Here is a 92,659-nt window from a genome sequence, read left to right on the forward strand (position 1 = left end):
TCGACCCGGTGATCGAGATCGCGATTACGCCTAACCGCCCCGATGCGCTCGGCGTGCGCGGCATTGCGCGCGACCTCGCGGCGCGGGGTCTGGGCAAGCTGAAGCCGCGCGATTGCGACGCGGTGGCGGGTAGCTTTGCCTCGCCGATCAGCGTCAGCATTGATGACGACACGCTGGACGGCTGCCCGGTGTTCTATGGCCGCTTGATTAAAGGCGTGAAGAACGGCCACAGCCCGCAGTGGCTGCAGGACCGGCTCCGCGCCATCGGGCTGCGGCCGATCTCGTTCCTCGTGGACGTGACCAACTTCTTCACCTTCGACCGCAACCGCCCGCTGCATGTCTTCGACGCCGACAAGGTCGCGGGCAATCTCCGCGTGCACCGCGCCAAGGGCGGCGAGGAGATCGCGGCGCTCGATGAGAAGAGCTACACCCTGCAAGAGGGCCAGATGGCTATCTCCGACGATAGCGGCGTGGAAAGCATCGCGGGCATCATGGGCGGCGAGGCGACCGGTGTGACCGAGGAGACGGTGAACGTCTTTGTCGAGAGCGCCTATTGGGACCCGGTCCAGATCGCCTATGCGGGCCGCGCGTTGAAGATCAACTCGGACGCGCGCTACCGGTTCGAGCGCGGCGTCGACCCGGCCTTCACGCCCGAGGGGCTTGAGCATGCCACGCGGATGATCCTCGATCACGCGGGCGGTGAGGCCTCCGAGGTTGTGGTCGCGGGGCAGGTGCCCGACACCTCGCGCGCCTACAAGCTTGATACCGCGCGGGTGCAGTCGCTCGTGGGCATGACGATCCCTGAGAGTGACCAGCGTGAGACGCTGAACGCGCTCGGCTTCCATCTCGACGGCGACATGGCGCAGGTGCCAAGCTGGCGGCCTGATGTGCAGGGCGAGGCCGATCTGGTCGAGGAAGTCGCGCGCATCGCCTCGCTGACGCAGCTCGAAGGCAAGCCCCTACCGCGCCTGACCACGGGCGTGCCGCGCCCGGTGCTCTCTCCCATGCAGCGCCGCGTGGTGACGGCACGGCGCACGGCGGCGGCGCTCGGCTACAACGAATGCGTGAGCTACAGCTTCATCGACCAAGCCTCGGCGGCGCTCTTCGGGGGCGGCACCGATGTGACGCGGCTGGAGAACCCGATTTCGTCGGACATGAGCCACATGCGGCCCGACCTGCTGCCCGGCCTGCTGCAAGCTGCCGCCCGCAATCAGGCCCGCGGCTTTGCCGACATGGCGTTGTTCGAGGTCGGCCCCGCCTTCTCCGGCGGGGAGCCGGGCGAGGAGCAGGTCATGGTCTCCGGTCTTCTGGTGGGTCGCACCGGCCCGCGGGATGTGCATGGCGCGGCGCGCGCGGTGGATGTCTATGACGTGAAAGCCGATGCCGAAGCAGTGCTGGCCGCCATCGGCGCGCCCGCCAAGGTGCAGATCCTGCGCGGGGCTGATGAATGGTGGCACCCGGGCCGTCACGGCAAGATCTGCCTCGGCCCCAAGAAGGTGCTCGGCGTCTTCGGCGAGGTGCATCCGCGCGTTCTGGCGGCGATGGACGTGAAGGGCCCGGCGATGGCCTTCACCCTCTACCCCGCTGAAGTCCCGCTGCCGCGCAAATCCGGCGCCACGCGCCCAGCATTGCAGATCAGCGACCTGCAGGCGGTCGAGCGTGACTTCGCCTTTGTCGTCGATGCCGATGTCGAGGCGCTGGCGCTGGTCAATGCCGCCAAGGGTGCCGACAAGAATCTGATCGAAGACGTGCGCGTTTTCGACGAGTTCATCGGCGGCAGCCTCGGCGAAGGTAAGAAATCCCTCGCCATCACCGTGCGCCTGCAGCCCAGCGACAAGACGCTGAAGGATGCAGACATCGAAGCCGTGGGTGCTAAGGTGGTCGAAAAGGTGACCAAGGCCACCGGCGGCGTGCTGCGCGGCTGAACCAAGGAAGGACGGAAACGATGAAAGTCTACCTCTCCGGTGAAATCCACACCGATTGGCGCGAACAGATCACCGAAGGGGCGCGCAGCCTCGACGTGACCTTCACGGCGCCCGTCACCGACCACGCCGCCTCTGATGACTGCGGCGTGGCGATCCTCGGCGCGGAGGACGACAAGTTCTGGCATGACCGTAAGGGCGCACAGATCAACGCGATCCGCACCCGCAAGGCGATTGCCGAGGCGGATGTCGTCGTGGTGCGTTTCGGTGACCAGTACAAGCAGTGGAACGCGGCCTTCGATGCGGGCTATGCCGCAGCACTTGGCAAATCGCTGATCATCCTGCACGGCCCCGACCACGCCCATGCGCTGAAAGAGGTCGACGCGGCGGCGCTCGCCGTGGCCTCCGAGCCTGCGCAGGTGGTGGAGATTCTGCGCTATGTCCTGACCGGTACGCTGCCGGGGTGACGCGGCAGCGGGGCTAGCCGCGTTAAAATTGAACATCTATCAAGGGTTTAAGCGCGAATCGATTCGGCAGCGTGCTGGACGCCGCTGCTTTGCGGACTAAACCTTCACTAGCTGGAGGTTCATCAGCCGTGATCTGCCCCCCGAAAGGCAGGCCATATCCGACCCCCGCTGTCGTGCCATAATCGCGCGGCGGGTTAACTTTGGAAGGAGAAGGTCCATTTTAGCCGACACGCCCGCAGAGCAGGACGAGCGTCTAGAGACGCTCTATTCCTATGATATTCTTGATACCGAAGCCGAAGCGGATTTCGACGATATCGTCGAGCTTTCGTCCAATATCTGCGAAACGCCCGTCTCTCTGATCAGTCTGGTTGATGAAAAGCGCCAATGGTTCAAGGCGCGCGTCGGGTTCGAGCCGCATGAGACGGCCCTTGATCAATCGGTCTGCTCTCATGCTATTCTCGATGAGGGCTATACCGAGATTGCGGATATGGGGGCGGATCCGCGCACCTCCGACAATCCGCTTTATGTTGGCGACCCTCGGGTGAAATTCTATGCCGGTGCCAATCTTGTCGCGCCGAACGGCCAGCCGATTGGCACGCTTTGCGTGCTGGATACCAAGCCGCGGACCCTGAATGATTTTCAACGCCAAGCGCTGCAAACCCTGTCGCGCCATGTGATGATGCAGTTGGAACTGCGCAAGAAAATCCGCATCGAAGCGGCGCTGCGCGCCGAGATGGACCACCGGGTGAAGAACTCGTTCCAGACCATCGCCTCATTGCTGCGCATGGCGACGCGCAAGGTGCAAGACCCCGACGCCAAGGACGTGCTTGCCCTTGTCGAGCGCCGTTTCGGCGCGGTGGCATCGCTGCACAGCGAGTTGATGGGGCAGGGTGGCCGAAGCAAGGTGCAAACCACCTCCTATCTCGAACAACTGAACAAGCTTCTCGCCGCCAGCGCGCCGGACCACGTTACCATCTTTTGCGCGGCTGAGCCGGGCGAGTTGCAGGCCGTGCAGGCCTCAGCCCTCGGCATGATCGTGAGCGAATTCGTGGCCAATTCGATCAAACACGCCTTCGCCGGGGACCGGGCAGGGGAAATCAAAATCTCCCTACGGCGGCAGAAGGGGGCCGAGGGCTGGCTTTTGGAATGCCGTGACAATGGCTGCGGCCATGCCGGTGCCGTCTCGGGGGCCGATAGCACGGGGCTGGGGCGGATGTTAATGGCCACGGCAGCCGAGCAGTTGAACGGGCGTCTGACGACCGATTTCAGCCCCGAGGGCGCGCTTTTGCGGGTCTGTTTTCGGGATTGAACAGGCGCGGGCCGTAAAACGCGCGATTTACCGTAAAACTTTATTGACCGTTCTATATGCTAGTCCGCACTATCGACCGTGATGGCGGGGTTATCGGCGCGCCTTAGAATAGGGACAGAACTGTGATTCAAGAATTCAAGGATTTCATCGCCAAGGGCAATGTCATGGACATGGCCGTTGGTATCATCATCGGCGCGGCCTTCACGGCGATCGTGTCGTCACTGGTGGCGGACCTGATCAACCCGATCATCGGGCTTTTCACCGGCGGGGTGGATTTCACCAATAACTATGCCGTGCTGTCGGGCGATGTGCCCGCGACGGCTTCGCTAGAGCAGGCGCGGGAGGCGGGGGCTTCGGTCTTCGCCTATGGCTCGTTCCTGATGGCCGTGATCAACTTTTTCATCATCGCCTTCGTGGTCTTCATCCTGGTGAAGATGGTGAACCGGGTGAAGGCGGCTGCGGAAAAGCCGGATGAGGTGGCACCAGAGGTCAAGACCGGCCCATCGCAGCTCGATGTATTGTTGGAAATTCGAGACGCTTTGAAGACGCGCTGAGCGCTGCTTTCGAAATGGAAAGGCCCGCCAATCTGGCGGGCCTTTTGTTTGGCCGCTGACGTTCAGCCCGCGATGGCCTGATCCGCGGTGATGCTGTCGAGCCCAAGCGCTTCGCCCACGGCGGCATAGGTCAGCTTGCCCGCGTGGACGTTCAGCCCGGCCTTGAGGTGCGGGTCATCCGCGCAGGCCTGTTTCCAGCCCTTGTCGGCCAGTGCCAGCATGAAGGGCATGGTGGCGTTGCCAAGCGCGATGGTCGAGGTGCGCGCCACCGCGCCGGGCATATTGGCCACACAGTAATGCATGATGCCGTCGACCTCATAAACCGGGTCTTGGTGCGTCGTCGCCTTGGAAGTCTCGAAGCAGCCGCCTTGGTCGATGGCCACGTCGACCAGCGCCGCTCCGGGTTTGAGTTCCGACAGTTGCGCGCGGCTGATCAGCTTGGGGGCCGCGGCCCCGGGGATCAGCACCGCGCCGATGATCATATCGGCCTCACGCGCCAGTTCGATGGTGTTGCCCGCGCTGGCATAGGCGGTCTTGAAGGTGCCGCCATAGATGTCATCGAGATAGCGCATCCGGGGCAGGGAGCGGTCGAGCACGGTCACATCCGCGCCCATGCCCGCGGCGATGCGGGCCGCATGGGTGCCGACGACGCCGCCGCCGATGACCATAACCTTAGCCGGGCCGACACCGGGCACGCCGCCCATCAGCACGCCGCGCCCGCCATTGGCCTTTTGCAGCGTCCATGCGCCGACCTGCGGTGCCAAACGGCCCGCGACCTCGGACATTGGGGCCAGAAGGGGCAGGCCGCCATTGCGGTCGGTCACGGTTTCATAGGCAATCGCCGTGCAGCCCGAGGCTAGCAGATCGTGGGTTTGATCCGGGTCGGGCGCGAGGTGCAGATAGGTGAAGAGCAGCTGGCCTTCGCGCAGCATCTTGCGTTCGCCCGCCTGCGGCTCCTTGACCTTGACGATCATGTCGGCTGTGGCAAAGATCTCCTCGGCCGTGTCGATGATGGTGGCGCCTGCGGCGGTGTAGTCAGCGTCTTCGAAACCCGCGCCGACCCCGGCCCCCGCCTGCACGATAACCTCATGCCCATGGGCGATGGCTTCTTGTGCGGCATTGGGCGTCAGGCCGACGCGGAATTCCTGCGGTTTGATTTCTGTCGGGCATCCGATTTTCATGGGGGGTCCTCCTCCTCCGTAGTGGGACAGGATTATCATATCCGCCGTGCATATCGCTGCGAAATTGGGGTCGCCAAGGGGCGCATCCTTCGAATATAATCGCGCTGGGTTGCTTCCTCACGCGAAAGTATTGCGCATATGGCCTTGGATGAGATTGATCGGCGTGTTCTGCGGGCTTTGCAGCGCAATGGGCGGATGTCCAATGCTGAACTGTCGGAGGTGGTGCATCTGTCGCCTTCGGCCTGTCATCGCCGTGTACAGCGGTTGGAGAAGGAAGGGTATATCCGCGACTATGTGGCCCTCTTGGACCCGCGCAAGCTGGATATGCCGACGACGGTCTTTGTGGAGATCACTCTACAGGCGCAGGCCGAAGAGGTGTTGGAGGCCTTCGAGAAGTCGGTCTCGCGCATTCCCGACGTGTTGGAGTGTCACCTGATGGCCGGGACGGCGGATTACCTGTTGAAGATCGTGGCCGAGAATACCGAAGATTTCGCTCGTATTCACCGCCAGCATTTGGCGCGGCTGCCGGGGGTGGCGCAGATGCAGTCGAGTTTTGCGCTCAGGACGGTGTGCAAGACCACGGCGCTGCCGGTGTAGTTGGAAAGCCCGGAATCAAGGCCGTAAGGCCGCCGGGCAGCGCCAGACCGCCCGGACGGGCTGGCGCTTTTGCAATCGGAGTGCTGGCCCGGAGCCTTGCACATGGGTTGCCGCCATAAACTGCCCAATCGAAGGGATTTCGAGCGCCATTCCGCGGTCTGGCGCTGCCCGGCTCCGCTGCGCTCCCCCACAAAACAAAACCCCCGCTGCCATGGGCACCGGGGGTTCTATATCTGTCGCGTGTCGCGGGGATGATTTACATCATACCTTCGCGTTGCGCTTTTTTGCGTGCCAGCTTACGGGCACGGCGGATCGCTTCAGCTTTCTCGCGCGCTTTTTTCTCGGACGGTTTCTCGAAATGTTGCTTGAGCTTCATTTCACGGAAAACGCCTTCGCGCTGGAGCTTTTTCTTCAGAGCCCGGAGGGCCTGATCGACGTTGTTGTCGCGAACACTAACCTGCATGTGGTTGTCACCACCTTTCTAGGATAAAGTTGCAAGGAATTGCAGGAAATGGGCCTATAACAGCCTATATCACGTTTGTCCACCCCATCACGCCCCGATAGGAGCCCGCCATGACACCGCCCAAGGCCGACCCAAAGGACCAATTGCTGGATGCCGCATTGATGCATGTGCCGTTTGACGGCTGGTCGCCCGCGACCTTCAACGCCGCGATCAAGGACAGCGGTCTGGACCCGGCGCTGGCCCGTGCGGTCTGCCCGCGCGGTGCGGTCGATCTCGCGGTGGCCTATCACCGGCGCGGCGATGCCAAGATGGTCGAAGGCTTGGCGCAGGCCGATCTGTCAGCGCTGCGCTTCAGGGACCGTATCGCCAAGGCCGTGCGCCTGCGGCTCGAAGCCGGGGATCGTGAGGCGATCCGCCGGGGCAGCACGCTTTTCGCCCTGCCGCATCACGCCCCCGAAGGGGCCGGGCTGATCTGGGAGACCAGCGATAAGATTTGGACCGCGCTTGGCGATACCTCGGAGGATGTGAATTGGTACAGCAAGCGGGCCACGCTGTCGGGGGTCTATTCGGCCACGCTGCTCTATTGGCTGGGGGATGCCAGTGAGGGGCATCAGGCGACATGGTCGTTCCTCGACCGGCGCATCGACGATGTGATGCAGATCGAAAAGCTCAAATCCCATGTGCGCGAAAGCCCGACGCTGAGCCGTCTGATGGCCGGGCCGAACTGGCTGTTGAGCCATGTCAAGGCCCCGCGCGGGCAACGTGACCCCGATCTGCCGGGCCGTTGGACGCCGCCAAGCTGAGGCGCGCTGCGGGCTTCCCCGCCCGCGCGGCAGGTGGTAGGGCGGGGCACCCGGTTTTACCACAGGCACCCGATGACCAACGCGACCCTTCCGCTCATCGATATCGACAGCATCAGCTACACCCCCGGCGGCACGCCGGTGCTGCAGGGCGTGAGCCTGAGCTCCGATGCCGCGCGGATCGGCATCGTGGGCCGCAACGGCTCGGGCAAGACCTCTTTCGCGCGGGTTCTGTCGGGGCTGGTGGCCGCTGATGAGGGGCAGGTGCGGATTGCCGGGGTCGATGTGGCCCGCGATCGCCGCCGCGCGATTGGCGCGGTCGGTATCCTGTTTCAGAACCCCGACCACCAGATCATCTTCCCCACGGTAGAAGAGGAAATCGCCTTTGGCCTACGGCAAATGGGCCAATCCAAAGCGGAGGCCGCGCGGGGCGTGGCGGCGATCCTCGGGCAATTTGACAAGCGCCATTGGGCGCAGGCGTCGATTCACCAACTCTCCCAAGGGCAGCGGCAGTTGGTTTGCCTGATGGCGGTCTTGGCGATGCAGCCACGGGTGGTGGTGTTGGACGAACCCTTTGCCGGGCTCGACATCCCCACGCGGTTGCACCTCGAACGGGTTTTGGCGGGGCTGGACCTGACGCTGGTCCATATCACCCACGATCCGGCGGCGGTGGCGGCATACGATCACGTTCTCTGGCTGGAGCGCGGCGAGGTCGTCCAGCAAGGCAGCGCCCGCCCGGTGCTGCGCGCCTTTGAGACGCGGATGAAGGAATTGGGGGCGAGTGATGATCTCTCTGACCTCGCCGGTTGAGACCCGCGCCCATGGCTGGCCTGCCGGGGCCAAGCTGGGGGCGCTCTGCCTGGCCACGCTTCTGCTCTTCGGGGTGGAGGAGCCGGTTTGGCAAATTCTCTTCTGTGCCGGGATGCTGCTGCTCTATGCCCTGCCGGGGCGGCCCTTTCTGCGCGCCGGGTTGGGGCGTCTGTGGATGCTTTGGCCTTTCGTCGGGCTGATCCTGCTGTGGCATGTCTTGACCGACGATGCGGAGGCGGGCCTCGTGATCGCGCTGCGGATGATCACTGCCGTGGGGCTTGCAAACCTCGTCACCATGACCACGAAACTTACCGATATGATGGGGGTGGTGCACTGGCTCGCCGCTCCGCTGCGCCGTTTCGGGCTGCGCACGCGGAGCCTTGAGTTGGCCGTGGCGCTGGTGGTGCGTTTCACCCCCGTACTGGCGGCCAAGGGGCAGATGCTGTCGCTGGCGTGGCGCGCACGGTCGCGCAGGCGGGCGGGCTGGCGCGTGGTGATGCCCTTCACGGTTCTGGCCATCGACGATGCCGAACATGTGGCCGAGGCGCTGCGCGCGCGGGGCGGTCTGTAATGCTTGACCGGGGCAGGGGGGTGGCCTAGGCAATGGAAAATTCAACCCAAGGATCCTTCCAATGGAACGCAATCTGACCATGATCGCCCTCTTTGCCGCGTTGATCGCGGCACTGGGCCTGATTCCGAAATTCACGCTTGGCTTCGGCGTGCCGATCACGGCGCAGTCGCTGGGGGTCATGCTCTGTGGCACGGTGCTGGGCGCTTGGCGCGGTGGCCTTGCGGCGCTTTTGTTCGTGGCGCTTGTGGCCCTTGGTCTGCCGCTTCTGGCCGGGGGCCGTGGCGGTCTGGGCGTCTTTGCCTCGCCGACCGTGGGTTTCCTTGTCGGCTTCCCGATCGGGGCTTTCGTGACCGGCTTTATCATGGACCAGTGGCGCAGCGCGCCGGTGGGTCTCGCGGCTGGGGTTTCGGCGGTCTTGGGCGGCATCCTCGTGGTCTATGCCTTCGGCATCTTCGGCATGATGATGACGCTGAACAAAACGCTGGTCGAGGCGACCCTGCTGGTCCAAGCCTTCATCCCCGGTGACCTGATCAAAGCCGTGCTGGCGGGGTTCATCACCTCCGGTCTGGCCAAGGCGCGCCCGGCAAGCCTGCTGTCGCGCAGCTAAACGATTGGCCCGCTCCCCGAGGGGGCGGGCCGCTACAGCCGCATCAGCGCGGCAGAGCCGATCCCCCCGGCGGCGGCAATCGCCGCCAAGCCGATGCCCGATCCCCGCGCCACCAACTCATGCCACAGCCGCACCGCATTGATCGCGCCTGATGCGCCAATCGGATGCCCGCGCGCCAAAGCGCCGCCACCCCTGTTGACGATCCGCGGCGCGATCCCCGCACCGGTGACGCAGGCGATGGCCTGCACGGCATAGGCCTCCATGATCTCGGCGCGGTGCAGGTGGTTGGCTTCCAATCCGCTTTGACGAAAGACTTCTCCGATGGCCACCAATGGGGCCAGTCCCGGCTCTTCGGGGCGGCTGCCCTTCGTCCCCGCTGCGATGAGTTCGACTTTCGGCAGGGTGAGGTCCGCTGCCACCCGCTCTGACACGACGACGCAAAAGGCCGCGGCATCGGCGGCGACGGCGGCATTGGCAGCGGTGATGTCGCCGGAAAGCACCTTGGCCCGGCTGCATAGCGCGGGGGTGAGGCGGCGGGTGAAGGCATCGGTTGAGACGCCTGCGAGCGGCACCAGTTCCGCTTCGGTTGGGGGCTGTGCGCGGGCCTTCGCATGGCTTTCCACGGCCCAGTCATCCTGTTCTGCGCGGGAAATGCCTTGGGACCGGCCAAGCGCCGCGGCGGCCTCCGCCATGTCCGGGTCGCGTTCGGGCCATGGGGTAAAGGGCGCTTGGGTATAGGCCTCTGCCGGGCGGCCATCGGCGAAGGTGCGGTAGCGCAGCGGCTGGCGAGAGTAGCTCTCGGCCCCGCCCGCCACGACGATATCGGCGGCACCGGAAAGGACCATCTGCCGCGCCAGTGCCAGCGCGTCCAATCCCCCTGCGCATTGCCGGTCGATGCTCAAGCCCGCCACCTGTTCGGGCAGCCCCGCGGCCAAAGCGATGCTGCGCGCGGGGTTGCCGCCGGGGCCGAGGGCGGTGCTGCAAATCACCTCGTCGACCTGCGCAGGGTCCAGCCCCGCGCGGCTAAGGGCAGCAGAAAGGACCGGCGCGGCAAGGTCGGGCAGGGAAAGATGCGCCAGCGCACCGCCGCGCGGGGCGACCGGGCTGCGGCAGGCCGAGACGATATAGGCGCGGGTCACCTTTGGCCCTCCACCCAATCCGAGAGGGCGCGCAGGTCGGGCTTGCCCGAGGGCAGCAGGGGCAGGTCGGGGCGGAAATAGATGCGCCGCGGGGACGTCAGGGGCCCGAGCGTCGCGCGGCAATGGGCAATGATCTCTTCGGCGGGCGGCTCTCCTGCCGGGGCTTCGACTACCGCGACCAGATGCTGCCCTCGCAGCGCATCGTCTCGGGGCAGAACCGCGCAGGGCAGGCCAGTTTGGGCGCTGATCACGGCCTCTACCGTTTCGGGGAAAACCATCTGGTCGGCGATCTGCACCATGCGCTGCCGCCGCCCCTTGATCCAGAGGTTGCCCTTGGCATCCAGCGCGCCCATCTCACCCACGGTCACGAAGCCCTCCCGCCAGCGGGTCTCATCGCTGTGGCCCAGTGCGTAGCCATCGAAGAGGTAGGGGCTGCGCACCCAGATCTCGCCCACGCCAGTTGCGGGCTGGCCTTCCTCATTCATCAGACGCAGCTCGACACCGGGGTAGGGGCGGCCCACCGAGCCTTCGGGCGTGTCAGCATCGGCCAGCGTGATAAAACTCGTCTCCGCCGCGCCGTAGAAAACGTGCACCGCCGCTTGGGGGCAGAGCCGCCCCACCGCCGCCCGGGTCGCCGGATCGAGCGCGCCACCGCCGCAAAGGACCAAGCGCAGCGATGGCAGCGGGGCTACGGCAGCGCGGGCAAGCAGGCGCAGCTGGGTCGGCGTGGCGTAGAGGATCGCCGCTTCAGCCTCAGCGATCCGCTCTGCCTGTCGCCGGGGAGCGTGATCCGCCAGCACATGCGCGTCGAGGCCAAGATGCAGCGCTTCCAGCACCGCATAGAGCGATAGGGAATGGCTGAGCTGCCCCAACACGGCGACGCTGTCGCGGAGGGTAAGGGCGAAACGGTCAGCATTGACCTCAAAACTGGCGATCCAAGAGGCTTGGCTGCGTCGGACCGCCTTGGGCCGCCCCGACGCGCCGCCGGTCAGGGTGAGAAAGGCCGCGGGCGAGCAGGAGATGTCATCGGGCAGGGGCCAGTCGCTGAGGCAAAAGGGGGCCGGCTGGGTGATCGCTGTGGTTAGGGCCGCCAGTGCGTCGAAGGCCGGAGTGGCGGGCAGGGCGCGGTAGCTGTCGTGCTGGCCTTCGGGCGCGCGGGGCAATTCCCGCTCCCCTGCATAAAGCCGCGCGGCCTCATGCCATTTGAACCTGTCTTGCCCGCGCATCCGCCTCTCCCTCTTCCGTGGGGTCTCAAATTCCGGGTGCACGCCCCGGGGCCGCCCGTTAGGCTGCGGCGAAACCAGACCCGAGGATACTTCAGACATGACAGAGACCATGCGTGCAATCGAAATCACCGAACCCGGCGGTCCGGACGTTCTGCAAGGCACCACCCGCCCGCGGCCCCAGCCGAAACACGGTCAGGTCATCATCAAGGTCGCCTATGCCGGGGTGAACCGCCCCGATGCGCTGCAACGCGCGGGCCGCTACGCGCCGCCCGCCACCGCCAGCGATCTGCCGGGGTTGGAGGCCTCGGGCGAGGTGGTCGAAGTCGGGCCGGGGGTAACGACACTGGCCCCGGGCGATCTGGTCTGCGCCCTGCTGCCCGGCGGCGGCTATGCCGAATATGTCGCCACCCCCGCGGCACATTGCCTGCCGATTCCTGAGGGCATGGGGCTGAAAGAAGCGGCCTGTCTGCCCGAGACATTCTTTACCGTCTGGTCCAACCTTTTCATGCGAGGCGGGCTTAAGGCCGGGGAGAAAGTGCTGATCCACGGCGGCTCTTCCGGGATCGGCACCACGGCGATCCAACTGGCCCGCGTCTTGGGCGCGCGGGTCTTCGTGACCGCCGGCACCGACAGCAAATGCGCGGCCTGTATGAAGCTGGGGGCCGAGGTGGCGATCAACTATCGCGACACGGATTTCGTCGACGTGATGCAGGCCGAGGGCGGTGCGGATGTGATCCTCGACATGGTGGGCGGCAGCTATATCAACCGCAACCTCAAGGCCTTGGCCGAGGACGGCAGGCTGGTGCAAATCGCGTTTCTGCAAGGGGCCAAGCAAGAGGTGAACTTCGTCACGCTGATGACCCGCCGCCTGACTATGACCGGATCGACCCTGCGGCCGCAGAGCGATCTGGCCAAGGCGCGGATTGCGGAGGAGCTTTTGCAGAACGTCTGGCCCCTGTTGGAGCAGGGCCGCGTCGCCCCGGTGATGGACAGCACCTATGACCTGTCCGAGGCGAATGATGCCCACCGCCGGATGGAAGCCAGCGGCCATATCGGCAAGATCGTCCTGAAGGTGGGCGGTGAACTGCAGGGTGAAGAAGATCAGTAAAACTTGAGACAGTAACGAATTGTTAACCAGTAATTCGTTTACTGAAGGCACGGGTGGCCGGGACGCTGACCACCCGTGTTGGAGAGAGAGCCGAAAGGCATTGAATGCGGGGGAGGAAATTACGCCTCTCCCGCTTTCGGCAGACTATAGGCCCGGATGGGTCTAGCGCAGAGGGGTGAACAGCGCGTTATCAAGCGTGCAGTCCCGCCGAACGTCCGGCCCGCAGGGGATGAACTCAAGCTCGCGGGACAGGCAGATACGCGCCTCTTGGATGTGCCCTTGCTTGCAGGTGATGGTGATCCCCCGCGCGGTCAGGTCCGGGTTCGCTTTGAGGAAGGCCTCTTCCACCACCGCTGCGGGGAGGGACACGGTACGGTCGAGCTTGCGAAAGACCTCGGGGCGCTTGATGCGGGCATAGGCCTCCCGCGAGAGGGCGAAGTAATCCGCTGGGTCCAACCCGCTGCAAGAACCGTGTTTCTTCCACTGGTGCCATGCTAAGCCACCGGTGCCCATGATATCGGCCATCGCCCCGGTCTGGGCGCGGCTGGGCGGGCGGCGGCCACTTTGGCAATAGGACGGGTATCCCCGAGTGAACTGAGGCCAGAGGCCATGTAGGGTCCAACCGTGGTCTTTCGCGGCGTCGCATTGCGGAGATTGCCGCGCGTCGCCGGTCAATTCGCACCAATTGGGCGACCATGACAGGGACATGACGTAGTAGTCGAACTCGCCCGAACGCTCCCCTTCGGCCAGCGTGGCGGTGGGGGCGATCAGCCCGAGGATCAGCAGACAGGCGCGCAGTGGCCGCATTGGGTCTTCCCTTATGACGTTTGAGCCAGTATACAGCCGCCAACTTCCCCGACAATGGAGACCGTTCTGCCAAGCAGGACAGCCTTTCAGGCGACGGGAAAATTGCGTTTTTAGGAGAGTGAAATGGCAAAACCGATTATGGCCAAAGCCACCGCCGTCTGGCTCGTGGACAACACCACCATCAGCTTCAAGCAGATCGCCGATTTCGTCGGCATGCACGAACTCGAAGTGCAGGGCATCGCCGATGGCGACGTGGCGCAGGGGGTGAAGGGGTTTGATCCGGTTGCCAACAACCAGCTGACGCAGGAAGAGATCGACGCGGCGCAGGACAATCCGCTGCACAAGCTGAAGCTCAAGTTCAACGCCGCCGCCGAGGGCGAAGAGAAACGCCGCGGCCCGCGCTACACCCCGCTCAGCAAACGTCAGGACCGTCCGGCGTCGATCCTGTGGCTGGTCAAATTCCACCCCGAACTGTCCGACGGTCAGGTCAGCAAACTGGTGGGCACCACCAAGCCGACGATCCAAGCGATTCGCGAGCGCACGCATTGGAACATCGCCAACATCCAACCGATCGACCCGGTCGCGCTGGGCCTGTGCAAACAGTCCGAGCTTGACGCCGCCGTGCAAAAGGCTGCCGCGAAAAAGGCCGCCGCGGGCGAGGTGATGAACGACGACGAGCGCCGCAAACTCGTCTCGACCGAGCAGAGCCTCGGCATGGAGAGCGAGCCGAAAATCCCCACGGCCATCGAAGGGCTGGAAACCTTCACCCTCTCCGGCAACAGCACGGATGACGAGGAAGAAGAGAGCCACACCAAGGGCGATTACTCTGACGCCGACAGCTTCTTCTCGCTGCCCGACAGCACCGATGAAGACGATGAGGACGAAGACAAAGCCAAGGGCTAAGCACCTTCAAGGCGGTGTGGCGAAAGGAACTTTCGCCGTAAAGATGTGTTAGAATGACAGGGCGTCGGGTATTCCGGCGCCCTGTTTTGCTTTGTACAAAAGGCGCGGCGCGCCGGGGGATGGATTTGGAAACGGCATTGGACTGGGTGATCTGGGGACTGGCGGGGGTGCTAATACTGGGCAGCCTGCTGCCGCTGAGCAAATTGCCCTTCGGGGCGATCCGCGGGCTGGCCTTTCCTCGGGAACAATTCCTCGGCTTGGCACTGTTGCTGGCAATCGGGTTCGCCCTGTCGCAGGGGGTGACGACACCCTCGGGCATGGCCGGGATCGCGTTGATGCTGGGGGTCGCCGCGCTTCACGCACTTTACATCACCAAGTTCACCCCGCTGTGGCGCAAGCAATCTTTGGCGGCCTCGCCCGAGTTGCGCCGCGCGACGGACCGGCATTTCAGCCTGCTGGCCGCCAATGTCAAAATGTCCAACCGCGACTATGGCAAGCTGATCGCATTGGCCGAGGCGCGGGTGCCAGATATCTTCATGGCGATCGAGGTGGATCAGGCCTGGATCGACGCGCTGGATGACGGTCTGGGCAAGAACTACGAGCATCGCGTCGACGTGCCGCTCGACAATGGCTATGGGCTTTGCCTCATGTCGAAACTGCCGCTGTCGGAGGTCGAGGTGCGCGAGTTGGTCACCGAAGAGGTGCCCTCCATCCGCGCTCGGGTGCACCTGCCGGTGGGGGAGGATTTCCGCCTATACGTCGTCCACCCCGAACCGCCCGTGATCGAACATGACACCAAAGGGCGCGACAGCGAGATCGCCTTGGTCGGTATCGAGGCTGAGAAGGACCCGCTGCCCGCCGTGGTCTCGGGGGATCTGAACGATGTGGCTTGGTCGACCACGACCCGGCGCTTTCAGCGGCTTTCTGGTCTTTTGGACCCGCGGGTGGGGCGCGGCATGTACAACACATTCAGCGCGACGATGCCTTGGATGCGCTGGCCTTTGGATCACCTCTTCCACGATCCGCAGTTTCGTCTGCTAGAGATGGACCGCTTGGACAAGATCGGGTCGGACCACTTCCCGATGTGGTTCGTCCTCGCCATGGCCGAGACCGAAGCCGCCGAGAGCGACCCCGAAGAAACCGACCCCGAAGAAGAGCGGGAAGCCAAGAATATGATCAAAGAAGAACGGAAAAGAGACCGCGACCCCATCGGCAGCGATTGGGAAGACGAGGAAAACTAACAATTTGCCGTAGGGGCAATTTTACCCCTTGTACGAATCCAAAAACGGCGTATGTGGCGCGTTACAGACGCCAACGCACGCGCCTCTGGCCGGTCAGTTCCCACTCTGACTGACCCGCGTTTATGTAGCGACGGTAACGTCTCTTGAAACGACACGCGGGGAACCAGCCCCACCTGCTCTTTGGAGATGACCATGAATGCTACAGTCCCCGGCGCCCTGCGCGCCGCACCGTCCTTTCACGCCGACCCGGCTGCGGCCTATATCGCCGCCAACAGCTTTGACAAGCCGACGCTTGTGATCAGCCGTGACCGCGTGGCCGCGCAATATGACGCGCTGCACAAAGGTCTGGGCGAGGCGCATATCCATTACGCGGTGAAGGCGAACCCGGCGCCGGAAATCATTCGTCTGCTGGTCAACAAAGGCTCTGGCTTTGATGCGGCCTCGCGGGCCGAGATCGAACTGTGCCTGAGCCAAGGGGCCAAGCCCGAGAATATCTCTTTCGGTAACACCATCAAACGTGCCTCGGACATCGCTTTTGCCCATTCGGCGGGGGTGACGCTGTTTGCGGCGGATAGCGAAGCCGAATTGGACAAGATCGCCGCCCATGCGCCGGGCGCGCGGGTCTACCTGCGCTTGATCGTCGAAAACTCCATGGCCGACTGGCCGCTCAGCCGGAAATTCGGCTGTGCCGGTTCGGCGCTGCCCGCGTTGCTGAACCACGCGGTTGCCGTGGGCCTCGTGCCCTTCGGCCTGTCGTTCCACGTCGGCTCGCAGACCCGCAAGGCGGAGTTCTGGAACCCGGTGTTGGATCAAGTCGCGCCGCTGTGGCACGCCGCGCGTGCCGATGGCCATGACCTGCAACTGCTGAACCTCGGCGGCGGTTTCCCGGCCTTCTATGGTGAGGATATCGAGGGCCCCCGCGCCTATGCCGCCGCTGTGATGCGCGCCGTCAAAGCCCGCTTTGGCGATGTGCCGCATGTGATGGCAGAGCCGGGGCGGGGGCTGGTGGCCGAGGCGGGTCACATCGCTGCCGAAGTCATGCTGGTCAGCCGCAAGTCTGCGGATGATCTGCACCGCTGGGTCTATCTGGATATCGGTCGCTTCTCGGGACTGGCCGAGACCGAGGGCGAAGCGATTCGCTATCAAATCGTCACGCCACATGACGGCGAAGAGACCGGACCCTGCGTTTTGGCCGGCCCGTCCTGCGATTCGGCGGATATTCTTTACGAAAAGCGCCCCATTCACCTGCCTTTGGCCCTGCGCGATGGCGATAAAGTGATGATTCGTGCTTGCGGAGCCTACACAAGCTCGTACAGTTCGGTTGGGTTCAATGGATTTCCGCCGCTTGATGTGATCGTGCTCTGACAGCACGATCTGCGTCGCCCCGGAAAAGGGCCGTCTGCTTTGGGAGGAGCGGGCGGCCCGCTTTGATTCTGGGGGTTAAAGCGACTTGCGCGCCTGCATCGCAGCGGTGATCGTCCCGTCGTCGAGGTAATCCAACTCCCCGCCGATCGGCACACCTTGGGCGAGCGACGTCAGCCGCACGCGGTCTTCCAATTGATCCGCGATGTAATGCGCCGTGGTCTGCCCGTCGATCGTGGCGTTGAGCGCGAGGATCACCTCTGTCACCCCTTCGGTATCGATCCGGTCCACGAGGCGCGGGATGCGCAATTCCTGCGGGCCAATGGCGTCGAGCGCCGAGAGCGTGCCGCCCAGCACATGATAGCGCCCTTTGAACACGCCAGAGCGTTCCATCGCCCAGAGGTCGGCCACGTCTTCGACCACGCAAAGCTCTCCGTTCGCGCGTTTTTCGGAGGTGCAGATATCGCAGATGTCGGCGGTGCCGACGTTGCCGCAGTTCAGACATTCGCGTGCCGTGGCGGCGACGGTCTGCATCAGGTCGGACAGGGGCGTCAGCAAAAGCGCGCGTTTGCGGATCAGGTGCAGCACTGCCCGCCGGGCCGAGCGGGGGCCAAGGCCGGGCAGTTTCGCCATCAGCTCGATCAGGGCGTCAATATCGCGGGTAGAGCTCAAGAATGGCACCTATGGGCGTTGAAAGAGGGGCGGGACCGGCCCGCCCCGCCGGTATCAGAAGGGCAGTTTCATGCCCGCGGGAAGGCCCATGCCTTCGGTCAGCTTGCTCATCTCGGCCTGTGCACGTTCCGAGGCTTTGCTCTGCGCATCTTTGATGGCGGCGAGGATCAGGTCTTCGACCACTTCCTTTTCGTCCTTGTTGAAGATCGACGGGTCGATATCGAGGCCCTTCAACTCACCCTTGGCGCTACAGGTCGCTTTGACGAGGCCCGCACCGGATTCACCTTCGACGGTGATGTTGTGCATCTCCTCTTGCAGTTCGGCCATCTTGCCCTGCATTTCCTGCGCTTTTTTCATCATCCCGGCCATATCGCCGAGGCCGCCTAATCCCTTGAGCATCTGGGTCTCCTTGTTGCGTTGTCGTTTATATGTGGCGCGGGGGCCGGGGGATCAACCGTCCTCGAACGGATCCCATTCGTCTTCGACCTCGGGCAGCGCCTCTGCCGTCGCGGCGGCGGCGATGTCTTCGGGCGTGCGGATGGCGGTGATGCGGGCCTTGGGGAACTGTGCCAGTACCGCCTGCATCATCGGGTGGTCCTCGGCCTGTTTCTTCAGCGCCAGTTCATGCGCATCGCGGACCTGCGCGATGGTCTCGGCCCCGCCCTCGTTCACCAGCGACACCGCCCAGCGGTTACCGGTCCAGAGTTGCAATTTCTGCCCCAGCCGCTGCGCGAGATCGCGCGGCGCGTCGTCGGTGGGGACAAACTCGATGCGGCCGGGCTGGTAGGCGGCAAGTTGCACGCAGGTTTCCACTTCGACCAGCAGTTTCACGTCGCGGTTCACGCGGATCAACTCGACGACATGTTCGAATGTCGGGAAACGGGCCAGCGCAGCGTTGAGGTCTTGCGCCAGTGCGGTGGTCTGCCCCTGCGGGCCGGGGTTGGAGGCCATCCGCTGCTGCGCCTGTTGTACGGCCTGCGCGCCGGTGCTGCCCTGCGTCGCGCCATTGCCACCGCCCCCGCCGCCCACGGGGCCGGGGGCCGGGGGCGGGCTGCTGTTTTGCAGCTTGCGCACCAGTTCCTCGGGCGAGGGCAGGTCGGCCACATGGGTCAGACGGATCACGGCCATTTCGGCGGCCATCATGGCGTTGGGCGCGGCTGCGACCTCGTCCAGCGCCTTCAGCAGCATCTGCCAGAGCCGCGTCAGCACCCGCATCGGCAGGGTCTCGGCCATCTGCTGGCCGCGGGCACGTTCCTCAGGCGCGATGGTGGGATCTTCGGCGGCATCGGGCGTGATCTTCACGACCGAGACCCAATGGGTGATCTCGGCCAGATCGCGCAGCACCGCCATCGGGTCGGCCCCATCGGCATATTGCGCCGAAAGCTCGGTCAGCGCGGCACCTGCATCGCCGCGCAGCACCATGTCAAAGAGGTCCAGCACCCGGCCACGGTCGGCCAGCCCCAGCATGGCGCGCACCTGTTCGGCCCCGGTTTCGCCCGCGCCGTGGCTGATCGCTTGGTCCAGCAGCGAGGTGGCGTCGCGGGCCGAGCCTTCGGCGGCGCGGGTGATCAGCGCCAGCGCGTCGTCGGTGATCTCGGCACTCTCGGCGGTGGCGATCTTGCGCAGGAGCGCGATCATCACCTCGGGCTCGATCCGGCGCAGGTCGAACCGCTGACAGCGCGACAGCACCGTCACCGGCACCTTGCGGATCTCGGTGGTCGCGAAGATGAATTTGACGTGTTCCGGCGGCTCTTCCAGCGTCTTGAGAAGCGCGTTGAACGCCCCGGTCGAGAGCATGTGTACTTCGTCGATGATATAGACTTTGTACCGGGCCGAGGCGGCGCGATAATGCACCGAATCGATGATTTCGCGGATGTTGGCGACGCCGGTGTTCGATGCCGCGTCCATCTCCATCACGTCGACGTGGCGGCCTTCCATGATGGCGGTGCAATGTTCGCAAACGCCGCAGGGGTCAGTCGTCGGCCCGCCGTTGCCGTCCGGCCCGATGCAGTTCATCCCCTTGGCGATGATCCGCGCCGTCGTCGTCTTGCCGGTGCCGCGAATGCCGGTCATCACAAAGGCCTGCGCGATCCGGTCGGCGGCGAAGGCGTTTTTCAGCGTGCGCACCATGGCGTCTTGGCCAACGAGATCGGCAAAGGTTTCGGGCCGGTATTTGCGGGCCAGAACGCGGTAGGCGGATGTATCTGTCATGGTGCCCCAGATCGGATTCGGTCAAGGCCGTAAACTATGCGCTCCGCGCCGTGGCGTCTACCGTGCTTGCGGAAAGCTCAGAGCATCCAGAGGATCGCGCCGACCCCGGCTGAGGCAAAGGCGAGGATCGCCGCCAGAACCTTCATGCGGCTGTTGGGCTGGGCATTGGCGTGATGGTCGCTCAGCCGCCTTTGGGTTTTCGCCGCCGACGCCTGCGCGGCCCAATAGACGTAGAGCGCGGCTAAGATGAAGACCGAGGCCACGGCTTTCGCCACCCAAGTCGGCTCGAACTCACCGAAAACGGCGCGCAGACCGATGGCCACGGCGACGGCGGCCATGCCGGTGCGCATCCAGCCCGCAAAGGTGCGTTCATTGGCGAGAATCGTGCGATCCTCGGCCCAGTCGGTGCGGTCTTCGGCTAGGTCATTCTTATCACTCATTGAACCAAACTGCGCCTTGCGCGTTCATGTGGCAATAGGCTTTGACAAAACGAGGGACGGTTCATGCGGTTGGGTGGAATTGGGCGGAGCAAGAATGTCATCCGACGCAGTGGAAAGGCCGGCAAGGCGGGGGGGCTTGGATTGGTCGGCGTCTTGGCAGTAATGGCCATCGGCTATTTCACCGGCATCGACGTGACGCCGCTGTTGACCGGCCAAGGCGGCGGTCAGGTCCAACAGTCCCGCCCGTTGAGCGACAGCGAAGACCCGCAGGTCGATTTCGCCGCCCGTGTGCTCACCACGACCGAGCAGGTCTGGAGCCGGATTTTCCAAGAGCAATTGGGTGAAACCTATACACCGCCCAAGCTTGTGGTCTTTGAGAATGTGACCCAAAGCGCCTGCGGCGGGGCCTCTGGCGCAACGGGGCCGTTTTACTGCCCGGCGGACAATATGGCCTATCTCGACACCGCGTTTTTCCGCACGTTGGACCAGCGTCTTGGTGCCGGGGGCGATTTCGCGGCGGCCTATGTGATTGCCCATGAGGTCGCGCACCATGTCCAGAACGAAATCGGCGTTCTGCCGCAGGTCGCCCGGATGCGGCAGCAGGCTTCCGAGGTTGAGGCGAATGCCCTGACCGTGCGGCTTGAACTGATGGCCGATTGTTTTTCTGGCATCTGGGCCTCGAACGTCGAAGGCTTGATGGAGAAGGGCGACCTCGAAGAGGCGCTGAATGCTGCGCGGATGATCGGGGACGATCATTTGCAGCGACAGGCTGGTCAGGTGCCGCAGCCGCATACTTTCACCCATGGTACGTCCGAGCAGCGCGCGCGTTGGTTCGAACGCGGGTTTGAGAGTGGCCAGATTGCGGCCTGCGATACGTTTGAGGCGGATCGGTTGTGAGGCGGTGCCCGTGGTCCCCACGGGCGGGGCGTCTCGCCTCTCGAATGCATCATTTATTAAGAGAAGCTACCCCTCTCATCGCTTCTGCAAAGCGACTGCCGGGGCGTTGCATTGCTGCGCAATGCAACGGTGGTGAGAGGCTGATAACGACCCAAGCGGGGCTCGTTACGGCTGCTTCCTTCCGGATCTGACCGGGTTGGCGAGGCGCTTGCCCGCACCAACCTCTCAAGGCCCATATAGGAGGGCATGGAGCGAAGTGCAAGCCTCACAAGCGGATCGCGATTTGGGCGAAGCCCGAGGCGGTCCTGCCCCGCGGGGTGGGCGACAGATGGGCGATGTCTTGTAAGAAGGGCAGGGCCTCGGGCGAGGTATAGAGAACCGCCTGCGCCCCCGCCGCATCGAAGCGCCATGGCGGCGCGTCGGACCATGGGCACTCCTGCGGCGTAGCGAGCGCGGCAATTAGCGCGTCGGTCAGCGGAAGCGGGCTGCGCAGGGCGACGTCATCCCCCGCCGCGCGGTCAAACCCGCCCCCGCCCGCCGCGCGGAACTGATTGGTCGCGAGTAGAAAATTCTGGTCCGGCCTCACCGGTGCCCCTTGCCATGACAGCGCAGTGATCCGTCTGCCGCGGGGGCGGCAGGGGTCAATGGTATAGGTAACGCCAAAAATCGTGTCGCAGTGAAATGGCGGGCGGCAGGGGTCGAGTAGCGGACCCGGGGTGCTGCCGAGCGGGGCAAACACCTCTGCCGCTTTTTCCAAACGCCGGCGCAGGTCGGCACCGGTGAGGCGCAGCGCCCAGACCGCGTTTTGATAGGGAAGCAGCCCGGCGATATGGCGGCGTTGCACCGCGCCGGGCGGGATATGCAGGAAATGCCCCGGCCCGCCGCGCCCGCCTGCCGTATGCGCCGCCGTGGCGGCGAGGATCGGGAGTGCGCTATCCGCCGTGCCCGTGACCCCTTGGCGGATCACCTCGGCCTGCGCGCGGGCGCTCAGCGCGTCGATGGGGGTGGGCATGGCGAGGGCAAAGTAGTTGTGCAGCGCGGTGTCGGTATGGCCGACCACCTCCTCCAGATGCCTGCGCACGCCGATGTGGCTGACCCGTGCCGCGCTCAGCACCGTGGGATCGGCCAGCGTTTTTGTGCTGTTGTCGCGCAGGTGGCTTTGATGGCCCGACACCGTCCAGCGCCCCTGCGCATCCCGATCAAGCGCCAGATCCAGCACCGCCAAATCGGACCCCCCAAAGCCCGGCATCGCCGCCGGACGGTCGGACAGCGTGCCGGCCTGCGTATCAACCCCCTCGCGCGGGCCGTGGTCCTCTCCGGGAAAACGAAGATGGGTGTGGCCGGTGATCACCGCGTCGATCCCATCGATCTTGGCCAAAGTGCAGATGTCCTCTTCGGTGGTGGTTTCACCTTCATGGGCGATACCCATATGGGCCAGCAGCACGGTCAGATCGGCCCCCTCTGCCCGCAGCGTTAGTGCGGCGCTGCGCAGGCTTTCGAGGGGGCAGATGATCTCGGCCTCATTCTCCAAAACCTCGCGGTTCCAGATCGCGGTTCGGCCCGGCAGGACCGAAAGCAGGCCCACCCGCAGCCGAGAAGAGGGATGCCCCGCAACGGCAGGCAGCAGACACGAGACGACGGCCCAACGGCGCAGCGGGCCGGGGTCGGTCAGATGCAGATTGGTCGAGATCAACGGCATGTCCAGCGCCCCGGCCACAGCGCGCAGATAGGGCAGCCCATGGTCAAGGTCGTGATTGCCCAAGCCCAGACCGTCATAATGCAGATGGTTCACACAGGCGACGAGCGGATGCGTTTGGGTGACCGGCATCTGCGCCAGTTGATCGCCCAAGGCATTGCCCTGCAACAGATCGCCATTGTCGAGCAAGATACAGGCGGCCCCCTGTTCCGCCGCCTCCGCCCGGGCGGTGCGGATCAAGGTGGCGATCCCGGCCAGCCCGTGATGGCCCACCGAACGGTCGCCCACATAGTCATGCCCCACGATCTGCATATGCAGGTCCGTCGTGGCCAGTATGCGCAGACGTGCCTCGGCCGGGATGCCACCCTCAGGGGGAACGACACCGGTCGAGGCATATGTGCTGCGCCTGTTCACCGAAAAGGTAAGTACTCGTTAAATTTTACAACTTAAAGGTGTTTTGATATGACTAGATTTCAACCGATCTGGCAAGGGGGCTTGGGATTGCCAATCTCTCATGTGCCGTGGCATGGCTGGGCAAAACGCCAAAAGCCTGTATCGGGCCTGTATCGGGAGAGCGCCATGCGTCACGCGGAGACGGTAACCTTTGGAGGCTCGGCCCTTGATCGGGCGGGGGAGATACGTGGCAATCCGGAAGCCTTGGCGCAGTTGCGTGCCGACCCGGCGGCGCGGGCGGTGGTCTTTTGGCGCGGCAAGCCGCTGATCGCGCCCGAACGCCCCGCCGCTTTGGCGCGATTGGCGATGGATCACCCCGTCTTGCAAGAGGCCGAAGGCACGGCGATCTTGCTGGGGCGCGAGGACGGGGCGCCGCGCTTTGCGGTGGATATCTCGGGCTGGGAACCCGCCGATCTGGATCAATCGCAACTGGGCGCGTTCCTTGACCCCAGCGAACAGCGCCATCCGCTTTTGGGCGATGACATGGCCTTTGCCGAATTGCGTCGGGTGATGACATGGCTTGATCCGCGCGATGCCGAACTGGCGGCTAGCGGCAAGGCGATCCTTGGCTGGCACGACACCCACCGCCATTGCGCGCGCTGCGGCAGCGCCACCGATCTGGCGCAGGGCGGCTGGCAACGGGTCTGCCCCGACTGTGGCGGCGCCCATTTCCCGCGCACCGATCCGGTGGTCATCATGCTGATTACACACGGAAACTCGGTCCTCATGGGCCGCTCCCCCGGTTGGCCCGAGGGGATGTATTCCCTGCTGGCGGGCTTTGTCGAGCCGGGAGAGACGGTAGAGGCCGCCGTGCGGCGCGAGGTTTTTGAGGAGGCGGGCGTGCAGGTCGGCGCGGTGCGCTACCTCTCCAGCCAGCCATGGCCCTTTCCGGCGTCCCTCATGCTGGGCTGTGCGGGGCAGGCGCTGAGCCGGGAGTTGACCATCGACCCGGTTGAGATCGAAGACGCGCTTTGGGTCACCCGCGAAGAGATGATGGAGGCCTTTGCCGGAAGCCATCCGCGGCTTCTGCCTGCTCGCCGCGGGGCCATCGCGCATTTCTTGCTGGAAAACTGGCTTGCGGATAGACTGACCTGAGACACCGCGCTGACGGGCCCGGACAAAGCGGCGCGGATGGCAAATGCGAGCAGAAGAATTGGAACGGACTGAATGAAATTCTCCACCAAAGAAGACGTCGAAGCGCCGATTGAGGCGGTCTTTGACATGTTGTGCGATTTTGAAAGCTTTGAGCGGGCGGCGATGCGGCGCGGGGCCGAGGTGCAGCGCGCCGATGCCCTGCATCAGCCCGGCGTCGGGATGACATGGAAGGCGGTCTTCCCCCTGCGCGGCAAGCGGCGCGAGTTGACGCTTGAGATGGTGACCTTTGACCGGCCCAACGAGATGGTGATCGACAGCATGTCGCAGGGGTTGGCGGGGCAGATGTCCTTTGAATTGATGCCCCTGTCGCGCAACAGCACGCGTGTCTTGGTGGCGCTCGAGGTCAAACCGCTGACCCTGTCGGCGCGGCTTTGGGTGCAATCGCTCAAACTGGCCAAGACCACCCTGACCCAGAAATACAAGGACCGCGTGGCGGAATATGCCCGCGGGATGGAAGAACGCTACGCCAGCGGCGTCAAGGTCTGAGCCTGCGCGCCCCGCCTCACATCCCGGTCGGCGCGCCCCGGCCGGGATGGGCGGGGTAGGCGCCGAGAATTTCCAGCTTGTTGGTGAAATACCCCAGTTCATCCAGCGCGCGTTTCACCGCCGGGTCTTCGGGATGGCCTTCGATATCGGCGTAGAACTGCGTCGCGGTGAAGGAGCCGCCGACCATATAGCTTTCCAGCTTGGTCATGTTGACGCCATTGGTCGCAAAGCCCCCCATCGCTTTGTAAAGCGCGGCGGGAATGTTGCGCACCTCAAAGACGAAGGTGGTCAGCATCCGCTCTGCCCGGCGCGAAAGGTCGATCTTGGGCGCCATCAGCAGAAAGCGGGTGGTGTTATGGTCCATATCCTCAATATCGCGGGCCAGCACGGTGAGGCCGTTGATCTCTGCCGCGACCTCGCCTGCCAGCACGCCATCGGTGCTGCCCTCGGTCGCGGCCAGTTCGGCGGCGGCCCCGGCGGAATCGGCGGCGGGTTCAGAGGTGATGCCATGTTGTTGCAAAAAGCTGCGTGCCTGCGGCAAAAGCACCAGATGCGCGCGGACATGTTTGATGTCTTCCAATGCCACGCCGGGGCGGGCCATCAGGGCGATGCGCACCCGCACGAAGGCTTCGCCGATGATATGCAGCCCGCTTTCCGGCAGCAGGCGGTGAATGTCGGCCACCCGGCCATAGGTCGTATTCTCGACCGGCAGCATGGCCAGTTCGGCGCGGCCCTCGTTTACGGCCCGGATCACGCCTTCGAACGATTGGCAGGGCACCGGTTCCATGTCGGGGCAGGCCTGAAGGCAGGCCTCGTGACTATAGGCGCCAAGGGCCCCTTGGAAGGCGATGCGCGGCGTGGTCTGGGCGGTCATGGATCGTATCCTGCTGCAAAAGGCGCGGAGAAGGGCAATTGGTCGCGGTAACTACACCTTGCCTGCGCCAAGGGAAAGCAATAGATACGCGGGCAACGATGCCAAGAACCATGGCCCGCCCATGGTGCCAATACCAAGTGATGGACCCTGACGCATGTTCGATACAATGACCCTGACCAAAATCGCAGCCGGCGTATTCGGCGCCTGGTTGGTACTTCTGCTGGGCAAATGGGCGGGTGAAGAGATTTACCACGCCGACGCACATGGGGAAGCGTCCTATGTCATCGAAGTGGCCGACGCCGGTGGTGACGAAGGCGGCGAAGAGATCGATTTTGCTGCCATGATGGCCGAAGCCGATGCCGACAGCGGGTCGAAAGTGTTCCGCAAATGCGCCGCCTGCCACAAGGTCGACGGGTCCAACGCTGTTGGTCCGCACCTCGACGGTGTCGTCGGTCGCGATATCGCCTCGGTTGGCGATTTCGGCTATTCCGGCGCTCTGACCTCACTCGAAGGCGATTGGACCCCGGAAGAGCTGAGCGCCTTCCTGCAAAGCCCCAAAGGCTACGCGCCCGGCACCACCATGGGCTTCGCCGGTCTGCGTAAGGTCGAAGACCGCGCTGACGTGATCGCTTACCTGCAAAGCGTCTCCAACTAATTCCACGCTGCATTGCGCGCGTGAAAGCCGCCCCTAGGGGCGGTTTTTGCGTTTGGGTGGGGTGGAACGTCTTCCTTGAGGATGTGTTGGGCCATGAAACGTCCACACCGAAAGGAGACGCGTCATGCAAAGTCATACAGCTACGGTCAACGGCATCGAAATGCGTTGGGAAGAGACGGGGGCGGGTGATCCTGTCATCCTGCTTCACGGTATTCCCACATGCCCCGCGCTTTGGCGGGATGTCGCGCCCAAGCTCACGGGCCGTCGGGTGCTCGCTTGGGAGATGCCGGGCTATGGGGCCTCGATCCCGCAGGGCGAGGGGCGCGATATCTCGGTCGCCAAACAGGCGGACTATCTGGTCGCTTGGATGCGCGATCAGGGCATCACGCGCGCGATCCTCGCGGCGCATGACCTCGGTGGCGGGGTCGCGCAGATCGCGGCGGTGCGTCACCCTGAGATGGTCAGCGGGCTGCTTTTGACCAATGCGATCAGCTATGATTCGTGGCCCGTTCCGCTGGTCAGCGCGGTGGCCGAGACCGGCGGCGTGGCGAAACATGCGCCCGATGGCTCATTCCACCAGTTGCTGAAGATGATGTTCTCGAAAGGGCATGAGACCGACGCCGCCGCCGAAGCGGCCTTTGACGCCCACGCCCCGCATTACGCGCAGCACGGAGAGGCCGAAGCCTTTGTCCGGCAGGCGCAGTCGCTGGACGTGGAAGACACGAAAGCCATCGCGGACAAGCTGCCCACCCTCAATATCCCCGCGCGGATCGTCTGGGGTGCTGCGGATGACTTCCAAAAGATCGAATATGGCGAGCGGTTGGCGAAAGACCTGAATGCACCCCTGCGTCGGATCGAAGGGGGCAAACACTTTACGCCGGAGGATCACCCCGGCGTGCTGGCGGATGAGATCAACGCGCTGATCCGCACGGTCGACGGGCAGTGATTGGACGCGGGGCGCGACATCGGGCGCGCCCCGTTTCGACTTTACTGAGCGGCGATCACCGGGGCGGTGGCATTCGCGGCGGCAATCCCGCCGATGTCGCAGCGCCAAGCGGGCAGGCGGATCACGGCGCGGCTTTGGCCCGCTTCCACATGCACCTCGAAATCCCCACCGTGCATTTCGATTAGTTTGCGGGTCAGCGGCAGGCCAAGGCCGAGCCCGCCCTTCGTGCTGCGGTGCTCCATCATGCCGCCGACGACGAAGGGTTTGTAAAGCTCGGCCAGATCGACGTGCTCATCGAATGAGCCGTTGTCGATGATCGAAATCTCGATATTGCCCTCGGCGTCTTTGAACGTCTCCAAGGCGATCTCACTGCCGCCATGCAGGACGGAGTTCAACACAAGTGCCGTCACCGCCAATTCGATCTGGTCGCCGTCGATATGCATCTCCTCAAGCGGGAGACTGTCGCGCAGCGTGATGGTCTTGGCCGTCGCATCCGTGGTGGCGAAATGCAAGGCAGAAACCGATTGCAGAAGGTCGCTCAGGTTGCATTTCCGCTCGTTCAGGCGCAGCTCGCCGGTGCTGACATTACTGTAGGAAATGATCGTCTCGATCAGGGCGCTCAGATGGTCGACAGACCGGCGGGCCGAGCGGATCAGCAGCGGATTGCCCCCCTGTTCGGCCTTGGCCTCCAACATGCGCAGACTGCCGAAAAGAACCGTCAGCGGGGTGCGGAGTTCGTGGCCCACCAGCGTCAGGAAAGTGGCTTCTGCGCTGTTGTCGGCCTCTTTCTCGGCCGCGTCCGGCTGGGAGCGTTCAAGGGCCGCGACCACCATGCGGCCCATATCTTCCAACAGGGCAATCTGCTTCTCAGAAGGAGCCTCATGCGGTTGCAGGTCCAGCGCGCACAGGCTGCCGAAGCGGTGGCCCGACGACAGGATCAGCGGCACACCGCAGTAATAGCGTGCCTCGGGGCCGCCCTCGGCGACCATGGGGTGACGCGCGAACCGGGGGTCTTTGCGGAGGTCGGGCACCACCAGCGGCGCGTCCGACATGATTGTATGGCTGCAAAACCCGGTATCTTTCGGCATCGGCCCCAACGGGTAGCCGACCACGGATTTGTACCACTGGGTATCTGCCTCCACGACGCTGATATGTGCGATCGGACAGTCAAGCAGGCGGCGCGTAGCCTCGCAAATGGTGTCGAACAGTGCTTCGTTCTCGGCAGTGAGGCCGGGCACATTGAAAACGGCGCGCAGACGGGCTTCTTCGTTAAAGGGAATCGGGTAGGTTCTCATGCTCAGCTCCAGTTTACGCATCGTTAACCTGAGTGAAGAATCTGTTAACTTTAGGGCGAGAAACGGGCTGGGCCGCGAAGATACAGGGGCAGCGGGCTACACTTTGTCGCGAGTGGGGGCGGGGGAAACCGCCAATCCACGGGGCATGCTTTGCGGTGGACTGCCCGTGCGGGGCAACCTTACATATTCGCAACTTGTATCTTGGCGTCGCACAGCGTTAGCCTAGATGACGCCTATCCGGACTACGCCACGCTAAGGAGTGACCTATGCCCCGTGCCCAGACCCGCGCCGCGACCCGTCCTTCGGTCATTGATGACCTGCCGCTCTGGCTCGCGACGCTGACGCTGATGGTGGCGGCCCTGCTGGCCGGTGCCGCCGCGGCGCAGGAGCAGAAGATCATCAAAAGCCACGGCTATTCCTTTTACGGCGATCTGACCTATCCGGCGGATTTCGAGCATTTCGCCTATGTGAACCCGGATGCCCCCAAGGGCGGGGAAATCTCGATCCCCTTCGTCGGCACGCTGGATTCGATGAACCCCTATTCCGGCAAGGGCCGTGCGCATCTGTTCTCGATCTTCGGCTTTGAGAGCCTGTTGGGGGAGGCGCCCTCGGGCGAGCCGCTGCCGGCGGATGTCTACGGCGAGAGCTACTGCCTGCTCTGCGAGAGCCTCGAATACCCCGAGGATAAATCCTGGGTCACCTTCCACATGCGCCCCGAGGCGCGTTTCTCGGACGGCACGCCGGTGACGGCGCATGACATCGTATTTTCGCACAACCTGCTGCTGGACGAGGGGTTGAAATCTTACGCCGATGCGGTGCGCAAGCGCATTCCCAAGGTCGAGGCGTTGGATGACTACACGGTGAAGTTCTACTTCGCCGACGGCATCTCGCGCCGCAGCCTGATCGAGACGGTGGGCGGCGTGCCCGCATGGCCGAAACATTGGTTCGAGGAGACCGGTAATACCCTCAAGGACAGCTGGATGGACCCGCCCCCCGGATCGGGCGCCTATATGGTCGAAAGCGTCGATCTGACCAAGCGTATCGTGCTGAAACGCAACCCGGACTACTGGGGGAAGGACTTGCCGATCAACCGCGGCCGCATGAACTTCGACCGCATCCGGTTGGAAATCTTCAGCGACGACACCTCGGCTTTCGAGGCCTTCAAGGCTGGCGAATACACCTTCCGCGCCGAGGGGGATTCCAAGAAATGGGCCACGGGCTATGACTTCTCCAAGGTGAGCGACGGTGCCATCGTCAAAGCCGAACTGCCCGACGGCTCGCCGCCCACGCCCTCGGGCATCATCTTCAACTTGGGCCGCGAGACGCTGCAGGACCGCCGCGTGCGAGAGGCCGTGGCGCTGATGTTTAATTTCGAGTGGACTAACGAGTCGCTGCAATACGGGCTGTTTAGTCACCGCGCTTCCTTCACGCAGGACACGCCGCTGATGGCGCAGGGCGCGCCCGAGGGGGCTGAACGGGCGCTTCTGGAAAGCCTCGGCGATCTGGTGCCGGACGCGTTGCTGACCCAGCCTGCCGTGGTGCCGCATAGCTCCGATCCCTCGCGCCTGCTGGACCGCCGTAACGCGCGGCAGGCCTCGCGACTGCTGGAAGAGGCCGGCTGGACCGTGCAGAACGGCATGCGCGTGAACGAGGCTGGCGAGCCCCTGCGGCTGAATTTCCTGATGAACTCCGCCGGCTCGCCAACGATCTCGGCGGTCATCGAGAACTTCGTCGGCAACCTCACCTCCATCGGCATCGACGCCCGGCTCGAGAAGGTGGACAGTTCGCAATACACCGCCCGCGAGCGCGACCGCGACTACGACATGATCTATGACGCCTATGCCGCCTTCCTCGGCACCGGCACAGGTCTGGCACAGCGCTATGGCTCGGAGGCGGCGGAGTTCTCGCTCTTCAACCCGGCTGGCCTCGCCAGCCCCTTGGTGGACGCGATCATCGAGGCATCGCTTGATGCCGAAACGGCCGAGGAGGAAGATGCCGCCCTCATGGCCCTCGACCGGGCGCTGCGGCACGAGTTCTTCATGATCCCGACGTGGTACAACGACAGCTATTGGGTGGCCTATTACGACCAATACGACCACCCCGAGATCCCGCCCTACGCCTTGGGCTACCTCGATTTCTGGTGGTACGACGAAGAGGCCGCCCAAGAGTTGCGCGCCTCGGGCGCCTTGCGGTAAGGCCTCCCCATGGGTGCCTATATTCTCAGACGGCTTTTGCTGGTGATCCCGACATTGTTCGGCATCATGTTGGTCAACTTCGCGCTGGTGCAATTCGTGCCCGGCGGCCCGGTGGAACAGGCCATCGCCCGCATTCAGGGCGGCGGTGACGTCTTCGGCGGTTTTGCCGGGGGCAACAACGATGCCGGGGTCGATACCATGGCACGTGGGTCGGACAGCACCTATGTCGGCGCGCGTGGGTTACCGCCCGAGTTGATTGAGGAGTTGGAGAAGGAATTCGGCTTCGACAAGCCGCCCGTGGAGCGGTTCTTTCACATGCTGTGGAATTACATGAGGTTGGATTTCGGCGAGAGCTACTTCCGCGCCATCAGCGTGATCGACTTAATCAAGGAAAAGCTGCCCGTATCCATTACGCTTGGGCTCTGGTCGACGTTGATCGCGCATCTGGTGTCGATCCCGCTGGGCATCCGCAAAGCGGTGCGCGATGGCAGCCGCTTCGACACGTGGACTTCGGGCGCGATTATCGCCGCCTATGCGATCCCCGGGTTCCTCTTCGCGATCCTTCTGCTGGTGCTCTTTGCAGGCGGCTCCTATTGGCAAATCTTCCCGCTGCGCGGTCTGACCTCGGACAATTTCGACAGCCTCAGTCCCTTGGGTAAGGTCGCCGACTACTTCTGGCACATCACCCTGCCGGTGCTGGCCTCGACCATCTCGGCCTTCGCCACGCTGACGCTGCTGACGAAGAACAGCTTTTTGGATGAGATCAAGAAGCAATATGTCATTACCGCCCGTGCCAAGGGGCTGTCCGAGCGCAAGGTGCTCTATGGCCATGTCTTCCGCAATGCGATGCTGATTGTGATCGCGAGTTTCCCGGCGGTCTTCATTTCGGTCTTTTTCGGCGGGTCGATCATCATCGAAACGATCTTTAGCCTCGACGGCCTTGGGCGCTTGGGGTTCGAGGCGGCGGTGGCGCGAGACTATCCGATCGTCTTCGGCACGCTCTTCATCTTTGGCCTCATTGGCCTTGTCGTCGGCATCCTGTCGGACCTGATGTATGTGCTCGTCGACCCGCGCATCGACTTCGAGAAGAGGGAAGGCTGATGGCGCTCTCTCCGCTGAACCAGCGCCGCTGGCGCAATTTCACCGCGAACCGCCGCGCCTATTGGTCGCTGTGGATCTTCGCGATCCTCTTTGGCATCTCGCTGTTTGCCGAGTTCGTCGCAAACGACAAGCCGATCTTGGTGAACTACCGCGGCGAGTATTACACGCCCATCTTCAACTTCTACCCCGAGACCGCCTTTGGCGGGGATTTCCAGACCGAAGCCGCCTACCGCGACCCGGAGGTGCAATGCCTCATCGCCACCGGCGGGCTGGAGGCCTGTTTCGACGATCCCGAGGGCTATATTCTCGACGCCGAGGATGGTGAGGTCGACGGCGAAGCAATCGAGAAGGGTTGGGCGCTCTGGCCCGTCATTCCCTATTCCTACAACACGGCCGTCGACCGCCCCGGGGCCGCACCCCTGCCGCCCAACGGGCAGAACTGGCTCGGGACCGACGGCACCAAACGCGACGTCATGGCCCGCGTGATCCATGGTTTCCGCCTGTCGGTGGTCTTCACCCTGATCGTGACCGGGGCGGCCTCGCTCATCGGTATCCTCGCAGGCGCGGTGCAGGGCTTCTTTGGCGGCTGGCTCGACCTCATTTTCCAGCGCATTATCGAGATCTGGTCTTCGACCCCGTCGCTCTACGTCATCATCATCATGTTCGCCATTCTGGGCCGAAGTTTCTGGCTTCTGGTCGTGCTGCTGGTGCTGTTCTCATGGACCGCATTGGTGGGCGTGGTGCGGGCCGAGTTCCTGCGTGCGCGCAACCTCGAATACGTCCGCGCGGCCCGGGCGCTTGGCGTCGGCAACGGCACGATCATGCTGCGCCACATGCTGCCCAATGCCATGGTGGCGACGCTGACCATGCTGCCCTTCATTATCACCGGCACGATCTCCACGCTGGCGACGCTCGACTTCCTCGGCTTCGGCCTGCCGTCTTCGGCGCCCTCGCTGGGTGAGTTGACGCTGCAGGCCAAGCAAAACCTGCAGGCGCCCTGGCTCGCCTTCTCGGCCTTCTTCACCTTTGCCATCATGCTGTCGCTTCTGGTCTTCATCTTCGAGGGCATCCGCGACGCATTCGACCCCAGAAAGACCTTCTCGTGACTGCATTGTTGGACGTCAAAGACCTGCAAGTCTCCTTCCGGCAGGACGGGCAGCTGATCCCGGCGGTGCGCGGGGTGAGCTTTGCCGTGAACCGGGGCGAGACGGTGGCGCTGGTGGGCGAAAGCGGCTCGGGCAAGTCGGTCTCGGCACTGTCGACCGTGTCGCTTCTGGGCGAAAGCGCTGAGGTGAGCGGGTCGGTGACTTACAACGGCCAGCAAATGATCGGTGCCGACGACAAGCTGCTGCGCGGCGTGCGCGGCAACGACATCTCCTTCATCTTTCAGGAGCCGATGACCTCGCTCAACCCGCTGCACACGATCGAGAAGCAGTTGGCGGAATCGCTGGCGTTGCACCAGGGGCTGCAAGGGGCCGAGGCGCGGGCGCGGGTGCTGGAACTGCTCCAGCAGGTCGGCATCAACGACGCGGAAAGCCGCATGGGCGCCTATCCGCACCAGTTGTCAGGCGGGCAGCGGCAGCGCGTGATGATCGCCATGGCACTGGCCAACAAGCCCGACATCCTGATCGCGGACGAGCCGACGACGGCGCTCGACGTGACCATTCAGGCGCAGATCCTCGACCTGTTGAAGGATCTGAAAGACGAGATGGGCATGGGGCTTTTGTTTATCACCCATGACCTTGGCATCGTGCGGCGCATCGCTGACCGGGTTTTCGTCATGCAAAAGGGGCTGGTGGTCGAGGAAGGCCCGACGGCGGAGATTTTCGACAACCCGCAGCACCCCTACACCCGCAAACTGCTCGGCGCCGAGCCCACCGGTGCGCCCGCCCCCGTGGCCGAAGATGCGCCCGAAGTGCTGCGCACCGACAACCTCAAGGTCTGGTTCCCGATCCAGAAGGGCCTGCTGCGCCGCACCGTGGGCCATGTGAAAGCCGTCAACGACACCAGCCTGTCGATCCGCGCCGGCGAGACCCTGGGCATCGTCGGCGAAAGCGGCTCGGGCAAGACCACGGCGGCGCTGGCGATCATGCGGCTCATCGGCTCGGAAGGGGAGGTGACTTTCCGCGGCGAGGACCTGCACAAATGGTCGACCAAGAAGCTGCGCCGGCTGCGCGCCGACATGCAGATCGTCTTTCAGGACCCCTTCGGCTCGCTCAGCCCGCGGATGACCTGTTTCCAGATCATCAGTGAGGGGCTGGCGATCCACAAGATCGACAAGGGGCGCGATAAGCGCGGACTGGTGGCCGAGGTGATGACCGAGGTCGGGCTCGACCCCGCGACGATGGACCGCTACCCGCATGAGTTCTCCGGCGGACAACGCCAGCGCATCGCCATCGCCCGCGCCATGGTGCTGCGCCCGAAACTGCTGGTTCTGGACGAGCCGACCTCGGCCCTAGACATGACCGTGCAGGTGCAGATTGTTAATCTTTTGCGGGATTTGCAGGCGAAATATGGGCTGGCCTATCTCTTCATCAGCCACGACCTGAAGGTGGTGCGGGCGATGTCGCACAAGGTGATGGTGATGAAACGTGGTGACGTGGTGGAATATGGGGACGTCGACGCGCTTTATGACAATCCGCAGACGGAATACACACGGAACCTGTTGCAGGCGGCAGGGTAAGCGGGCGTCGCATTTGCGGAGAGGGTAGGGGGGGCGCTGCCCCCATCGCGCCGGGGGCGCGATTCCCCCGCGGTATTTTTTAAAGGATGAAGTTGGTTTGGGCGGGGCTTTGGCCGCCCGATGGTGGTTTAGCTTTCGCTGGGGCCGATCATGAAGCAGCTGACGTTGCGCGCGGCCAGACGGCGGCAGGCGAGGTCGGCGCTTTCGCGGGACATGCCGAGGAAGTTCGCGTCAAAGCCTTGTGGGCGGCGCACCACTTTGCGCAGCGTGCCATCGAGGGTCGACATTTCGGCCAGTGCGGTTTTCAGCAGGACCTTCTCGGCGGCGTAGCGGCTGGGGAAACGGCCCACGTTCACGCCCCAGTGGCGCCCGCCGGAGGTGGAGACGCGGGTCACGATCTCTTGCTCTACCGCCTGTTGTACCGCCAGCGTCACGTCCTTGGGGCGCGGTTCGGGGCGGGGGGAGGCTTTGGCGGCGGCGATGACGACCTCGGCCTCATTGGCCTCTGGCGTGGGCGCGGCGGCGGGCGGGGTTGGTGCCGTTTCAACCGCTTCGCGCAGGGCTGCTGTGATATCGCTGTTGGAGACCACGCTGGTTGCCTCGGGCGCGGCGGCGGTGGCCACGACCACGACGTCGCTGCGGGGGCGCAGTTGCGGGCGTTTGGAGGTGGTGACGGCGCCGACGAGGCGGATCGTTTTGCCTGCGGCGCCGGGGGCGGTTTCCACATCGGCATAGACGGGCGGGACCGGTTTGCGCAGCGGCGCGGAGGAGGGCGCGCGGCGGAAGCCGAGGTCCATAAGCTCGGCCACTTTGGCGTTGCGCGAGGCGGTGGATTTGCCGCCGAAGACGGTCACGATGATGCGCTCATTGCCCCGTTCGGCCGAGGCGGTGAGGTTGAAGCCAGCGGCGCGGGTGTAGCCGGTCTTGATGCCGTCAGCCCCTTTGTAAGACCCTAGAAACCGGCGATTCGTATGGGAGACCTTGCGCACGCCTGCATCGGCGGTGATGCGTGAGAAGAGGTTGTAGTATTGCGGGTAATCATAGAGCAGGTGGCGGCCCATCCGGGTCATGTCGCGGGCGGTGGAGAGGTGGCCGCTCTCGGTCAGCCCGTGCATGTTTTTGAACGTGGTGCGCGTCATGCCAAGCTGTTTGGCAGTGCGGTTCATCCGGCGGGCAAAGGCGGCCTCGGAGCCGCCGATGGCCTCGCCGATCGCGGTGGCGGCATCATTGGCGGATTTCACGGCGGCGGCGCGGATGAGATAGCGTAGGGCGATCTTTTGGCCCGGGCGCATGCCCAATTTGCTGGGCGGCTCGGAGGCTGCATTTTTCGAGATCGTCACTTGGGTGTCGAGAGAGATTTCCCCCCGTTCGACCGCTTGGAAGGCGATATAGAGGGTCATCATCTTGGTCAGGGAAGCCGGGTGCAGGCGGGTATCGGCATTCTCGGCGTGGATTTCTTTGCCGGTGCGGGCGTCGATGACATAGGCGGCGTAGGGGGCAGCGATCGCGCTGAGCGGCAGGAGAACCAGAACCCAGAGTGCTGCGAATAGAAATAGCCCGTAACGGGCCGGCTGAATGCGCCGAGCCTTCATATTTGCCTGCCTTTTACTGCCTCAGGCCGCCGATTTCTGGCTGACCATTTATTAATTGGTTCAAGGCTAGCATAGGACGCCGCATCGCGGAAGCCGTCGAATCCAGTGAACAGGGGAAAAAGGGGCGGATCTCTCCTCCAATATGTAGAGGCTTGCACACATCAACCCACTATAAGCGCGAATAAGGCGAGAATTGGGCGTAAATTGGCCCGCAGTGCGGCATTTTCGGCGATGTGTCAGAACGACTCAGGCGCGGGGGCGAGTCACCCCGACACGATCTTTTCGATCGTTTCTGGGAGGCCTGAGAGGTCGCTGATCTCGGCGAAACGGGGGGAATTGGTTGGCGCTTCGGCATGTTCCATTGCCCATGTGAGGTCGTGAGGCACATAGACGCCCCAGCCGCCTGCCGCGATCATCGGGCGCACGTCGGAGGCCATCGAGTTGCCAACCATCAGCCCCCGTTCGGCACCTTGGCCGTGCTGCTCAAAAATGTGGCGATAGGCGGCTTCGGTCTTGTGAGAGACGATTTCGACCGCGTCGAACCTGTCGCGCAGGCCCGATTGGGCCAGTTTGCGTTCTTGGTCCAACAGGTCGCCTTTGGTCACCACGATGAGCCGGTAGTCGCCGCGCAGGGTTTCCAGCACGTCTTCGACATGGGGCAGCAGTTCGATGGGATGGTCCAGCATTTCACGCCCGGCGGCGAGCAGATCGTTGATCACCTCGGCGGGGACTTTGCCCTCGGTCACCTCGATTGCGGTCTCGATCATCGACAGGGTGAAGCCTTTGATCCCATAGCCGTAATGCGGCAGATTGCGCCGTTCGGCCTCCAGCAGCCGGGCCATCAGGTGGTCGCGTTCACTATGTTCGGCCAGAAGGGCTGCAAAACAGTCGTGAGAGAGTGCAAAGTAGCGTTCATTATGCCACAATGTGTCATCCGCATCGAAACCGATGGTGGTGAGTGCCCCGCCCATATGTGCTGCCTCTTTCCTAAATTGGTTCAGGGGTTATATAGACGGCTGCACGACGAACAAGCTCTACCCCCAGCCGCAGGAGCAGCAATGCACCGTGACGACGTGAAAGCAGATTGGACGATCCAGCCCGCAGGCCGGTCCGCGCCGAGCGCGTGGATGATGGCCGACGGCCCCAAGGATGACGACGACAGCGAGTTGCTGACCAAGACCCGCCCCAAGACCAAACGCCCGCCGCTCTACAAGGTGATGTTGCTGAACGACGATTTCACCCCGATGGAATTCGTGGTGCATGTCTTGGAACGTTTCTTTGGCCTGAACCACGCGCAGGCGTTTGAGATCATGTTGACGGTTCACAAGAAGGGGCTGGCCGTGGTTGGCGTCTTTAGCCACGAGATCGCGGAGACGAAAGTCGCGCAGGTGATGGATTTCGCCCGGCGTCACCAGCATCCGCTGCAATGCACCATGGAAAAAGAAGAATAACACGTGATTGATCCGCGACTGGAACTGGCCCTGAACGGCGGTGGGCTAGACCTGCCTGAAACTGGCGTGATCGCTGTCTTTCAGCCCCCCGTGGATGCGGATCTGGCCGGTCTTCCGCCCGAGCGTTGCAAGATCATTCACGATTTCAAACCTGCCTATGACGCATGGACGGCGCGGGGCTATGAGGCGGCGCATTCGATCGAGGGGCGCTATGCTGCGGCCATCGTCTGCCTGCCGCGTGCCAAACATGAGGCCCGCGCCTTGGTCGCCCAAGCTTGTGCTGTGAGCGATGGGCCGGTGGTGGTTGACGGGCAAAAGACCGATGGCGCGGATTCCATCCTGCGCGAGATGCGGGCGCGGGTGACGGTGCAGGGGCCGATCTCCAAGGCGCATGGTAAGCTTTACTGGATCGACGCGGGCGCGAGCGATTTTTTCACCGATTGGGAGGCTGGCCCAGCCCAGACCGAAGGCGGTTTTTGGACCGCGCCGGGGGTGTTCTCTGCCGATGGGGTCGATCTGGCCTCGGCGCTTTTGGTGGACGTGCTGCCCGATAACCTCGGGGCTGAAGTGGCCGATCTGGGGGCGGGCTGGGGCTTCCTCTCGGCGCATATTCTGACGCGGCCCAAGGTGAAGACGGTGCATTTGGTCGAGGCCGGGCATATGGCGCTGGAATGCGCGCGCCATAACGTGACCGATGACCGCGCCGTGTTCCATTGGGAGGATGCCACCGAATGGCAGCCGCCGCACCGGATGGATACCGTGGTGATGAACCCGCCTTTCCACACAGGCCGCGCCGCTGAGCCGCAGATCGGTCAGGCCTTTGTCGCCGCTGCCGCGCGGATCCTCTCGGGGCAGGGCGATCTGTGGATGGTGGCCAACCGGCATCTGCCCTATGAGGCGGAACTGAAGAAACGCTTTGCTCAGGTGGCCGAGCTTGGAGGCGACGCGCGGTTCAAACTGTTCCACGCTACACGCCCGCTGACCCGGCGCCGCTGAGCCTTAAGGGGGTATCCCGATGTCATTCTCGATCTCTGGTAAAACAGCCATCATCACCGGCGCGGCGGACGGGATCGGCCTTGCCATCGCGCGGCATCTGGCCGACCGGGGCGCCAATGTCATGTGCGCCGATTCCAACGAGAAAAAGCTGATGGAAGAGCTGGGCGACACGCCGGACGACGGGAATATCCGCGTCTTTGCCGGTGATCTGCGCCAGCGGCTGACCATCGCCAACCTCGTCTCGGCCACGATCGACGCCTATGATCAGGTCGATATCCTTGTGAATGCCTCGCGGCAGGTGATGCCGACCGATCCGCTGGATGTGGAGGATGGCTCGGTCGAGACGCTGTTGCAGCAAAACCTGATGACGGCGCTGCAACTGTCGCAGCAGGTGGCGCGGCGGATGATCAAACAAGCCGAGGGCCAGACCGAGGGGCAGGTGGGGTCGATCATCAATCTTAGCTCCATCTCGGCACAGCGCCACCAGCCGGATATGATGGGCTATGCCATCGCCTCGGCGGCGGTGCAGCAGATGACCCGCTCTCTGGCGCTGGTGCTGGCGCCGCATCGGATACGCGTGAATGCGATCTCTTTCGGTTCGGTGATGAGCGCGTCCCTCCGCGCTGCCGTGGCCGAAAACCGCGACTGGCGCGATGACATCCGCGCGCATACGCCGCTTGGCCGGATCGCCGGGCCGAACGAGCTTTGCGAGGCGGTGCAATTCCTCGCCGCTGAAAGTTCGGGCTTCATGACGGGCGAGATCATGACCATCGACGGCGGGCGCACGCTGCTCGATGTGGTCTCGGCCCCCGCGCATTGAGGGCGGGCAGCAGTTTTCTGCGGCAAAAGTGAAATCATCCGGTTTTCGCCCTTGACCCCAAAGCCAAGCTGCCTTATCCGACGCGCCACGGCGTTATAGCTCAGTTGGTTAGAGCGAACGACTCATAATCGTTAGGTCCCTGGTTCAAATCCAGGTAACGCCACCATCCCCCCCCTTTGTTTCAGATGAACATCCGGCGTCAGCGCTGCTGCGTGCGCGCCGCGCTTGGGTTGCGCATGGGGCTGGAAGGGATAGAAGATAGCCCATGCCCCGCGCGGGTTTGAGCAGATGAAAGCAGCCTTATGACCACGGAAAACTTCGTTCACGAGATCAATGTCACTTGGGGCGATTGTGACCCGGCGCAGATCGCCTATACCGCGCGGCTGCCCTATTTCGCATTGGATGCGATCAACGCGTGGTGGGAGGCGCATTTTGACGGTGACGGCTGGTTTCAGCTTCAGATCGACCGCAATATCGGCACGCCTTTCGTCAACCTGTCGATGGATTTTCGCAGCCCGGTCACCCCGCGGCACAAGCTGATGTGCGAAACCTATCCGACGCGGCTTGGTAATAAGTCCATCACCTTCGGCATGAAGGCGCGGCAGAATGGGGTGCTGTGTTTCGAAGGGTCTTTCACCTGCGTCTTTACCATCGCGGATGTGTTCAAAAGCCAATCCGCGCCCGAAGAATTGGCTCGTGTGATCAAACCTTTGGTCCGCGCCGACCTCGCCTGAGGCAATTGCGCCGCGAGCAGTTGAAGTTCCCCCGATTGCAGCGTCTTATCGCGCTGCAAATTGAGGGAGACGAAGATGACGATCAGGACTGCGGTAATCGGATTGGGGATCATGGGGCGGCGCATGGCCGAGAACATGGTGCTGCACCCTGACTTCACGGTCACCACCATGTGGGATCCCGACCCCGCGGCCTGTGCCGCCGCGCAAGAGGTCGCGCCGGAGGCGGTTGTCTCCGCCACGGCGTCCGAGGCGATGGCCGATGTCGATCTCGTTTACCTTGCCTGCCCTCCGGTGCCGCGCAAAGCCTATGCGCTTGAGGTCGCGGCGGCGGGCAAGGCGATTTTCCTCGAAAAACCCCTTGGTGTGGACATTGCAGAGAGCCGCGCCTTGGTGGCCGAGTTGCAGGCCGCGGGCGTTCCGGCGGCGGTCAACTTTACCCAAGCGGCGGGGGCGGCGCTGACCGATCTGACGCGGTCGATCCAAGAGGGCGCGCTCGGCGATCTTTGCGGCATCGACATTATCGTGACCTACCCGGCATGGCCCCGCGCGTGGCAGGTGGATGCCGATTGGCTGCGCTTTGCCGCTGAGGGGGGCATGACGCGCGAGGTGATCTCGCATTTCCTGTTCCTGAGCGAGCGGGTGTTGGGGCCCCTGACCCTGCAATGGGCCCATGCGGAATACCCCGACGCAAAGCTATGCGAGACCCATGTGGCGGCGCGATTGGTAAATGCCGATGGCCTGCCGGTTTCGATCCTAGGCTCTGTCGGCGGCGCGCAGCCGGACCGGCAGGAGGTGACGGTGAAGGGCGCGAAAGCCAGCCGCCGCATCTCGGAATTCTCTATCGACACCGTCTCGACCGGAGAGGCATTCGCGCCGACCAACACCAGCCCTGCCGACACCCGGGCGACCAGCCTCAAGGCGCAACTCGATGACATGGCGCTGCTGATGGCGGGCAAGACCAGCCGTCTGGCCACACCAGAGGAGGCTCTGCGGGTGCAGGAGCTTATCGAAGGCATCTTGGCCAATGGAGGAGCGCAGTCATGACCGCCACGTTGCAGTCATCGCCCGAGACCTGCCATTGGGGCTATTTCGAGGCCAGCCGCCCGCCTGCGCTGACCATCCAAAGCGGCGAAGAGGTGATCATCAACACCGTCTCTGGCGCGCCCAATTGCCTGCCGCCCGAGGGCTTCCACGTCCCGCCCGAACTCTACGACATCCACAAGGCAGGCCCGCCGCCGATGCCGGGCCATATCCTGACCGGGCCGGTCGCCGTCGAAGGCGCGATGCCCGGCGATGTGCTGAAGGTCGAAATCCTTGATGTCGCGCTGCGGCAGGACTGGGGGTATAACTTCATCCGCCCCTTGGCGGGCACGCTGCCGCAGGATTTCCCCGAGACCTATCACAGCAACATCCCGCTGGATGCAGAGCGGGGCGTCGCTCGGCTGCCTTGGGGGCTGGAACTGCCCTTGGCCCCGTTCTTTGGCGTGATGGCCGTGGCACCGCCGCCCGAATGGGGCCGGATCGCCACCATCGAGCCGCGCAAACATGGCGGCAATCTGGACAACAAAGAGCTGGTGGCGGGCAGCACGCTCTACTTGCCGGTCTTCAACGAAGGGGCGCTGTTTTCCTGCGGGGACGGGCATGGTGCGCAGGGCGATGGTGAGGTTTGCGTCACGGCGATTGAGACGGCGCTACAGGGCCGCTTCCGTCTGACTGTGTTGAAGGACCGCGCGCTTAGCTATCCGCAGGCCGAAACGCCGAGCCATGTGATCACGATGGGCATGGCCACCGACCTCGACCGCTGCGCGGAGATGGCCCTGCGCGAGATGATCACATTGGTCTCAGCACGCGCGGGGATCAGCCGCGAGGATGCCTATGTGCTCTGTTCGCTGGCCGGTGATCTGCGGATCACCCAGACGGTGAACCGCGAGAAGGGCGTGCATATGATGATGGCGAAAGAGTTGATCGGCGGTTAACTGAGCCTCTGCGCCAAGAAAAAGGGCCGCATCGCTGCGGCCCTTTCGCGTGTCTACTTAGCGGCAGATCACTCCTCCGCCCAAGCCATCCGGGCCGGGTGATATTCGAACCCGATGTGATGCGCGGCACCCACCAGCCCCTCGCGGGTGTGGTTGTAAAGCGAACGCCAGTAGGGCTGGATCGTGACGCCATCGTCTTGCAGCATCTTCTCACCCTTCGCCATGATCTCGCGGCGCGCTTCGACATCCGCCGTTGCCAGCGCCTCTGACAGCAGGGCGTCGAACTCAGGGCTGGCATAGCCGAACTCGTTCCACGCCTCGCCCGAGCGATAGGCCAGCGCCCAGATCTGCACGCCCAGAGGCCGCGCGTTCCAGTTGGTGGAGGAGAAGGGATATTTCACCCAGTCGTTCCAGAAGGTCGAGCCGGGCAGGATGGTGCGTTTGACCTTGATGCCCGCGTCACGCAGCTGGGCTGCCACGGCATCGGTAGTGTCTTTGCGCCATGCATCGTCGATCGAGAAGAGCTCATGCTCGTAGTCCGCCATGCCCGCCTCTTCCATCAGCGCGCGGGCGGCTTCGGGGTCGGTCTTGGGCGGCTCGACTTCAGCGTATTCGGGATGCATCGGGCCGACGTGGTGGTTCTCGGCCACAATCCCGCGCCCGGCATAGCCCAGTTCCAGTAGAACCGCATTGTCGACCGCAAGTTGCAGCGCGTTGCGCACGCGCTTGTCTTCATAGGGTTTCATGCCATCGACTTCGGCCAATTGGTTGGGGCGGATCACGATGGTCGCCGCCGTGGCGATCTCATTCTCGACCCAGCCGTCAAGCGTGCTCATCACGTCGATATATTCGCCTTCCATGGAGTAGAAAGCGTCAACCTCTTCGGCCTCGGCTGCGGCGATCCATGCGGAAGGATCGGTGCCGTAGTCGATATATTCCAGTCGGTCGATGTAGGGCCCGCCGAAGACCTCACTGCCCCACCATGTGTGATCGGGGTTCTTCACCAGCACGCTTTTCACGCCCACTTCGAGCGACTCGGGCAGGTAGGGGCCGGTGCCTTTCGGGTTTTCCAGCATCGTGTCGGGGTCGAACCCTTCGGGCGTGATGGCGGCGGGGTAGTCGGCCATGCCGGGGATCAGCGTGATGTCGGATTTGGGCAGCGTGAGCTTGACGGTGTGGTCATCCACCACCTCGATTGCGCCCTCGACGGCCTTGCCGGTTTCCTCATCCACCAGTGTGGCGAAACGGCCCGCCATGGAGTTGCCTTCGAGCGACTTGTCGCACCAGCCTTCGATGTTGCGTGCCACGTCCTGCGCGGTGAAGGCGGTGCCGTCGTTCCATGTCACGCCCTTTCGGACGTTCAGCGTGTATTCGGTGGCGTCGTCGTTGATCTCCCAGCTTTCCAGCAGGCCGGGGGTGAAGGTGCCGTCATTCTCCCAGATGGCGAGGTATTCCAGCCAGCCGCGGCTGAAGTTGGCGATCTGCGACCAGTCATAGGTGCGCGGGTCTTTCAGGGCACGCACCTCCATCTGCATCCGCACGGTGCCGCCTTCCTTGAGGTTGGCATGGGCCGCCGCACGCGCAGGCGCGGCCATGCCAAGCATCCCGTACGCTGTGGCGGACGTGGCCCCGAAGGCGCTCGCAATCGCCAGAAACTCGCGTCTGCTGACGGGGTCTTTCTTGGCGTTCTCGGCTGATGTCAGCACGGATTGCGGCAGCGGTTTTCCGGTGCGTGTCAAAAATTCCATGATTTTCCTCTCTGTTGGTGCGTTGGCCGGGCCATCGCGGACCCCCACTTTTCACGGTGGGGCAGGTGATGCAGTTGACCTGCTTTTGTCGCCTCTTGAGGTGGGCGTGGGGTGTTTAGTCTGCCGATCAGGCGCGTTGCGTCAAGCCTGTCGCGGGAAGTTGAGCAGCAAGCTAGCGCAGGAAAGCGGCCCGGCAAGCGCGGGCGTGGGGGAAAAGTGCTGTGAGGCTGGCGGGTTAGGCCAGATCGCGCGCGGCTTTGAAAAGCGCCGCAAGCCGCGCCGGGTCGCCGAGTTCATTGGCCAGCATCAGAACCAATCGGGCGTTGAGGGCGTGGCTTTCATCCTCGGTCAGCCCTTCATGGGCGGCCATAAGGGCGGCATAGACGCTGTCGCCCTCGGCGCCGAGGTTGTCTTCAAGGATCATGCGGTGGCTCCTTTCGCACGGTCAAAGGCGCGGGCAATCGCGGCGCTGTCAGGCTGGTCGAAGACCGCGCAGACATGGCCATCGGGGCGCAGCAGATAGAGGAAACCGCTGCCATAGCGCCGCTGCGCCTGGCTGTCCTTGCCCTGAAAGCAGGGGTAAGCATCATGGGATTGATCGATGCCGATCCGGGCAAGGCCGGGGAGGGCGGGGGCGGTGATCTCGCCCACGGCGAGCAGGGTGAACTGGCCCTGAACCGCACCCAACAGCCAGCAATCGCCCGCAGGCCCGACCAACGGCGCGTCGATCAATGCGCTGCCGGGGCGCAGGGGGGCGTCGCCTGCGGTTTGCAGCGGGCTATGGGCCAGCGTGCAGGGCTGCGACAGCCGGCCGGAGTTGATCAGTTTGCGCGCGAAAGGGTGCTTTGCTGCGAGGGTCAGCACCTCGTTGCGAAACAGGGTCTCGATGGGGGATTTCGGCGTCATGAAATTGGTCGCGCGGGCGGAGTTGCGCATGTTTTCGTCCGCGCCATGGCCGCGTTCGATGTCATAGCTCTCGATCAGGCTTGGCGGCGCTTCGCCCTGCACCACAGCCGCCAGTTTCCAGCCAAGGTTGTCGACATCCTGCACCCCGCCATTGCCGCCCCGCGCCCCGAAGGGGCTGACCACATGGGCGCTGTCGCCGACAAAGACGACGCGGTCATGCACGAACCTCTCCAGCCGCGCGCAGCGGAACTTATAGACGCTCATCCAATCCAGCCGGAACGGCGCATCGCCCAGCATCTGTTTCAGGCGGGGGACGACCTTTCCCTCCGTCGCTTCGGCTTTTGGGTCGGTCTCTGGCCCCAGTTGCAGGTCGATGCGGTAGATGTTGTCGGGCTGTTTGTGCAGCAGCGCGGATTGGCCGTTGTGAAAGGGCGGGGCGAACCAGAACCACCGCTCGGGCGTGTCATGGTCGCCGAAGGGGGAAGTCTCCATCTCCACATCGGCGATGAGGAAATGTTCGTCAAAGGTCTGCCCCTCGAATGGCAGGTTCATCCGTTTGCGCGTGGCCGAGCCTGCGCCATCGCAGGCGATGTACCAGTCGGTCTCAAGCCGGTAGGGGCCATCCGGCGTCTCGACCGTCAGCTCAACATGGTCGGCGTGGCCCTTGTGATCGGTGACCTTGTTGAGAAAACGCAGGTCGATCAGATCGGGGAAATCCCGCGCGCGCTCAATGAGATACTCTTCGATATAATATTGCTGAAGGTTCACGAAGGCCGGATATTTATGCCCCCGCTCGGGCAGCAGGTCGAAGTTATAGACCTCCTGTTCCCCGTGAAACTGACGGCCCACTTTCCATGTCACGCCCTTTTTCAACATCCGCTCACCGATGCCGAGCCTGTCGAAAATCTCCAGCGTCCGTTTCGCCCAGCAGATCGCGCGCGAGCCGAGGGAGACGACATTGTTGTCATCCAACACGACCGATTTGACCCCGCGCAGGGCCAAGTCCACGGCCATCGACAGGCCAATAGGGCCAGCGCCTACGATCACCACCGGGTGCCGCGGCTCGGGCGCGGTCAGGCCGGGTGGGGGGCTGTAGGGGAAGGGGGTGTAGGCATAGGCCATGGCGGTATCCTCAGAGAAAGGCGCGCAGGAGCAGCAGAGCCAGCAAGGCCAGCGTCACCAGCGTCACCCGGCGGCGCGCACCGCGGTGCTCGGGCGCGCGCAGCATCTTTGACCAGACCTGCGCCGTGTCGCGCAGCCCGGCGTAGGGCTGCCCGCTTCGGCGCGCCGCATGGCGGCGGTGCTCCATCACCAGCGCGAAGACCAGATAGAACCAGAGCGCCAGCGCAAAAACAATCAGGGCAGGAAGAAGCGCGGACAGGGACATCAGTCCGACAGCGCCTCCCACATCTCTTTGTCGCGCGCCGCCGTCCAGATGCGCGGCGTGTCAATGTCCAGCGCCTCGTCATAGGCGCGGGCGACGTTGAAGGGCAGGCAATGCTCATAGATCGCATAGTCGCCGAACTTGGGGTCGCATTCGGCGCGCACGGCGTCCCATGCCTCTTTCAAGGTGCCGCCACGCAGGGCCACGCGGGCCGCCGGGCGGTAGGTGGAGCGGACGAAATCGGCGGTGCTGTCAATCGCGGCATTGACCATCTCGCGCCCCACCAGCGCGTCCCCGCGGCCCGGCGCAATGGCGTCGAGGTCAAAGGCGCGGATGCGTTCCAGCGTGGCGGGCCAGTCGTGGAAATGCCCATCGCCGCAGTAGCAGGCGGAGTGATATTCGACGATGTCACCGGTGAACATGACGTTCTGATCGGGCACATAGATCACCGCGTCGCCCGCCGTATGGGCGCGACCCAACTGCATGATGTCGACCCGGCGTTTGCCGAGATAGACGCTCATCCGCCCGTTGAAGGTGGTGGTGGGCCACGTCAGCCCGGGGATGCTCTCATGACCTTCGAAGAGACGGGGAAACCGCTCGAATTCGCTGTCCCAATCCTCTTGCCCGCGTTCGGCGACCATGGCGCGGGCCTTCTCGGACATGATGATCTGCGAGGCACCGAAGGCGGAGGCCCCGAGCACGCGCACGGCGTGGTAATGGGTCAGCACCAGATGGCTGATCGGCTTGTCGGTGACCGAGCGGACGCATTCGATGACCTTATTCGCCAGTCGCGGTGTCGCCTGTGCTTCGATGATCATCACGCTGTCGTCGCCGATGATCACGCCCGAGTTCGGGTCGCCCTCGGCGGTAAAGGCGTAGAGGCCCTCGCCCACCTCGGTAAAGGAGATTTCCTTTTCGGTCATGTCGCCTTGGGATGCGAATTGCTTGGCCATGTGTTGTCCTTCTGTCTTGCTTCGCCGGCGCGGATGCGCGGCTTGTTCAGGAAAAGTCGATTGCCGGGCGGACCTTGCCGGTGCAGCTGCCAAAGCCCACGCGAAAGCCATCGCCCTGCGCGTGGCCGGTGAGGGTCAGCGTGTCGCCATCTTCGACAAAGCTGCGGGTGCTGCCGTCTGCGAGGGTGATCGGCTCCTTGCCGCCCCATGACAGTTCCAGCAGCGACCCGCGCTGCGATTTCTCGGGGCCGGAGATCGTACCGGAGCCGAGCAGATCGCCCGCGTTCATCGCGCAGCCGGAGGAGGCGTGATGCGTCAACTGCTGGGCGGCGGAGTAATACATCTCGCGGTAGTTGGTGCGGGCGATCTCCTCGGCCTCGCCGCCCTCGGGCTGGAGCGTCACGGAAAGGTCGATATCATAGAGACCCGGTTTGCTTTCGCGCAGGTAGGGCAGCAAGTCTTTCTCACGCTCTGGCGTCGAAGTGCGGAACGGCTCAAGCGCGTCACGGGTCACGATCCACGGGGATATTGACGTGGCGAAGGCCTTGGCCTGAAACGGGCCGAGGGGTTGGTATTCCCACGCCTGAATGTCCCGCGCCGACCAGTCGTTCAGCAGGACATAGCCAAAGATCATCTCATCCGCCGCGTCGATGCGGATCAGCTGGCCCATTTCGGTCGAGGTGCCGACGATCGCGCCCATCTCCAACTCGATATCGAGCTTCTGGCAGGGGCCGAAATGCGGCGCTTCGGCCTTGGGGGCTTTCAGCTGGCCGTTGGGCCGCGTGATCTCGGTCCCCGAGACGACGACGGTGGAGGCGCGGCCATTATAGCCGATGGGGATGTGCAGCCAATTCGGCGGCAGCGCGTTCTCGGCTCCGCGAAACATGGTGCCGACATTCGTGGCGTGATGCTTGCCCGCGTAGAAATCCGTGTATTCGGAAACCATCATCGGCATGTGCAACTGTGCTGCGCCCATCGGCACCAGATGGGGCGCCACAGCCGCCTGATCCGGTGCATCAGCGCTGAGGAGTTCGATCAGCCGGGAGCGCAAGGAAGCCCAAGCCGTGGGGCCAAGGTCCATCACATCGTTCCAATAGGGCACATCGAACACCGGCTCTTCGGCGAGGGTGATCAGCCCCTCTTCCTCCAGCGCGGCCATGTCCACGATCTGATCGCCGATGGCCACGCCGCAGCGCGCCTCAAGCTGATTGGTCGAAAAGACGCCGTAGGGCAGGTTGTTCAGCGGGAAATCGGTGGTGGCCGAATTGGCGCTCTCCACCCAAGAGGTCATCAGGGTCATATTGGTCCTTTCGCGGACAGCGGTCACTTCTTGCCCGGGGTGCCGTCGAATTTCTTCTCAAGGCTTTCCCAGCAGTCGATGTAATCGTCCTGCAATGGCGCTTCGCGGGCGGCGAATTCGGTCAGATGCTGCGGGAAGCGGGTCTCGAACATGAAGGACATCGTGTTGTCGAGTTTATGGGGTGCCAACTCGGCATTCGACGCGCCCTCGAATGCGTTCCGGTCCGGCCCATGCGGCAGCATCATATTGTGCAGGCTCATGCCCCCGGGAACGAAGCCCTTGGGCTTGGCGTCGTACTGACCGTGGATATTGCCCATCAGCTCGGACATGATGTTCTTGTGATACCACGGCGGGCGGAATGTATCCTCGGCCACCATCCAGCGGTCGCGGAACAGCACGAAGTCGATATTGGCGGTGCCCTCCACGCCCGAGGGCGCGGTCAGCACGGTAAAGATCGACGGGTCTGGGTGGTCGAACAGCACCGCGCCCACGGGGCAATAGGTGTTCAGGTCGTATTTCACCGGCGCATAATTGCCGTGCCATGCAACCACGTCGAGCGGCGAATGCCCGATCTGGGTCTCATGGAACTGCCCGCACCACTTGATGGTGACGGTGGAGGGCACCTCGCGGTCCTCGAAAGCCGCCACGGGGGTTTTGAAATCACGCGGGTTCGCCATGCAGTTGGCGCCGATCGGGCCGCGTGCTGGCAGATGGAACTTCTGGCCGTAGTTCTCGCAGACAAAGCCGCGCGCGGGGCCGTCCAGCACTTCGACACGGTAGACCAACCCGCGCGGGATGATGGCGATCTCCTGCGGGGCGACGTCCATGACACCCAGCTCGGTGCAAAAGCGCAAGCAGCCCTCCTGCGGGACGATCAAAAGCTCGCTGTCGGCAGAGTAGAAATAGCTGTCCACCATGCTCTCGGTCACCAGATAGATATGGCTCGCCATGCCGACTTGCGTATTCACATCCCCCGCCGTGGTCATCGTGCGCATGCCGGTCAGCCAAGTCAGCGGCAAGTCGGAATGCGGCACCGGATCCCAGCGGTATTGGCCAAGACTGGTTACATCCTGCGGCTGATGCGGTGCAGACTTCCAATAGGGCAGGTCGATCCGCGTGTAGCGCGACGAATGTTTGACCGAAGGCCGGATGCGGTAGCACCACGTACGCTCGTTCTGATGAGAGGGGGCGGTAAAAGCCGTGCCGGACAGCTGTTCGCCATAGAGGCCGTAGTTGCATTTCTGCGGGGAGTTCATGCCCTGCGGCAGGGCGCCGGGCAGGGCTTCGGTTTCGAAATCATTGCCGAAACCCGGCATATAGCCCGGATGCGTGCCCGATGTGGTGGCCGCGGTTGTCATCGTCGATGGCTTGGACTTGCTGGTCATCTGTGCCCCCTTGCAGAATCTGTTACAAGCGTAATAGTTGGAGTTGTAACTAACAAGCGGCGCAGCATGGCGGACGGTGACTTTCAGCTTCAGTTTTTCCTGCCCTACCTGCTGAACCAAGCGGCGGAGGCGTCATCGCTCGAGTTTCAGCAGATCTACAAAAGCCGCTATGGCATGCTGCGCACCGAATGGCGGGTCTTGTTCCACCTCGGCCTCTATGGGCAACTCACGGCAAGCGAGATCGGCCAGCGCGCGCGGATGCATAAGACCAAGATCAGCCGCGCCGTGCACCGCCTGACCGAGCGCCGCTTCGTCACCCGCAGCCGCGATCCAGAGGATCGGCGGGTGGAGCATCTGTCGCTGACCCGACAGGGCCAAGCGGCCTATGACGATCTGCGCGCCGTGGCGCAGCGCTACAATGCCGCGCTGATGGATGCGCTCGACCCTGCCGAGGCGGCGGTGCTGCGGCGGGCGCTGCTCAAGCTGTCGGATGTGGGGCAGGGGGGCTTTACTTAGCCCGTAGAAACCGCCACCGATGGCGCATGACCGATCAGACCAAAGGCCTCTTGCTCACCTTTCTTGGGGTGATGTGCATCGTTCCCGAAGCGCTTTTCGTGCGCGTCATCGACGCGCCGATGCTGACGCTTGCCTTTTGGAAGGTGACCCTCGTGGGCATGGCGATCGGCGCGGGCCTGCTGCTGGCCCAAGGCACCGCCCCCTTCCGCGCCCTCAGCCGCGCCGGATGGGCGAGCGCGATCTACATCGGCGGCGTGGCCTGCGCCGGGGTCGGCTTCGTGCTGGCCGTGCGCCTGACCTCGGTCGCGAATGTGGTCTTCATCCTCGCCTCGCTGCCAGTCTTTGCCGCGATCTATAGTCGGGTCTTTCTGGGCGAGCCGATCAGCCGCCGCATGTTCTTTACCATCGCGGCGGTGCTCGCTGGCTTGGCCGTGATCGCCTTCGGCTCGGGCGAGACCGAGAATGCCTCGCGCGCGGGCGATCTGCTGGCCCTGTCGATCTCGGCCATCTTCGCCGGAGCGCTGACAGCGGCGCGCCATGCGCGCGCAGTGTCGATGGTGCCCGCGGTGGCATTGGCCTATCTGCTGGCCGGGGCGGTGCTGCTGCCCGTGGCGCAGCCGCTGCACATGCCCACCGCAGAACTGCCGCAGATGCTGCTCTACGCGGCGTTCATGGCTGCCAGCGCCGGGCTCATCGCGCTTGGCCCGCGCTATATTTCAAGTGCGGAAGTGGGCCTGCTCGTTTTGTTGGAATCCGTGCTGGCGCCGCTGCTGGTCTGGGCGGTGCTGGGCGAAGACCCAGGGATCTATGCGTTGATCGGCGGGGGGATCGTCGTGGGCGCGCTGTTCCTGTCGAACCTCATCGCCCTGTCGCGCCGCCGCCGGGTCGTGCCCCCGCTGCCGCGCCACTAGGATCAAAAGTCGGGGCTGACGCCCGGCAACTCCAACGCCTTGATCAGCTCACGCAACTCCTGCCGCGCGGCGATGTTCGAGATATTGAGCTGTTTCACGCCAATATCCTTGAGGTCCAGCAAGGTCAGACCGCGCGGGAAAAGCTCCCGAAAGATCACCCGCTCATTGAACCCCGGCGCGGTGCGGAACCCGATCCGCTTGCTGAGGTTGTTGATCGCGCGCTCCATCTTCTCCTTGTTGACCATGCGCTGCGCGCCCAAACGGTTGCGCACCACGATCCAATCGATCGCCGACAGCCCGGCCTGCGCCCTGAGCTGCCGCGCGTTCCAAACCATCTCGGAATAGACGGAGGGGCCGGTGATCTTTTCGCCATTGGCATCGATATGGGCCAAAAGATCAAAGTCGATGAAACTGTCGTTCAGCGGCGTGATCAATGTGTCCGCCAGCGAATGGGCCACCTGACTGAGCCGCGTGTGCGATCCGGGGCAGTCGATCAGAATGAAATCATTGTCTGGCTCCAGCGCCGCCACGGCGGCGCTGAGGCGATGGTCATACATGTTCTCGCCGGGGCGCAGGCTGCTGGCCTCCACATCCGGCAATTCGCAAAGCGTCGGACTGGCCAGCGTCAGGCCGGACTCGCGCATGAAGGCCCGGCGGTTCTCGATATAGCGCCCAAAGGTCCGTTGCCGCAGGTCGAGGTCCAGGCCGCTGACCTTATGGCCAAGCCGCGCCAGCGCCGTCGCCACATGCATGGAAACGGTTGATTTGCCCGCGCCGCCTTTTTCGTTACCGACGACGATAATATGCGCCATACTGCTGTCCCTTCGCGCCTGCCCTTCAAGACAGGATATTGTTGAGCCGCACTATATGTAGGGTTCACGCCTTTGGAAAGTGGCGAGGCCGCTTGTTCAGCCCGACCGTGGCAGCCCTGCCGCGTTTGGACATCGCGCACATTTGCGCTATTTTCACCGCTTCAGGCGCCGTGTAACACCGCGCCTTACCGCGCGCCGCGCACCCCAACGAACCGCTCAAGCAAGGCCTCCCCATGCCAGATCACCACCCCACCACATCGAAACAGACAACAGTCCGCGGCGTGCTGCCGTCTCTGGGCATGGTGATCGCGGAATTCGCGCTGGTTTGCCTGCTGGTGGCGCTGGTGCCGGTGACGGTCTACCTCGATACGGCCGTTCTGGGCGAGGGCGTCACCGAAGACTCGCTGACCGAACATATGCACAACACCCTGTTGGCCATCGCGGCCGGGATTTTCATGATGGGCGCTTATCAACATGTGGGCATGCGGGGGTATCTCACGCTGGCGGCCACGCTCTTCGCCTGCATGTTCCTGCGCGAATATGACGCCGCGCTGGACCGTATCCAACACGGGTTTTGGATCTACCCCGCCCTCGTGACACTGGCGGTGGGCAGCTTCATCGCATGGCGCAATCGCGGCACCACGCTGCTGCCCATGCTGCACCACCTGCAAACCCGCTCCGCCACATTCGTCTATATCGGCGTGGTGCTGCTGCTCTTCTTCTCGCGGATTTTCGGCACCGGCGCCCTGTGGGAGGCCGTCATGGGCGCGGCCTATGACCCGCAAATCAAAACCACCGTCCAAGAGGGCACAGAACTGCTCGCCTATCTGCTAATCGCCTATGGCGCGGTACTGTCCCACCTGCACGGCTACGGCGCCCAGGCCGCCCTACAAGAACGCCGCCTCTAAGCAGGCCCCGACACGCGCGCCGCTATCCTCCGGCGCGCACCCCCTTCCACTTCATCCTTTTGAAAATACCTCCACACCGCCTGCCAAACACGCCCGGTCTCGGACCCATCCCCCAAAACGCAAAAGGCGCGACCCGCAGGGGCCGCGCCTTAATCTCGCAATGTTGGTAAGGCTTAGAAGCCCAGACCTGCGTATTTGTTCTTGAACTTCGACACGCGGCCGCCGGTGTCCATGATGCGGCCAGTGCCGCCGGTCCAGGCAGGGTGCACGGAGGGGTCGATGTCGAGCGACAGCTGGTCGCCTTCTTTGCCCCATGTCGATTTCATTTCCACAACGGTGCCGTCGGTCATCTTGACGTTGATGATGTGGTATTCGGGATGTGTATCGGTTTTCATCGACCAGTCCTTTATGCGTTCGCGCCGGAAAGCGGCTTATAGTGGACGTTTTCGGCGATCCGTGCGGATTTGCCGCGACGGCTGCGCAGGTAGTACAGCTTGGCACGACGCACGCGACCACGGCGCACGACGGTGATGCTGTCGATGTTGGTCGAATGCAGCGGGAACACACGCTCCACGCCTTCGCCAAAGGAAATCTTGCGCACGGTGAAGGACCCGGCGATGCCGTGACCGTTCTTGCGCGAAATGCAGACGCCTTCGTAGTTCTGCACACGGGTGCGGGTGCCTTCGGTGACTTTAAAGCCAACACGAACGGTATCACCGGCACGGAAGTCGGGGATCTCGTTCCCCAGTTCGGCGACTTGTTCCGCCTCGATCTCTGCGATCAGGTTCATCTGACCATTCTCCTATGATGTTCGCGGTATTCCACGAAATTATGTCGCGACCCAGAGCTTCGGGTTCTATCGGGCAGCGCCGCAATCGTTTCCGATCAAGGCCCCCCGCCGGAGGTATCGTCGTCATTACTTAGTTTTCTGCGTTAAACGCAAAGCACCGGAGCCGCCAAAGCGATTCCGGATGCGCGGGGTATAGGGGGCAAAAGCGATAGGATCAAGGGGGCTGTGGCCACCTTGATCCTCTGTGTTTCAGACCTCTGCGCGCTGTCGCGTCAGGCCAGCGCGATCACGCCCAAGACAACGAGCAGGAACAGCACCAGCACGATGCCGATCAGCACTTTCGCCCCGGTCATCGCGGCACCCGATACGCGGCCAAAGCCCAAGAGCGCTGCAACGGCGGCGACGATCAACAGAATAAGAATAAGTTCAAGCATTTGGATTCTCCCTCCGATATGGGAGATCAACGCGCCGCGCAGGGGCGGGTTCCGTATCGGGGCGCGGGCTCAATCCTTGCTCTCGAAGGCGGCCCACATGTCGGGGCGGCGTTTGCGGGTCAGCTCTTCGGCCTGCGCCTGACGCCATTTCGCAATCTCGCCATGGTTGCCCGACATTAGAACGGGCGGAATCTCGCGCCCTTCCCATTCGGCGGGGCGGGTATATTGCGGATGTTCCAGCAGGCCCGAGGCGTGGCTTTCCTCTTCGATGCTCTCGGCGTTGCCCAGCACGCCGGGCAAGAGGCGCACAGTGGCGTCGATCATCGCTTGGGCGGCCAACTCGCCCCCCGTCATGACGAAATCGCCCAGACTAACCTCGGTGATGCCGAAATGCTCGATCACCCGTTCGTCGACCCCCTCGAATCGCCCGCAGAGCATTGTCACGCCCGCGCAGCTTGCCAGATCGCGCGCCATGGCCTGATCGAACCGCCGCCCGCGCGGCGACATGTAGAGGATCGGCCAGCGCCCATGGGCGTGGCTTTGCGCGCGCGCCAGCGCCGGGCCGACCACATCGGCGCGCATGACCATGCCCGCCCCGCCGCCTGCGGGGGTATCATCGACATTGCGGTGCTTGCCGATGCCGAAATCGCGCAGGTCATGGGTGTGCAATTGCCAACGCCCTTCATGCAGCGCTTTTCCGGTCAGGCTGGCGCCCAGCACACCGGGGAAGAGATCGGGAAACAACGTGACGATCCGGGCCTGCCAGACATCAGCGTAATCGGGCGCGTCTTGCATCAGGGCGCGGGGTTTGAGGCTGGGGCGTGCGCTTTGACGTCCGTGAGAGCGGGTGGGTTTCATGCGGTTCCTGCCTGTTGCAATAGAGCGGTCTTGGCGCGCCGGCGCGCCTCGGGGTCATCGGCGTGTTGACGGTTGGCGTCAAGCAGAGCCTGCAAAAGTTCCGCAGGCAAGCGCTGGTTCTCGGGCGGGGGCACGGTCATCTGCGCCAAGACCTCAGGCGGCAATGCGCAAAGGTCTAGAAGGGGCGTAGCGGGGCCGAGCGGCAGGTCGCGGCAGGCCTCCAGCCGCGCGTGATGCACCGGGCAGGGCAGACGCCGGGCAATCGTTTCGGCCACCGTATCCAAATCTGCCGCTGGGGCGTAACGGGCTGTGAAAGTGGCAAGGTCGAGCGTCATGGAGGAGGCTTTGACATGCTCCCAATAGGCCGAAGCGATCCAATCCGCCGGATCGCGGGTCGAGAGGTAAACCATGATCTCCGCCCGGGGGAAACGGCGGCGCAGGCTGCGGGTAAAGGTCTCCAGCAACACGGGCGCAGCGCTGTAGTCGGCCAGATCGCCACGTCCGGGCATGTGACCGGCCAGTTCCTCGGCCGAGAGGATCAGCGTCCGGCGCGGCATCCGGGGCAGGGCGTCGAGAAGGGCGTCGAAGCGGTATTCGGCCTTGAGCCGCGTGAGCGGATCGCGCCATGTGGAATAGCCGCGCGCGGCATGCAGCAGGTCTTTCATCTGCCAGCGCAGGCGCAGGGCGACATGGGGTTTCAGCAGGGCGCGGTTGGCGCGCAAAGTGGCTTGAACGGAACTGGTCCCGGTCTTGTGAAAGCCGGGATGCAGGATGATCCGGCGGGGCATCATCCGGCTCCGGTCTCAGCCATCCTTGCCCTCGGGCAGCACGCCCAAAGGCGGGTCGGCGATGATCCGACCGGAGGCGAGATCGACCGTCGGCACGGCGGCTTTGGTGAAGGGCAGGAAGGTGGTGGCCGAGGTGCCTGCAAGTTGCAGTTCCAACAGATCGTCCGCCCCGTGGTTCTGCACGGTTTTAACGCGCCCCAGCAGCACGCCGCCGGTGTCATAGACCTCAAGCCCGATGAGATCGGCGTGGTAGAATTCGTCATCCGGCAGGCCCGGCAATTGATCCCGCGCGGCAAAGAGCGAGACACCGCGCAGATCGTCGGCCTCTTCCTTGGTGGTGATTTCGGCGATGCGCGCGGCAAAGCCGTTTTTGACCGGGTGCAGCAGGGCGAGGGTGAACTGGCGGCTGCCGTCCTCGGTGCTCAGCGGGCGGTAGTTTTCGATGTCTTCGGGCACGGCGCAGTAGCTTTTCACGCGCACTTCGCCGCGCACGCCATAGGCGCCCGCGATGGCACCGACGCAGATCAGGTCTTGGTCACTCATTGCAACAACTCCGAATTCACGCAGATCGTCCCGGTCCATTCACCGGCCCCGGCCTTGCATTCATCCTGCATTAACTGCCGATCATAGCGGATGCCAAGGACAAAGCCGAGCACGAGCACGGACAGAAGGAACAGTAGCTTTCTCATTAGCGGGTCTCGACCTTGAGGCGGGGGGCGCGGGTCTCCCAACCCTTGGTTTCCAGTTCCGGCGTCAGGCTGTTTTCCTCGGGCCAGCCCATACAAAGATAGGCCACCAGCGACCAGTCCTCTGGCACCGCAAGGTCACGGTTCAGCCGGGCGGGGTCAAGCACCGAGACCCAGCCCAGCCCGAGGCCATGAGCGCGGGCGGTGAGCCATAGGTGGGTGATCGCCCCCACCACCGAATAGCGCCGCATCTCGGGCATGGTGCCCGCGCCGAGGCCGCTGCCCTTTTCGGTGCTCTCATCACAGTAGATCGCCAATTGCTCGGGCGCGTCGCTCATCCCCGAGAGTTTGAGCCCGGCATAGAGCGCGGCCTTTTCACCATCGTATCCGGCGAGGGCGCGGGCATTGGCGGATTGGAAATTCTCAAGCGCGGCTTGGCGCGCGGTGTCGGAGGCAACGCGGATGATCCGCCAGGGTTCCGACAGGCCCACAGAGGGGGCGAGGTTAAAACTGTCGAGGCAGCTTTGCATCAGCGCCTCGTCCAGCGGGTCTGTGCGAAAGCGGCGCACGTCGCGCCGCCATCGCATCAGGTCGTGCAGCCCGGCACGGAAGTCATCAGAGAATGTATCCATGCCGGGCGCTCGAAGCTTATTCTGCGGAAGCTTCTTCGGCAGGGGCGTTGGCAGCTTCGGCAGCGGCAGCAGCCTTGTCGGCTTTCTCCTGCGCGCGCTCTTGGGCTTTCTTGCCCGGTGCGCCCTTCTTGGGGTTGTTACGCTCGGTCTTTTCGCGGATGCCAGCGGCTTCCAGCATGCGAACCACGCGCTCGGTCGGCTGGGCGCCTTTGGCGATCCATTCCTGAACCTTTTCAACGTCCATTTTCACGCGGTCTTCGCTGTCTTTCGGCAGCAGCGGGTTGTAGGTGCCCAGCTTCTCGATGAAGCGGCCATCGCGCGGCATGCGGCTGTCGGCGGCCACGATACGGTAGAAGGGGCGCTTTTTGGAGCCGCCGCGGGCGAGACGAATTTTCATTGCCATGGTGTTTAATCCTTTAGGTTGGTTGGGGGGACGGGAGGCCGTCCTATTCTTGGTGGGTTTTGTGGTGCCGAATGACTTCGGCGATGATGAAGTTCAAGAACTTCTTGGCGAAGACGGGGTCGAGGTCCGCCGCTTCCGCCAAATCTTCGAGCCGCTCGATCTGGGCCGCCTCGCGGGCCGGATCGGAGGGGGGAAGGTCGTGCGTGGCCTTGAGTTTCCCCACGGCCTGCGTGTGTTTGAACCGCTCGCCCAGCGTATAGACGAGGATCGCGTCGAGCCGGTCGATCGAGGCGCGGTGCTCTTTCAACAGCTCGGCGGCGCGGGCAGCGGTATCTGTGGTGGTGTCGGTCATTTCTTCTTCCCGAAACCGCTGAGGCCGCCGGGCAGGCCCATGCCGCCGCCGAGGCCACCGCCCATGCCACCCAGACCGCCGGGCAGCTTGCCGCCCATCTGCTTGGCCGCCGCTTCCAGCGCCTTGGGGTCCATCTGGGAGGGTTCCATGCCGCCGGGCATGCCGCCCTTGCCCATCATGCCCTTCATGGCCTGCTTGAGCATACCGCCTTTGCCCATCTTGCCCATCTTCTTCATCATGTCGGACATCTGGCGGTGCATCTTCATCAGCTTGTTGAGGTCAGAGACCTCCATGCCGGCACCCTTGGCGATACGCTTCTTGCGGCTGGCCTGCAGCAGGGCAGGGTTGGCGCGCTCTTTCTTGGTCATGGACTGAATGAGGGCGATCTGCTGCTTGAGGATCTTGTCGTCGAAACCGGCGTCTTCGACCTGTTTCGCCATTTTCCCCATGCCGGGCATCATGCCCATCATGCCCTGCATGCCGCCCATTTTGATCATCTGTTCAAGCTGCATCTTGAGGTCGTTCATATTGAACTGACCCTTGGCCATGCGCTTCATCATCTTCTCGGCCTGTTCGGCCTCGATGGTTTCCTGCGCCTTTTCGACCAGCGCCACGATGTCGCCCATGCCGAGGATGCGGCCCGCGATACGCTCGGGCTCGAAGGTCTCAAGCGCGTCCATCTTTTCGCCCAGACCAACGAATTTGATCGGCTTGCCGGTCACGGCGCGCATCGAGAGCGCAGCACCGCCACGGCCATCGCCGTCCATCCGGGTCAGCACGACGCCGGAGATGCCGATACGCTCGTCAAAGTTCTCAGCCGTGTGCACGGCATCCTGACCGGTCAGGCCGTCGACGACCAGCAATGTTTCACGTGGATTGGCCACGTCGCGCACGGCTTCGACTTGGCTCATCAACTCTTCGTCGATGGACAGGCGGCCCGCGGTGTCGAGCATATAGACGTCATAACCGCCCAAGCCCGCCTGCGTTTTGGCGCGTTTGGCGATTTGCACCGGGCTTTCGCCCTTGACGATCGGCAGCGTGTCGACGCCGATCTGCGTGCCGAGGATCGCCAATTGCTCCATCGCCGCGGGGCGGTTCACGTCGAGCGAGGCCATCAACACGCGCTTGCCGTCGCGGTCTTTCATGCGCTTGGCGAGTTTTGCGGTGGTGGTCGTCTTACCGCCGCCCTGCAGGCCGACCATCAGGATCGGCGCGGGCGGGCTGTCGATCTTGAGCGAACCGGGTTCGCCTTCGCCTTTCAGCACGTCGATCAGCGCGTCATGGACAATCTTGACGACCTGCTGGCCCGGTGTCACCGATTTGGTCACCGCTTGGCCTGTGGCCTTTTCCTGCACCGTCTTGACGAATTCACGCGCCACGGGCAGCGAAACGTCCGCTTCCAACAGGGCGACGCGCACTTCGCGCAGGGCGGTCTTGACGTCCTCGTCGCTGAGCGCGCCTTGTTTGGTCAGGCGGTCAAAGACACCAGAGAGCCGTTCGCTAAGATTTTCAAACATGGGCACAGGGCCTTTCGGGTCGGTTGCACTTGCCCCTATCTAAGGACGCGCGCGAAAATGCACAAACGCCCCAGTGGGCGCAACGCGCTGACTGGGGGCGATCCCGACGACAAGCCGGGACCGGAAGGCAATGCTTCCGGAGATTGGGTGGCGTTTACGCGCTGCGGGGCTGTGAGTCAAGCCGCGTGGGGTGGCTGGCGAAAGGCCGCCACGCAAAAGCCGCGCCCCCGGTGTGGGGACGCGGCCGATTTGGAGGAGAGGGCGGGGCGCTTAGGCCGCGTCGCGCAGCGCGTCGATCTGCGCATGGGCGCGGGCGATGGTGCCTTCGGCGTCCACGGCCAGCTGGTCCGCTGCGACGAAGGTCACATCAGTGATGCCCAAAAAGCCCAGCACAAAGCGGAGGTAGCCGCTGGCGAAATCGGCGGCGGAATCGATGCCTGTCCCGCCCGAGGCGAAGGCCACGATGACGCGTTTGTTCTCCAGCAGCCCTTGGGGGCCGTCTTCGGTGTAGCGGAAGGTCACGCCGACGCGGGCGATCAGGTCAATCCAGGCTTTGAGCGAGGCGGGAATGGTGAAGTTGTAGATCGGCGCGCTGATCACGATCGTATCGGCGGCCTGCACTTCGGCAACCAGTGCGTCGGACAGGGCGAGGGCTTCTTGATCCAGTTCGGTGCGCTCTTCTTCGGGTTTCACCCGGGCGCTGGCCCATGTCGAATCGATCAGCGGCAGGGGTTCGCTGGCGATGTCGCGGGTGACGACGTCGCTGTCGCCCAGGGTTGCGATGATCCGGTCCGTCAGTTGGCGGGTGACGGAGTTTTCGCGGTTCACCGAGGTTTCGATGCGCAATGTGGCCATGGTGTTGATCCTTGTTCCAAGGGTAAATCTGATGCCATGGAATTGGCCATTGTGCTCGCGAACGCAACTGCCAGAATGAGCGTGACCATGTTCGTAAATGCACAAGTCGGGAAGGCGAGGTGAACAATGGACAATTGGGATGAGATCAGGACCGCCTATCAGGTCGCACAGCTTGGCACCGTCAGCGGCGCGGCAGAGGTGCTGGGCGTGCATCATGCCACCGTGATCCGCCATATCGACGCGCTGGAGGGGCGGCTTGGCGTCAAGCTGTTTCAGCGCCATGCACGCGGCTACACGGCCACCGAAGCGGGGGAGGACCTGCTGCGGGTGGCGCGGGCGACGGACGACCAGTTCAGCCAATTGGCGGGGCGGATCAAAGGGCGCGGCAGCGATGTTTCGGGGGAGTTGGTGATCACCTCGCTTGATTTCCTCGCCCCGCAGCTTGCGCCCTTGCTGACCGAATTCCAACGACAGAACCCCGAACTTGTGGTGCGCTATCTGATCGGAGACCGTTTGTTTCGGCTGGAATATGGCGAGGCGCATGTCGCCATCCGTGCCGGGGCCGCGCCGGATCAGCCCGACAATGTGGTGCAGCCCTATGCGCAGCTGGCGGTGGGGGCCTATGCCAGCCGGGACTATGTGGCGCAGTACGGCATCCCGCAGGGGCCGGAGGATTACCACAAGCACCGTTTCATCGCCGCCGACAACCGAGACAGCCGCGCGCCCTATCACAAGTGGCTTTGGGCCACGGTGCCGGAGGAAAGCGTGGCATGGCGCAGCACCAGCGGTGCGGCGCTGGAGGCGGCGCTGCGGGCCGGGGCGGGGATCGGCGGTTTGCCCGCTGCCATGGGGCGCAATGATCCGCAATTGGTCGAGATCCACGCGCCGCGTCCCGATTGGGGCAGTGCGCTGTGGTTGGTCACCCATGTCGATCTGCACCGCACCAGCAAGGTGCAGGCGGTGCTGCGGTTCCTCAAAGAACATGCCGAGGATGCGGTCGCATGTCCCGAATAAGCGCCGCGGCGCAGGGGCATCTGGCGATGCTTTGCTTCTCGGCTCTGGTGGCCGGTTCATTCTCGCTCGGGGCGCAGGTGGCGAATGAGATCACGCCGACGGTGCTGAACGCCGTGCGTTTCGCCTTGGCGACGGTTTTGGTCGGGGCTTTGGCATGGGGGCGGGGCGATATCAGCCGGGCGGGCTTTGCGGCACCTTGGCGCTATTTCGTGCTGGCGGGGCTCTTCACGCTCTACTTCGTTTTGATGTTCGAAGGGTTGAAGACCGCGCCCCCGGTGGCCGCGGCGGCGGTCTTTACCCTCGTGCCGGTCATGGCGGCGGGGTTCGCCTGGCTGCTGATGCGGCAGGTCATGACGCCGCGCATGGCGCTGGCGCTGGCCATCGGCGGGGCGGGGGCGCTTTGGGTGATCTTTCGCGGCGACCTTTCGGCGCTTCTGGCCTTCGACATCGGGCGGGGGGAGGCGATCTATTTCGTCGGCTGCATCAGCCACGCGCTCTATACTCCGATGGTACGCAGGCTGAACCGTGGCGAGAGCGCGGTGATGTTCACCTTTGGCACCCTGTTGGCGGGCACGGTGCTTTTGGGGCTTTACGGCTGGCAAGACCTCCGCGCGACCGATTGGAGCGCTCTGCGCCCCTTGGTCTGGATCACCATTCTATATGTCGCGGTTTTCGCCACGGCGGCCACGGTGGTTCTGCTGCAATTTGCGGCGCTGCGGCTGCCTTCGGCCAAGGTCATGGCCTATACCTATCTCACGCCCAGCTGGGTAATCCTGTGGGAGTTGGGCTTTGGCAATGCCCTGCCGGGGGCGCTGGTCTGGGGCGGGGTGCTGCTGACGATCCTCGCGCTTTCGCTGCTGCTGCGCGCGGATGGCGAAGAAAAGTCATAAAAATTCAAAAAGTTGCGGAATCGGCGGAACCTAAGCGCGGCGCCCGGCGTTGGGGCGTGAATTAACAGTGAAGGACACCACCATGCGCAGTATTATTTACCTGATCGGGTTGATCGTCGTGGTTTTGGCTATTTTGCGTTTCGCATTCGGCGTCATCTGACCGTCGATTGATCCTCCCCTTGTCTTATTTACCTCGTGGCAAGGGGGGATCACTCTATCTATATAATCTTCACCTACTCTGACCCTGAGCGCATCTCGCCTTCGCTGCCCTCAGGCAGTTCGATCTCCAAGAAACGCTCGAAGGCATCAAGGTTCACCGGCTCGAATTGCCCGAACCCCTGCATCCAGACCGACGCATCGCGCAGCGCATCCGGTTCCAGTTTGCACCATTTCACCCGCCCCTGCTTTTCCTGACTGATCAGCCCCGCCGCTGTCAGCACGCCTAAATGTTTCGAGATCGCCGCAAGCGACATCTCGAAGGGCTCGGCGACATCGGTCACGGCCATATCATCCTCCAGCAGCATGGCGAGGATGGCGCGACGTGTGGGGTCGGCGAGGGCGGCAAACACCTGATCGAGGTCTTGGGTCATACGCTTGAATAGCGCGGGGCGCGCGTAGGCGAAAGCGGGCATTGCGGCTAACTTAACCGCTGAGTTGAATAACCCTTCGGCGCGATTTCCGTGGGATTTGCCGGGCCCATTTCAAGTGCCAGCGGGCACCGCCTACCGTAAGCCCTTGTAAACTAATAAAAACCCGCGGCGGCCAAGGTTGTTGACTCTAACCCGCCCTGACAGTAGCACCGCAGCAGATATTCCTAAGGGGATTTTGGTGTGACCAGCCCGGACCAACGGCAGCAGATGGAGCAGCTTGAGGCCAAACTGGCAGCTGCGAAAGAGCGCGGCGCACCCAAGCCCCGAGCGGATGAGCATTATTCTCAGGCCAATATGGCATGGCGGATGGTGATCGAACTTGTGGCCGGTCTTGGGATCGGTTTCGGCATCGGATACGGGCTTGATGTGCTCTTTGGCACGCTGCCCATCTTCATGGTGCTATTTGTAATGCTGGGCCTTGCGGCGGGGGTGAAAACGATGCTCCGCACCGCTGAGGAAATCCAGGGTAAACAACAGGCCGAACCGGCCGAACAGGATACGCCCCATTCGGGCAAGGACGAGGGAGCCTGAGATGGCAACAGAGACACACGGCGCTGAAACAGGCGGTCTGGAATTCCACCCGATGGACCAGTTCATCGTATCGCCGCTCTTTGGCGACGATGCTTCCGTTGCTTGGTACACCATCACCAACGCGACCTTCTGGATGGCGCTGGCGGTTCTGGCCACTTTCGCGATGCTCGTTCTGGGCAGCGCGCGCCGCTCGGTCGTTCCGGGCCGCATGCAATCGGTCGCCGAACTGGCCTATGGCTTCATCCACAAGATGGTCGAAGACATCTGCGGCAAAGAGGGGCTGAAGTTCTTCCCCTATATCATGACCCTGTTCATGTTCATCGTCATGGCCAACTTCCTCGGCCTGATCCCGACAGCCTTCACCCCCACCGCGCATTTCTCGGTGACCGTGGTGCTGGCGCTGGCGGTGTTCATCACCGTGACCGTCGTCGGCTTCGTCAAGAATGGCGCCGCGTTCCTAAGCCTCTTCTGGGTGTCCTCGGCGCCTCTGGCCCTGCGCCCCGTGCTGGCGATCATCGAACTGATCAGCTACTTCGTGCGCCCGGTCAGCCACTCCATTCGTCTGGCGGGTAACGTCATGGCGGGCCACGCGGTGATCAAGGTTTTCGCCGGTTTCGCCGCCATCGCTGTCATCTCGCCCGTTTCGGTCGTCGCGATCACCGCGATGTACGGTCTCGAAGTGCTGGTGGCCTTCATTCAGGCCTATGTCTTCACCATCCTGACATGCGTGTACCTCAAGGACGCGCTGCACCCGGCACACTAACAACCCCAACAACGGCGGGGCTTCCCGTCAAAGTTTTAACTTCCAATCGTAAGGAGATACCCCAATGGAAGGTCAACTCGCACATATCGGCGCAGGCATCGCAGGTCTCGGCACAGGCATCGCAGCCCTGGGTGTCGGCAACGTTGCCGCCAACTTCCTGTCCGGCGCACTGCGCAACCCCTCGGCAGCCGCAAGCCAGACAGCGACCCTGTTCATCGGCATCGCGTTTGCAGAAGCTCTGGGGATCTTCTCGTTCCTCGTCGCTCTGCTGCTGATGTTCGCTGTCTAAGCTCTCGGAACTGTAATCCTTACGAGCGGGCAGGCGCGCATCGCCGTGTCTGCCCGGCTGTAACGGCAAAGTTTCCAAGGAGAAGCCACGATGGCAACTGTAACAACCAGCGACGGGCTGGCCGACGCGACCGGCATTGCGACCCATGCTGCCGAAACGCCGGGCATGCCGCAGCTGAACTTCGATCACTGGGGTAACCAGATTTTCTGGCTGATCCTGGCGCTGATCGCCACCTACCTGATCCTGTCGCGCGTGGCTCTGCCTCGTATCGGTGCGGTTTTGGCTGAACGCCAAGGGACCATCACCAATGACATCGCGGCTGCCGAAGACCTTAAGGTCAAGGCACAGGAAGCCGAAGCCGCCTATGACAAGGCCCTGATCGACGCCCGTGCCGAGGCACAGCAGATCGTGGCTCAGGCAAAAGCGGACATGCAGGCTGATCTGGATGCCGAAATGGCCAAGGCCGATGCCGAGATTGCCGCGCAAGTGGCGGAATCGGAAAAAGCCATCGCCGAAATTCGCGCGGGCGCCATGGACAACGTACAAGCCGTTGCCAAGGACACCGCCGAGGCCCTCGTCGCCGCTCTGGGTGGCACGGCCGATACCGCAACCGTCAGCGCTGCCGTCGACGCGCGGATGAAAGGATAAGCCATGACCAAATCCATGCGTCTGACACTTTCGACCCTGCTCGCCGGTCTCGCCGCTTCGCCGGCGCTTGCCGCCACGGGGCCGTTCTTTTCGCTGCGCAACACCGATTTCATCGTGTTGCTGGCCTTCCTGCTGTTCCTTGGGATCCTGATTTACTTCAAGGTGCCAACGCTTTTGATCGGCATGCTCGACAAACGCGCCGACGGCATCAAGACCGAGCTGGAAGAAGCCCGCGCCCTGCGTGAAGAAGCGCAAACCCTGCTGGCCTCTTATGAGCGCAAGCAGAAAGAGGTGCAGGACCAAGCGGACCGGATCGTGTCTTCTGCCAAGGAAGACGCCCGTCTCGCCGCCGAACAGGCGCGGGCGGATATGGCCAAGTCGCTTGAGCGTCGCATGGCCGCCGCGAAAGACCAGATCAGCTCGGCCGAGGCCGCCGCTGTGAAGGAAGTCCGCGACCAAGCCGTGACCATCACCGTGGCCGCTGCGCGCGACGTGATCGCCAAGCAGATGACCGCCGCACAGGGCAACAAGCTGATCGACGAAGGCATCGCCCAAGTCGAAGCCAAGCTGCACTGAACCAGCGCCTTATAGATTTTTGAAAGCCCCGGCCTCGCCGGGGCTTTTTCTTTTGCGTTAGGCTTTTGTTAACTCTGTGGAGGCAGGGTTGAGCCATGCAGTTGCTCGTTATCATTGCAATGTTGATTGGCCTCGCGGCCTGTACGGTGCCCAGTCGGGAGTTCCGGGGGCTGCCGGCGCAGCGGATCACCGTGGAGGGGTCGGTGTTCGATGTCCGCGTTCGAGGGGAGCGGGCAGAGGCGGTGCGGGTAAACACCCAATACGCGCCGCGCTTTGGCCCCATCCGCGCGCGGGCCGGGCGCGCGATGGCGCTTGTTAGCGACTGTGAGGTGAAGGAGGTTCTGGGCGATCAGGCGCTGGCGCTTGGGGTGCTGGACTGTGACTAGCCCGGACTCTGTATTGCGGCATCGCATGAGGCGAGGGCGCGGAATGGGCGAAGCGAGCTATCGACCCGCTCCAACCGCGTGCCCGACAGGGCAATCGCGCCGATCAAGACAATATCTTGAGGATAACCGCCGACCTCCCCCTCTCCCTTGGGGCTTTTGATTGACTCGGACCCATGCCAAACGGCAAGTTCGCCGCTCAGGCGAGAATCAATCACGGCAGGGCTAACTTGCGCTTTTCCAAACTCAGATTAACCGGCTTCAAAAGCTTTGTGGACCCGACCGACCTCGTCATTTCCGACGGGTTGACCGGGGTCGTGGGGCCGAACGGCTGTGGCAAATCCAACCTGCTCGAAGCGCTGCGGTGGGTGATGGGCGAAAACCGCCCGACCGCCATGCGCGGCGGCGGCATGGAAGATGTGATCTTCGCCGGTGCCTCCTCCCGGCCCGCACGCAACTTCGCCGAAGTGGCGCTGCACCTCGACAACAGCGACCGGTTGGCGCCTGCGGGGTTTAACGAGCAAGACGCGCTTGAAATCGTCCGCCGGATCACCCGCGACGTGGGCAGCGCCTATAAGGTGAACGGCAAGGATGTACGCGCCCGCGATGTGCAAATGCTTTTCGCCGATGCCTCGACCGGGGCGCATAGCCCCGCTTTGGTGCGGCAGGGGCAGATTGCCGAGTTGATCAACGCCAAGCCAAAAAGCCGCCGTCGCATTTTGGAAGAGGCCGCTGGCATCTCGGGTCTGTATCAGCGCCGCCATGAGGCCGAGTTGAAACTCAACGGGGCGGAACAAAACCTCGCCCGCGTAGACGATGTGGTTGAACAACTGGCCGCGCAATTGGCCACGCTGGCCCGGCAAGCCCGGCAGGCGGCGCGGTATCGTGAGATTGGCGAAGCATTGCGCCATGCCGAGGGCTTGTTGCTGTATCGCCGCTGGCGCGAAGCCGATGAGGCGCGTGCGAAGGCCGAGGGGGAATTGCGTGCTCGCGTCGCCGCCACGGCAGAGGCCGAAGCGCAGGTGCGCCGCGTTGCCGAAGGGCGGGAGGAAGCCGAAGCCGCCTTGCCACCCCTGCGCGAGGAAGAGGCAATTGCGACTGCGATTCTGCAACGTCTCACCACGCAGCGCGACACGCTGACCGAGGAAGAGGCGCGTGCGGCCTCGCTGATCGAGACCCTGACAGGCCGCATTGCCCAGCTGACCCGCGACATCGAACGCGAAGGCGGGCTGAACCGCGACGCGGAAGAAACGATCGCGCGCCTCGAAGAAGAAGCGGAAGACCTCGCCAAGGCGGACAAGGGGCACGACAGCGCGGTTGAGGCGGCGGAACAGGCCGCGCGGGAGGCAGCCGAAGTCTTGCAAACCCGCGAGGCCGATCTTTCGCAGCAGACCGAAGACGTGGCCCGTTTGGCGGCGCGCCACAGTTCGGCGGAACGCCTGCTTCAGGACAGCCGCAAGACGTTGGAAAAGTCGGAAGCCGAGGCTCGCAAGGCCCGCGATGCGGTGGCGCAAAGCCAAGCGACCCTCGACAAGGCCGGGCTAGATTTCGCGGCGGCTGAGAAGGCCGAAGCCGCTGCCGTCACCGCCTCGGCGGCGGCGGATGGCGCCCTTTTGGTTGCCGAAGAGACCCGCGCCGACACGCAATCGCGCGAGGCCGAGGCCCGCGCGGAACGCTCTGAGGCGGAGGGCGAGGCCAAGGCCCTGCGCGCCGAGGTTGGCGCGCTGGCGAAATTGGTAGAGCGTGACAGTGCCGAAGGCGGGCAGGTTCTCGACCGGTTGCAGGTGGAACAGGGCTTTGAGAAAGCGCTCGGCGCGGCCTTGGCCGATGACCTGCGCGCGCCTGAGGTGGAGGCCGATCGCCCCTCGGGATGGGCGCATTTGCCGAGCTACCCGGAGCCGCAGCCGCTACCCGCCGGGGCGACCCCGCTCACGCAGCATGTCACCGTGCCGCAGGTGCTAGAGCGCCGGATGGCCCAAGTCGGACTCGTTGACGCCGAAGCGGGCGCGAAGGTTCAGGCGCAGTTGCAGCCGGGGCAGCGCTTGGTGTCGAAGGAGGGGGACCTCTGGCGGTGGGACGGTTTCCGCGCGATGGCCGAAGATGCGCCCTCGGCGGCCGCGCTGCGCTTGCAGCAGTTGAACCGGTTGGAAGTGCTGAAACAGACGCTGGAACAGGCCAGCACCCGTGCCGATGCCGCGCGGGCGGCGCATGAGACCCTCCAGCAGCAATTGGCCGAACAGGCCGAGGCTGACAAACGGGCCCGCGAGGCGCGGCGCGATGCCGACAGGCAAGTCGCCGAGGCGGGCCGCGCGTTAAGTCGGGCGGAGGCAGATCGCAACCTCGCCCAAAGTCGGTTGGAATCCCTCGGCCTAGCCGTGAAACGCCATGAGGAAGCTGCGATCACCGCGCGGGCCGAGGTGATGGACGCCGAGCGCACGCTGGCGGGCTTGGATGACCTCTCCGCCGCCCGTGCGACGGTCGAGGATGTCCGCATGACGGTCGAGGCGTCGCGGATCACCATGATGTCGCGCCGTTCGGCCCATGACGAATTGCGCCGCGAGGGCGAGGCGCGCAGACGGCGGCTGCAAGAGGTCGCGAAAGAGGTCAGCGGCTGGCGGAACCGCTTGGAAACGGCGGGCAAGCGCAGCGCTGAATTGGTCGAGCGCAAGACCGCATCGGAGGCCGAATTGGCCGAGGCGAGCGCCGTTCCGGCGGAGATTGCGGCGAAGCGGGAAGACCTGTCGGGCGCGATCACCTCTGCCGAAGCCCGCCGCGCCCATGCTACGGAAACGCTGGCCGCCGCGGAAGCCGCATTGAAAGCCGCGACGGATGCCGAGCGCGACGCGGAGCGGAAGGCCTCGGATGCGCGGGAGGCCCGTGCCCGGGCCGAGGCCCGCAGCGATGCCGCCCGTGAAACGGTGACCCATGCGGCGGAACGCATTCAGGATGAACGACAGAGCACGCCCGAGGCGCTGCGCGATGCGCTCGATGTCGAGACGGATCAGATTCCACCGGTGGAAACGCTTGAAGAGGACGTAAACCGGTACAAGCGGCAGCGGGATTCCTTGGGCGCGGTGAACCTGCGCGCCGAGGATGATGCGAAAGAAATACGCGAAGAGCACGAAGCGCTGCTGACCGAGAAGGCCGATCTGGAAGAGGCGATCAAGACCTTGCGCAGCGGCATTGCGGGCCTCAACCGCGAGGGGCGGGAGCGGCTGTTGACCGCCTTTGATCAGGTGAACGCGAATTTCTCGATGCTGTTCACCCATCTCTTCGGCGGCGGTGAGGCGAACCTTGTGATGGTCGAAAGCGACGATCCCTTGGAAGCCGGGCTGGAGATCATGTGCCAGCCGCCGGGCAAGAAGCTGAGCACCCTTAGCCTGCTGTCGGGTGGAGAGCAGACATTGACCGCGATGGCGCTGATCTTTGCCGTCTTCCTCGCCAATCCGGCGCCGATCTGTGTGCTGGATGAGGTCGACGCGCCGCTTGATGACGCAAATGTGACCAGGTTCTGTGATCTGCTGGATGAGATGTGCCGTCAGACCGACACGCGCTTCCTGATCATCACGCACCATGCGGTGACGATGGCCCGGATGGACCGGCTCTTTGGCGTCACCATGGCGGAGCAGGGGGTGAGCCAATTGGTCTCTGTTGATTTGAAAAAGGCGGAAACGCTGGTCGCGTGAAGGTGGGAGACGCCGGTGACTTGGACCGGCCCTTAAAGCGGGTGCGCATCAGTTTGTCGCGGGCTTTCGTGGCCGTTGGACAGGTGGTGTGAGCCGTATGGCCCGGGCGGAGTTTCGCGTGAACGACGGGCTGTGATCAGCCTTTGCGCGCGACGGTGACGCCGGCAACATCCTCAATAAACGTTAGAATTCGGGCCTTTACCGCATCGTCCTTGATGGAGCCGATGGCGTTTACGATGTCGAGCGAGGGGTCGTTGCTGGCCTCGGGGTTGTCGTCATCCAGCCCTTCGAAGAAATAGCCGGGGGTGACATCGAGTATCCGGGCCAGCTCATGCAAGCGGCTGGCGGCGATCCGGTTGGAGCCGATTTCATATTTCTGAATCTGCTGAAACGACAGTTTGAGTTCGCGAGCCACATCGGTCTGGGATTGCCGTCGCAGGGTGCGTGCCTGCTTGAGCCGACGACCGACGTGAACGTCTACGGGGTGGGACATGGTTCAATACCTCAGGTTGAGTACCATATATTCACTACCCGCAATGTATTGAGGATCAATTGCCTAGTTCTGGCCTCTTTGCGTTAACCAATTCACCCTAGCTGTATGGATTATGTTGCGTTACCGGGTGATTCATGTACCATCCCTTGCCTATGAACCAGCATATGTCGGATATTGAGCGGGTCGCACCCGTGCCCCAAGCCTTGCAGAAGGACCCCGCTCCGGCCCTTTTGTTCGAGATGATGCGCTCTTTCGTGACGCTGGCGCATACTTTGAACCTCAGCCATGCGGTGGCCGAATTGGCCAGCACGCGACAGACGGTCCGGCGGCATATCCAGCAGTTGGAAGAGGCGATGGGCGCGCCGCTCTTCACGATTGAGAACCGCCGCTATTCCCTGACCAAGGTCGGCGTGGAAGCCTTGCCCGAGGCACGCGATATTCTCGATCGGGGCAAGCTGTGGCTGGATGGCAAGACGCGCCATGCCGACGGTATGCTGCGCCTTTCGCATGAAGAGCCGAACGGTTGGTCCTTTCACCAACAACAGCAGCCCCTGTCGCTGATCTGGGACGGTGGCTCTGCCATGCTTCAGGCCGTGTTGCAGGCGTGGAGCCTGAGCCGGGGTGAGTTGGAAAGCGAAGCCTTTCGCGCCATGCGCCCCTATGTGTTGGTGTACCGCGACTCGCCCAACGGATGGATTTGTACCGAAGTGGGGGAGAAATCCTTTTACACGCAATGGTGGGGCTGGACCAACGCGCGCAGCAGCATAGGACGGCCGATCAAGCTGTTTCCGGGCGGGCCTGAGTTCGAGAATATGCTGAACTACCCCTTTCGGGAGGTTGAGGCGACCTGTGGGGTTCGGTTGGATGAGGTGGTCACCGAAATCCCGCGGGAGGAGGGGGGCGCGCCGGTGCCTCTGGCCTATAAACGTCTGCTAATGGCCGGGCGCTATCCGGATAAGAGCTTTGCCCTGATCGCGGCGGTTGATCGGTCGACCTCGGTCAATATCGTCGGCGTCGATGATAGTTTCCTGCGCGAGATGCCTTTGGATGCGAAGGTGACTTTCGCAGGCTAAGGGTTACGGAGCGTGAGATGCGAAAAGGGCCGCCCAACAGGGGCGGCCCTTTCTTTTTGTCCTTGGCGACAGGCTTAGCTGATCGCCGCGGCTTTCACGTCGTCGTCGATATGGGGCAGGTACTGCTCGAAGTTGTCCGAGAACATCTTGACCAGTTTTGCCGCCTGACGGTCATAGGCCTCCGGGTCGTCCCAAGTGCGGCGCGGGTCGAGCAGGATGTCGGCGACGCCGTTCACCTCGACAGGGACATCGAAGCCGAAGTTCGGGTCCTTACGGAACTCCGCATCCGCCAGACGGCCTTCGAGCGCGGCACTCAGCAGGGCGCGGGTCGCCTTGATCGGCATCCGCGAGCCGGTGCCGTATGCGCCGCCGGTCCAGCCGGTGTTCACCAGCCAGCAGGTGGCGCCGTGCTGGGCGATCTTTTCGCGCAAGAGGTTGCCGTAAACCTCGGGCCGGCGCGGCATGAAGGGGGCGCCGAAACAGGTGGAGAATGTGGGCTCCGGCTCGGTCACGCCACGCTCGGTGCCCGCCACCTTGGAGGTGAAGCCCGACAGGAAGTGATACATCGCCTGCGCCGGGCTCAGCCGTGCGATCGGGGGCAGCACGCCGAAGGCGTCACAGGTCAGCATGATGATGTTTTTCGGGTGGCCGCCGACGGCCTTCTCGCTGGCGTTCGAGATGTAGTGCAGCGGGTAGGCGGCGCGCATGTTGGCGGTGAGCGAGTCGTCGTCGAAGTCGAGCTCGAAGGTGTCGGGATCGAAGACCATATTCTCGATCACGGTGCCGAATTTGGAGGTCGTTGCGTAGATCTCCGGCTCCGCCTCGGGGTTGAGGTTGATGGTCTTGGCATAGCAGCCGCCTTCGAAGTTGAAGGTGCCGTTGTCAGACCAGCCGTGTTCATCATCACCGATCAGCGTGCGTTCAGGGTCGGCAGAGAGGGTGGTCTTGCCAGTGCCCGACAGGCCAAAGAAAACAGCCGTGTCGACCGGGTTGCCATTGGCGTGGTTGGCCGAGCAGTGCATCGGCATGATGCCTTTTTCGGGCAGCAGGTAGTTCAGCAGGGTGAAGACCGATTTCTTGTTCTCGCCCGCGTATTCGGTGCCGCCGATGAGGATCATCTTACGGTCGAAGTTCATCGCGATCACGGTTTCGCTGCGGCAGTCATGCTTGGCCGGATCGGCTTGGAAGCTGGGGCAGTTGATGACGGTGAAATCGGCGGTGAAGTCCTTCAACGCTTCGGCATCGGGGCGGCGCAGCATGGTGCGGATGAAAAGTCCGTGCCATGCCAGTTCGGTCACCATGCGCACGTTGATCGCATGTTTGGGGTCCGCCCCGCCGACGAGGTCTTGGACGAAGTAGTCCTTTCCCTGCATATGTGCGAGCATGTCTTCGTAAAGCGCGTCGAAGCCCTCGGGCGACATCTCGGCGTTGTTTTCCCACCAGATGCTGTCGGCCACGCTGTCGGTCTTGACCACATGTTTGTCCTTGGGCGAGCGGCCCGTGAACTTGCCGGTGGTCACGAGGAAGGCCCCGCCTTTGCCAAGGCTGCCTTCGCCCCGTTTCAATGCCGCCTCGACCAGCGCAGGCTCGGTCAGGTTGTAATAGACATCGCCAAGCCCGCTGATCTTTTGATCCTCAAGGCTGAACTGCGGGTTTACCCGTCCAAATGTCATATGATGTCTCCTGTGGTAGCGCGTGAGCAGCGCAGAACGTGTCCGAGCGGGCGCAATTGCCCTGGGCGTCGGGGGCCTTGAGAGCCTCTTAACACGGGCGTTTTCAGGTTGAACAGGCAGCTTTGTCACAGTTAGCGCCATCATCTAAAACTTTGTTTCCGAGCGCTTAGTTCCCGGCCGAATGCGGCGCGCGGGCCCCCGGCTTCCTCCCGGACCGGGCCGGTCAAAGTGCGGCAATTTAGCCATTCCTAACCAAATTATGACGGAATTGGTGCATCTCAGAGGCACGATTCGCACTTAAGGATTGATTCGATCTGTAATATTGGAGATCACTGACTCCAAAAATAAGAACGAATTGAGCAGCATAAGGAAGCAGGCAATGTCAAAGATCGCATTGGTAGACGATGACAGGAACATCCTGACATCCGTTTCGATGACTCTTGAAGCTGAAGGTTTCGAAGTGGAAACCTATAACGATGGCCAAGCGGCGCTGGACGCCTTCAACAAGAAACTGCCCGATATGGCGGTGCTGGACATCAAGATGCCCCGTATGGACGGCATGGATCTGCTCCAACGTCTGCGCCAGAAAACCGCGATGCCGGTGATCTTCCTGACTTCCAAGGACGATGAGATCGACGAGGTGCTGGGCCTGCGCATGGGGGCCGACGATTACGTCAAAAAACCCTTTAGCCAGCGCCTGTTGGTCGAGCGTATCCGCGCCCTTCTGCGCCGCCAAGACGCGGTCGAGACCAATGAGGTCGGCGATACCGAAGAGACCAAGGTGATGGAACGCGGCGATCTGCGGATGGACCCGCTGCGCCACGCGGTAAGCTGGAAGGGTAAGGATGTGTCGCTGACCGTGACCGAATTCCTGCTGCTGCAAGCCCTCGCGCAGCGCCCCGGTTTCGTGAAATCGCGCGACCAGCTGATGGATGTGGCCTATGATGATCAGGTCTATGTGGATGACCGCACCATCGACAGCCACATCAAGCGCCTGCGCAAGAAGATGCGCAGCGCGGATGATGAATTCTCGGCGATCGAGACTCTTTACGGCATCGGCTATAGATATAACGAAGAGTAAACCCGTCGGTTAACGCGGGTCGAAAGGAAGCTTGTGCGGGACATGGCTGCTGGCAGGGACGGTGATGTTGTATTGGGGGACGATTGGGTCACCCCCGACAGTGCCGCGCCGGATGAAATTCGGGTCAAGCGCGAACGGCGGGGGCTGTTCTCGCTCCGCTCCTCGCCGCTGACGCGCAAGATCATTACCTTCAACCTGATCGCGCTGAGCGTTTTGGTGGCGGGGATCCTCTACCTCAATTCCTCGCGCGACAGTCTGGCGCTGCAACGCGCCGCGGCACTGGTGTCTGAGACTGAGCTGATCGCCGATGTGATCGAGGCCCAACTCCCCGCAGGCGCGCCGGTGAACCTGACCACTGGCGATGGTGTCGATGTGGCTGCCACGCTCGACGGGCTGGACCTGCGCGGCGGCATCGAAGTCTTTGTCTATGATCCGGCGGAAACCTTGGTCGCCCGCACCGCAGGCAGCCTCACCGTGGCCGAGGCCCTCGCCGCGTCCGAGGCGGGTGAGCGGACCTTGCTGAACGACGGGTTGAATTGGCTTTGGGACCGGGTCTCGGCCCCCTTCAGCACCGATGAGGTTACCGCCACCCCGCCGCTCGAAGAGCAATTGCGCGGCATGGTCGGCACCAGCGTGACCAGCGGAACCCGGCTCGAAGGCACGCTCGCCATCGAAGGCGGCACGCTTTTCAGCGTGGTGACTCCCATCATGCAGGGCGAGGCCCCGGTCGGCGTGGTCGCCGTGGCCAGTGCGGCGGGCGAGATCGACCGCCTTGTGCGCAGCGAACGTGAGCGCGTCTTGCAGATCTTCGTCATCGCGACCCTCGTCTCCATCGGCCTCAGCCTCGTTCTGGCCTCGACCATCGCCAATCCGCTGGCCGACCTCTCTGCCGCCGCCGAACTGGGCCGCGACAAGGACGCGCGCAAGATGAACCCCGGCCGCATCCGCATCCCCGATCTGACCGCGCGGCCTGATGAGATTGGCCGCCTGTCAGGCGCGCTGCGCGGCATGGTCTCGGCGCTCTACAATCGGATCGACGGCAACGAACAATTCGCCGCCGATGTGGCCCATGAGATCAAGAACCCGCTCGCTTCGCTCCGCTCTGCCGTGGGCACGCTGCGGATGGTCAAGCGCGACGACCAGCGCGAGAAACTGCTGGATGTGATCGAACATGACGTACGCCGCCTCGACCGTTTGGTGAGCGACATTTCCAATGCCTCGCGGCTCGATTCCGAACTGGTCAAGGAAGAGGAAGAGCCCTTCGACCTGCTGCAAATGCTGGGCAATCTGGGCCAGTACCTCGGCGAAGATGCGAAATCCAAAGGCATCGATTTCATCACCGATCTGCCCGCTGCGCCGATCACCGTGCATGGGTTGGAAGCCCGTTTGGCGCAGGTCTTCGTGAACCTGATCACCAACGCGATTTCCTTTTGCGAAGACGGCGACGCGATCCGGGTCTGGGCCCGCAAACGTGCCAATCGCGTGTTGATCGTGGTCGAGGACACCGGCCCCGGCATTCCTGAACAGGCGCTCGGCAAAATCTTCAAACGCTTTTACTCGCAACGCCCCGAAGAGCATTTCGGCAATAACTCCGGCCTCGGCCTCGCGATCTCGAAACAGATCGTCGAAGCCCATGGCGGCGTGATCTGGGCCGAGAACATCCGCCCGACCGAGGCCGACATCACCTCCGAGCCGCTCGGCGCGCGTTTTGTCGTGGGGCTGCCCACCTAACTCCCGGGCGCGGGGCCTGATATGACCGTCGAGCGCGAAAACCTCCACGCCAGCTGCGTGGCGATCAATGGGCGCGGGGTGCTGATCCTTGGTCCGTCCGGCGCGGGCAAATCGGCCCTCGCCCTGCAACTGATCGCCCTTGGCGCCAAGCTGGTGGCCGATGATCGCACCGATATCATGCGCGAGGGGGATCAGGTGATCGCCAGCGTCCCCGAGCCGATCCGCGGCCTGATCGAGGCGCGCTATGTCGGCATTCTGCGGGCCGAGGATCACGGCTCCGTGCCGCTGGGCCTGGTCGTCGATCTGGCCCGTACCGAAGACCGGCGCCTACCCGAAGGGCACAGCCATATGCTACGGGGTGTCACGTTGCCCTGTTTTCACAAATGCGATAGCGCTCATTTTGCGGCAGCAATTCATCTGTATATGTCAGGTGTGGAAGAACCGAATTGATCAGTCAGACCTCATCAACAGACCCCGCCCCCCGGCGGTTGGTCCTTGTCACCGGCCCTTCGGGCGCCGGGCGGTCCTCTGCGCTCAACGTGCTGGAGGATGCGGGGTTTGAGGCGATCGACAACCTGCCGCTTCGGCTGCTGCCCGCGCTGCTCGACCGCCCCGGCGATGCGCAATCGGTTGCCTTGGGGATCGACGCCCGCAACCGGGACTTTTCCACCGAAGGCGTGCTGGAGCTGATGGGCCGCCTGACGGCTGAACCGAGGTGGCGCGCGGAACTGCTCTATCTCGACTGCGCGCCTGATGTGCTGCTGCAACGCTTTTCCGAAACCCGCCGCCGCCACCCGCTGGCCCCGGCCGACCGCCCCGTCGACGGGATCGCACGCGAGCAGGAATTGCTCCACCCGATCCGCGCCCGTGCCGACGTGCTGATCGATACGACAACGCTGAACGTTCACGAGCTGCGCGCCGAGGTCGAACAATGGTTCGCCCCCGGCGGGCAACGCCAACTGACGGTCTCGGTACAAAGCTTTTCCTACAAACGGGGCCTTCCGCGCGGCGTTGATGTGGTGCACGACTGCCGCTTTCTGAACAATCCCTATTGGGTTCCTGAATTGCGCAGTGGCGACGGGCGCGACCCTTCCGTCGCGGCCCATGTGGCGGGGGACAAACGCTACGCGGATTTCGCCGACAAGGTGCTCGACCTCAGCCTCCTGCTCCTGCCCGCCTACCGCGAAGAGGGCAAATCCCATATCTCCATCGCCTTCGGCTGCACGGGCGGGCAACACCGCTCTGTCGCCATGGCCGAAGATCACGCTTTGCGCCTTGCAGAGCAGGGCTGGCAGGTGTCAATTAGGCACCGAGAGCTGGACCGTCAGCATCGTGAAGGAAGCAAGCCGTGATCGGGATCGTCATCGTCGCACATGGGGGGCTGGCGCAAGAATATCTTGCCGCCATCGAACATGTCGTGGGATCCCAATTCGGCGTGCGCGCCATCGCCATCGAAGCCGACCATGACCGCGCCGACAAAGAACGCGAGATCTGCGGCGCCGCCGATGCGGTGGACCAAGGCGCCGGTGTGGTGGTGGTCACCGATCTTTTTGGCGGCTCCCCCTCGAACCTCAGCCTCTTGGCCTGCCGCCCGGAAAACCGCCGGATCATCTACGGCGCGAACCTGCCCATGCTGATCAAACTCGCCAAATCGCGGCATATGGATGTGCCCGATGCCGTGCGTGCCGCGCTCGAAGCTGGTAAGAAGTATATCGACAGCCAGAATGTCAGCGCAGGTTAGAAGGCCCCAAGACGTCATGCCCGAATTTTCTTTAAAGATCGTTAACGAAAAAGGCCTGCACGCGCGCGCCTCCGCCAAATTGGTCGAGGTGGTCGAGGCGTTTGATGCCCGCGCCGAAGTCAGCAAGGATGGCATGTCGGCCTCGGGCGACAGTATTATGGGGCTCTTGATGCTCGGCGCGTCGCGCGGCACCACCATCGATGTCCAAACCTCCGGCCCCGATGCCGAGGCCTTGGCCGAAGCTTTGACCGCCCTCGTGGCGGATAAGTTCGGCGAAGGGTTTTAGGCCCGCCAAGCGGGAAAAAGGATCCGCCGACCCCATGGATGACGTACAGAACATCGCGGCCGAGCCAGCACACACAGGCGACGGCAAGGTGACCTTCACCAAATACGACCGCCGCAGCCTGTCCTATGCCTCGACCTTCGATGACCCATGGAAGGCGCGGGTGATCTCCGCGATGGAGCTTTTTACCGGCAAGCTCAAAATCCTGCGGCTGATCCGTAAGTTCGAACAACGCGGCACCCCCTCAGGCCAGGCCTTCTGGCGCGCGGCGCTCGACACGATGGGCATCGACCTCACCACGCCGCAAGAGCAGTTGGACCGCATCCCGAAAGAAGGGCCGGTTGTGGTCGTGGCAAACCACCCCCACGGCATGGTCGACGGTATGATTTTCGCCGATCTCATCGGCCGCGTGCGCCCCGATTACCGTATCCTTACCCGGTCGCTGCTCACCTCCATCGACGAGGTGGCAGGCAGCTACATGATCCCGGTGCCCTTCCCACATGACCCGGATGCGCAACGCAAAGGCGTGGAAATGCGCGCCAAGGCCATGGCCCATCTCAAAGAAGGCGGCGTCGTGGCGCTCTTCCCCTCCGGCGTCGTCGCGGCCTCGGAAAGCTGGTGGGGCCCGGCGGTCGAAGCGGAATGGAACGTCTTCACCGCCAAGATGATCCGCCGCTCCGGTGCGCAGGTGGTGCCGATGCGCTTCCCGGGCCAGAACAGCCGCGCCTATCAGATCGCCAACAGGCTCAGCCCGATGCTGCGCCAAGGGCTTTTGCTGCATGAAATCGCTCACGCCTGCGACAAACCCCAAGGTCCCATCGTCGGCCATCCACTCGCCCGCGAAGAGATCGACCGCTGGGCCGACGACCCGCGCGGCTTCATGGCCTGGCTGCGCGCCCATACTCTGGCGCTCACCAACTAAACTTCATCCTTTTAAAAATACCCTCGGGGGAATCGCGCCTCGGGCGCGATGGGGGCAGAGCCCCCAACACCCTCGCAACTCAGCGCGTCGGAACGGGCTTTTCGCCCCGGTAATCATAGAACCCGCGCTGCGTCTTGCGGCCCAACCAACCGGCTTCGACATATTTGGTCAGCAGCGGGCAGGGGCGATATTTTGTATCCGCCAACCCGTCATGCAGAACGTTCATAATGGCAAGGCAGGTGTCCAGACCAATAAAGTCCGCAAGCTCCAATGGCCCCATCGGATGGTTCGCCCCCAGCTTCATCGAACTGTCGATCGACTCGACGTTGCCGACCCCTTCGTAAAGCGTATAGACCGCCTCGTTGATCATTGGCATCAGGATGCGGTTCACGATGAAGGCGGGAAAATCCTCGGCCGAGGCGGCGGTCTTGCCCAAACGGTCCACCACAGCTTTGCAAGCGTCATAAGTCTCGCTGTCCGTGGCGATGCCGCGGATCAATTCGACCAGTTGCATCACCGGCACGGGGTTCATGAAGTGGAAACCCATGAATTTCTCGGGCCGGTCGGTGCGGCTGGCAAGGCGGGTGATCGAGATCGAGGAGGTGTTCGAGGTCAGGATCGTCGTCGGCTTCAGATGCGGGATCAGGTCTTCAAAGATCGCCTGTTTCACCGTTTCGCGCTCGGTCGCGGCTTCGATCACCAGATCGCTTTGGCCCAGATCGCTTAGCGTCTGCGTCGTGGTGATCCGCGCCATGGCGGCGTCCCGGTCGGCGGCGGTGATCTTCTCGCGGCTGACTTGGCGGTCCATATTGCCGGTCACGGTTTTCATCGCTTTGGCCAGCGCATCGGCGCTGACATCGTTCAGCAGCACGTCGTAGCCTGCCAGCGCCATGACATGGGCGATCCCATTGCCCATTTGCCCCGCTCCCACGATACCGATTGTCTGGATGTCCATGGCCTGTCCTTTGCTTGAGTTCGGCGCACAATAGGGCGCGTGGCGGGGGTGCCGCAAGGGCAGGTGTTTACGAAATCTCACGACAAATTCGCCCGTTAACAGAATCGCAGCCCCTGCTGTGCAATCTGGCTTTGGGTGAACAAAAAGGTGGGTTCGATGACCTATGATGCAGTGGGGCCAGCGCCTCTGGACTATTTGCCATGCCGCTATGGCACGTCAAAGCTGATGTTTCGCGGCCCGCGCCGCAGGTTGGAGGCGCCCTATATCGCCTTTCTCGGCGGGACGGAGACCTATGGCAAATTCATTGAAGAGCCGTTCCCCGCGCGGGTCGAGGCCGAGATCGGCAAAACCTGCGTGAACTTCGGCTTTCCCAACGCGGGGATCGACGCTTTTGCCCATGATCCTTTCGTCGCGCAGGCCGCCTCGCAGGCAGATGTGACGGTGGTTCAGGTCATGGGCGCGCAGAATATGACCAACCGTTTCTATTCGGTGCACCGGCGTCGGAACGACCGTTTCGTCGGGGCCTCCGCGCTGTTGCAGACGATCTACCGCGAGGTCGATTTCTCGCAGTTCCACTTCAACCGGCACATGCTGACCCATCTCATGCAGGTCTCGCCCGAACGGTTCGAAGCGGTGCGCGCGGAGCTTCAGCAGGCGTGGATGGCGCGCATGCATTTGATGTTGGGGCAGATACAGGGGCGCACGCTGCTGCTTTGGCTGGCCGACCGCCCGCCGGTCGCCACAGCAGCGCAGCCGGTAGGGGAGTTGGGCCATGATCCGCTTTTCGTGACACGCGAAATGTTGGACGCGGTGGCCCAGCACGCCACGGCCAAGATCGAGGTCGTCTCTCCCAAAGACCCCTCAAGGGCGCCGACAGCTGGCATGGTGGTCAGTGAATTCGAGGCGCCGGCCGCGTCGGAAATGCTGGGCCCGATGGCCCATGCCTCTGCCGCCGCCGCTTTGACCGATGCGCTGCAAAGCATGTCCTGACGCTCCCGGTAGGGCATGCACGAAAAAGGCCCGCCGAAGACGGCGGGCCTTTGGTGTCTCATATGAGAAGCCTTACAGCTTTTCGATCAGTTCCGGCACCGCGTCGAAGAGGTCTGCCACAAGACCGTAGTCGGCGACTTGGAAGATCGGCGATTCTTCGTCTTTGTTGATCGCGACGATGATCTTGGAGTCTTTCATCCCGGCAAGGTGCTGGATCGCACCCGAGATGCCAACCGCGACATAGAGGTCGGGGGCGACCACTTTGCCGGTCTGGCCCACCTGCCAGTCGTTCGGGGCATAGCCCGAATCGACCGCCGCGCGGGAGGCGCCAACGGCGGCGCCCAGTTTGTCGGCCAGTTTCTCGATCAGGGCAAAGTCCTCTTCGGAGCCGACACCGCGACCACCGGAAACCACCACGCCCGCGCTTGTCAGCTCGGGGCGGTCCGATTCGGCGACCTTGTCTTCGACCCATGTGGACAGGCCGGGGTTCTCGGCTGCCGAAATGGTCTCGACCGGGGCGGACCCACCGTCACCGGCGGCATCGAAGGTCGATGTGCGGAAGGTGATGACTTTCTTAGCGTCGTTGGACTTCACGGTCTGCACCGCGTTGCCCGCGTAGATCGGACGCTCAAAGGTGTCGGCATCGACAACACCGGAGGCATCCGAGATGACCATGACATCAAGCAGGGCCGCAACGCGGGGCATGATGTTTTTGGCGTCCGTGGTGGCGGGCGCGACGATGTGGTCGTAGTCACCGGCAAGGCTGACGATCAGCGCCGCGGTGGCTTCGGCCAGACGGTGGCCCAGCATCTCGTCTTCGGCAACCAGCACCTTGGAGACGCCGTCGATCTTGGCCGCCGCTTCGCCAGCCGCCGCAGCCGAGCTGCCCGCCGCCAGAATGGTCACGTCGCCCAGTTGCTTGGCCGCGGTCACCGCCTTGGCGGTTGCGTCCATCGACAGTTCGCCGTCGGAAATCTCTGCAATCAGAAGAACAGCCATTACACAGCCCCCGCTTCTTTGAGTTTCGCCACAAGCTCGTCGACCGAGCCGACCTTGATGCCAGCGGCGCGTTCCGCGGGCTCTTCGGTCTTCACGATTTCCAAGCGGTTGGAGACGTCGACGCCGTAGTCCTCGGCGGTCTTCTCATCCAGCGGCTTTTTCTTGGCCTTCATGATGTTGGGCAGCGAGGCGTAGCGCGGCTCGTTGAGGCGCAGGTCCACGGTGACCACGGTCGGCATGGTAACTTCGATGGTCTGCAAACCGCCATCGACTTCGCGGGTCACTTTCGCTTTGTCGCCTTCGATGGCGATGTCGGAAGCAAAGGTCGCTTGCGACCAGCCCATCAGTGCCGAGAGCATCTGCCCGGTGGCGTTCATGTCGTTGTCGATCGCCTGCTTGCCGCAGAGCACGAGGCTCGGCTGCTCTTCGTCGACGACGGCTTTGAGGATCTTGGCCACGGCCAGCGGTTCAATGTCCTTGTGCACATCGTCCGAGGCCACCACGAGGATCGCGCGGTCGGCACCCATGGCGAGGGCGGTGCGCAGCGTTTCCTGCGCTTGCTTCACACCGATGGAGACGGCGACGACCTCTTCAGCCTGACCGGCTTCTTTCAGACGAATCGCCTGTTCGACGGCGATTTCGTCGAAAGGGTTCATCGACATTTTCACATTGGCAAGATCAACACCCGATCCGTCCGCTTTGACACGAACTTTCACGTTATAGTCGATCACGCGTTTGACAGGCACCAGTACCTTCATGAGCGGTCTCTCTCCTCAGTTTGCGACGCGGGCTGGTGGCCCGGTCTCCCTAATTCTCCAGACGGGTGTAACGAAGCGGATCGGATCAAAACAGGCCAAAATCGGCAGGTTGGCAGTTTTGAACGCGGCGTTTTCCCGGTTTTTCGTCTGTTAGCGCTATTTTACGCCCGGTTCGCCCCCGGCACCCAAAGCACGTCTTCCTTGCCCGCGTTATTGGCCATCCGTGCGGCGACGAAGAACCAATCGCTCAGCCGGTTCAGATAGGTCACGCAGGCGGGGTTCACCGCCGTTTGCTCAGCAAGCAACACCGCCAGCCGCTCGGCGCGGCGCGCCACGGTGCGGCAGACATGCAGATGCGCCGCCAAGGCGCGCCCGCCGGGCAGGATGAAGCTGCGCAGCGGCTCCAACTCGGAATTCATCACGTCGATCTCACGCTCCAGCCGGTCGACCTGTTCTTGGGTGACCCGCAGGGGCGGGTATTCCGCATCCTTATCGGCTTCCATATCGGGGCGGCAAAGGTCGGCGCCCAGATCGAAAAGATCGTTTTGAATGCGCGCCAGCGCTTCATCCGTGGCGCCCTTAGCCTCGAGCCGTGCCACCCCGACAAAGCAGTTCAGCTCATCCGAAGTGCCATAGGCCTCGACCCGCGCGTCATGTTTGGCGACACGGTCGCCATTGCCAAGGGCTGTGGTGCCCTTGTCCCCGGTGCGGGTGTAAATCTTGTTCAGTACAACCATCAGATCGTGCCCCCTCGGAAATAGACATAGGCAAGGATCAGCAGCACGGCGATGAACTGCGCGATGATCCGCCACCGCATCAGCTTGTTGGCGTTGCGTTTGTTAAATTTGCCCCCGGTGGCAAAGCCGCCCAGCCCCATCAGGAGCACAACGGCGACCGCCACGACAGAGATCAGGACGATCACGAAAAACGGATCATTTGGCATGGGCTGTCCTTTCGTTGGCCTGAGATGTAGCGGCACCGTGCAGCCGCGCAACCAAAATCAGCGGCTGGTGACCCAGTCCAGCGCGCGCGTCGGCAGGATACGTCGTAAAACACCGCCGATATGCGTTGGGGTTGTGACGAAATAGCGCGGGCGGGGTCGGGGGGATTCGACGGCGTGGACTAGCTTCTCGACCACCGCCTCGGGCGGGAGTTCGAAGCGGTCCTTCTTGCCGCTGTCGTCATAAAGCCGGGGGCGCATTGTGCTTTCATACTCCGCCGCGCGGGGGCTGCTTTGCCAGTCGATCCAGCGCTCGAAACGCGGGATGGCCTTGGTCCGCAGTTTCGAGGTGACGGGGCCGGGTTCGATCAGGATCACCGCGACCCCGGTGCCGCGCATCTCAAGCCGCAGGGTGTCGGTCAGCCCTTCAAGGGCGAATTTCGTGGAATTATACGCCCCGCGCCACGGCATCGCCACCATGCCAAGCACCGAGGAACATTGCACGATCCGCCCATGCCCCTGCTTGCGCATCACCGGGATCACCGCGCGGGTCAGGCTGTGCCAGCCAAAGAAATTCGCCTCGAATATCTCGCGCAGGGCATCGGTGGGGAGGTCTTCGACCAACCCGGGCGTGGCGTGGGCACCGTTGTTGAACAGCGCGTCGAGCGTGCCGCCGGTTTGGTCCAGCACATAGGCAAGCGCCGCTTGGATGCTGGCCTCATCGGTGTAATCGAGGCGCGGCGCATCGAATCCTTCGGCTTGCAATCGGTCGCAATCCGCTTGTTGGCGGCAAGCAGCGAAAACGCGCCAGCCACGGGCGCGCATACCCTGCGCGGCGGCATAGCCGATGCCGCTGGAACAGCCGGTGATGAGGATGGAGCGGGTCGCAGACATGCAAAGGGCCCTTCGTGTGAAAGGCCCTTCATCGCGCGATGCTATGGGATTGGCAAGTTAGCCGTTGCTGAGCAGGAAGTCGGCCATCCAGCCGGATTCACTGCCGTCGACGCTGCGGAAACGCACCCAGCCTGCGCCATTGTCTTCGATCACTTCGACAGCGTCGCCTTTGCCGAGCTTGCCGACCACGCCGAAGTTGGTGCCGGGACCGCCGCGCACATTAACACGGGTGCCGTTGACTTCGCGGATGTCGGCCTGGGTGGTGCTGACAAAGGTCGCGCCACTGTCAGCGCCTTCGATCAGGCTCGGGATGACAGCGGGCGCATTTGCACTTGTCGTCGTGTAAGCGGCCTTTTCCACTTTGGGGGCAGGGGCGCTGACGGCCTTGGCTTTGACCACTTTCGCCCCGGCGCGGTCCGCAGGGGTGGCCACGGCTTTTTGCACCATCCCGTCATTGGCCTGCGGCAGGTCGCTCAGCGTCGTGAGGTTCAGCGCCACGCGGGTTGCCGTGGCATCACGCGCAGGGGTCCGTTCGGCGAAGGGGGTGATCGGGCTTTCCGCCTTGCGGGCCGCGTTCGCGGCGGTGGCAGTGACAAGGTTGGAAGAGGGGGGGGCGCTGGCGATCAGGGCCGCCTCAGCCGCTTCGGCGCTGGCCATTTGCGGGCCTGCGGGCACGAAATCGGCACCGCCGCTCATCTCGTAGAATGCCCAGCCCATGAAACCAAATGTCAAAAAGATGAACCGTTTCATTTTTGCTGTTCCTCGTCCCGTGTCAAACCATGTTGCTGTTGAGAGACCAACGCGAAACCTCGCGAATGGTTCATTTCCGATTGGCAAGAATTCGCATAGCCGAAAAGTATTGCTTTTTTCTCACTTGAAACCGTGCCAGCGGCCATTTTGCCGAGTCGGTTGCGGGCAATCTGTCGCTTGCCCGCTCTGGCCTGCTTGGCTAAAAGACCCGTCATGTCAGACACAAGCACACCCCCAGAACTCGACCCGAATGACCTGTCCGAGCCGCTGCGCCGCGCCTTGGGGGATCGTTACCTGACCTATGCGCTGAGCACGATCATGCACCGGGCGCTGCCCGATGCGCGCGACGGGCTGAAGCCGGTGCACCGCCGCATCCTCTACGCGATGCGCGAGTTGCGGCTGTCGTCCACCGGGGGCTTCCGCAAATCGGCCAAGATCTCGGGCGACGTGATGGGTAACTACCACCCGCACGGCGATGCCGCGATCTACGACGCGATGGCGCGTCTGGCGCAGGATTTCAACGTGCGCTACCCGCTGGTCGACGGGCAGGGCAACTTCGGCAACATCGATGGCGACAACCCGGCCGCCTCGCGCTACACCGAAGCGCGGATGACCGCCGTGGCCGAAGCCATGCTGGAAGGGCTGAACGAGAATGCCGTCGATTTCCGCGAGAATTACGACGGCACGCTGACCGAGCCTGCGGTGCTGCCCGCGCAGTTCCCGAACCTTTTGGCCAATGGCTCCTCAGGCATCGCCGTGGGCATGGCCACGAACATCCCGCCGCATAACATCGCCGAGCTTTGCGATGCTTGTATTCACCTGATCAAGACCCCGGACGCGCGCGACGACACACTCTTGAACTACGTTCCCGGCCCGGATTTCCCCACCGGTGGCATCATCGTCGAGCCGCCCGAGAACATCGCCAATGCTTATCGTACGGGCCGCGGCTCCTTCCGTCTGCGTTGTCGTTGGGAGGTCGAAGACCTTGGCCGCGGCGCGTGGCAGATCGTCGTTACCGAGATTCCCTATCAGGTTCAGAAATCCAAGCTGATCGAGAAGATCGCCGAACTGATCCAGACCAAGAAGATCCCGATTCTGGCCGATATCCGCGACGAATCCGCCGAAGACATCCGCATGATCATCGAGCCGCGGTCCAAAAACGTCGATCCGAACGTGCTCATGGGCATGCTGTACCGCAACTCGGATCTTGAGGTGCGTTTCTCGCTCAACATGAACGTGCTGATCGACGGGCAGACGCCCAAGGTTTGCTCGCTCAAGGAAGTGCTGCGCGCCTTCCTCGACCACCGGCGTGAGGTGCTGCAACGCCGTTCGCGGCACCGGATGGACAAGATCGACCACCGGCTTGAAGTGTTGCAGGGCCTGATCACGGCCTTTTTGAACCTCGACCGGGTGATCGAAATCATCCGCTACGACGAAGACCCCAAGGCCGCCCTGATGTACGAGGACTGGAGCCGCGCGCATCAGGACACGCTCAGCCGCGCCATGGACGAGGCCGCTTATGTCTCGCCGCTCGCGGGGGTCGATGTCTCGAAACTGGCGGTCATCGCCGATGCCGAGGCGCAGGCCACCGGCGTGCTGGCCGAGAGCGGCGACACCCGCGCGATCCCGCACAGCTACGCAGGCCGTGAGAACGGGCTGTCGGACGTGCAGGCCGAGGCGATTCTCAACGTGCGCCTGCGGTCTTTGCGGCGTCTGGAAGAAGACGCGCTGGTGGCCGAGCGCGATGCGCTAATGACTGAGCGTGCGGGGCTCGAAGACCTGCTCGAAAGCGAGGACCTGCAATGGTCCACCATCGCCGACCAGCTGCGTGCGACGAAAAAGCAGTTCGGCAAGGATTGGGTGATCGACGGCGTGAAGCGTGGCCAGCGTCTGACCGAGTTCGACACCGCCGGAGAGGTCGAAGACGTGCCGATCGAGGCGATGATCGACCGCGAGCCGATCACCGTGGTCTGCAGCCAGATGGGCTGGATTCGCGCCATGACCGGCCATATCGACCTGAACCGCGAGTTGAAGTTCAAGGACGGCGACGGCCCGCGCTTCATCTTCCATGCCGAGACGACGGATCGGCTGCTGGTCTTCGGCTCGAACGGGCGGTTCTACACCGTCTCCGCCGCCAACCTGCCCGGCGGGCGCGGCATGGGCGAGCCTTTGCGCCTGATGGTCGATCTGCCCAATGAGGTGCAGATCGTCTCGCTCTTCATCCATCAGCCGGGGCGCAAGCTTTTGGTGGCTTCCACGGCGGGCGACGGTTTTGTCGTGCCCGAGGATGACGTTGTGGCCCAGACCCGCAGCGGCAAGCAGGTGCTGAACGTGCGCGGCGAGGGGGTTACGGCGCTGGTCTGTCACCCAGTCTCAGGCGATAGCGTCGCCACGGTGGGCGAGAATCGGAAGGTACTGGTCTTCGGCCTTGGTGAGCTGCCCGAGATGGGCCGGGGCAAGGGCGTGCGGCTGCAGAAGTTCAAGGACGGCGGCCTGTCGGACGCCATCACCTTCACGCGCGAGGCGGGTCTCACTTGGCAGGACCCGGCGGGCCGCACGCGGACCGAGGCCGATCTGGCGGAATGGACCGGCAAGCGCGCAAGCTCGGGCCGCATGGCCCCCCGCGGCTTCCCGCGCGATAACAAGTTCACGTGAAACACCCGCGCCCTTCGGGGCGCGGTCAGTCCAGCGGCTCGGCGGTCATCCAGACGCCACCCTCGGGGCGCAGGGTCAGGATCATCACCGGCTCAGGGTCTTTGCCCGGCACGGGGGTGAACTTGAACCGCACCAGCAGCGTTGCAAGGATGATCACCGCCTCCTGCAGGGCAAAGCTCGCACCGATGCAGATGCGGGGACCGTCCCCAAAGGGCAGATAGGCGTAGCGGTCGATCGCCTTGCGATCGGCAAAGCGTTCGGGGCGAAAGGCATTCGGATCGTCCCAAAGCAATTCGTTCCGGCCAAGCGCGTAGATCGGGATCATCACCGTGTCGCCGGGGCGTATTTCGCGGTCGCAAAGCGTGTCGTGCTTCTGCGCCGTACGCGAAATGATCCCGGCAGCGGGGTAAAGGCGCAGCGCCTCGTCGATGATCATCCGCACCAAGGGCAATCTGTCCACATCCTCGCCGGTGCAGGGGCGGCCTTGCAGCACATCGCGCACCTCGGCCCGGGCGCGCGCCTGCATGTCTTGGTCGAACCCCATCAGGTACATCGACCATGCCAGCGTCAGCGCCGTGGTTTCATGGCCCGCGACGATGAAGGTCAGCAGGTTGTCGCGCAGCTCGCCGGTGTTCATCTGGCGCTTGGTCTTGGGGTCTTCGCCCCCCAGCAGCAGGTCCAGCAGGTCGGGCGTGCCGTCATGGCCGCGCGCCACCCGCTCCTCGATCGCCTGATCGGCCATGGCCTTCATTTGCTTCAGCGCTTGGCCGGACATCATCCGCCCCGGGCGCGGCAGCCAGTCGGGCAGGCCGAGGATGTCGAACAGGCTGATCTTGCCGGCCTCGGCCATATAGTCGTCGATGGCGCCATGCACCTTGTCGCGGTCGAAGGTGCCGTCGCCCGAGAATGTCACGTCGCCGATCACCTCAAAGGTCGTCGTCACCATCTCGTCGAGCATGTTAACCGCGCGCGGCCCCGCAGCGCTGATGCGCTTGGCTGAGCGGTCAGCGGCGGCGCTCATCACCGGGGCGAGGTTGCGCACGTTGCGTCGTGAGAAAACGGGTGCAGCCGCCCGACGCTGCCAGCGCCAATGCGCGCCCTCTGCGATGAAGAGCGACTCGCCGATGGCGGGGCGCAACAGGTTCTTGGTGACGTCGGACTTGGGGTAGTCCTCCAGCCGGTCCAAGAGGATCTGCCGGATCGCACCCGGGTCCATCACCATATGCCAGCGCTTGCCGGTCTTGCCCGACACCATCGGCTGGGTCGTGGCAATCTTGGGGATGATGCTGAGCACGTTGCGCCGCGCCATTTGCAGGCTGCCAAGCATGCCCACAGGCTCGGTAACGAGCGGCACACGGACGGGCAGGGGGCGGGGTTGGGTCATGTTGCGGTCCTCACTCACTGCCCAAGATAGACCGCACCGGCATCGGCGCAACTGCGGCAAATGATTGCGCCCCTTGGGCCCATCGGCTACCCCTTTTCGAAACCTTAACACCCCTGAGGGATCGCCCATGCTGAGAGTTCTTGCCCTGTTGACCTTCGTCGCGACGCTGGCCGCCTGCAACGGGGCATCCGACCTCGACAAGGCGCCGACCCCGCTGGGGGATTTCAACCTGCACCACAATATCGTGGTGGCCCCCAAGGCGCAGAAGGGGCCGCTCAGCCGCGAGGTGAGCAAGGAAGAACTGGCCGAGGCCGTGCGCGCCGCCACCGCCGAACGCTTTGATCGCTACGAGGGCGAGCGGCTTTACCACTTCGGCATCAGCGTCGAGGGCTACGTGCTGGCCCAGCCGGGCATCCCGCTGGTCTTTGCGCCCAAATCGATCCTGATCCTCAACCTGACGGTCTGGGACGACGCCAAGAACAAAAAGCTGAACCCCGAGCCGCATCAGATCACTGTTTTCGAATCCCTCGATCAAGGGCCGGTGGTGGGCTCGGGCTATACCAAATCCGCCGAGGAGCAGCTGAAGAACCTCAGCCAGAACGCCGCCAAGGCGATTGAGACCTATCTGGTGAAGCAAAACCGCGAAGAGGGGTGGTTCAACGGCGGCACAGCCCTGTCCCCCGCCGGGGAGCCGGAGGATAAATAGACCATAGCTGAGGCGCGCCCGACCGATGCGGCAGGCCCACGGTGGGCTTTAAGTGGCGCCAAGACGCAAGTCTCGCTTGATTTTACCGCTCGAACCCAATACATCGCCCGCCAGATAGGGTTCGGGTCCCCGTTGGGGCCCCTCAATTAAAAGGGCGCCACCATGGCAAAGGCAAAGTTTGAACGCACCAAACCGCACGTCAACATCGGCACGATCGGCCACGTTGACCACGGTAAAACCACGCTGACCGCGGCGATCACCAAATACTTCGGTGACTTCCAAGCGTATGACCAGATCGACGGCGCGCCCGAAGAGAAGGCCCGCGGCATCACCATCTCGACCGCGCACGTCGAGTATGAGACCGAGAACCGTCACTACGCCCACGTCGACTGCCCCGGCCACGCTGACTATGTGAAAAACATGATCACCGGTGCGGCGCAGATGGACGGCGCGATCCTGGTTGTGAACGCGGCCGACGGCCCGATGCCCCAGACCCGCGAGCACATCCTGCTCGGCCGTCAGGTTGGCATCCCCGCGATGGTCGTCTTCATGAACAAAGTTGACCAGGTCGACGACGAAGAGCTGCTCGAACTCGTCGAGATGGAAATCCGCGAACTGCTGTCCTCCTACGACTACCCCGGCGACGACATCCCTGTTGTTGCAGGTTCCGCTCTGGCGGCGATGGAAGGCAACAAGCCCGAGATCGGCGAAGAGTCCATCAAGAAGCTGATGGCCGAAGTTGACGCCTACATCCCGACACCTGAGCGTGCCGTGGACCAGCCCTTCCTGATGCCTGTCGAAGACGTCTTCTCGATCTCCGGCCGTGGTACCGTTGTGACTGGCCGTGTCGAGCGTGGCGTGATCAACGTTGGCGACGAAATCGAAATCGTCGGCATCCGCGACACCAAGAAAACCACCTGCACCGGCGTGGAAATGTTCCGCAAGCTGCTGGACCGTGGTGAAGCTGGCGACAACATCGGCGCCCTGCTGCGCGGCGTTGAGCGTGACGGCGTCGAGCGTGGTCAGGTTCTCTGCAAGCCCGGCTCCGTGACACCGCACACCAAGTTCGAAGCCGAAGCCTATATCCTCACCAAAGAGGAAGGTGGCCGTCACACGCCGTTCTTCGCGAACTACCGTCCGCAGTTCTACTTCCGTACAACTGACGTGACCGGCACCGTTCAGCTGGCAGAAGGCACCGAGATGGTCATGCCCGGCGACAACGTGTCCTTCGGCGTTGAGCTGATCGCACCGATCGCCATGGAAAACGGCCTGCGCTTCGCGATCCGCGAAGGTGGCCGGACTGTTGGCGCGGGCGTCGTTTCCAAAATCACTGAGTGATCTTTGGATCGGGCCTTCGGGCCTGACGTCTGAAAGAATTGAAAGGCCGCAGCGTTTGCTGCGGCCTTTTGCTTTGGCAGGGTGGGCAATCCCCCTGAAACAGAAAAGCCGGCCCCCGTAAGAGCCGGCTTTCATCATTCCAATTCAACTGCAATCAAGCGGCGTCAGCGTTCACGCCACCTTTGGTCGCGATCTCTGTCATGCGGCGGTCGCCATCATAGGTGTGATCAAGCTGCTCTTGCAGTTGTGCACCATCTTCGTTTTCGCCCAGACGATTGGCGAAGGCGACAACGCAGCCGTAGCCCGCCAGAGCATAGTGCACCATCCGCTGATACTGCGTGATGATCATCGCATCGCGGGCATCGCTGTCGCCAAAATCCTCCTCCAGCACATGTTTATGCGCCTCTTTCACAAGGCCCTCCATCCCGTGGCAGTGCTCGCCTTCCGGGTCGAGGTCATGTTTGGCGCAGATGGACTTCAGCACATCCATGCCCTTGGCGATTCCGTTGCTGCCGTCGATCAGCGCTTCGCTAAGTTCCTTGTCTTCTGCCGCACGGCCCAGAGCGTTGGTCGCTTCGAGCGATTGCTTGCAGGCAGAATAGAGGTCTTGCAGTTGGTCGGTGTAGACGTCTTTGAGATTGTTCATAGTCATCGGTCGTCCTCCAATTTCGGGCTTAGTTCGACGGGAAAACGTAAGCTGAGCGCTCAATGTTCCCCAAAGAAGAGAATATCGGCGGAAAGGTCAGATCTGCTCTTGATCCGCCGCCCGTTTGCGACTACCCAAGCCACCGGCATAGGGGTTTAGCTCAGTTGGTAGAGCATCGGTCTCCAAAACCGAGGGTCGTGGGTTCGAGTCCCTCAGCCCCTGCCACATTTCCTTAAATTAACGATGAAGCCGCGCGGCGTATCACTCTTTGCGGGGTCTTGCATCCGCGAGAGGCGGGGCCGTGCCTTTAAGGCTATGGCGATCTGCGGCAATCTATTCTTTATAAGTTTACCCACCCTAGGCCCGTCACCGCGCAAGTGTTCAGAGAGTCGCGCTGCCTCGGGGCGATTCACCTAGATTCCCCCCCCCCTCTAGGGCGCTGCACTCGGAGATGATTCACGCGGTCATGGAAGGTTCTACCAGTGTCATGCTGCCATCGCGGCGAAGCTCAGGGCCTGTTCCTATAGAAATAGCACGCCATTTCAGCGTCTTGCCGAAAAGTTCCCCGAAATCTCATCTTTTCTCAAATTTCTGCTTGCGGCTTTGCCTCACTAACCTTAGAACCCCCTCTACCGGCGGCGCTGAGACGCACCGCTGGGGCGCCAGACGGGGCGGACGGCAGCG

General features: G+C 63.3%; 100 protein-coding genes, 2 tRNA genes and 1 other RNA gene (1 of these 103 running past the window's edge). 54 read left to right on the forward strand and 49 right to left on the reverse strand.

Annotation, left to right across the window (positions count from 1 at the left end):
- A protein-coding gene (gene pheT, locus ACGYK9_RS12675) for a phenylalanine--tRNA ligase subunit beta (protein ID WP_394411194.1) crosses the window boundary here: on the forward strand, positions 1-1,925 show its 3' portion. The gene continues 472 nt to the left of window position 1, outside the view; the window shows 1,925 of its 2,397 coding nt (coding positions 473-2,397); its start codon lies off the left edge, out of view; the stop codon is at positions 1,923-1,925.
- 20 nt (positions 1,926-1,945) lie between these two features.
- Positions 1,946-2,389 carry a YtoQ family protein gene (locus ACGYK9_RS12680; RefSeq protein WP_394411197.1) on the forward strand — a complete coding sequence of 148 codons (444 nt, stop codon included), beginning with the start codon at positions 1,946-1,948 and terminating at the stop codon, positions 2,387-2,389.
- 253 nt (positions 2,390-2,642) lie between these two features.
- On the opposite strand, the gene ACGYK9_RS12685 is transcribed toward ACGYK9_RS12680, so the two are convergent.
- Positions 2,643-2,807 carry a hypothetical protein gene (locus tag ACGYK9_RS12685; protein WP_271692454.1) on the reverse strand — a complete coding sequence of 55 codons (165 nt, stop codon included), beginning with the start codon at positions 2,805-2,807 and terminating at the stop codon, positions 2,643-2,645.
- Here ACGYK9_RS12685 and ACGYK9_RS12690 point away from each other — a divergent pair.
- A complete protein-coding gene (locus ACGYK9_RS12690; protein WP_394411390.1) occupies positions 2,754-3,698 on the forward strand; it encodes a histidine kinase dimerization/phosphoacceptor domain -containing protein in 945 nt (314 codons plus the stop codon). The two genes, ACGYK9_RS12685 and ACGYK9_RS12690, sit on opposite strands and share 54 nt — an antisense overlap.
- Positions 3,699-3,820: 122 nt before the next feature.
- Positions 3,821-4,252 (forward strand): large conductance mechanosensitive channel protein MscL, encoded by a 432-nt coding sequence (gene mscL / locus ACGYK9_RS12695; protein WP_209216569.1) that lies wholly within the window; start codon positions 3,821-3,823, stop codon positions 4,250-4,252.
- A 62-nt stretch (positions 4,253-4,314) separates the two neighbouring features.
- Here the strand turns inward: mscL and ald are convergent, their stop codons facing one another.
- Positions 4,315-5,433, reverse strand: coding sequence for an alanine dehydrogenase (ald, locus tag ACGYK9_RS12700; protein ID WP_394411200.1), 1,119 nt, complete (start codon positions 5,431-5,433; stop codon positions 4,315-4,317).
- Positions 5,434-5,571: 138 nt separating this feature from the next.
- Between ald and ACGYK9_RS12705 the strand changes: the two genes are divergently transcribed.
- Positions 5,572-6,030: an Lrp/AsnC family transcriptional regulator gene (locus ACGYK9_RS12705; RefSeq protein ID WP_120351940.1), complete on the forward strand. Its 459-nt coding sequence runs from the start codon at positions 5,572-5,574 to the stop codon at positions 6,028-6,030.
- Positions 6,031-6,286: 256 nt separating this feature from the next.
- On the opposite strand, the gene rpsU is transcribed toward ACGYK9_RS12705, so the two are convergent.
- Positions 6,287-6,493, reverse strand: coding sequence for a 30S ribosomal protein S21 (rpsU, locus tag ACGYK9_RS12710; protein ID WP_007118112.1), 207 nt, complete (start codon positions 6,491-6,493; stop codon positions 6,287-6,289).
- Positions 6,494-6,603: 110 nt separating this feature from the next.
- Between rpsU and ACGYK9_RS12715 the strand changes: the two genes are divergently transcribed.
- From ACGYK9_RS12715 to ACGYK9_RS12730, 4 genes are all read left to right on the forward strand, one after another.
- Positions 6,604-7,296 carry a COQ9 family protein gene (locus tag ACGYK9_RS12715; protein WP_394411203.1) on the forward strand — a complete coding sequence of 231 codons (693 nt, stop codon included), beginning with the start codon at positions 6,604-6,606 and terminating at the stop codon, positions 7,294-7,296.
- Between the two features lie 72 nt (positions 7,297-7,368).
- A complete protein-coding gene (locus tag ACGYK9_RS12720) occupies positions 7,369-8,103 on the forward strand; it encodes an energy-coupling factor ABC transporter ATP-binding protein (protein WP_271692450.1) in 735 nt (244 codons plus the stop codon).
- Positions 8,078-8,674: an energy-coupling factor transporter transmembrane protein EcfT gene (locus tag ACGYK9_RS12725; protein ID WP_394411206.1), complete on the forward strand. Its 597-nt coding sequence runs from the start codon at positions 8,078-8,080 to the stop codon at positions 8,672-8,674. Before ACGYK9_RS12720 ends, ACGYK9_RS12725 begins: the two co-directional genes overlap by 26 nt.
- Before the next feature lie 61 nt (positions 8,675-8,735).
- Positions 8,736-9,281 (forward strand): biotin transporter BioY, encoded by a 546-nt coding sequence (locus ACGYK9_RS12730; RefSeq protein ID WP_209216564.1) that lies wholly within the window; start codon positions 8,736-8,738, stop codon positions 9,279-9,281.
- Between the two features lie 32 nt (positions 9,282-9,313).
- On the opposite strand, the gene ACGYK9_RS12735 is transcribed toward ACGYK9_RS12730, so the two are convergent.
- Together ACGYK9_RS12735 and ACGYK9_RS12740 are read right to left on the reverse strand one after the other, a co-directional pair.
- Positions 9,314-10,420 (reverse strand): acetyl-CoA C-acyltransferase, encoded by a 1,107-nt coding sequence (locus tag ACGYK9_RS12735; protein ID WP_394411209.1) that lies wholly within the window; start codon positions 10,418-10,420, stop codon positions 9,314-9,316.
- Positions 10,417-11,646, reverse strand: coding sequence for a fatty acid--CoA ligase family protein (locus ACGYK9_RS12740; protein WP_394411212.1), 1,230 nt, complete (start codon positions 11,644-11,646; stop codon positions 10,417-10,419). The genes ACGYK9_RS12735 and ACGYK9_RS12740 overlap by 4 nt, the downstream gene beginning before the upstream one ends.
- 97 nt (positions 11,647-11,743) lie before the next feature.
- Here ACGYK9_RS12740 and ACGYK9_RS12745 point away from each other — a divergent pair, with 97 nt between their 5' ends.
- Positions 11,744-12,754: an NAD(P)H-quinone oxidoreductase gene (locus tag ACGYK9_RS12745; protein ID WP_394411215.1), complete on the forward strand. Its 1,011-nt coding sequence runs from the start codon at positions 11,744-11,746 to the stop codon at positions 12,752-12,754.
- 162 nt (positions 12,755-12,916) lie between these two features.
- Here the strand turns inward: ACGYK9_RS12745 and ACGYK9_RS12750 are convergent, their stop codons facing one another.
- Positions 12,917-13,561 carry a ribonuclease T gene (locus ACGYK9_RS12750; protein ID WP_394411218.1) on the reverse strand — a complete coding sequence of 215 codons (645 nt, stop codon included), beginning with the start codon at positions 13,559-13,561 and terminating at the stop codon, positions 12,917-12,919.
- Positions 13,562-13,684: 123 nt separating this feature from the next.
- Between ACGYK9_RS12750 and ACGYK9_RS12755 the strand changes: the two genes are divergently transcribed.
- The 3 genes from ACGYK9_RS12755 (at position 13,685) to ACGYK9_RS12765 (ending at position 17,070) form a co-directional block, all read left to right on the forward strand.
- The gene (locus tag ACGYK9_RS12755) at positions 13,685-14,464 is read left to right on the forward strand and encodes a DUF1013 domain-containing protein (protein ID WP_067268570.1); all 780 of its coding nucleotides are present in this window, start codon (positions 13,685-13,687) and stop codon (positions 14,462-14,464) included.
- 119 nt (positions 14,465-14,583) lie between these two features.
- Positions 14,584-15,705, forward strand: a complete 1,122-nt coding sequence (locus ACGYK9_RS12760) for an endonuclease/exonuclease/phosphatase family protein (protein ID WP_394411221.1) — start codon at positions 14,584-14,586, stop codon at positions 15,703-15,705.
- A gap of 186 nt (positions 15,706-15,891) precedes the next feature.
- Positions 15,892-17,070, forward strand: a complete 1,179-nt coding sequence (locus ACGYK9_RS12765) for a type III PLP-dependent enzyme (protein WP_394411224.1) — start codon at positions 15,892-15,894, stop codon at positions 17,068-17,070.
- A gap of 75 nt (positions 17,071-17,145) precedes the next feature.
- On the opposite strand, the gene recR is transcribed toward ACGYK9_RS12765, so the two are convergent.
- From recR to ACGYK9_RS12785, 4 genes are all read right to left on the reverse strand, one after another.
- Entirely contained in the window at positions 17,146-17,739 is a 594-nt protein-coding gene (recR, locus tag ACGYK9_RS12770) for a recombination mediator RecR (protein ID WP_067268574.1), read from the reverse strand.
- Between the two features lie 54 nt (positions 17,740-17,793).
- On the reverse strand, positions 17,794-18,138 hold the full coding sequence (locus ACGYK9_RS12775) for a YbaB/EbfC family nucleoid-associated protein (protein WP_007118099.1): 345 nt from the start codon (positions 18,136-18,138) through the stop codon (positions 17,794-17,796).
- A 51-nt stretch (positions 18,139-18,189) separates the two neighbouring features.
- Entirely contained in the window at positions 18,190-19,950 is a 1,761-nt protein-coding gene (locus tag ACGYK9_RS12780; protein WP_394411227.1) for a DNA polymerase III subunit gamma/tau, read from the reverse strand.
- A gap of 77 nt (positions 19,951-20,027) precedes the next feature.
- Positions 20,028-20,390, reverse strand: a complete 363-nt coding sequence (locus ACGYK9_RS12785) for a YidH family protein (protein WP_394411230.1) — start codon at positions 20,388-20,390, stop codon at positions 20,028-20,030.
- A gap of 63 nt (positions 20,391-20,453) precedes the next feature.
- On the opposite strand from ACGYK9_RS12785, the gene ACGYK9_RS12790 reads away from it, so the two are divergent.
- The gene (locus tag ACGYK9_RS12790) at positions 20,454-21,287 is read left to right on the forward strand and encodes a neutral zinc metallopeptidase (protein ID WP_394411233.1); all 834 of its coding nucleotides are present in this window, start codon (positions 20,454-20,456) and stop codon (positions 21,285-21,287) included.
- Positions 21,288-21,417: 130 nt separating this feature from the next.
- On the opposite strand, the gene ffs is transcribed toward ACGYK9_RS12790, so the two are convergent.
- Both ffs and ACGYK9_RS12800 read right to left on the reverse strand, forming a co-directional pair.
- Positions 21,418-21,515, reverse strand: an RNA gene (gene ffs, locus ACGYK9_RS12795) — signal recognition particle sRNA small type.
- 37 nt (positions 21,516-21,552) lie between these two features.
- Positions 21,553-23,397, reverse strand: a complete 1,845-nt coding sequence (locus ACGYK9_RS12800; protein ID WP_394411236.1) for a 5'-nucleotidase C-terminal domain-containing protein — start codon at positions 23,395-23,397, stop codon at positions 21,553-21,555.
- Between the two features lie 165 nt (positions 23,398-23,562).
- Here ACGYK9_RS12800 and nudC point away from each other — a divergent pair, with 165 nt between their 5' ends.
- Both nudC and ACGYK9_RS12810 read left to right on the forward strand, forming a co-directional pair.
- On the forward strand, positions 23,563-24,531 hold the full coding sequence (gene nudC, locus ACGYK9_RS12805; protein WP_394411239.1) for an NAD(+) diphosphatase: 969 nt from the start codon (positions 23,563-23,565) through the stop codon (positions 24,529-24,531).
- Positions 24,532-24,603: 72 nt separating this feature from the next.
- Entirely contained in the window at positions 24,604-25,077 is a 474-nt protein-coding gene (locus ACGYK9_RS12810) for an SRPBCC family protein (protein ID WP_067268594.1), read from the forward strand.
- A 16-nt stretch (positions 25,078-25,093) separates the two neighbouring features.
- Here the strand turns inward: ACGYK9_RS12810 and ACGYK9_RS12815 are convergent, their stop codons facing one another.
- Positions 25,094-25,951 (reverse strand): prephenate dehydratase, encoded by an 858-nt coding sequence (locus tag ACGYK9_RS12815; protein WP_209216552.1) that lies wholly within the window; start codon positions 25,949-25,951, stop codon positions 25,094-25,096.
- A gap of 154 nt (positions 25,952-26,105) precedes the next feature.
- Here ACGYK9_RS12815 and ACGYK9_RS12820 point away from each other — a divergent pair, with 154 nt between their 5' ends.
- Positions 26,106-26,606, forward strand: a complete 501-nt coding sequence (locus ACGYK9_RS12820) for a c-type cytochrome (protein WP_394411243.1) — start codon at positions 26,106-26,108, stop codon at positions 26,604-26,606.
- Positions 26,607-26,730: 124 nt separating this feature from the next.
- Complete coding sequence (locus tag ACGYK9_RS12825) at positions 26,731-27,552, forward strand: alpha/beta fold hydrolase (RefSeq protein ID WP_394411246.1); 822 nt, start codon at positions 26,731-26,733, stop codon at positions 27,550-27,552.
- 41 nt (positions 27,553-27,593) lie between these two features.
- On the opposite strand, the gene ACGYK9_RS12830 is transcribed toward ACGYK9_RS12825, so the two are convergent.
- Complete coding sequence (locus ACGYK9_RS12830; RefSeq protein ID WP_394411249.1) at positions 27,594-28,847, reverse strand: GAF domain-containing protein; 1,254 nt, start codon at positions 28,845-28,847, stop codon at positions 27,594-27,596.
- A 266-nt stretch (positions 28,848-29,113) separates the two neighbouring features.
- On the opposite strand from ACGYK9_RS12830, the gene ACGYK9_RS12835 reads away from it, so the two are divergent.
- From ACGYK9_RS12835 to ACGYK9_RS12850, 4 genes are read left to right on the forward strand one after another with little or no spacing between them, the layout of a single operon-like run.
- Positions 29,114-31,042 carry an extracellular solute-binding protein gene (locus ACGYK9_RS12835; protein WP_394411252.1) on the forward strand — a complete coding sequence of 643 codons (1,929 nt, stop codon included), beginning with the start codon at positions 29,114-29,116 and terminating at the stop codon, positions 31,040-31,042.
- 9 nt (positions 31,043-31,051) lie between these two features.
- Entirely contained in the window at positions 31,052-32,143 is a 1,092-nt protein-coding gene (locus ACGYK9_RS12840) for a microcin C ABC transporter permease YejB (protein WP_394411255.1), read from the forward strand.
- Entirely contained in the window at positions 32,143-33,249 is a 1,107-nt protein-coding gene (locus ACGYK9_RS12845) for an ABC transporter permease (protein WP_394411258.1), read from the forward strand. Before ACGYK9_RS12840 ends, ACGYK9_RS12845 begins: the two co-directional genes overlap by 1 nt.
- Positions 33,246-34,826 (forward strand): ABC transporter ATP-binding protein, encoded by a 1,581-nt coding sequence (locus ACGYK9_RS12850; RefSeq protein ID WP_394411261.1) that lies wholly within the window; start codon positions 33,246-33,248, stop codon positions 34,824-34,826. Before ACGYK9_RS12845 ends, ACGYK9_RS12850 begins: the two co-directional genes overlap by 4 nt.
- A 128-nt stretch (positions 34,827-34,954) precedes the next feature.
- Here ACGYK9_RS12850 and ACGYK9_RS12855 read toward each other — a convergent pair whose 3' ends face one another.
- Positions 34,955-36,418 carry a D-alanyl-D-alanine carboxypeptidase family protein gene (locus tag ACGYK9_RS12855; RefSeq protein WP_394411264.1) on the reverse strand — a complete coding sequence of 488 codons (1,464 nt, stop codon included), beginning with the start codon at positions 36,416-36,418 and terminating at the stop codon, positions 34,955-34,957.
- Between the two features lie 263 nt (positions 36,419-36,681).
- Positions 36,682-37,389: an HAD family hydrolase gene (locus ACGYK9_RS12860; protein ID WP_394411267.1), complete on the reverse strand. Its 708-nt coding sequence runs from the start codon at positions 37,387-37,389 to the stop codon at positions 36,682-36,684.
- A gap of 156 nt (positions 37,390-37,545) precedes the next feature.
- Here ACGYK9_RS12860 and clpS point away from each other — a divergent pair, with 156 nt between their 5' ends.
- The 7 genes from clpS (at position 37,546) to ACGYK9_RS12895 (ending at position 42,395) form a co-directional block, all read left to right on the forward strand.
- Entirely contained in the window at positions 37,546-37,869 is a 324-nt protein-coding gene (clpS, locus tag ACGYK9_RS12865; RefSeq protein WP_067268646.1) for an ATP-dependent Clp protease adapter ClpS, read from the forward strand.
- A gap of 3 nt (positions 37,870-37,872) precedes the next feature.
- The gene (locus tag ACGYK9_RS12870) at positions 37,873-38,865 is read left to right on the forward strand and encodes a class I SAM-dependent methyltransferase (RefSeq protein WP_271688356.1); all 993 of its coding nucleotides are present in this window, start codon (positions 37,873-37,875) and stop codon (positions 38,863-38,865) included.
- Between the two features lie 19 nt (positions 38,866-38,884).
- Positions 38,885-39,685, forward strand: a complete 801-nt coding sequence (locus ACGYK9_RS12875) for an SDR family NAD(P)-dependent oxidoreductase (protein ID WP_394411270.1) — start codon at positions 38,885-38,887, stop codon at positions 39,683-39,685.
- A gap of 89 nt (positions 39,686-39,774) precedes the next feature.
- Positions 39,775-39,851: transfer RNA gene (locus tag ACGYK9_RS12880), tRNA-Met, on the forward strand.
- 136 nt (positions 39,852-39,987) lie between these two features.
- Positions 39,988-40,419, forward strand: a complete 432-nt coding sequence (locus ACGYK9_RS12885; protein ID WP_067268618.1) for a thioesterase family protein — start codon at positions 39,988-39,990, stop codon at positions 40,417-40,419.
- Positions 40,420-40,494: 75 nt separating this feature from the next.
- Positions 40,495-41,463 (forward strand): Gfo/Idh/MocA family protein, encoded by a 969-nt coding sequence (locus ACGYK9_RS12890; protein ID WP_394411273.1) that lies wholly within the window; start codon positions 40,495-40,497, stop codon positions 41,461-41,463.
- Positions 41,460-42,395 (forward strand): acetamidase/formamidase family protein, encoded by a 936-nt coding sequence (locus ACGYK9_RS12895; RefSeq protein ID WP_394411276.1) that lies wholly within the window; start codon positions 41,460-41,462, stop codon positions 42,393-42,395. The genes ACGYK9_RS12890 and ACGYK9_RS12895 overlap by 4 nt, the downstream gene beginning before the upstream one ends.
- Before the next feature lie 68 nt (positions 42,396-42,463).
- On the opposite strand, the gene ACGYK9_RS12900 is transcribed toward ACGYK9_RS12895, so the two are convergent.
- From ACGYK9_RS12900 to hmgA, 7 genes are all read right to left on the reverse strand, one after another.
- Positions 42,464-44,143 carry an ABC transporter substrate-binding protein gene (locus tag ACGYK9_RS12900; protein WP_394411279.1) on the reverse strand — a complete coding sequence of 560 codons (1,680 nt, stop codon included), beginning with the start codon at positions 44,141-44,143 and terminating at the stop codon, positions 42,464-42,466.
- Between the two features lie 235 nt (positions 44,144-44,378).
- The gene (locus ACGYK9_RS12905) at positions 44,379-44,567 is read right to left on the reverse strand and encodes a DUF2783 domain-containing protein (protein WP_394411282.1); all 189 of its coding nucleotides are present in this window, start codon (positions 44,565-44,567) and stop codon (positions 44,379-44,381) included.
- Positions 44,564-46,171, reverse strand: a complete 1,608-nt coding sequence (locus ACGYK9_RS12910) for an FAD-dependent oxidoreductase (RefSeq protein ID WP_394411285.1) — start codon at positions 46,169-46,171, stop codon at positions 44,564-44,566. The genes ACGYK9_RS12905 and ACGYK9_RS12910 overlap by 4 nt, the downstream gene beginning before the upstream one ends.
- A gap of 10 nt (positions 46,172-46,181) precedes the next feature.
- Positions 46,182-46,436, reverse strand: coding sequence for a hypothetical protein (locus tag ACGYK9_RS12915; RefSeq protein WP_394411288.1), 255 nt, complete (start codon positions 46,434-46,436; stop codon positions 46,182-46,184).
- Positions 46,436-47,386, reverse strand: a complete 951-nt coding sequence (locus ACGYK9_RS12920) for an MBL fold metallo-hydrolase (protein WP_394411291.1) — start codon at positions 47,384-47,386, stop codon at positions 46,436-46,438. The genes ACGYK9_RS12915 and ACGYK9_RS12920 overlap by 1 nt, the downstream gene beginning before the upstream one ends.
- A 46-nt stretch (positions 47,387-47,432) precedes the next feature.
- The gene (gene fahA / locus ACGYK9_RS12925) at positions 47,433-48,686 is read right to left on the reverse strand and encodes a fumarylacetoacetase (protein ID WP_394411294.1); all 1,254 of its coding nucleotides are present in this window, start codon (positions 48,684-48,686) and stop codon (positions 47,433-47,435) included.
- Between the two features lie 23 nt (positions 48,687-48,709).
- Entirely contained in the window at positions 48,710-50,071 is a 1,362-nt protein-coding gene (gene hmgA, locus ACGYK9_RS12930; protein WP_394411297.1) for a homogentisate 1,2-dioxygenase, read from the reverse strand.
- Positions 50,072-50,137: 66 nt separating this feature from the next.
- On the opposite strand from hmgA, the gene ACGYK9_RS12935 reads away from it, so the two are divergent.
- Both ACGYK9_RS12935 and ACGYK9_RS12940 read left to right on the forward strand, forming a co-directional pair.
- Complete coding sequence (locus tag ACGYK9_RS12935; RefSeq protein WP_394411300.1) at positions 50,138-50,587, forward strand: MarR family winged helix-turn-helix transcriptional regulator; 450 nt, start codon at positions 50,138-50,140, stop codon at positions 50,585-50,587.
- 26 nt (positions 50,588-50,613) lie between these two features.
- On the forward strand, positions 50,614-51,498 hold the full coding sequence (locus tag ACGYK9_RS12940; RefSeq protein WP_394411303.1) for a DMT family transporter: 885 nt from the start codon (positions 50,614-50,616) through the stop codon (positions 51,496-51,498).
- A gap of 2 nt (positions 51,499-51,500) precedes the next feature.
- Here ACGYK9_RS12940 and ACGYK9_RS12945 read toward each other — a convergent pair whose 3' ends face one another.
- Positions 51,501-52,310, reverse strand: coding sequence for a division plane positioning ATPase MipZ (locus ACGYK9_RS12945; protein WP_271688345.1), 810 nt, complete (start codon positions 52,308-52,310; stop codon positions 51,501-51,503).
- Between the two features lie 233 nt (positions 52,311-52,543).
- Between ACGYK9_RS12945 and ACGYK9_RS12950 the strand changes: the two genes are divergently transcribed.
- Positions 52,544-53,218: a hypothetical protein gene (locus tag ACGYK9_RS12950; protein WP_209216530.1), complete on the forward strand. Its 675-nt coding sequence runs from the start codon at positions 52,544-52,546 to the stop codon at positions 53,216-53,218.
- Between the two features lie 173 nt (positions 53,219-53,391).
- Here the strand turns inward: ACGYK9_RS12950 and rpmE are convergent, their stop codons facing one another.
- The 12 genes from rpmE to ACGYK9_RS13010 form a co-directional block, all read right to left on the reverse strand.
- Positions 53,392-53,613, reverse strand: a complete 222-nt coding sequence (rpmE, locus tag ACGYK9_RS12955) for a 50S ribosomal protein L31 (RefSeq protein WP_067262252.1) — start codon at positions 53,611-53,613, stop codon at positions 53,392-53,394.
- An 11-nt stretch (positions 53,614-53,624) separates the two neighbouring features.
- Positions 53,625-54,008, reverse strand: a complete 384-nt coding sequence (gene rplS / locus ACGYK9_RS12960) for a 50S ribosomal protein L19 (protein ID WP_394411306.1) — start codon at positions 54,006-54,008, stop codon at positions 53,625-53,627.
- 272 nt (positions 54,009-54,280) lie between these two features.
- Entirely contained in the window at positions 54,281-54,442 is a 162-nt protein-coding gene (locus ACGYK9_RS12965) for a DUF1328 family protein (RefSeq protein ID WP_082849512.1), read from the reverse strand.
- Between the two features lie 69 nt (positions 54,443-54,511).
- Entirely contained in the window at positions 54,512-55,300 is a 789-nt protein-coding gene (trmD, locus tag ACGYK9_RS12970; protein WP_067262246.1) for a tRNA (guanosine(37)-N1)-methyltransferase TrmD, read from the reverse strand.
- The gene (locus ACGYK9_RS12975) at positions 55,297-56,088 is read right to left on the reverse strand and encodes a hypothetical protein (protein ID WP_394411310.1); all 792 of its coding nucleotides are present in this window, start codon (positions 56,086-56,088) and stop codon (positions 55,297-55,299) included. The genes trmD and ACGYK9_RS12975 overlap by 4 nt, the downstream gene beginning before the upstream one ends.
- 15 nt (positions 56,089-56,103) lie before the next feature.
- Positions 56,104-56,631, reverse strand: a complete 528-nt coding sequence (gene rimM / locus ACGYK9_RS12980) for a ribosome maturation factor RimM (protein ID WP_271688341.1) — start codon at positions 56,629-56,631, stop codon at positions 56,104-56,106.
- A complete protein-coding gene (locus ACGYK9_RS12985; protein ID WP_169306052.1) occupies positions 56,628-56,777 on the reverse strand; it encodes a hypothetical protein in 150 nt (49 codons plus the stop codon). The genes rimM and ACGYK9_RS12985 overlap by 4 nt, the downstream gene beginning before the upstream one ends.
- Entirely contained in the window at positions 56,777-57,406 is a 630-nt protein-coding gene (bluB, locus tag ACGYK9_RS12990; protein ID WP_394411313.1) for a 5,6-dimethylbenzimidazole synthase, read from the reverse strand. The genes ACGYK9_RS12985 and bluB overlap by 1 nt, the downstream gene beginning before the upstream one ends.
- Positions 57,407-57,422: 16 nt before the next feature.
- Entirely contained in the window at positions 57,423-57,809 is a 387-nt protein-coding gene (gene rpsP / locus ACGYK9_RS12995; RefSeq protein ID WP_067262240.1) for a 30S ribosomal protein S16, read from the reverse strand.
- A 43-nt stretch (positions 57,810-57,852) separates the two neighbouring features.
- Positions 57,853-58,161 (reverse strand): chorismate mutase, encoded by a 309-nt coding sequence (locus tag ACGYK9_RS13000; protein WP_174860573.1) that lies wholly within the window; start codon positions 58,159-58,161, stop codon positions 57,853-57,855.
- On the reverse strand, positions 58,158-59,678 hold the full coding sequence (ffh, locus tag ACGYK9_RS13005) for a signal recognition particle protein (RefSeq protein WP_394411322.1): 1,521 nt from the start codon (positions 59,676-59,678) through the stop codon (positions 58,158-58,160). The genes ACGYK9_RS13000 and ffh overlap by 4 nt, the downstream gene beginning before the upstream one ends.
- Before the next feature lie 270 nt (positions 59,679-59,948).
- Positions 59,949-60,533 (reverse strand): FMN-dependent NADH-azoreductase, encoded by a 585-nt coding sequence (locus tag ACGYK9_RS13010; RefSeq protein WP_394411325.1) that lies wholly within the window; start codon positions 60,531-60,533, stop codon positions 59,949-59,951.
- Between the two features lie 126 nt (positions 60,534-60,659).
- Here ACGYK9_RS13010 and ACGYK9_RS13015 point away from each other — a divergent pair, with 126 nt between their 5' ends.
- Entirely contained in the window at positions 60,660-61,547 is an 888-nt protein-coding gene (locus tag ACGYK9_RS13015) for a LysR family transcriptional regulator (RefSeq protein WP_394411328.1), read from the forward strand.
- Positions 61,535-62,437: a DMT family transporter gene (locus ACGYK9_RS13020; protein WP_394411331.1), complete on the forward strand. Its 903-nt coding sequence runs from the start codon at positions 61,535-61,537 to the stop codon at positions 62,435-62,437. The genes ACGYK9_RS13015 and ACGYK9_RS13020 overlap by 13 nt, the downstream gene beginning before the upstream one ends.
- A 233-nt stretch (positions 62,438-62,670) precedes the next feature.
- Here ACGYK9_RS13020 and ACGYK9_RS13025 read toward each other — a convergent pair whose 3' ends face one another.
- Positions 62,671-63,027 (reverse strand): ArsR/SmtB family transcription factor, encoded by a 357-nt coding sequence (locus ACGYK9_RS13025; protein ID WP_394411393.1) that lies wholly within the window; start codon positions 63,025-63,027, stop codon positions 62,671-62,673.
- 240 nt (positions 63,028-63,267) lie between these two features.
- Here ACGYK9_RS13025 and ACGYK9_RS13030 point away from each other — a divergent pair, with 240 nt between their 5' ends.
- The 7 genes from ACGYK9_RS13030 (at position 63,268) to smc (ending at position 69,963) form a co-directional block, all read left to right on the forward strand.
- Entirely contained in the window at positions 63,268-63,618 is a 351-nt protein-coding gene (locus ACGYK9_RS13030; protein ID WP_394411334.1) for an AtpZ/AtpI family protein, read from the forward strand.
- A gap of 1 nt (position 63,619) precedes the next feature.
- A complete protein-coding gene (locus ACGYK9_RS13035; protein ID WP_067260637.1) occupies positions 63,620-64,381 on the forward strand; it encodes a F0F1 ATP synthase subunit A in 762 nt (253 codons plus the stop codon).
- A 64-nt stretch (positions 64,382-64,445) separates the two neighbouring features.
- A complete protein-coding gene (locus tag ACGYK9_RS13040) occupies positions 64,446-64,670 on the forward strand; it encodes a F0F1 ATP synthase subunit C (protein ID WP_007118046.1) in 225 nt (74 codons plus the stop codon).
- Between the two features lie 90 nt (positions 64,671-64,760).
- On the forward strand, positions 64,761-65,318 hold the full coding sequence (locus tag ACGYK9_RS13045; protein WP_136720208.1) for a F0F1 ATP synthase subunit B': 558 nt from the start codon (positions 64,761-64,763) through the stop codon (positions 65,316-65,318).
- Between the two features lie 15 nt (positions 65,319-65,333).
- Entirely contained in the window at positions 65,334-65,894 is a 561-nt protein-coding gene (locus tag ACGYK9_RS13050; RefSeq protein WP_394411396.1) for a F0F1 ATP synthase subunit B, read from the forward strand.
- Positions 65,895-65,989: 95 nt separating this feature from the next.
- Complete coding sequence (locus ACGYK9_RS13055; protein WP_394411337.1) at positions 65,990-66,280, forward strand: hypothetical protein; 291 nt, start codon at positions 65,990-65,992, stop codon at positions 66,278-66,280.
- Positions 66,281-66,507: 227 nt separating this feature from the next.
- Entirely contained in the window at positions 66,508-69,963 is a 3,456-nt protein-coding gene (gene smc / locus ACGYK9_RS13060; protein ID WP_394411340.1) for a chromosome segregation protein SMC, read from the forward strand.
- 136 nt (positions 69,964-70,099) lie between these two features.
- Here the strand turns inward: smc and ACGYK9_RS13065 are convergent, their stop codons facing one another.
- Positions 70,100-70,456, reverse strand: coding sequence for a helix-turn-helix domain-containing protein (locus ACGYK9_RS13065; RefSeq protein ID WP_394411343.1), 357 nt, complete (start codon positions 70,454-70,456; stop codon positions 70,100-70,102).
- A gap of 164 nt (positions 70,457-70,620) precedes the next feature.
- Between ACGYK9_RS13065 and ACGYK9_RS13070 the strand changes: the two genes are divergently transcribed.
- The gene (locus ACGYK9_RS13070) at positions 70,621-71,529 is read left to right on the forward strand and encodes a LysR family transcriptional regulator (RefSeq protein WP_394411346.1); all 909 of its coding nucleotides are present in this window, start codon (positions 70,621-70,623) and stop codon (positions 71,527-71,529) included.
- 74 nt (positions 71,530-71,603) lie between these two features.
- Here the strand turns inward: ACGYK9_RS13070 and ACGYK9_RS13075 are convergent, their stop codons facing one another.
- Positions 71,604-73,202 (reverse strand): phosphoenolpyruvate carboxykinase, encoded by a 1,599-nt coding sequence (locus ACGYK9_RS13075; protein WP_276153369.1) that lies wholly within the window; start codon positions 73,200-73,202, stop codon positions 71,604-71,606.
- 379 nt (positions 73,203-73,581) lie between these two features.
- Here ACGYK9_RS13075 and ACGYK9_RS13080 point away from each other — a divergent pair, with 379 nt between their 5' ends.
- Genes ACGYK9_RS13080 through ACGYK9_RS13110 form a run of 7 tightly spaced genes read left to right on the forward strand, consistent with a single transcriptional unit; the run spans position 73,582 to position 78,960 of the window.
- Positions 73,582-74,283 carry a response regulator transcription factor gene (locus tag ACGYK9_RS13080; RefSeq protein WP_067260621.1) on the forward strand — a complete coding sequence of 234 codons (702 nt, stop codon included), beginning with the start codon at positions 73,582-73,584 and terminating at the stop codon, positions 74,281-74,283.
- A gap of 42 nt (positions 74,284-74,325) precedes the next feature.
- A complete protein-coding gene (locus tag ACGYK9_RS13085; protein ID WP_271688326.1) occupies positions 74,326-76,014 on the forward strand; it encodes a sensor histidine kinase in 1,689 nt (562 codons plus the stop codon).
- Positions 76,015-76,035: 21 nt separating this feature from the next.
- On the forward strand, positions 76,036-76,464 hold the full coding sequence (locus ACGYK9_RS13090) for an HPr kinase/phosphorylase (protein ID WP_394411349.1): 429 nt from the start codon (positions 76,036-76,038) through the stop codon (positions 76,462-76,464).
- Positions 76,461-77,366, forward strand: a complete 906-nt coding sequence (rapZ, locus tag ACGYK9_RS13095; RefSeq protein ID WP_394411352.1) for an RNase adapter RapZ — start codon at positions 76,461-76,463, stop codon at positions 77,364-77,366. Before ACGYK9_RS13090 ends, rapZ begins: the two co-directional genes overlap by 4 nt.
- Positions 77,363-77,755, forward strand: a complete 393-nt coding sequence (locus ACGYK9_RS13100; protein WP_067260606.1) for a PTS sugar transporter subunit IIA — start codon at positions 77,363-77,365, stop codon at positions 77,753-77,755. The genes rapZ and ACGYK9_RS13100 overlap by 4 nt, the downstream gene beginning before the upstream one ends.
- Positions 77,756-77,771: 16 nt before the next feature.
- Complete coding sequence (locus tag ACGYK9_RS13105; protein WP_067260603.1) at positions 77,772-78,041, forward strand: HPr family phosphocarrier protein; 270 nt, start codon at positions 77,772-77,774, stop codon at positions 78,039-78,041.
- Positions 78,042-78,075: 34 nt separating this feature from the next.
- A complete protein-coding gene (locus tag ACGYK9_RS13110; RefSeq protein WP_394411355.1) occupies positions 78,076-78,960 on the forward strand; it encodes a lysophospholipid acyltransferase family protein in 885 nt (294 codons plus the stop codon).
- A 79-nt stretch (positions 78,961-79,039) separates the two neighbouring features.
- Here the strand turns inward: ACGYK9_RS13110 and ACGYK9_RS13115 are convergent, their stop codons facing one another.
- Positions 79,040-79,915 carry a 3-hydroxybutyryl-CoA dehydrogenase gene (locus ACGYK9_RS13115; RefSeq protein ID WP_168612495.1) on the reverse strand — a complete coding sequence of 292 codons (876 nt, stop codon included), beginning with the start codon at positions 79,913-79,915 and terminating at the stop codon, positions 79,040-79,042.
- A 156-nt stretch (positions 79,916-80,071) separates the two neighbouring features.
- On the opposite strand from ACGYK9_RS13115, the gene ACGYK9_RS13120 reads away from it, so the two are divergent.
- A complete protein-coding gene (locus ACGYK9_RS13120) occupies positions 80,072-80,905 on the forward strand; it encodes a DUF6473 family protein (protein WP_394411358.1) in 834 nt (277 codons plus the stop codon).
- 72 nt (positions 80,906-80,977) lie between these two features.
- Here ACGYK9_RS13120 and ACGYK9_RS13125 read toward each other — a convergent pair whose 3' ends face one another.
- The 7 genes from ACGYK9_RS13125 to ACGYK9_RS13155 form a co-directional block, all read right to left on the reverse strand.
- The gene (locus ACGYK9_RS13125) at positions 80,978-81,904 is read right to left on the reverse strand and encodes an electron transfer flavoprotein subunit alpha/FixB family protein (RefSeq protein WP_394411361.1); all 927 of its coding nucleotides are present in this window, start codon (positions 81,902-81,904) and stop codon (positions 80,978-80,980) included.
- Positions 81,904-82,662 carry an electron transfer flavoprotein subunit beta/FixA family protein gene (locus ACGYK9_RS13130; RefSeq protein WP_209216512.1) on the reverse strand — a complete coding sequence of 253 codons (759 nt, stop codon included), beginning with the start codon at positions 82,660-82,662 and terminating at the stop codon, positions 81,904-81,906. Before ACGYK9_RS13130 ends, ACGYK9_RS13125 begins: the two co-directional genes overlap by 1 nt.
- A gap of 161 nt (positions 82,663-82,823) precedes the next feature.
- A complete protein-coding gene (locus ACGYK9_RS13135; protein WP_067260588.1) occupies positions 82,824-83,399 on the reverse strand; it encodes a cob(I)yrinic acid a,c-diamide adenosyltransferase in 576 nt (191 codons plus the stop codon).
- On the reverse strand, positions 83,399-83,605 hold the full coding sequence (locus ACGYK9_RS13140; RefSeq protein ID WP_067260586.1) for a twin transmembrane helix small protein: 207 nt from the start codon (positions 83,603-83,605) through the stop codon (positions 83,399-83,401). The genes ACGYK9_RS13135 and ACGYK9_RS13140 overlap by 1 nt, the downstream gene beginning before the upstream one ends.
- A 57-nt stretch (positions 83,606-83,662) precedes the next feature.
- A complete protein-coding gene (locus tag ACGYK9_RS13145) occupies positions 83,663-84,496 on the reverse strand; it encodes an SDR family oxidoreductase (RefSeq protein ID WP_394411365.1) in 834 nt (277 codons plus the stop codon).
- Between the two features lie 57 nt (positions 84,497-84,553).
- Entirely contained in the window at positions 84,554-85,246 is a 693-nt protein-coding gene (locus ACGYK9_RS13150; protein WP_394411368.1) for an SH3 domain-containing protein, read from the reverse strand.
- On the reverse strand, positions 85,243-85,470 hold the full coding sequence (locus tag ACGYK9_RS13155) for a hypothetical protein (protein WP_394411372.1): 228 nt from the start codon (positions 85,468-85,470) through the stop codon (positions 85,243-85,245). Before ACGYK9_RS13155 ends, ACGYK9_RS13150 begins: the two co-directional genes overlap by 4 nt.
- Here ACGYK9_RS13155 and ACGYK9_RS13160 point away from each other — a divergent pair.
- The gene (locus tag ACGYK9_RS13160) at positions 85,460-87,901 is read left to right on the forward strand and encodes a DNA topoisomerase IV subunit A (RefSeq protein ID WP_394411375.1); all 2,442 of its coding nucleotides are present in this window, start codon (positions 85,460-85,462) and stop codon (positions 87,899-87,901) included. The genes ACGYK9_RS13155 and ACGYK9_RS13160 overlap by 11 nt on opposite strands.
- 25 nt (positions 87,902-87,926) lie before the next feature.
- Here ACGYK9_RS13160 and ACGYK9_RS13165 read toward each other — a convergent pair whose 3' ends face one another.
- Complete coding sequence (locus tag ACGYK9_RS13165; protein WP_394411378.1) at positions 87,927-89,285, reverse strand: cytochrome P450; 1,359 nt, start codon at positions 89,283-89,285, stop codon at positions 87,927-87,929.
- A 127-nt stretch (positions 89,286-89,412) separates the two neighbouring features.
- Between ACGYK9_RS13165 and ACGYK9_RS13170 the strand changes: the two genes are divergently transcribed.
- Entirely contained in the window at positions 89,413-89,991 is a 579-nt protein-coding gene (locus ACGYK9_RS13170; RefSeq protein ID WP_067260571.1) for a hypothetical protein, read from the forward strand.
- Between the two features lie 162 nt (positions 89,992-90,153).
- Positions 90,154-91,329 carry an elongation factor Tu gene (gene tuf, locus ACGYK9_RS13175; protein ID WP_067260569.1) on the forward strand — a complete coding sequence of 392 codons (1,176 nt, stop codon included), beginning with the start codon at positions 90,154-90,156 and terminating at the stop codon, positions 91,327-91,329.
- A gap of 154 nt (positions 91,330-91,483) precedes the next feature.
- Here tuf and ACGYK9_RS13180 read toward each other — a convergent pair whose 3' ends face one another.
- On the reverse strand, positions 91,484-91,981 hold the full coding sequence (locus tag ACGYK9_RS13180; RefSeq protein WP_067260565.1) for a DUF892 family protein: 498 nt from the start codon (positions 91,979-91,981) through the stop codon (positions 91,484-91,486).
- Positions 91,982-92,124: 143 nt separating this feature from the next.
- Here ACGYK9_RS13180 and ACGYK9_RS13185 point away from each other — a divergent pair.
- Positions 92,125-92,200 (forward strand) — tRNA-Trp (locus ACGYK9_RS13185).
- The last annotated feature ends 459 nt before the right edge of the window (positions 92,201-92,659 follow it).

The organism is Sulfitobacter sp. 1A15258 (genome assembly GCF_043557045.1).
Classification (GTDB): domain Bacteria; phylum Pseudomonadota; class Alphaproteobacteria; order Rhodobacterales; family Rhodobacteraceae; genus Sulfitobacter; species Sulfitobacter faviae.

Excerpts from the sequence above, each read along its gene's own strand:
- rpmE (WP_067262252.1), bottom strand. The coding sequence starts at position 53,613 with ATGAAAACCGATACACATCCCGAATACCACATCATCAACGTCAAGATG.
- ACGYK9_RS12755 (WP_067268570.1), top strand. The coding sequence starts at position 13,685 with ATGGCAAAACCGATTATGGCCAAAGCCACCGCCGTCTGGCTCGTGGAC.
- ACGYK9_RS13180 (WP_067260565.1), bottom strand. The coding sequence starts at position 91,981 with ATGACTATGAACAATCTCAAAGACGTCTACACCGACCAACTGCAAGAC.
- ACGYK9_RS13050 (WP_394411396.1), top strand. The coding sequence starts at position 65,334 with ATGCGTCTGACACTTTCGACCCTGCTCGCCGGTCTCGCCGCTTCGCCG.
- rpsU (WP_007118112.1), bottom strand. The coding sequence starts at position 6,493 with ATGCAGGTTAGTGTTCGCGACAACAACGTCGATCAGGCCCTCCGGGCT.
- ACGYK9_RS12920 (WP_394411291.1), bottom strand. The coding sequence starts at position 47,386 with ATGGCCAAGCAATTCGCATCCCAAGGCGACATGACCGAAAAGGAAATC.
- ACGYK9_RS12815 (WP_209216552.1), bottom strand. The coding sequence starts at position 25,951 with ATGACCGCCCAGACCACGCCGCGCATCGCCTTCCAAGGGGCCCTTGGC.
- ACGYK9_RS12910 (WP_394411285.1), bottom strand. The coding sequence starts at position 46,171 with ATGGCCTATGCCTACACCCCCTTCCCCTACAGCCCCCCACCCGGCCTG.
- ACGYK9_RS12730 (WP_209216564.1), top strand. The coding sequence starts at position 8,736 with ATGGAACGCAATCTGACCATGATCGCCCTCTTTGCCGCGTTGATCGCG.
- tuf (WP_067260569.1), top strand. The coding sequence starts at position 90,154 with ATGGCAAAGGCAAAGTTTGAACGCACCAAACCGCACGTCAACATCGGC.
- ACGYK9_RS13025 (WP_394411393.1), bottom strand. The coding sequence starts at position 63,027 with ATGACCCAAGACCTCGATCAGGTGTTTGCCGCCCTCGCCGACCCCACA.
- ACGYK9_RS13015 (WP_394411328.1), top strand. The coding sequence starts at position 60,660 with ATGGACAATTGGGATGAGATCAGGACCGCCTATCAGGTCGCACAGCTT.
- ACGYK9_RS13065 (WP_394411343.1), bottom strand. The coding sequence starts at position 70,456 with ATGTCCCACCCCGTAGACGTTCACGTCGGTCGTCGGCTCAAGCAGGCA.
- ACGYK9_RS13110 (WP_394411355.1), top strand. The coding sequence starts at position 78,076 with ATGGATGACGTACAGAACATCGCGGCCGAGCCAGCACACACAGGCGAC.
- ACGYK9_RS13145 (WP_394411365.1), bottom strand. The coding sequence starts at position 84,496 with ATGTCTGCGACCCGCTCCATCCTCATCACCGGCTGTTCCAGCGGCATC.
- ACGYK9_RS12900 (WP_394411279.1), bottom strand. The coding sequence starts at position 44,143 with ATGGAATTTTTGACACGCACCGGAAAACCGCTGCCGCAATCCGTGCTG.
- ACGYK9_RS13150 (WP_394411368.1), bottom strand. The coding sequence starts at position 85,246 with ATGAAACGGTTCATCTTTTTGACATTTGGTTTCATGGGCTGGGCATTC.
- ACGYK9_RS12860 (WP_394411267.1), bottom strand. The coding sequence starts at position 37,389 with ATGGGCGGGGCACTCACCACCATCGGTTTCGATGCGGATGACACATTG.
- ACGYK9_RS12775 (WP_007118099.1), bottom strand. The coding sequence starts at position 18,138 with ATGCTCAAGGGATTAGGCGGCCTCGGCGATATGGCCGGGATGATGAAA.
- ACGYK9_RS13040 (WP_007118046.1), top strand. The coding sequence starts at position 64,446 with ATGGAAGGTCAACTCGCACATATCGGCGCAGGCATCGCAGGTCTCGGC.
- ACGYK9_RS12950 (WP_209216530.1), top strand. The coding sequence starts at position 52,544 with ATGCCAGATCACCACCCCACCACATCGAAACAGACAACAGTCCGCGGC.
- ACGYK9_RS12720 (WP_271692450.1), top strand. The coding sequence starts at position 7,369 with ATGACCAACGCGACCCTTCCGCTCATCGATATCGACAGCATCAGCTAC.
- ACGYK9_RS13055 (WP_394411337.1), top strand. The coding sequence starts at position 65,990 with ATGCAGTTGCTCGTTATCATTGCAATGTTGATTGGCCTCGCGGCCTGT.
- ACGYK9_RS12715 (WP_394411203.1), top strand. The coding sequence starts at position 6,604 with ATGACACCGCCCAAGGCCGACCCAAAGGACCAATTGCTGGATGCCGCA.
- ACGYK9_RS12750 (WP_394411218.1), bottom strand. The coding sequence starts at position 13,561 with ATGCGGCCACTGCGCGCCTGTCTGCTGATCCTCGGGCTGATCGCCCCC.
- ACGYK9_RS13140 (WP_067260586.1), bottom strand. The coding sequence starts at position 83,605 with ATGCCAAATGATCCGTTTTTCGTGATCGTCCTGATCTCTGTCGTGGCG.
- ACGYK9_RS13125 (WP_394411361.1), bottom strand. The coding sequence starts at position 81,904 with ATGGCTGTTCTTCTGATTGCAGAGATTTCCGACGGCGAACTGTCGATG.
- rplS (WP_394411306.1), bottom strand. The coding sequence starts at position 54,008 with ATGAACCTGATCGCAGAGATCGAGGCGGAACAAGTCGCCGAACTGGGG.
- ACGYK9_RS12875 (WP_394411270.1), top strand. The coding sequence starts at position 38,885 with ATGTCATTCTCGATCTCTGGTAAAACAGCCATCATCACCGGCGCGGCG.
- ACGYK9_RS12765 (WP_394411224.1), top strand. The coding sequence starts at position 15,892 with ATGACCATGAATGCTACAGTCCCCGGCGCCCTGCGCGCCGCACCGTCC.
- ACGYK9_RS13070 (WP_394411346.1), top strand. The coding sequence starts at position 70,621 with ATGTCGGATATTGAGCGGGTCGCACCCGTGCCCCAAGCCTTGCAGAAG.
- ACGYK9_RS12965 (WP_082849512.1), bottom strand. The coding sequence starts at position 54,442 with ATGCTTGAACTTATTCTTATTCTGTTGATCGTCGCCGCCGTTGCAGCG.
- rimM (WP_271688341.1), bottom strand. The coding sequence starts at position 56,631 with ATGAGTGACCAAGACCTGATCTGCGTCGGTGCCATCGCGGGCGCCTAT.
- rpsP (WP_067262240.1), bottom strand. The coding sequence starts at position 57,809 with ATGGCAATGAAAATTCGTCTCGCCCGCGGCGGCTCCAAAAAGCGCCCC.
- ACGYK9_RS13035 (WP_067260637.1), top strand. The coding sequence starts at position 63,620 with ATGGCAACAGAGACACACGGCGCTGAAACAGGCGGTCTGGAATTCCAC.
- ACGYK9_RS12885 (WP_067268618.1), top strand. The coding sequence starts at position 39,988 with ATGACCACGGAAAACTTCGTTCACGAGATCAATGTCACTTGGGGCGAT.
- ACGYK9_RS13160 (WP_394411375.1), top strand. The coding sequence starts at position 85,460 with ATGTCAGACACAAGCACACCCCCAGAACTCGACCCGAATGACCTGTCC.
- ACGYK9_RS13130 (WP_209216512.1), bottom strand. The coding sequence starts at position 82,662 with ATGAAGGTACTGGTGCCTGTCAAACGCGTGATCGACTATAACGTGAAA.
- ACGYK9_RS13170 (WP_067260571.1), top strand. The coding sequence starts at position 89,413 with ATGCTGAGAGTTCTTGCCCTGTTGACCTTCGTCGCGACGCTGGCCGCC.
- ACGYK9_RS13165 (WP_394411378.1), bottom strand. The coding sequence starts at position 89,285 with ATGACCCAACCCCGCCCCCTGCCCGTCCGTGTGCCGCTCGTTACCGAG.
- ACGYK9_RS12890 (WP_394411273.1), top strand. The coding sequence starts at position 40,495 with ATGACGATCAGGACTGCGGTAATCGGATTGGGGATCATGGGGCGGCGC.
- ACGYK9_RS12790 (WP_394411233.1), top strand. The coding sequence starts at position 20,454 with ATGCGGTTGGGTGGAATTGGGCGGAGCAAGAATGTCATCCGACGCAGT.
- ACGYK9_RS12915 (WP_394411288.1), bottom strand. The coding sequence starts at position 46,436 with ATGTCCCTGTCCGCGCTTCTTCCTGCCCTGATTGTTTTTGCGCTGGCG.
- ACGYK9_RS12745 (WP_394411215.1), top strand. The coding sequence starts at position 11,744 with ATGACAGAGACCATGCGTGCAATCGAAATCACCGAACCCGGCGGTCCG.
- ACGYK9_RS12685 (WP_271692454.1), bottom strand. The coding sequence starts at position 2,807 with ATGCGGCTCGAACCCGACGCGCGCCTTGAACCATTGGCGCTTTTCATC.
- ACGYK9_RS13010 (WP_394411325.1), bottom strand. The coding sequence starts at position 60,533 with ATGGCCACATTGCGCATCGAAACCTCGGTGAACCGCGAAAACTCCGTC.
- ACGYK9_RS12940 (WP_394411303.1), top strand. The coding sequence starts at position 50,614 with ATGACCGATCAGACCAAAGGCCTCTTGCTCACCTTTCTTGGGGTGATG.
- ACGYK9_RS12905 (WP_394411282.1), bottom strand. The coding sequence starts at position 44,567 with ATGATCCTTGAAGACAACCTCGGCGCCGAGGGCGACAGCGTCTATGCC.
- ald (WP_394411200.1), bottom strand. The coding sequence starts at position 5,433 with ATGAAAATCGGATGCCCGACAGAAATCAAACCGCAGGAATTCCGCGTC.
- ACGYK9_RS13135 (WP_067260588.1), bottom strand. The coding sequence starts at position 83,399 with ATGGTTGTACTGAACAAGATTTACACCCGCACCGGGGACAAGGGCACC.
- bluB (WP_394411313.1), bottom strand. The coding sequence starts at position 57,406 with ATGGATACATTCTCTGATGACTTCCGTGCCGGGCTGCACGACCTGATG.
- ACGYK9_RS12840 (WP_394411255.1), top strand. The coding sequence starts at position 31,052 with ATGGGTGCCTATATTCTCAGACGGCTTTTGCTGGTGATCCCGACATTG.
- nudC (WP_394411239.1), top strand. The coding sequence starts at position 23,563 with ATGCGTCACGCGGAGACGGTAACCTTTGGAGGCTCGGCCCTTGATCGG.
- ACGYK9_RS12705 (WP_120351940.1), top strand. The coding sequence starts at position 5,572 with ATGGCCTTGGATGAGATTGATCGGCGTGTTCTGCGGGCTTTGCAGCGC.
- ffh (WP_394411322.1), bottom strand. The coding sequence starts at position 59,678 with ATGTTTGAAAATCTTAGCGAACGGCTCTCTGGTGTCTTTGACCGCCTG.
- ACGYK9_RS12740 (WP_394411212.1), bottom strand. The coding sequence starts at position 11,646 with ATGCGCGGGCAAGACAGGTTCAAATGGCATGAGGCCGCGCGGCTTTAT.
- ACGYK9_RS12895 (WP_394411276.1), top strand. The coding sequence starts at position 41,460 with ATGACCGCCACGTTGCAGTCATCGCCCGAGACCTGCCATTGGGGCTAT.
- ACGYK9_RS12855 (WP_394411264.1), bottom strand. The coding sequence starts at position 36,418 with ATGAAGGCTCGGCGCATTCAGCCGGCCCGTTACGGGCTATTTCTATTC.
- ACGYK9_RS13090 (WP_394411349.1), top strand. The coding sequence starts at position 76,036 with ATGACCGTCGAGCGCGAAAACCTCCACGCCAGCTGCGTGGCGATCAAT.
- ACGYK9_RS13075 (WP_276153369.1), bottom strand. The coding sequence starts at position 73,202 with ATGACATTTGGACGGGTAAACCCGCAGTTCAGCCTTGAGGATCAAAAG.
- ACGYK9_RS12945 (WP_271688345.1), bottom strand. The coding sequence starts at position 52,310 with ATGGCGCATATTATCGTCGTCGGTAACGAAAAAGGCGGCGCGGGCAAA.
- ACGYK9_RS13105 (WP_067260603.1), top strand. The coding sequence starts at position 77,772 with ATGCCCGAATTTTCTTTAAAGATCGTTAACGAAAAAGGCCTGCACGCG.
- ACGYK9_RS12835 (WP_394411252.1), top strand. The coding sequence starts at position 29,114 with ATGCCCCGTGCCCAGACCCGCGCCGCGACCCGTCCTTCGGTCATTGAT.
- ACGYK9_RS12780 (WP_394411227.1), bottom strand. The coding sequence starts at position 19,950 with ATGACAGATACATCCGCCTACCGCGTTCTGGCCCGCAAATACCGGCCC.
- fahA (WP_394411294.1), bottom strand. The coding sequence starts at position 48,686 with ATGACCCTGATGACCTCTTGGGTGGAGAGCGCCAATTCGGCCACCACC.
- ACGYK9_RS13080 (WP_067260621.1), top strand. The coding sequence starts at position 73,582 with ATGTCAAAGATCGCATTGGTAGACGATGACAGGAACATCCTGACATCC.
- ACGYK9_RS12760 (WP_394411221.1), top strand. The coding sequence starts at position 14,584 with ATGGATTTGGAAACGGCATTGGACTGGGTGATCTGGGGACTGGCGGGG.
- ACGYK9_RS12810 (WP_067268594.1), top strand. The coding sequence starts at position 24,604 with ATGAAATTCTCCACCAAAGAAGACGTCGAAGCGCCGATTGAGGCGGTC.
- ACGYK9_RS12975 (WP_394411310.1), bottom strand. The coding sequence starts at position 56,088 with ATGCCCCGCCGGATCATCCTGCATCCCGGCTTTCACAAGACCGGGACC.
- ACGYK9_RS13000 (WP_174860573.1), bottom strand. The coding sequence starts at position 58,161 with ATGACCGACACCACCACAGATACCGCTGCCCGCGCCGCCGAGCTGTTG.
- ACGYK9_RS12825 (WP_394411246.1), top strand. The coding sequence starts at position 26,731 with ATGCAAAGTCATACAGCTACGGTCAACGGCATCGAAATGCGTTGGGAA.
- trmD (WP_067262246.1), bottom strand. The coding sequence starts at position 55,300 with ATGAAACCCACCCGCTCTCACGGACGTCAAAGCGCACGCCCCAGCCTC.
- ACGYK9_RS13020 (WP_394411331.1), top strand. The coding sequence starts at position 61,535 with ATGTCCCGAATAAGCGCCGCGGCGCAGGGGCATCTGGCGATGCTTTGC.
- ACGYK9_RS12680 (WP_394411197.1), top strand. The coding sequence starts at position 1,946 with ATGAAAGTCTACCTCTCCGGTGAAATCCACACCGATTGGCGCGAACAG.
- ACGYK9_RS12725 (WP_394411206.1), top strand. The coding sequence starts at position 8,078 with ATGATCTCTCTGACCTCGCCGGTTGAGACCCGCGCCCATGGCTGGCCT.
- ACGYK9_RS12820 (WP_394411243.1), top strand. The coding sequence starts at position 26,106 with ATGTTCGATACAATGACCCTGACCAAAATCGCAGCCGGCGTATTCGGC.
- hmgA (WP_394411297.1), bottom strand. The coding sequence starts at position 50,071 with ATGACCAGCAAGTCCAAGCCATCGACGATGACAACCGCGGCCACCACA.
- ACGYK9_RS13120 (WP_394411358.1), top strand. The coding sequence starts at position 80,072 with ATGACCTATGATGCAGTGGGGCCAGCGCCTCTGGACTATTTGCCATGC.
- ACGYK9_RS12845 (WP_394411258.1), top strand. The coding sequence starts at position 32,143 with ATGGCGCTCTCTCCGCTGAACCAGCGCCGCTGGCGCAATTTCACCGCG.
- ACGYK9_RS13085 (WP_271688326.1), top strand. The coding sequence starts at position 74,326 with ATGGCTGCTGGCAGGGACGGTGATGTTGTATTGGGGGACGATTGGGTC.
- ACGYK9_RS13115 (WP_168612495.1), bottom strand. The coding sequence starts at position 79,915 with ATGGACATCCAGACAATCGGTATCGTGGGAGCGGGGCAAATGGGCAAT.
- ACGYK9_RS13045 (WP_136720208.1), top strand. The coding sequence starts at position 64,761 with ATGGCAACTGTAACAACCAGCGACGGGCTGGCCGACGCGACCGGCATT.
- ACGYK9_RS12985 (WP_169306052.1), bottom strand. The coding sequence starts at position 56,777 with ATGAGAAAGCTACTGTTCCTTCTGTCCGTGCTCGTGCTCGGCTTTGTC.
- ACGYK9_RS12935 (WP_394411300.1), top strand. The coding sequence starts at position 50,138 with ATGGCGGACGGTGACTTTCAGCTTCAGTTTTTCCTGCCCTACCTGCTG.
- ACGYK9_RS12785 (WP_394411230.1), bottom strand. The coding sequence starts at position 20,390 with ATGAGTGATAAGAATGACCTAGCCGAAGACCGCACCGACTGGGCCGAG.
- ACGYK9_RS12830 (WP_394411249.1), bottom strand. The coding sequence starts at position 28,847 with ATGAGAACCTACCCGATTCCCTTTAACGAAGAAGCCCGTCTGCGCGCC.
- clpS (WP_067268646.1), top strand. The coding sequence starts at position 37,546 with ATGATGGCCGACGGCCCCAAGGATGACGACGACAGCGAGTTGCTGACC.